Consider the following 113,554-nt stretch of genomic DNA (forward strand, 5'->3'; position numbering starts at 1 on the left):
CCGATCGACTGCGCCGCGATGACGCCGACCGCCTCGCCCATGTTCACCGGCGTGCCGCGCGCCAGATCGCGGCCGTAGCAGGTCCCGCAGACGCCGTTCTTGGCCTCGCAGGTCAGCACGGAGCGGATCTTGATCTCCTGCACGCCGGCCTTGCTGATGCGCTCGACATCCGCCTCGTCCATCATGTGGCCGGCGGGCACGATCACGTTGCCGGTCGCGCCCTCGATCACGTCCTCGGCCGCAGTACGGCCCAGAACGCGCGAGCCGAGCGTGGCGACGATGTTGCCCGCGTCGATGATGGCGCGCATGGCGATGCCGTTCGTGGTGCCGCAGTCGCGCAACGTGATGATGCTGTCCTGCGCCACGTCGACGAGACGACGCGTCAGGTAGCCCGAGTTGGCGGTCTTCAGCGCGGTATCGGCCAGACCCTTACGGGCGCCGTGGGTCGAGTTGAAGTACTCGAGCACGGAGAGGCCTTCCTTGAAGTTCGAGATGATCGGCGTCTCGATGATCTCGCCCGACGGCTTGGCCATCAGGCCGCGCATGGCGGCGAGCTGACGCATCTGCTCGCGCGAACCGCGCGCGCCGGAATGCGCCATCATGTAGATCGAGTTGATCTGCTTCTCGCGACCCGTCACCGGATCCTTCTTCACCGCCGAAATCTCGGCCATCATCTCGTCGGCGAGGCGGGCGGAGCACTTGCCCCACGCGTCGACGACCTTGTTGTACTTCTCGCCCTGGGTGATCAGGCCGTCATTGTACTGCTGCTCGTACTCCTTGGTGAGCGCACGGGTCTCTTCGACCATGTCCCACTTCTTGGAGGGCACCACCATGTCGTCCTTGCCGAAGGAAATGCCGGCGCGGAACGCGTTGGTGAAGCCGAGCGTCATGATGCGGTCGCAGAAGATGACCGTCTCCTTCTGACCGCAGTGGCGGTAGACGGTGTCGATCATGTTCGAGATTTCCTTCTTGGTCATCAGCTTGTTGACGACGTCGAAGGGAGTCTTGGCGTTCTTCGGCAGCAACTCGCCGAGCTTCATGCGGCCGGGCGTGGTCTCGTAGATCTTCGAGACGGACTTGCCGTCCTCGTCGACGCCGACATAGCGCCCGCGCACCTTGGTGTGCAGGGTGATGGCCTTGGCCGCCAGCGCGTGGTCGATCTCGCCCATGTTGGCGAACGCCATGCCCTGGCCCGGCTCGTTCTCCTTCATCATGGTGAGATAATAGAGACCGAGCACGATATCCTGCGACGGCACGATGATCGGCGCGCCGTTGGCCGGGTGCAGGATGTTGTTGGTCGACATCATCAGCACGCGCGCTTCGAGCTGCGCCTCGATGGACAGGGGCACGTGCACCGCCATCTGGTCGCCGTCGAAGTCCGCGTTGAAGGCCGAGCAGACCAGCGGGTGAAGCTGGATCGCCTTGCCCTCGATCAGCACCGGCTCGAACGCCTGGATGCCCAGGCGGTGCAGCGTCGGGGCGCGGTTCAGCATCACCGGATGCTCGCGGATCACCTCGTCGAGGATGTCCCACACCTCGGGACGCTCCTTCTCGACCAGCTTCTTCGCCTGCTTCACGGTCGCGGAAAGGCCCTTCGCGTCGAGGCGCGAATAGATGAAGGGCTTGAACAGCTCCAGCGCCATCTTCTTCGGCAGGCCGCACTGGTGCAGCTTCAGCTCGGGACCGACGACGATCACCGAACGGCCGGAATAGTCGACGCGCTTACCGAGCAGGTTCTGGCGGAACCGGCCCTGCTTGCCCTTCAGCATGTCGGCGAGCGACTTCAGCGGGCGCTTGTTGGCACCCGTGATGACGCGGCCGCGACGGCCGTTGTCGAACAGCGCATCGACCGCTTCCTGAAGCATGCGCTTCTCGTTGCGGATGATGATGTCCGGTGCCTTCAGCTCGATCAGCCGCTTAAGGCGGTTGTTGCGGTTGATGACGCGGCGATACAGGTCGTTGAGGTCGGAGGTCGCGAAGCGGCCGCCGTCCAGCGGGACGAGCGGGCGCAGGTCCGGCGGGATGACCGGAACATGCGTCAGGATCATCCATTCCGGCTTGTTGCCGGACTCCTGGAAGGCCTCGACGATCTTCAGGCGCTTGGCCAGCTTCTTCGGCTTGAGCTCGGTGGTCGCCTCGGCGATCTCCTTACGCAGGTTGCCGGCGATCTTCTCGAGGTCCATGCCGCGCAGGATTTCGCGGATCGCCTCCGCGCCGATCAGCGCGGTAAACGAATCGTCGCCATACTCTTCCTGGGCGCGCAGATAGTCCTCTTCCGAGAGGAGCTGACGCTCCTTCAGCGGGGTGAGGCCCGGCTCGATGACGCAGTAATACTCGAAGTACAGGATGCGCTCGAGGTCCTTGAGCGTCATGTCGAGCAGCAGGCCGATGCGGCTCGGCAGCGACTTCAGGAACCAGATATGCGCGACCGGGGCGGCCAGCTCGATGTGGCCCATGCGCTCGCGGCGCACGCGCGACAGCGTGACCTCGACGCCGCACTTCTCACAGATGATGCCCTTGTACTTCATGCGCTTGTACTTGCCGCACAGGCACTCATAGTCCTTGATCGGACCGAAGATGCGCGCGCAGAACAAGCCGTCACGCTCGGGCTTGAACGTACGGTAGTTGATCGTCTCCGGCTTCTTGATCTCACCGAAGGACCACGACAGGATCTTCTCCGGACTCGCGATCGAGATTTTGATCTGATCGAAAGTCGGCGCCGGCGCCGCCGGGTTGAAGAGATTCATGACCTCTTGATTCATCGCCGTCTCCTTCGGCTGGACCCCGCCTCCGCCGCCGCGGCTTGCTGGGGTCACGGAAAAGTCTGATCTGTCGAGCGATCGAAGGGGCGGACGCGTCTTCCGCATCCGCCCCCAATTTCAGTCGGTCATTCGGCCGCTGGCAGGCTCTCGCCCGGGGTCGGCACCGCCGAGAGGGTCTTGGAGTTCATCAGCTCGACGTTGAGGCCGAGCGAACGCATCTCCTTGACGAGAACGTTGAAGCTCTCGGGAATACCCGCCTCGAAGGTGTCGTCGCCACGCACGATCGCCTCGTAGACCTTGGTACGGCCCGCGACGTCGTCCGACTTGACGGTGAGCATCTCCTGCAGCGTGTAGGCCGCGCCATACGCTTCCAGAGCCCACACCTCCATTTCGCCGAAGCGCTGACCACCGAACTGCGCCTTGCCACCCAGCGGCTGCTGGGTCACGAGCGAGTACGGGCCGATCGAGCGTGCATGGATCTTGTCATCGACAAGGTGATGCAGCTTCAGCATGTAGATGTAGCCGACCGTCACCTTACGGTCGAACTGCTCGCCGGTACGGCCGTCGAACAGGGTCGACTGCGCCGACTTGTCGAGGCCCGCCAGCTCCAGCATGTGCTCGATGTCCGCCTCGCGGGCGCCGTCGAACACGGGAGTGGCGATCGGCACGCCGCGGCGCAGGTTCGATCCGAGCTCGACCAGACCTTCCTCGTCGAGCGAGGCGACGGTCTCGTCCTTGCCGTAGATCTTGCCGAACGCGTCCTTGAGCGGCGCGATGTCCTGCGTCTGCCGATAGGACTCGATGGCGCGGTCGATGACCTTGCCGAGACCCGCGCAGGCCCAGCCCAGATGCGTCTCCAGGATCTGGCCAACGTTCATGCGCGAGGGCACGCCGAGCGGGTTGAGCACCATGTCGACCGGGGTGCCGTCCTCAAGGAACGGCATGTCCTCGACCGGGACGATGCGCGAGACCACGCCCTTGTTGCCGTGCCGGCCGGCCATCTTGTCGCCCGGCTGGATCTTGCGCTTCACCGCGATGAAGACCTTGACCATCTTCATGACGCCGGGCGGCATCTCGTCGCCGCGCTGCAGCTTCTCGACCTTGTCGAGGAAGCGCTGCTCGAGGCGCTTCTTGGACTCGTCGTACTGGTTGCGGATGGCCTCCAGCTCGCTCATGAGCTGGTCATCGGCGATGGCAAACTGCCACCACTGGCTGCGCGGGGACTCGGCCAGCACCGAACGGGTGATGACGGTGTCCTTCTTGAAGCCCTTGGGACCCGCGACGCCGGTCTTGCCGTCCAGCATCTCGGCAAGGCGGCCGAAGACGTTGCGGTCGAGGATCGCCTGCTCGTCGTCGCGATCCTTGGCGAGACGCTCGATCTCCTCGCGCTCGATCGCCTGGGCGCGCTCGTCCTTGTCCACACCGTGGCGGTTGAACACGCGCACTTCCACGATCGTGCCGGTGACGCCGGGGGGAACGCGCAGCGAAGTGTCGCGCACATCCGCCGCCTTCTCGCCGAAGATGGCGCGAAGCAGCTTCTCTTCCGGGGTCATCGGGCTTTCGCCCTTCGGCGTGATCTTGCCGCAGAGGATGTCACCCGCCTGCACTTCGGCGCCGATATAGACGATGCCGGCCTCGTCCAGGTTCTTCAGCGCCTCTTCCGACACGTTCGGAATGTCGCGCGTGATTTCCTCCGGACCCAGCTTAGTGTCGCGGGCCATCACCTCGAACTCCTCGATGTGGATCGAGGAGAAGACGTCGCCCTTGGAGATGTTCTCCGACAGCAGGATCGAGTCTTCGAAGTTGTAGCCGTTCCACGGCATGAAGGCGACGAGGATGTTCCGGCCGAGCGCGAGATCGCCGAGATCGGTCGAGGGACCGTCCGCGATGATGTCGCCCTTCTTCACCCGGTCGCCCACGCGCACCAGCGGACGCTGGTTGATGCAGGTCGACTGGTTGGAGCGCTGGAACTTCTGCAGCCGGTAGATGTCGACGCCCGACTTCGACGGATCGTTCTCTTCCGTTGCGCGGATGACGATACGGGTGGCGTCCACCTGGTCGATGACGCCGGTCCGGCGGGCCGCGATGGCGGCGCCGGAATCACGGGCGACCACCGACTCCATGCCGGTGCCGACGAAGGGCGCGTCGGCGCGAACCAGCGGCACCGCCTGGCGCTGCATGTTCGAGCCCATCAGCGCGCGGTTCGCGTCGTCGTTCTCAAGGAACGGGATGAGCGCGGCCGCGACCGAGACGAGCTGCTTGGGCGACACGTCCATGAAGTCGACGCGGTCCGGCGTGACGAGAAGCACGTCGCCGGCGTGACGGCAGACGATCAGGTCCTCGACGAAGCGGCCTTCGGCATCGAGCGGAATGTTCGCCTGCGCGACGTAGTACTTCCCCTCCTCCATGGCGGAGAGATAGACCACCTCGCCCTGCACCTGGCTGTCCTTCACGCGGCGATAGGGCGCCTCGATGAAGCCGTACTTGTTCACGCGGGCGAAGGTCGCCAGCGAGTTGATGAGACCGATGTTCGGGCCTTCCGGCGTCTCGATCGGGCAGATACGGCCGTAATGCGTCGGGTGCACGTCGCGCACCTCGAAGCCAGCGCGCTCACGCGTCAGGCCGCCCGGGCCAAGCGCCGAGAGGCGGCGCTTGTGGGTGATCTCGGACAGCGGGTTGGTCTGGTCCATGAACTGCGAGAGCTGCGACGAGCCGAAGAACTCGCGCACGGCCGCGGCGACGGGCTTCGCGTTGATCAGGTCCTGCGGCATCACGGTGTCGATGTCCACGGAGGACATGCGTTCCTTGATGGCGCGCTCCATGCGCAACAGGCCGACGCGGTACTGGTTCTCCATCAGCTCGCCGACGGAGCGGACGCGGCGGTTGCCGAGGTGATCGATGTCGTCGATCTCGCCCTTGCCGTCGCGCAGCTCGACCAGCGTGCGGATGACCGCGAGAATGTCCTCGCGGCGCAGCACGCGCACCGTGTCCTCGGCGTCGAGGTCGAGACGCATGTTCATCTTCACGCGACCGACCGCGGAGAGGTCGTAGCGCTCGGAATCGAAGAACAGCGAATGGAACATCGCCTGCGCGGAATCCAGCGTCGGCGGCTCGCCGGGACGCATCACGCGGTAGATGTCGAACAGCGCATCCTCACGGGTGACGTTCTTGTCGATCGCCAGCGTGTTGCGGATGTAGGCGCCCACATTGATGTGGTCGATGTCGAGGATCGGCACCTCGTCGTAGCCGAGCTCGACAAGCTGCTTGAGCATCTTCTCGGTGACTTCCTCACCGGCTTCGACATAGATCTCGCCCGAAGACGGGTTCACCAGATCCTCGGCCACGTACTGGCCGATCATCTCGTCGTCGGAGATCTTGAGCGCCTTGAGGCCCTTCTCGGCGAGCTGGCGGGCCTGGCGGACCGTCACCTTCTTGCCGGCCTCGATCACGACTTCGCCGGTGTCGGCGTCGACGAGATCGGCCACGGCCTTGTAGCCCTTCATCCGCTTGGGATCGAACGGCATGCGCCAGCCGTCCTTCGTACGGGCGAAGGTGATGGTCTCGTAGAAGGTGTTGAGGATCTCTTCGCCGGCGAGGCCGAGAGCGAAGAGCAGGCTCGTCACCGGAATCTTGCGGCGGCGGTCGATGCGCGCATAGACGATATCCTTGGCGTCGAACTCGATGTCGAGCCAGGAACCGCGATACGGGATGATGCGCGCCGCGAACAGCAGCTTGCCCGAGGAGTGGGTCTTGCCCTTGTCGTGGTCGAAGAACACACCCGGCGAGCGGTGCATCTGCGAGACGATGACGCGCTCGGTGCCGTTCACGATGAACGTGCCGTTCGACGTCATCAGCGGGATGTCGCCCATATAGACATCCTGCTCCTTGATGTCCTTCACGGACTTGGAGCCGGTATCCGGATCGACATCGAACACGATGAGGCGAAGCGTCACCTTCAGCGGCGCGGCAAACGTCATGCCGCGCTGGCGGCACTCGTCCACGTCATATTTCGGCAGCTCGAACTCGTACCGGACGAATTCGAGCATGGCCGCGCCCGAAAAGTCCGAGATCGGGAATACCGATTTGAAAACCGCCTGAATGCCGTCGTCCGCACGCCCGCCCTTCGGCTCGTCGATCTGGAGGAACTGGTCATAGGATGCCTTCTGAACCTCGATGAGGTTCGGCATCTCAGCCACTTCCTTGATCTTGCCGAAAAACTTGCGGACCCGCTTACGACCGGTGAACGTCTGCGCCATGTCGCTCCTCGCTCCGTCCGAGTATCCGTCGCGCCATCCACGATCCCTGCGGGAGGCCCCGCGGGCCGTCCATGGAGGCGTATGATCGCGAAACAATCCGTCGAGGATGCGGCACAGCTGCACCGGCCCTCCGACCGTTCCGCAACCGACGGCTCGCCGAACGGCCCATCCGGACCGTCGGGGAAGCCGTCGGGCTTCCTTCAAACTGCCGCAGGCACGGGCCTGACGGCAAAGGCCGCCGGCGTACCGGCGGCCTCGCGTGATCAGATGATCACTTGAGCTCGACCTTGGCGCCGGCCTTCTCGACCTGGGCCTTGATCTTCTCGGCCTCGTCCTTGGTCACGCCTTCCTTGATCGGCTTGGGCGCGCCTTCGACGAGATCCTTGGCTTCCTTGAGGCCCAGGCCGGTGATGGCGCGGACTTCCTTGATGACCTCGATCTTCTTGTCGCCGGCCGCGGCCAGGACAACGGTGAACTCGGTCTGCTCTTCGACCGGGGCGGCAGCGGCAGCACCCGGCGCGGCAGCGACGGCCACGGCGGCGGCGGCGGAGACGCCCCACTTCTCTTCGAGGAGCTTCGCGAGCTCGGCAGCCTCGAGGACGGTCAGGGAGGACAGCTCGTCAACGAGCTTCGACAGATCAGCCATTTTACTTAAGTCCTTGGATTTTGGTTCGAACCAATATTACCGGGAAGCCTCACGCGGCTTCGTTCTCGCGGGCATAGGCCCCGAACACGCGGGCGAGCTTCGCCGCCGGCGCGGTGCTGAGCTGGGCGATCTTGGTCGCCGGGGCCTGGATGAGGCCAACCAGCTTCGCACGCAGTTCATCAAGGGACGGCATGGTGGCCAGAGCCTTCACACCATCCACATTCAGGGCCGTGGTGCCGAACGCTCCGCCGAGGATGACGAACTTGTCGTTCGTCTTGGCGAAGTCGACGGCAGCCTTCGGAGCCGCTACGGGATCGCTGGAATAAGCGATGATCGTCGGACCCTTCAGCAGGGAACCGACGTGAGCGACGTCCGAACCTTCGAGAGCGATCTTGGCGAGGCGGTTCTTGGCCACCTTCACAGTCGCACCGTTCGCCTTCATCTGCCGGCGCAGGGCCGACATCTGGGCGACGGTGAGGCCGGAATAGTGGGCCACGACGACGACCGAAGTGCTCTTGAACACTTCGGACAGCGACGTGACGAGCTCTTCTTTTTGTGCTCGATCCACTTCACTTGCTCTCCGGTGGCGAGGAAGAGTGTCTCCCCCGCCGGGTTTGCGCCTTGCCACCCCTCCCTGCGGAGAGATGACGGTTCGTATCCTGTCCCCCTGGGACCGGAAAACCGGCCAAGGCGCTGGTTCGAGCCGAAAGCCAAGTCCCGGCAATGCCGGAAACCCCTGCCTCGGTCGTACCCCGTCTATGCTGGCCCCGGAGCGGGATTAAGCCACCTCAGGCGAGGGGCGCCGGCAGTCTCGGACAGGACTAAAGCCGGCAGGGCGAACCCTGCCGGCCTCTCCGCCCGGTTTTATGCGGGCGAAAGCTGCGAAATTCGTTGGCTCGCACCCGACTCGTCGTCGGGAACGAAACCGCCCATATAGTGGGTCTAGTGGGATTTGTCATCCCTGATAGCACGAAGGGCTTGACAAATCCACACCGTCGCGATCACGGGGTCGCGAACGACCCCGTGCCACATAGAGCCGATCAGCTCGCCGCCAGAACCGAGCCCGGCTCGACCTTGAGGCCGGGGCCCATGGTCGAAGACACGGCGATGCGCTGGACGTAGGTGCCCTTGGCGCCGGTCGGCTTCGCCTTGACGACGGCGTCGGCGAAGGCGCGGATGTTCTCGACGAGCTTGTCGACCGGGAACGAGGCCTTGCCGATGCCGGCGTGGATGATGCCGGCCTTCTCGACGCGGAACTCCACCGCACCGCCCTTGGCGGCCTCGACGGCGCCCTTGACGTCCATGGTGACGGTGCCGACCTTCGGGTTCGGCATCAGGCCGCGCGGGCCCAGCACCTTGCCGAGACGGCCGACCAGCGGCATCAGGTCCGGGGTCGCGATGCAGCGATCGAAATCGATCGTGCCGCCCTGGATGGTCTCGAGCAGATCCTCGGCGCCGACGATGTCGGCACCCGCCGCCTTGGCCTCGTCGGCCTTGGCGCCGCGCGCGAACACCGCGACGCGGACGGTACGGCCGGAGCCGTTCGGCAGGTTGCACACGCCACGGACCATCTGATCGGCATGACGGGGATCGACGCCGAGATTCATCGCCACTTCGATGGTCTCGTCGAACTTGGCGTTGGCCCGCTCCTTCAGGAGCTGGATCGCCTCATCGAGGCCGTAGAGCTTCGCGGGGTCGATGCCCTCGCGGACGGCGCGAATACGCTTGGAAACATGTGCCATCAGCTCAACCCACCACTTCCAGGCCCATGGAACGGGCAGAGCCCTCGATCATGCGGACCGCCGATTCGACGGTGTCGCAGTTCAGATCCTTCATCTTCTTCTCGGCGATCTCGCGCATCTGAGACTGCGAGATCTTGCCGACGAAGCCGCCCTTGCCCGGGGTCTTGGAACCGGAGCCGGGCTTCTTCTTGGTCTCGAGACCGGCGGCCTTCTTCAGGAAGTAGGAGACCGGCGGGGTCTTGAGCTCGAAGGTGAAGGAGCGATCCTGATAGGCGGTGATCACGACCGGGATCGGCATGCCCTTTTCGAGCTGGCCGGTCTGGGCGTTGAACGCCTTGCAGAATTCCATGATGTTGAGGCCGCGCTGGCCCAGCGCGGGGCCGATCGGCGGCGCGGGGTTGGCCGAGCCGGCCGGCACCTGCAACTTGATGTAGCCGGTGATCTTCTTCGCCATGACGGTCTCCTCGGCGGTGCGACTGCCAGTCGCAAACGCCAAAGCACGCCGACGCGACGGCTTCATCGCGGGCGGCGTATATTGAGGATCGCGGTTGCGGCACGTTTTCACGCCAGCTGGCGAACCGGCCGTGCCTCCCGCGTATGAATGCTCCCCGAAGGGCGCAGGCGTCCGATACAGGAGTTCGTGCCCGAACGCAATGCGCCGGCCACGACCGGAGGCCGGTGCGGAGGCCTTGAGACGTCAGGCCGCCGACGACAGGGTGCGCCGGTTGCGTCGCGCCTCGCGCGCGAGGATCGCGTCGGCGTCCAGGCTGCGGATCGGCGTGGCGAGGTCGCGCGGCACGTCGCCCTCGAGCTGGAGCGCGAGATAGCGCCCGCAGCACACCCGCAGGAAGGAGGCGAAATTCTCCACCCCGCCATGGGCGAAGAGAAGCTCCTCATGCAGCTTGGCGAGCAGCTGGGGCAGGCTCATCCCGTCGCGCTGGGCGATTTCCTCCAGCACCTGCCAGTAGAGGTTCTCGAGCCGCACGCTGGTGGAGAAGCCGTTGAGACGCAGCGACTTCAGCCGCGTCTGCCAGAGCCGCGGATCGGCTTCGATGAAGAGCTTGCACATGGTGCGCCTCCCTTCCACGGCGGAGCCTCCTGCCCCGCCGCATCATCATAGTCCCGATCGTCCGGGACGCGAAGGCGCCTTCACGCGGCCTTGCGCGCGCCCGTGTTCACCTCGCCATGGGCGATGGTGGTGCCGAGCACCGCGAGGAACTGGCCGATCCAGGCCGGGTGCGCCGGCCAGGCCGGGGCGCTCACCAGATTGCCGTCCGTCACTGCCGCGTCGATGGCGATGTCGGCATAGGTGCCGCCGGCGAGTTCCACCTCCGGGCGGCAGGCCGGATAGGCCGAGCAGGTCCGGCCCTCCAGCACCCGTGCGGCGGCGAGAAGCTGGGCGCCGTGGCAGATGGCGGCAACCGGTTTGCCGGCCTTGAAGAAGTGCTGGACGATCTCGATGGCGCGCGGATTGAGCCGCAGATATTCCGGCGCCCGTCCGCCGGGAATCACCAGCGCGTCGTAGCGGGCCGGATCCACCTCGGCGAAGGTGGCGTTGAGCGCGAAATTATGCCCCCGCTTTTCCGAATAGGTCTGGTTACCCTCGAAATCGTGGATCGCGGTGGCGACGCTGTCGCCGGCCTTCTTGTCCGGGCAGGCGGCGTGCACGGTATGCCCCACGGCGAGCAGCGCCTGGAAGGGCACCATGGTCTCGTAATCCTCGACGAAGTCGCCGACGATCATCAGGATGCGCTTGGCTGACATTCTTTCCTCCCTTGCAGCACCGTTTCACGGCGCGGTTCGCAGGAGGATAGGGCAAGGGGCGCGGCCGGGGGTGTTAACCCGTTAACGCGCCGCGCAACGAAAAAGGCGCGGACCCTGCCGCGCCTTTGCCGAAAACCGGATGCCGGTGAAGCTCAGACCTTCTCGACCTGCCCGAATTCCAGCTCGACCGGCGTCGCGCGGCCGAAGATCGACACCGCGACCTTGAGGCGGGAACGGGCCTCGTCGACTTCCTCGACGACGCCGTTGAACGAGGCGAAGGGACCGTCGGACACCTTGACCGTCTCGCCGACCTCGAAGGTGATCGAGGGCTTCGGCCGCTCGATGCCTTCCTGCACCTGCTGAAGGATGCGCATGGCCTCCTTCTCGGCGATCGGCATCGGCTTGTTGTCGGCGCCGAGGAAGCCGGTGACCTTCGGCGTGTTCTTGATGAGGTGGAAGGCCTCGTCGGTAAGGTCCATCTTCACCAGCACGTAGCCGGGGAAGAACTTGCGCTCGGCGTCGACCTTGCGGCCGCGGCGCACCTCGACGACCTTCTCGGTCGGCACCAGAACCTGCTCGAACAGATCGGTGAGGCCGCGCTGCGCGGCCTGTTCCTTGATGGAGTCCGCGACCTTCTTCTCGAAGTTCGAATAGGCGTGGACGATGTACCAGCGCATCGGCATCGCGTCTCTCCTCACCGGCCGATCTGCAGGGCCTGAGCGACAACGAAGCTCAGGACCTGGTCGGCGACCAGGAAGAACAGCGAGGCAAGCACCACCATGACGAAGACCATCGCAGTGGTGATGAGCGTCTCGCGACGGGTCGGCCAGGTGACCTTGCGGGCTTCCGCGCGGACCTGCTGAAAGAACTCGACCGGGTTCGTCTTCGCCATGCTCGTCTCGAAACGCCTCTGATGCGGCCTACGTCCATACGCCGGCCTGCGGGATACCGTTCGGAGCCACCCACCGGGGACCGCGCAACGGAACCGTCCAAATACACGAAGCGGGCGTATAGCCCGCAAAGCCGCCTCGCGTCAAAGGGCCTTTGGCGCCTTGCCTGCCACCCGATCGAAGGAGTGGCAGGAGTGGAGGGACTCGAACCCCCAACCCCCGGTTTTGGAGACCGGTGCTCTAACCAGTTGAGCTACACTCCTAAAGAGGCGGAAAGGGTCTTGCCCAAATCATCCGTCTCTCGAATCGCGAGGCACTATAACCGGCAGCGAGCGAAGGTCGAGACGCCAACCTGCCGGTATCAACAAGCCGGAGCGGATAACGTCGAAACCCCGCTGCCGGACGGGGATGCGTTTCGCGCATCCCCTCGCATCGATCACTCGATGATTGCGGCGACGACGCCGGCGCCGACGGTGCGGCCGCCTTCGCGGATGGCGAAGCGCAGCTTGTCTTCCATCGCGATCGGAACGATCAGCGCCACGTCAACCGTGATGTTGTCGCCCGGCATCACCATCTCCGTGCCTTCCGGCAGCGTCACGATGCCCGTCACGTCCGTCGTGCGGAAATAGAACTGCGGACGGTAGTTGGTGAAGAACGGCGTGTGACGGCCGCCCTCTTCCTTCGTCAGGATGTACGCCTCGGCCTTGAACTTGGTGTGCGGCTTCACCGAACCCGGCTTGCACACGACCTGGCCGCGCTCCACGTCCTCGCGCTTCGTGCCGCGCACCAGGATGCCGACATTGTCGCCGGCCTGGCCCTGGTCGAGCAGCTTGCGGAACATCTCGACGCCGGTGACCGTCGTCTTCACCGTCGGGCGGATGCCGACGATCTCGACTTCCTCGCCGACCTTGATGATGCCGCGCTCCACGCGACCGGTCACCACCGTGCCGCGACCCGAGATCGAGAACACGTCCTCGATCGGCATCAGGAACGGCAGGTCGACCGGGCGCTCCGGCTGCGGGATGTAGGCGTCGACCGCCTCCATCAGCTTCAGCACCGCGTCGCGGCCCAGCTTCGGATCGCCGTTCTCAAGCGCCACCAGCGCCGAGCCGCGGATGATCGGAATGTCGTCGCCGGGGAAATCATACTTCGACAGAAGCTCGCGAACCTCGAGCTCGACCAGCTCAAGAAGCTCCTCGTCGTCGACCTGGTCGCACTTGTTCAGGAACACCACCAGAGCGGGAACGCCGACCTGGCGCGCCAGAAGGATGTGCTCGCGGGTCTGCGGCATCGGGCCGTCGGCCGCCGACACGACCAGGATCGCGCCGTCCATCTGCGCCGCGCCGGTGATCATGTTCTTCACATAGTCGGCGTGACCGGGGCAGTCCACATGCGCGTAGTGACGGTTCGCCGTCTCGTACTCCACATGCGCCGTCGAGATCGTGATCCCGCGCGCCTTCTCTTCCGGAGCCTTGTCGATCTGGTCGTACGCCGTGAACGTCGCGCCGCCCGATTCCGCAAGAACCTTCGTGATCGCCGCCGTCAACGACGTCTTGCCATGGTCAACATGGCCAATCGTCCCAATGTTGCAGTGAGGCTTCGAACGGTTGAACTTCTCTTTGGCCATAACTTGTTTCCTTCAGCGACATACGGGCCGCGAAAATCGGGCCGTGGGATAGGCGGTTTCCCGCGTTTCCGCAAGTGCCGCGTTGCGCGGTCGCGTCGACGAGTCGGGGAAAACCGGACGGGGCGCACGACCGCCAGCGGCATGGCGCGTGATCGCGCCGTCGCCTCATATGGGGTGCGTGAGTGGAATTGGAGCGGGTGAAGGGAATCGAACCCTCGTCATCAGCTTGGAAGGCTGTTGCTCTACCATTGAGCTACACCCGCGGAGGCAGAGGCAATATAGCGAGAGGCGACGTGGTGGGGGAGGTAGGACTCGAACCTACGAAGGCATAGCCAGCGGATTTACAGTCCGCCCCCTTTGCCGCTCGGGACACTCCCCCTCGCACGTCGGCCGCACCCCGGTGCGTCGAAATGCACCGGCCTGTCGAGCCACGGGAGTTTCCGGCGCAAGGCGCGGTCCCCGTGCGGCCGGCTTTATGGTGAGGTGCCCCTGCCCTGTCAACCCCGCACGCATCGCCGTCCCCGTCGCCGTGCACCGGAAGGCATCCGGCAAATTGCCAAGCCGCGCGCGCCGTGACAGAACGCGCTCTATGAATGATCGCCCCAATCGCCCGACCGGAAAGCCCTCGCGCCCGCCCGGCCGACCCCGCCCGCAGCGCCCGCGTCCCGCCGGGCGTGCCTTCGGCGCATGGCCGGACGATGTGGCGATTCTCTATGGCTGGCACAGCGTCACCGAGGCCCTGCGCAATCCGCGGCGCAAGCTGCGCCGCCTGATGCTGACGGAGAACGCCGCGCGCCGTCTGGAAGAAGAGGCGATTCCCCAGCGCATCGCCCCCGAGATCGTCCGTCCCGGCGAGATCGACCGGCTGCTCGATCCCGACGCGGTGCATCAGGGGATGCTCGCCGAATGCGATCCCCTGCCCGCCCTCAGCCTCGCCAAGGCGGCCGAGAGCGACCTGCTCCTGGTGCTCGACCAGATCACCGACCCGCACAATGTCGGCGCCATCGTGCGCTCGGCGGCGGCGCTGAAGGTCGGCGCCATCGTCACCACCGCGCGCCACAGCCCGGCCGCCACCGGCGTCCTCGCCAAGAGCGCGAGCGGCGGGCTGGAACATGTGCCGTTCTGCTTCGTGGGAAATCTCGCGCGGGCGCTGGATGAACTGAAGGAGCGCGGCGTGCAGGTCGTCGGGCTCGACAGCGAGGGCCCCGCCGATCTCGCCGACACCACGCTGAGCGCGCCGGTCGCGCTGGTGCTCGGCGCCGAGGGCAAGGGCCTGCGCCAGCTCACGCGGCAGACCTGCGACACGCTGGCCCGCATCGACCTTCCCGGCGCGATTCTGAGTCTCAACGTGTCGAACGCGGCGGTGCTCGCCCTCTACATCGCCTGCCGGGCCATCCGCCCCCGGGGCTGAACGCCGCCGGACGCGCCGTCCCGGCCGCTCTCCCGCGCATCGCGTGGGACGTTACGACCAATTGCCAATCGTCAAACGGTGCCGCTTTCGCCAAGGTTTGTTTTCGGCACGCGACGGAATCGGAGAATTCCGCGCGGCATGACACCGGGGAATGGCACCGCACCAGTTCTGGCGGGCCGCCTCCGGGAGGAGACAGCCCGAGCGGAAGGTGTTCCCCGAGGAACTCCCAAACTCGATCCGGATAATGGGCCAGCTCTTCAAGAGCTCGTCTTTTCGCGCGTGCGGATGATGCCGCACGTCCAAGCACTGGCGCGACCTACTTTGGGGAAGGGAAACACATGAGCGTAACCACCGCAGCACCGGCCAGGAAGCCGGCGCCGATGACCCGGGAAGAGAGGAAGGTGATCATTGCCTCCTCCGCCGGCACCGTCTTCGAATGGTACGACTTCTATCTCGCGGGCTCGCTTGCGGCCAATATCGCCGCAACGTTCGTGCCCGGTACAAATGACACGGCGAAGTTCATCTTCGTCCTGTTCGGCTTTGCTGCCGGCTTTGCGGTGCGTCCGTTCGGCGCGCTGGTGTTCGGTCGTCTCGGCGATCTGATCGGCCGCAAGTATACCTTCCTCGTCACCATGACGCTCATGGGCATCGCCACCTTCCTGGTTGGCCTGCTGCCCAGTTACGATACGATCGGCTACGCCGCCCCCGTCATCTTCATCCTCTGCCGCCTGCTGCAGGGCCTCGCGCTCGGCGGCGAGTACGGTGGCGCGGCGACCTATGTCGCCGAACACGCGCCGCATGGACGCCGCGGCTTCTACACCTCGTGGATCCAGACCACCGCGACGGTCGGCCTCTTCCTCTCGCTGCTGGTCATCCTGACGCTGCGCCTTTCCATGTCGCCGGAAGACTTCGCCGCCTGGGGCTGGCGCGTTCCCTTCCTGCTGTCGATCATCCTGCTCGGCTTCTCGATCTGGATTCGTCTCTCGCTGAACGAGTCACCCGCCTTCCAGAAGATGAAGGCCGAAGGCTCCCGCTCGAAGGCGCCCCTCACCGAGGCCTTCGGCCGTTGGTCGAACGCCAAGATCGCGCTGATCGCGCTGTTCGGCGGCACTGCCGGTCAGGCCGTGGTCTGGTACTGCGGTCAGTTCTACGCCTTGTTCTTCCTGACGCAGACACTGAAGGTGGACGGCACGACGGCGAATCTGCTGATCGCCTTCAGCCTGCTTCTCGGCACGCCGTTCTTCATCTTCTTCGGCTGGTTCTCGGACAAGATCGGCCGCAAGCCGATCCTGATCGCCGGCTGCCTCATCGCGGCGGCGACCTATTTCACGCTGTTCGAGAACATCGCCCGCGTCGCCAATCCCAAGCTGATCGAGGCCACCGAAACGGTCAAGATCGACATCACGGCGGATCCGGCGAGCTGCGGCACCCTGTTCGATCCGGTCGGCGTGCGCGTCTTCACCCGGCCGTGCGACGTCTTCCGCCGCACCCTGGCGACCAATTCGATGCATTACACTCTGATGCCCGGCCCAGCCGGTTCGCCCGTGGCCGTGACGGTGAACGGCACTGCGGTCGAAATTCCCGAGGCCGACAAGGCCGGTGCGGCGATCGTCGCCGCCGCGCGGACCGCCGGCTATCCCACGGTGGGCGATCCGTCGATCGTGAAGCAGCCGACCGTCGGCGGCGTGCTGAGCGACAGCCGTACGCTGACCCTGATCGGCCTGCTGTTCATCCTCGTCCTCTACGTGACGATGGTGTACGGCCCGATCGCCGCGCTGCTGGTCGAACTGTTCCCGACCCGCATCCGCTACACCGGCATGTCGCTGCCCTACCACATCGGCAATGGCTGGTTCGGTGGCTTCCTGCCGCCCACCGCCTTCGCCATCGTGGCAGCGACCGGCAACATCTTCGCGGGCCTCTGGTATCCGATCATCATTGCTGTCATGACAGCGATCATCGGCCTGATCTTCCTGCCCGAGACCAAGGACCGCGACCTCGAGAACTGGCACTGATCGAGTGCCTCGGCTCCGCCCGCGAGGGCGGAGCCTCAAAAGGAAAGGCCCCGTCTCGCGACGGGGCCTTTTTTTATCCGGACGCCGGAAGCAAGCGACGCCCGTGGTCTCAGATCGCCGCCTTGACGACGATCTCCACCTTGTACTCCGGCGTCGCCAGGGCCGCCTCGACGGTCGCGCGCGCCGGCGTGTTGCCGGCCGAGACCCACTTGTCCCACACCGCGTTCATCTCGGCGAAGGTGGCGATGTCGGCGAGATAGATGGTGGTCGTCAGCAGCCGGGTCTTGTCGGTGCCGGCCTGCGCCAGCAGCGCGTCGATCTGGGCGAGCACCGCCTCCGTCTGCGCCGTGACGGTGGCGCCCTTGGCGACCTGACCGGCCAGATACACGACCGATCCGTGGATCACGGCCTCGCTCATGCGGGGACCGACTTCGATTCTCTTGATGCTCATCTGCTGACACTCTGGATTTGACGGAAGACAGGGGTGGCCAAAAGCAAAAGCCGGCCGGTACCCAGGGGCACCGGCCGGCTTCACTATCACAGGTCAGGCCGATACGTCCCGATCAGGGAGCGTTGGTCGGAACCGGCTTGCCCATCGGCCCGATGGTGCCGATGGTGAAGATCTGCACCCGGCGGTTGATCGGGTCCTGCGGCTTGGACGGCACCTGCAGCGCCTCCTGACCGAGGCCGACGGCCTCGAGCCGGTCCGGCGCAATGCCGAACACCGTCACGAGCGCCTGCACGATCGCCTCGGCGCGCTGCTGGCTGAGCTTCAGGTTGAAGGCGCGCGTGCCGGTCGTGTCGGTGTTGCCGACCACGATGAACTTGTAGTTCCACAGGATCGGGTGGTGCATCGCGTCGGCGATGGCGCCGAGCGTCCGGTAGGATTCGGGGCGGATGATGTCCGAGCCGAGCGCGAACTGGATCTGCACGGTGATCTGCGCGAGCTTGTCGAGCCGCTTGGCGATCTCGGACTTGTCGAGCGTGAGCGGCGCGTTCTTGACGACGGCGTCCTGCGCCATCTGGCGCAGCACCTGGGCGGTGAGCGTCGGATCGAACATGGTGGCCTGCGACAGGCCCTGCATGATCTGTGCGTCGCTATCCGGGGCCTGCGCGTTCGCAGAGCCGGCGAGCGGTGCCGCGAGCACGGCGGCGAGGGCGAGCCCCCCGACGAAACGGGTAATACGGGTCATGATCTGTCTCTTTCCCTAGCGTTGCGCCGTTCCGTCACTGCCACCAGCCGGCATCGATCAGAACCTGCTTGCAGGCCGGGCGAACCATCTTGCTGGCGGTCTGCAGGCAGGTGAGGATGTTGGCGTCGCCGGGCTGCACGCCCGCACAGGCCTCTCGGATGCTCGCATTGCAGGTCTTGTAGGCGTCGCCCTGCGCGGCGATGCGCTTGGCGATCGACGCCTGCGCGGCGGCATAGCTGTCGAAGCACTGCTGCGGCACCTGGTCCTGATGCGACATCAGGCACTCGCGAACCTTGCCGGTGCCGAGATTATCCTTGCCGCAGAACTTCTCGATCGAGGGACCGCAGGTCTTGGCGATCAGCGCCCCGGCCTCGGCATAGCTCATGGTCTGGGCCGACGCGCTGCCAGCCATGCCGGCCAGCAGCAGCGCCGCCAGTCCGACCAAAAATCGCTTCATTGATCCAGCCTCCCAATTTGCGTGCTCACCGATGGCTCGCCATCGTGAAGGGGATCGGCACGCGACCTCGAAACGATGCCCCCGCAGGACTCGTCTCGCAGATGGCAGCGCTCCGCGCAATCCCGTAATTCCGCGGTCCACGCGGCACGGGTGGTAACTGGTGAACGCTTGATGAACCGTCATCTCATGCCGAGTTCAGCTTCGCCGAGTATAAGTTCCAGAAATGCGGCGCTTACGCTGGGGGAACTCAAATGAAACGTGCCATCATTCGCAATCTTATCGCCGCCGCCTGCCTGGGTTTCGCGGTTGTCGCGCCGGCCATGGCCGACGACGTCGTCATCCAATGGGCGTCGAACAATGCCAATGTCCGCCTGCAGACCGGCTATCTCGTTGCCGATCGCGGCCAGAGCCAGCCGGCGCGCTTCGAGGTCGTCCGGCTGGAAGGACGTCGCATCGCCCTGCGCGCGCAGGACGGCACCTATGTACGCGCCGGCGTCGGGCGGCAGACCTTGCTCGCCATCGGCAGCCCGCACATTCGCGGCTGGGAAACCTTCGAACTCGACGGCCATGGCGGCAACACCTACTCGCTGCGCTCCATCCAGAACGGCAAGTTCGTCGAACTCGACCGCACGGGGCGGCTGGCCGCGACCGCCGACATACGCGGCACGCACGCGCAGCTGCGCCTCCTGCCGGTCGCGGACCGGCCCGCGACGCTCAATCCGATCCGGCCGAGCGTCATGTGGGCCGGGGCCTGGCGAAACGTGTGGGTATATACGCCCGAGGGGCGCCGCCTGAGCGCGCCGCCGGCCTCGCCGCTGCGCTTCGACATCGCGGCGGGCCTGTCCGTATCCAGCTCCGCCGGCTGCAACATCGTCACCTCGCAGCTCACCATCCGCGGCAACCGCGCGAGCTTTGCGCCGCCGATGATGACGCGGCGCAGCTGCCGCAATCCGCAGGAGCGCTTCGAACAGCTCATCGCCCGCGCCATGACGGCGACCCAAGGCTGGGAGTTTCGCGAAGGCCAGATCGTCTTCCTCAACCGCGCCGGCCAGCCGGTGCTGCAGATCGCACGCTGAGGCGGCAGCGGTTCCGGTCCGGCCGGCACCGCGCCCGTCTCCTCTCGCTTGACACCCGTCCTGCCATGGCTCAGGCAGGCTCAGACAGACCTAGGTGGGGCACATGGGCTCGCGTTACCTTCTCTCGACCGCTCTGCTGGTCGCCGCGCTGGCGACCCCGGCACTCGCGCAATACCCGTACCCTCCGCAATCCTATCCGCCGCCCTACCCTTACGCCGACCCGGACGACGCCAAGTGCCGGTCCTGGGGCGCCATGCCGGGCACCCAGGCCTATTTCGAATGCCGCGCGACGCTCGACCGGGAACGCGGCGGCCAGGCCCCCTGGCGGCCGGATCCGTCGCCCTGGGGGCAGGACACGCGCCCGCGCGATCAGAACGTGTCCGACAAGGACGCCGTTTCCTATTGCGAGAGCCGTGCCCGGATGTCTGCGCCCTATCCCATCCGGAAGCTGGCCTCGAAGCTCGTTGTTCCGGGCGAAGAGAAGCGCGTCGGGCTGTCGTTCCAGGTGATGAAGCCGGGGGCGCCGGTGGCGTTCTGGAACGTCGAATGCAAGTTCCGGCAGGGCAAGATGACGGCGTTCAACGCGCAGAAGTGAGATTGCCCGGTGGGCGACCCGACTCGCCCACCGTTTCGCTCCCCGCCGCGTTGCCGGAGCTCGCGCCCGGGTTGACCAGACGCCAACCATCGGCGAAGAGAGCGTTGGCGACGCCGTTCGACGGCGCGCATCTGGCCTGATGCTCGGCGCAGACGCCTTAAGGTACTGACGCATCAGATTAAAGCCTGATTGGGCCGGCTTAGCACAGCGGTAGTGCAGCGGTTTTGTAAACCGAAGGTCGGGGGTTCGATCCCCTCAGCCGGCACCAATACCTCCCCATGCGCCCATCGACCCGTCAGCCAATACCACCGGCAGAGGCGATCATCGCCGGACGGCGCACGGTACGTTTCGCGCGCGAAGCAGCCAGGCCGGACAGGCATCGCCAACGCTGCACGAATCAAGCAACGTTTCGTAATGCGCCGGCACTCTTCTTGCCGCCGGAAACGCTATTGATACCTCAGTCATTGGTTACCGGACGGTTAACGCGAAGGGCAATGTTTCGAGATTATTTATTTCCCCTAAGCCTCTGAGATTCCCTCGAATCAGCTATGTTGTTTCAAATTTCTGGGGGATTTCGTCATGCAATCCAAATGGCGTGCACCTGCGTGCTATGTCGGCGTTGCCGTTCTCTGCGCCGTGTATCTCTCCATCGTGCCGGGCGTGAACCTGACGGACGTCTGCGCTGGGGCCGGCATCGGCGCCGCTGTGATGTGGGCGATCAACGAATGGGAGACCGGCAAGTGGAACGTTCCGCTTCCGGTGCAGCCTGCCCTCGCCGCCCTCATGCCGCAGCCGGCCGCGCAATTCGCCGTGGCAGGCGACGCCGCGCAGATGCAGGCCATGGCGCTGCAGGCGGCGTCCGCCCAGCAGGCGCAGGCCGCCGCACCGCTCCCTCCGGTCCTGCCCGAATCCGTTGCCCAGCCCCCGTCGGCCCTGCCCGATCCGGAACCGCGCCATCGTGTCGATTCCGGCGCGGCGACGCCGGACAAGATGGAGAAGTGGGAGATCGACGAGAAGGAGCCGAGCTGGGATCCGACCGCGCTGGCCGAGACCTGGGCCAAGCTGCGCGCCGAGCTGTCGATCAACCGCTCCAATCGCGCGCCGGCCTCGCCCGATCTGCCGCGCAGCGCCCAGTTCGCACGCAACGCCGATGCGAAGGGCCAGCGTCCGGCCGTGAGTTCGTTCACCAAGGCGCAGGCGCAGAAATCCGCGCCGGCACAGAAGACCACCAGCCCCGCCAAGAGCCCGAGCGCGCCTCTCTCCACCACCCGGACGAACCTCGCCGGCAGCGGCACGGCGAAGCCGGCGGGCTACACGCTCGGCTCCTATGTCCAGAATGGCGGCTCCTCGCTGCTCGCCAACCTCGCCGCCACGCCCGGCGGCACGAATGCCGGAAGCACGAGCGCGCGCAAGCCGGTCAAGGCACCCGAGCCGGCGCGTCAGACCGGCACCTTCCTGCGTCCCGGCGCGATCCGCCCGCGCTGAACGCGCGCGCCCTCGATCGAGAAAGGCCCGGACGGTCTCCCCGTCCGGGCCTTTTTCGTTTTTCAGGCTATCGCGCGCCTCACTCCTCGTCCGAGTAGCGCTGCTCCCGCCAGGGATCGGCGTGGTTGTGATAGCCGTTCTCCTCCCAGAAGCCGCGCTTGTCGGTAGTCCGGAACTCGATCTTCTTCAGCCACTTCGCGCTCTTCCAGAAATACAGATGCGGCACCATCAGCCGCGCCGGGCCGCCATGCTCGACCGTGAGCGGCTTGCCGTCCCAACCATGGACGATGAGCGCATCCTCGGCGGCGAAATCCTCCAATGCGAGATTGGTGGTGTAGCCGTCATAGGAATGCAGCATGACGAAGCCGGCCTGCGCGCGCGGCATCACCGCGTCGAGCAGGTCGCGCGTCGCCAGCCCTTCCCAGTGATTGTCGTAGCGCGACCAGGTGGTGACGCAGTGGATGTCGGTCGTCTCGCGCGTCTGCTTCTGCGCGCGGAAGGCCTGCCAGTCCCAGGAGACGGGGTTCTCCACCTCGCCGGTGACGTCGAGCCGCCAGGCATCGAGGGAGACCCTGGGTTGCGTGCCGAGGTCGAGCACCGGCCAGTCGCGCACCAGGTGCTGGCCGGGCGGCAGGCGTTCCTCTTCCGGCCGTGTGTTCCGGCCGGTGAGGAATTTGCCCTCCCGCGCCCAGCGCTGCTTGGTGCGGGTGAGCTTGGTGTCGGCGGGCCGCTCGGCCTCGCCTTCGGCTGCGGCATGCGGGTCGCTGTCGTCCGCCATGGTCCGGGCTCCTCGGAGAGTGGAGCCCCATCCTAGCATCGACCGGCGGCGCGGGGTTTCACATCCCCACGCCGCCGGCCCTGTCTTTGCGCCGGCGTCAGTGCGACGCCGTCCGCCGCTTGCGCTGGATCATGTTGAGCCCCTCGACCGCCGCCGAGAACGCCATCGCGGTGTAGATGTAGCCCTTCGAGACATGGGCGCCGAAGCCTTCCGCGATCAGCGTGGTGCCGATGAGCAGGAGGAAGCCGAGCGCCAGCATCACGATGGTCGGGTTGCGGTTGATGAAGTTGGCCAGCGGACCCGCCGCGAACAGCATGGTCAGCACCGCGAACACGACCGCGATCACCATGATCGGGATGTGCTCGGTCATGCCGACGGCGGTGATGATGCTGTCGACGGAGAAGACGAGGTCGAGGATCAGGATCTGCACGATCGCCGCGCCGAAGCTCACCTTCAGCGTGCCACCCAGCGAGGCCTCCTGCTCGTCATGCGGCGCCATGCTGTGGTGGATCTCCTTGGTCGCCTTCCACACGAGGAACAGACCGCCGGCGATCAGGATGATGTCGCGCCACGAGAAGGGGTGGCCGAACACGCTGAACACCGGCTCGACCAACGTCACGATGATGGCGACCGTGCTCAGCAGGCCGAGGCGCATGATGAGCGCCAGCCCGATGCCGATGCGCCGGGCCCGCGGGCGAATGTCCTCCGGCAGCTTGTTGGTCAGGATCGAGATGAACAGCAGGTTGTCGATGCCGAGCACGACTTCCATCGCGACGAGCGTGACGAGCGCCGCCCAGGCCGCCGGGCTGACGGCAAGTTCCATCAAATAGTCCACCAGATCACTCCCCAGAGATCGATACGACAGGGCTTTCGCGACGTGACAACGCGCGAAGTCCAATTCCGGATGCATTCGGGATGGGTATCAAGGTCATGACGGACACAATCCAGCCGGCGCGACGTCGGAAAGCGATCCGACATCACGCGAACGCCGGCTCGGCTCGCGTCAGAGGGGCCCGGATCAACGGGTGACGCCAACTTAAGGCAGGAGCGGACCTTTGCCAGAGCGGACCGACATGACAGATTGTCGCACCCATGAAACCCGCTAGGACCGCCTGCGCGGGCGCCCACCGCTCGGGCAGCGTTGAACAGAACCGACACAATCTCTGTTCTCAGCCGACATCGGCTTTTTCGTACCGTCAGGCCGTGTCATCGTCCATTCATCGCCCCGAACTAGAGCGGACGCCGTTTCGCCCTCCGGGGGCAATGGGAGGTACTGATGACCCGCTTTTCCCGTCGTGACCTGATGAAGGCCGGCGCCTTCGCGCTCGCCGCGCCGGCCGTGCTGCGCGCCCACGACGCGCTCGCCACCTCCGGCTCGCTCAACGTCTATGCCTGGGGCGACTATTTCGACAAGAACACGCTGCTTGCCGACTTCACCAACGCCACCGGCGTGAAGGTGAACCTGTCGACCTACGGCTCCAACGAGGAGTGCGAGAACAAGCTGCGCGCCGCCGGCGGCAAGGGCTTCGACATCATCTTCCCGTCCGTCGACACCGGCCCGAACTACTACAAGGACAACCTGCTGCAGCCGATCGACGAGGCGAAGTTCAAGAGCGGCCTGATCATCCCCTCGATCTACCGCAACTCGCTCAAGCTCGGCGCCGCCTATCGCGGCAAGCGCTACCTCGTGCCCTTCGACTGGGGCACCGAGGGCATCACCTGGGATTCGACCAAGTTCGACAAGAAGTCGGGCGAGATCTCCTATGGCGACATGTGGCTCGCCGGCTACCCGAAGCAGACGGCGATCCGCCAGAAGTCGGTGTTCAACGGCGTCGCCCTCTATCTCGACGCCACCGGCGAACTGAAGTCCGACCGCGGCCTGGACCTCTACAAGTCCGAGGCGGAATCGCGCCGCGTGTTCGAGGGCGTGCTGAAGTACATCCTCGCCCACAAGGGCAATATCGGCGCCTACTGGAACAACGCCACCGAGGCCACCGCCGCCTTCACCGATGCCGGCTGCACCATCGGCCAGACCTGGGACACGACGGGCATCCTGCTCCACCGCAACACCGACAAGAAGTGGCGCTACGGCATGCCCAAGGAAGGCGGTCTCGCCTGGACCGACACGCTCGGCATCCCCGCGGGCGCCGAGAACGTCGATCAGGCCTACGCCTTCGCCAACTTCATCTATCAGCCGGAGGTCGGCGCCCGCTTCGCCAACACCACCGGCTACAATAGCTGCGCCGCCGGCGCCCAGCAGTTCCTCTCCGAGGAAGCCCGCGCCGCCTTCGACGCGGCCTACCCGGCCGGCACCATCGACAACCTGTTCTGGTGGCCGATGCAGACGGACTTCTACGCCAAGCTGCGCGGCGAGTATGTCGAGAAGCTCACCAATAGCTGAGCCGGCTAATCTTAGCTGAAACAACGTCATCCCCGGGCGCGTCCCGGGGATTCACGCCGGTCTCGCGGATTGCCCCCGAGGCGGATAGCCCCCGAGGACGTGGATGGCCGGGACACGCCCGGCCATGACGGCCCACATCACGGCTGATGGAACTCCCATGCGCGGCAAGGACGTCCGTCTCGACCAGGTCTGCATCCGGTTCGGCGATTCCACCGCCGTCCAGCCGACCGACCTCGCCATCCATGCCGGCGAGTTCTTCTCGATCCTCGGGCCCTCCGGCTGTGGCAAGACCACCCTGCTGCGCACCATTTCCGGCTTCATCGAACCGACCGAGGGCCGCGTGCTGATCGGCGGCGAGGACATGGCGGGCAAGGGGCCGAACGAGCGCCCCACCGCCCTCATCTTTCAGAATCTCGCGCTGTTTCCGCTGATGAGCGTCGCCGAGAACGTTGCCTTCGGGCTGGAGGCGCGCGGCGTGCGCAAGGCCGAGCGGCTGCGCCGGGCGCAGGAACTGCTCGACCTCGTCGCGCTGGGCAGCTTCGGCGACAAGAAGCCGTCGGACCTCTCCGGCGGCCAGCGCCAGCGCGTCGCCATCGCCCGGGCGCTTGCCGTCGAACCGTCCGTACTGCTCCTGGACGAGCCGCTCTCGGCGCTCGACCTCAAGCTGCGCCAGCACATGCGCACCGAGCTGCGCGCCATCCAGAAGCGCGTCGGCATCACCTTCATCTACATCACCCACGACCAGGGCGAGGCCCTCGCCATGTCGGACCGCGTCGCGGTGATGAGCCGCGGCAAGCTCGAACAGGTCGCGGATGCCGACATGCTCTATGCCGACCCGGCGACACCTTTCGTCGCCACCTTCGTCGGCGAGCAGAACGTGCTGCGCGGCGCGGTCGCCAGCCTGTCGGACACCGTCGCCACCGTCGACACGCCGATCGGCCGCGTCGAAGGCCGGATCAAGGGACCGCTCAAGCTCGGCGAGCAGGCGCTGGTGATGGTGCGTCCCGAGCGCATCGCGCTCGGCGCCGGCGGGGCGAACGCGGTCGCCGCCCGCCTCGTCTCGCGCAATCTGGAGGGACCGGCGGTCAATCTCGCCTGCGCCGCCGCCGGCCAGACGCTCACCGTCACCGTGCCGAACGGCCCGGCCGTGCGCGACCTGCCGGAGGAGCTGACGCTCTCCTTCGGCGTCGACGACGCGCTGGTCTTCGCGGTGGGAGCACTCGCCCATGGGTAGCCTCGCGCGCGCCTATGGGAGGCCGCTGGCCTCCGTCATCGCCGGCATCGCGGTGCTGTGGATCCTCGTTCTCATCCTCGTGCCGCTCGGCGCGATGGTCGAGCAGTCGCTGTGGTGGCGCGAATCCAAGGGCGACATCTCGCTCACCATCGACCGGCTCTACAACGACATCTCGCTGATCGAGCTCGACCGCGACGCAGAGACCGACCCCACCAGGAAGGCCGCGCTCGACCAGAGCCTCGCCGAGAAGCAGGCCGAGGCGACGGCGCTCGAGGCGCAGGAGCAGGACCCGCCCAAGACCTACGGCCTCGCCAATTTCACCCGCATGAGCGGCCTGCACCTCTACATCTTCGTGCGCACCATCTTCTACGCGCTGATGGTGACGGCGCTGGCGCTCATCGTCTGCTACCCCGTCGCCTATGTGGTGGCGCTGGCCAGCGGACCGCGCAAGGCGATCATACTGATGGTCGCGCTCATCGTTCCCTACGCGATCAACGAGCTGCTGCGCGTCTATGCCTGGCTGATGATCCTCGACTATCGCGGCGTCATCAACGGCGTCCTGCAATGGATGGGTTTCATCGATCTCGACGCGAGGGAGTGGATTCCGTTCCTGGAAAACCCCTCCGCCGTCTTCCTGGCGATGATCTACACCTATGTGCTGTTCATGGTGTTCCCGATGGTGAACACGCTGGAGACGCTGGACCGCAACCAGATCGAGGCCGCGCGCGATCTCGGCGCCTCGACGCTGCGCATCCATCGCCGCGTGATCATCCCGCACGCCAAGCCCGGCATCGCGGTCGGCTGCATCATGACCTTCATGCTGTCCGCCGGCTCCTATTCGGTGCCGGCGATCATGACGCGCGGCCAGGGCGGCGACTGGTTCAGCCAGCTCGTCTACCGGCAGTTCTACGAGAGCAACAACTGGAACATGGGCTCGGCCTATGCCGTGTCGCTGCTCGTCGTGTGCACCGCCTTCATCCTGCTGATGATGCGCCTTTTCGGCGTCGGGCTCAGGGACATCGCGAAATGACGGGGTGTCGCGTGTCTCATCCTCCGGTCGAAGTCCACGCCACGTGCCTTTTCCTCTCCCCGTCGGGGAGAGGGAGCCACGGCGCCCACCGTCTAACGGGAGCCGCCCCATGAGCACCGCCACCGAGAGCGCCGGCGCGCGGCTGGTGCTGAACCTCTATATCGGCCTGTTCGTGCTCTATCTCTTCCTCCCGTTGGCGGTGATGTCGGCGGCGGCGTTCAACTCCTTCGACTATCCGTCCGTCACGCAGTGGCATGGCTTCACCCTGAAATGGTTCGTCGCCCTCGCCCATGACCAGCGCCTGCTGCAGGGGTTGGTGAACTCCGTGCTGGTGGCGCTGGGCGTCATCGCCGTCTCGATCCCGGCGGGGCTCTCCGGCGCGCTGATCCTGACCCGGCTCGGCCAGCGTTCGGGAACGATGCTCTATTCCGTGCTGGTCTCGCCGGTGCTGACGCCGGGCATCATCCTCGGCATTTCGAGCCTGATCTTCTGGCGCGAATTCGGCGTGCCGGGCGGGCTGTTCGTCGCCGTCATGGCGCAGTCGAGCTTCATCGCCTCCTATGCGATGCTGCTGTTCCTCGCCCGGCTGCAGCGGCAGGACCGCACGCTGGAGGAAGCCGCGCTCGATCTCGGGGCGAGCCATACGCTGGTGTTCCGCCGCATCACCCTACCCTTCCTGGCGCCGACCTGCTTCACCGCCGCCGTTGTCGCGTTCCTGCAATCGTTCGAGAACTACAATACCACGGTGTTCGCCATCGGCGGCGAGTGGACGCTCGTTACCGAGATCGCCTCGCGCCTGCGTTTCGGCCTGTCGCCGGTGATCAACGTGGTCGGCGTCATCTTCGTGGTGCTGACGCTGGTGGCCGCCGTTTCCTATGTGTTGCTGAAAAGCAAGCCCAAGACGCAATAACGCCGTCCGATATCTGTCGGACGGCACGTACGACACCCTCTAATACCTGCGCTAATCCATAAGTATGATCTGACGACCCTCCGTATAATGGAGGAGCACACGCCTGCATGGCATCGACTCGCCAGGCAGGGGAGCAGGAACGATGCACTATGTGATCGCTATACTCTTGAGCGCGGTCGTACTTGCGGGCGGTGTACGTGCGGCTTCTGCCGAGAGCACAAGTATCGGTGCGACCTACACCACCGAGCGCGGCCCGCAGGACTTCAGTTCCACCACCGGATCGGACTGGCAGGTCGGCCTGTCGCACAGTTTCGACAACAAGGTGTCTATTTCCGGGACGGTGAAATATTACGATACCGCCGGAACCAGCAATTCGAAGACGAACGCGCAGTTCGGCATCGGCTACACCTACGATATCGGCAAGCTGTCGCTGACGGGAACGGTCGGTGCCGGCCAGCACTTCATCCATTCGGACGATTCGACGAGCTTCCCCTATTACTACGTGACGCTGGCGGGCTCGGTGCCGATCGCCGAGAAATGGACCTGGAACATTTTCCGGGTCCGCTACCGCAATGCCTTCGACAGCGCGAACGACTACGACACGCCCGAGGTCGCGACCGGCGTTGACTACAAGATCGACGCGCACAACAGCGTCTCGCTGATGATCGAGCGGGACTGGTCGAACGGCACGGCGAGCTATACCGGCATCGAGTTCGGCTACCGCTACCGCTTCTAGCGGATCTTCACGGCCAGCTCGCGCGGATGGCTCGCGCGGATGGCTCTCACGCCAACGTGAATCCATGTCGCGTGACCACGAGGGACGGGAACCCTAGCCTCCGGGCACGCAAGATTCCCCAGCCATGGAGAGCCCACCGATGGATAAGCTGCCCATGCCCCGCGACGCCCAGTCGTCCGCGCACGGATTGTCCCGCCGCCACGTCATGGCGGGCGCCGCCGCCCTGCCGCTGGCGGCCTCGCTCGCCGGCGCCGCCACCCTGGCCGGTGCGACACCCGCCGCCGCCCAGACCTCCTCCGGCCAGCAGGTGCCGGGCCTCTATCGCTACAAGGTCGGCACGATCGAACTGACCGCCATCAATGACGGCGCCCGCCGCTTCCCGCTCGCCGACGGCTTCGTCCGCAACGCCTCGCGAGCCGACGTCAATGCCGCGCTGGAAGCCGCCTTCCAGCCGACGGACGAGATGACGGTGCAGTTCAATCCGCTGCTGATCGACAATGGCGGCAAGCTGACGCTGATCGACACCGGCAACGGCCCGCAATCGGGCGCATCGACCGTCGGCCGCCTGCCGGCCAATCTCGCCTGGGCCGGCATCAAGCCGGCGGACATCGACACCGTCATCATCTCGCATTTCCACGGCGACCACATCAACGGGCTGCGCGCCGCCGATGGCGGCCTCGCCTTCCCCAATGCCGAGATCCTGGTGCCGGAAGCCGAATGGGCGTTCTGGATGGACGAGGGCGAGATGAGCCGGGCGCCCGACGCGCTCAAGGGCAATTTCCAGAACGTGCGCCGGGTGTTCAAGGACATCGACAGCAAGGTGACGCGCTACGGCTGGGACAAGGAGATCGCCCCCGGCCTCACCTCGGTGGACGCCTCCGGCCACACCCCCGGCCACACCGCCTTCATCCTCGCCTCCGGCGACGGCCGGCTGTTCATCCAGTCGGACGTCACCAACACGCCGATCCTGTTCGCCCCGAACCCCGACTGGCAGGTGCAGTTCGACATGGACGGCGCCAAGGCAGCGCAGACCCGCCGCCGCGTCTACGACATGCTCGCCGCCGAGCGTCTTCAGCTCACCGGCTACCACTACCCCTTCCCGGCCACCGGCTTCATCCGCAAGGAGGGCGAGGGCTACGCGGTGGTGCCGGCGCTCTGGACGCCGGTGCTCTGAACCGGGCTGCGGCGCCGGCCGGGTTGGCAATTTTGCCGGGGCGGGGCTATGTCTCGCCCCGATCGCCAACCGCCAGCCGAGGACGGCCCCATGACTGACACCGCTTCCGTGACGCTTCCCGACCGCCTGTCGAGCGATCCGAGCAGCCCCTTCTACAATGCCGAACTGCTGGAGCGCGGCATCGGCATCCGCTTCAAGGGTGCCGAGAAGACCAATGTCGAGGAATACTGCGTCAGCGAGGGCTGGGTTCGCGTCGCCGTCGGCAAGGCCAAGGACCGCGCCGGCAACCCGATGACGGTGAAGCTCAAGGGCACGGTCGAGCCCTATCTGCGCCCGATCGAGGGCTGAGCGCCCCGGTGCCGCGCGGCGACGGGCGCGATAGGGCGGCGACGCCCTCGCCTCACCCCTCGGTTTCGGCGGCGATCCAGTCGAGATAATCGGCATCGCCGCCCACGACCGGGAGGAACAGCACCGCCGGCGCCTCGTGGGGATGGCGGGCGCGCACCGCCTGCGCCACGGCCTCGGCGAGGTCGGCGCGGGTCTTCAGGATCATCACGGCTTCCTGCGCGCGCTCGATCTCGCCCTGCCAGCGATAGATCGACACCATGCCGGGCAGTATGTTGACGCAGGCGGCGAGCCCATCCGCCACGATGGCCCGCCCGGCGGCTTCCGCCTCGACGGCACCCGGCCAGGTCGTATAGATCATGACTGTGCTAAAGCCGCCTCCGGGCATCGCCACCTCCACCCACGCATCGGGCCGTCCAGTATGAACGAAGTCGCCCGCCCCGCCGGCCAGAGCAGCGTGGAAGCCGACTCCACGCCAACCTGTGGCCGCATCGCCTTCGTCGCGAGCGACGCCCCCGACGCCGTGCAGGCGCAGGGCCGCCTCATCGCGCGCTACGGCAACATCGCGCCGGAGGAGGCGGACATCATCGTCGCGCTCGGCGGCGACGGCTTCATGCTGCAGACGCTGCACCGCTTCCGCGACAGCGGCAAGCCGATCTACGGCATGAATCGCGGTTCCGTCGGCTTCCTGATGAACAGCTTCCGCGAAGAGGACCTGCCCGAGCGCATCGCCGCCTCGCAGCACGTCGTCATCCACCCGCTGATGATGGAGGCGACCGACGTCAATGGCCGGCAGCACCGCGCCTGGGCGATCAACGAGGTGTCGCTCATCCGCCAGTCCTACCAGGCGGCAAAGCTGCGCATCGCCATCGACGGCAAGGTCCGCATGGAGGAGCTGATCTGCGACGGCGTGATGGTCGCCACCCCGGCCGGCTCGACCGCCTATAATCTTTCGGCGCAGGGACCGATCCTGCCCATCGGCACGCCGCTGCTGGCCGTCACGCCGATTTCCGCCTTCCGGCCAAGGCGCTGGCGCGGCGCGCTGGTGCCCGACAGGGCCCGCGTCGACATCGCGGTGATGGAGTTCGAGAAGCGGCCGGTCAACGCCACCGCCGACCATTTCCAGGTGCTCAACGTGGTGGCCGTGCGCGCACGCCTCGACCAGGCCTCGTCGATGACCATGCTGGTCGACCGCGACCACTCCATCGAGGAGCGCATTCTGGCGGAACAGTTCGGCTGAGCGGCCTCAGGCCGCCAGTGGGCTGAGCGGCCCCGCCGCCGGCGGATCGGGCGGCCTCAGGCCGCCAGCACTTCCGCCGGCCCCCTTTCGCGAGCCTCGACCTGCCAGCGGTGCAGCAGCCCCACCACGCGGTTGCCCTCGGCGCTCTCGCCGGTCGCTTCATAGGCGGCGAGCACCTTGTCGACGATGCGCAGCCGAAGGCCGGGCGTCTCGTCCTGTTCGTCGAGATACGCCTCGGCCTGAACCACTTCGAGCGCCGTGCGGAAGGCGACGAACGCCCCCGCCGGCAGGCCGAGCCGCTCATAGAGCAGGCGGAAGGCGTCGCCCGAACGGTCGGCGGTCAGCGCCGCCACATGGTCGACCGGAATGCCGGAGCTGACCGACACCGCTTCGAGGAACAGGCGCATCTGGCCGGAGAGCAGCGAACGCAGCACCAGCGCCGAGGTCAGCTCGCCGCGCGCCTGCAACCCTTCGACGAGGGTGCGTATCTCGGTGAAATGGCGCTTGCCGGCCTGCGTCACCGTCGCCTGATCGCAGGCCTCGCGCGCCACGCGGGCCGCCTCGCCCGGCGTCAGCCACTGCCGTTCCTCGACGAAGGCCGAGAGCGTGCCGGCCACCACGCGGATCAGCGCCTGATGCGCCGCCGCCGGCAGGTCCGGACGGACCAGCAGCGCCTCGCGCAGCTCCGACACCTGCCCGAAGCGGGCCACGATATGGCCGAGCGCGAAGCCGGGAACGTCCGCCGTGGGATTGCGCACCAGCGCCAGGCAGGCGCCGACGTCGCCGACTTCCGCCAGCACGGCGCAGATCGGCGCCGGCAGTTCCTCGCGGCGGGCGATGGCCGCCTGCTTGCCGGGATTGCCCGAGGCGCAGAACTCGATCAGCTCGCGCATGTTCAGCACCGGCGAATGCGCCAGCACCGCCTCCCCCGCCACGCCGGGCAGCGCCGCCAGACGAACGACGACATCGGCCGGCACGAGCGGATGCCGGCTCAGCGCGGAAGCAAGCTCGAACTGCACCAGCGGCGAAGGATCGGCAGCGATCTGCGGCAGCGCCGCGTCCATCTCGGCCCGATCCTCGGCGCCGAGCTCGGGTCGCACATAGGCCCGGCCCAGAGCCGCCACGGCCTTGGCGCGGGCGTCTTCCGGCGCGGTTCGCGCCCATTCCAGAAACTGACGCACGATCATCGCCGTCTCCCGGCTCAATCCATCGATGACGTGATGATGCGAGCGGGTCGCTTAAGAAAACGTTGACCATGCGCGAAGAATGACGGCGCGGCCGCTCAGTCGCCGCTGCCTTCCTGCGCGTCGAGGCTCGGCGGCGTCACCTGCTCGCCGAGCATCACCTCGACCACACCGTTCTCGCCCGGATCGACGGTGAACTCCTTCGTGTAGGTCTTGCCCTCGAAGCGGGCGACCGCGGTGTATTCGCCCTCCGCCAGCACGAAGGTCGGCTGGGTGTTGATCGATTCCTTGATGCTGTCGCCGCCCGGCGTCAGCACCGACCATTGCGTCTCGGTCAGCGCGTCGCCGCCGGCGACCTTGACCAGCCGCAGCGCGACCTCGCCGGCGCGGTGGTGCAGCACCGCGTCCGTCACCTTGCCCGGCGCCACGGCGACGTCGGCCTGAATGACCGCGTTGCCCTCGCCATAGGTGGAGACGACATAATAGTCGCCGGCCGGCAGGATGATCAGGTCGCCGGAATTGGCGCCGCGATAATAGGGCCGGCTGGCGGCGCGCCCCTGCAGGAAGCTGCCCTCGAAGATGTCGTAGGTCACCTTCTCCGACGGAATCGGCTTGTCGTTGACGTCGCTGTGCAGCGTCACCGCGCCGGCCGGCACGACGAGCTGCTCGCGCCGCGATTCGTCGCCCACCACGATACGCCGCGCCACGCTGGCGAGGCCGTAGGCGACATGCACGACATAGCCGCCCGGCGAGAGGAAGAACACTGGCGCGGGATCCGCCGCCTCGGCGACCAGCGGATAGGCGCCCGAGGCTTCAGGCCGATCGGCGAAGACACGCCAGACGAGCCCGCGCGGAATCAGCGGCTCCCTGTCGCCGAAGCGCGCGCTCATGCCGATAGCCACCTTGCCGGCCGGCGGCTGCGGAAGGATCGTGTGCGGATCGCCGGATTCCGCCTGCTCTGCCGAGGGCAGCCGCGCCGCCGGCCCGGCACTGCCCGAAGGCGGCGGCGCCGGCGGCGGCGAGCCGACGAAGGGAAGCGCCTTGGAAGGCTGGAACTGCGACGGCGACGGCGGCGACGGGAAGGGCGACAGCTGCGCCACGCTCACGCCCTCCGCCGCGGCTGCAGCCGGCAGCCCCGCAGCGGCCGCCACGACCACGCCGACCAGCGCGCCGGCCAGGGCCAGGGCGCGGGCAACGGCGCGCGCCGTCGCCACGGCAGGCCCCCGCGCGGGCACGGCCTCGCCCGCGCGCGCACCTTTCCCGAACAGAAGGGCGGCAAAGGAGCGGATGACGTGGCGAGGGATGTAAGGCATCGGCGCCGTTGGTGCCCCCAAACGGCGGCAAATTCAAGTCGGACAATGCCGCGCCCGATGGCGCCTGCGCACGGCCGCCGCGACCGGTGCCGTCAACAGCGCGTGCACGCGCGCGGCGCCGTCTTGGTCGTCCGTCCCCGTCATGCTAGGCGCAACGGCAACAAGGATTGGATCGCCGACATGACCGCAGCCACGCCCCACGCCCTGAGCCTCCTCAAGACGCGCAAGAGTCCGAAAATCTTCGACCTCGCCTCGCCCGGGCCGACGCCGGCGGAGATCGACGAGATGCTCGCCGTCGCCTCGCGCGTGCCCGATCACGGCAAGCTCGCGCCGTGGCGCTTCATCGTCTTCGAGGGCGAGGGACGCGCACGCGCCGGAGAGGCCATCGCCGCCGTCTTCCTGCAGGACAATCCGGAGGCCGACGCCGACCGGGTCGCCATCGAGCGTACGCGCCTTTCGCGCGCGCCGGTGGTGATCGCCGTGGTCTCCAAGGCCGGCCCGCATGCGAAGATCCCGGAATGGGAGCAGACGCTGTCCGGCGCCGCCGCCTGCACGCTGCTGGTGCTGGCCGCGCACGCGCTCGGCTATGCCGCCACCTGGCTCACCGAATGGTACGCCTATGACGCGCGGGTGCGCGCCGCGCTGGGCCTCGCCGAGAACGAGCGCTTCATCGGCCTGGTGCATATCGGCACCCTCGCCCGGCCGCAGGAGGACCGTCCGCGCCCGGCGCTCGCCGACATCGTGACGCGGTTCTGAGCCATGTTCTACGAACCCGCCCGCCACAATCACGGCCTGCCGCACAATCCGCTCAAGGCCATCGTCGCCCCGCGGCCGATCGGCTGGATCTCCACCCTGACGGAAGACGGCGTGGCGAACCTCGCCCCCTACTCCTTCTTCAACATGGTGAGCGAGAGCCCGGACATCGTCATGTTCTCCAGCGCCGGTCTGAAGGACACGGTGCGCAACGTCATGGCGACCGGCGAGTTCGTCTGCAATCTCGCCACGCTCGAACTGATCGAGGCGGTCAACCTCACTTCCAGGCCCATCCCGCCCGGCGAGAGCGAATTCGATCTCGCCGGGCTTGAGAGGGCGCCGTCGCGTCTGGTGAAGCCGCCACGTGTGGCCGCCGCGCCCTGCGCGCTGGAATGCGTCTGGATCGAGACGCTCGACATCAAGGACCGGCACGGCGCCGCCTCCGGCCGACATGTCACCTTCGGCGAGATCGTCGGCGTGCACATCGATGAGCGGTTCATCGAGAACGGGCTGGTGCGCACCGACAAGCTGCACAGCCTCGCCCGCGACGGTTACTTCGACTATTCGTGGGTCGACACCCTCCGTTCCCTGCCCCGCCCGCTCTGACGGACCGGCAGAAGATCGCCTGCACGTTGCCGGACTCCGCGTAGCCCGGCAGGACGCGCTCGCACGCCATCGGCCGGCACGCCGATCACACGTCGTGGCGATCCGCGCCCGGTCGATGGTCGCGACGTCTCAGCAGGGAATCGCCTGCATGTTGCCGGACTCCGCATAGTCCAGCAGGACGCGCTCGCACGCCATCGGCCGGCACGCCGATCACACGCCATGGTGATCCGCGCCAGGTCGATGGTCGCGACGTCTCAGCAGGGAATCGCCTGCATGTTGCCGGACTCGCGCAGCCCGGTAGGACGCGCTCGCGCGCCATCGGCCGGCACGCCGATCATACCCCATGGTGATCCGCGCCCGGTCGATGGTCGCGACGTCTCAGCAGGGAATCGCCTGCATGTTGCCGGACTCCGCATAGTCCAGCATGACCCTGTCGCGCGTCATCAGCCGGTAGCCCTGATCGCGCGCCGTGGCGATGAGCACCCGGTCGATCGGGTCATGCGGTGGCAACCCGGGAAGGAACGAGGAAGCGATCAGCGTATCCGCCGTGAGCGCCGCGACGCTCATGCCGGGAAGCGTGGTCAGCGCCACGAACCACTTCGCCGGATCCATCGCCAACCGCAGTCGCCCCTGCTCCACCAGCATGCCGATCTCCCATGCCGACATGGGTGACACCGCAATCGGCGCGCCGCGCAACCGGGCCTCGATCAGAGTCCCCCTTGCCTCGTCGGACACGGGTGCTCCCTGTGCGACCCAGATGGCGGCGCATGTGTCGAGAAGAAGTGGCATTCCCATGTCACCCCCCCATCGTCCATTCGCCGTTTATGGGCTGAGTGAGGTCGGTGCCGGGTTCCACATGGATGGTTCCCTTCAATCCGCCGAAAAGCCCCGCAAGCGGCGATCCGGTCGATGCAGGCACGGGGCGCACGCCGCCGGCGCCCGCTGACCCACTCGCAAGCTGCCGGCTGAACACCAGCTTGCGCCCACCCATGTCGACTTCCTCGGAACGGAAGCCGGCAGCCAGCCAGGCTTTGGTCATGACACTGTTGGTTGGGTTATTGCTCCACCAGGCCCGGTGATTGAACGCGGACTGCGGAAGATTCGCACCAACAATCCGTTCTATGTCCTCAAACGACATAGTGATTCTTGGCTGCGTCCGACTCGACAGGAATGTCGTTAAGGCACTGTACTTTGACATAGTTACCCCCCTATGTACCCGCACAGTAACCATCATAACGCGATCAAAGTAAATTTTAAGTGCAGATCTTGCGAGCACCACTCGGCGGCACCCGACTCCGCCAGTCGCCACGCCGTTCCGACGCCCTGAAGCAAAGAAAATCGAACCTCGAACCGGCCACCGGGATGATCCGGCGCTCGAGACGACGTCCCGACAGGCCCAGGTACTGCCTGTTCACCGCGCGAGAGGCAAAAGCGCAACCGTCGATACCCGCCGGGGCGCAACCAGGGGACACGCAGGAAAAACCGCGAAGTCGGGCTTTCTACATGGGTATGTCACTGTTTGTTGAAATGTTGCCGCCCGAGATCTCGAAAACCGCCATTCCGGAACACAGGCTTGACGTTCACAAACGCCTATATTGCATTATTTTTACGAGATATCTCAATGGCTCGATGGCAGCGGAACGTCTTCTCGCACCCATCAGTACTTCGTCGTAGTTAGCACCAATAGGCACCGCAACACTGCTTCGAGTGACGTCGGCAGTGTAAATTTGATGTAGAAATTCGCCCGATACGGACGATGCCAACCTGGCCCCCTCCGGCAGTGAGGAACCGGGCGCTGCCCACTCGTCGCCGTCGATTCGCCGGATCACGCGCCTCGTCGCCGTCGGATGTCGGATTCGGTCGCCCGGAACGGGAACTCGACAGGGCCTCACCGACCGACCAAACGACGCTCCAGTCACCGAAGAAGGAACCAGGCACCGCAGAGTACATAGAGTATGCCATTGCGGGTTGGTGTACTTTTCTCCGTCTTCGGCATTCGACCGGACCATCTTCGCATTCCACATCAGGCGAAGCGGCTAATTACCTGTTGTTTATCTGTAATACACAGAGCGCCCGACTAATCCGAAGGGATGCTGTAGCCTGCACTCGATAGCAGTTACCACGCCTCTGCACCGACACAGTGACAGCGACAACTGTACCAGTGCAAATTTTAGGTACAGCTCAACGGGTCATGCAGGGCCGGATCAATTAAACTTTGACGAAAGTCGATCACGGCGCCCCGAAGAATCACGCTCACGCAGTCGGCAAGAACTTATTTACCATAAAGGCGTTAATATCCAGCGTGTGAATGTGTTGAGGGTTGCAAATCATGCCGGATCTTGATCGTCGCTCCATGCTCGGCCTCGCAGCGGCCGGGGTTGCGCTTGCGCTGGCCGGGTGCAACCGAACCACCCGGGCAAGCGCGCCCGCCACCCCCATCTCACCGGTGAGCGCCTATGCGTCGACCGGTGCCTACGGGCCGGCGGCCGATCGGTTCCCCATCGCCGAGCTCGATGTCTCGCAGATCAATCCGGTCTATCTCCGCCGCGAGGTGCCCTACGCCACGAACTACCCGCCCGGCACGATCATCATCGATCCGCACGAGCACTTCCTCTATTTCATCCAGCCGGGTGGCACCGCGATGCGCTACGGGGTTGGTGTCGGCAAGGAAGGGTTTGGCTGGTCGGGTACAGCCACCATCAACTCCAAGCAGGAATGGCCGGACTGGTATCCCCCGAAGGAGATGATCGACCGCCGGCCGGACATCAAACCGCAGCTCTCGCAGCTGCGCAGCGGCCAGGGCGTCGCGGGAGGGCCGTCGAACCCGCTCGGCGCCCGGGCGATGTATCTGTGGCAGAACGGCAAGGACACGCTCTATCGCATCCACGGCACGCTGGAGCCCTACACGATCGGCACCAACGTCTCGTCGGGCTGCATTCGCATGATCAATCAGGACGCCATCGACCTGTATAATCGCGTCAATGTCGGCACGAAGGTCGTGGTCCTCGGCTCGGGCGCCGGCGCCTGAATTGCGACCTGTCCGCCGGGCCCGGGCATCGCGTTTCGGGGACGCCCGGCGGGGTCGGAGGCGAGCCTGTCTTATTCCTGCAACGGTATTTTTCCGTAACCCAATACTCTCCCGGCGGAGATGTTGCGGATCTGTCACGACGCCGCATCCGCCGGCGCGCGATCTCCGCGGGTGCGCGGAGCGGATGGCGAGGCGCCGGCCCCCCGGCCGCGGCTCCACGCCGGCCGACGCGCGTCGCGAGGGAGGCTGGCCCGCATCGTGCAGCTTCGAGGCTGGACGGTGCCCGTCACTCCCGCCGCGCGCGATTGCGGTGATCGGGCTACGGTATCATTCTGTTTCCGGCTGGAGGCCTTGGGGATGAGCGGCAGAATCATCACGATTGCGCAGCAGAAGGGCGGATCGGGCAAGACGACGCTCGCCGCGCATCTGGCCGTCGCCCTGGCGCAGGCGGGCGGACGCGTGGCGCTGCTGGACTGCGACCCGCAGGGCAGCCTCGGCGAATGGTTCGAGGCCCGCGAGCAGACGCTGGGCGAGACCTCCACCGGCCTCACCTTCCGCACCGCGTCCGGCTGGGGCGCGCGCCGCGAGGCCCGCAGCCTCGCCCGCGACTACGCCTTCGTGGTGATCGACACGCCGCCCAAGTCCGACGTCGAATCCCGCCCCGCCATCGAGGTCGCCCATCTCGTCGCCGTGCCGGTGCAGCCGACGCCGATCGATCTGTGGGCGACCCGCCCGACCCTCGACATGATCGTCAAGGAAGGCACGCCCTCCCTGCTGGTCATCAACCGCGCGCAATCGCGCGCGGCGCTCACGCAGGAGATCGGCGAGGCGATTCTCGCTCTCGGCCATCCCGCCGCGCAGACCCGGCTCGGCAACCGGGTGGCGTTCGCCGCCAGCATGGGGGACGGGCTGACCATACTGGAAACCGCCCCCGGCTCGAAAGGCGCGCTCGAAATCGAAACGCTCGCCGCCGAATTGCGGCAGCATCTGGGCGATTGAGCCGCCCCGGCGCGCCCGGCGCCGGATACCGACGACGTTTCCGACGCCTTCATACAAGAAGGTTTAGCCGGCTCACGAAACTTTGAGCCATTGAAACGGTAGGTATCGTGTCGCGCACGATCAAGTCGCGCTCACCGAAATGTTATTGCATTCATGCAATGCACGTGATGCACATGAATTGCGTGCACTGCATCAATGCCCGACTTAGCTTCCGTCTCACCAACCTGGCAGGTCGCTTCGACGACCGCCTCGTCGAACATAGGAGACGGAACTATGAACAAGCTCATTCTCACGGCTTTCGCTGTTGCCACTCTGGGCCTCACCGCCGCCGCTCATGCGGATGGCCGCGATCCGGCCGAGCGCGCCGCCTATAATGAGACGATCCGCAATTCCGCGCAGCACGTTGTGCCGAATGCGGGCCTTGTCGAAGGCCGCAACGCCGCGGTCGCCGCGCCGACCACCGGCGTCGAGCCCTATATCCAGCAGCAGATCGAGCAGAACGCGCGCAGCACCCGCTGAGCGCGGCAGGGCGGCGCCCTTCCCCCCAAGGGACGCCACCTGACAGAGGCGCGGGTGGCAGCATCCGCGCCTTTTTCATGTCCGCGGCGCGGCCATCGCCGTGCTTCGCGGGCTCCTGCAGGCACGGTGTCGGCAGGGAACCCGCGAAGCGCGGCGCGTGGATCGCACATCCGCGAAAGATTGCATTCTTTCCCCGGCGAGGTTGACCCTACCGGCCATGCACGGCAATCAGGGGGTGACGTTTGGCAAAAGAAAGCCAAAATTCACCGCCGTGACGCTAGGTTCGCGGCTTCATCGAGGGCGTTGGCACATCTGTCGCATCGCCTTCATGGTCGCGGAACCAGCGCCGGGGGCGAGGATTGGGGTGCCGAAGGGACACATGGCGGTCGTGTCGTACGCGCGCGTTCTGCGTCGCGCTGGTGGCGATCGCCCTGACCGCGGCGCCGGCCCGCGCGCAGCTCTTCGGCGGCGACAACAGCGCCTCCGAACAGGACGGCGCGTCCAGTCCCGGCCTGTTCGGCTCGCTGATCAACCTGTTCAGCCCGAAGCCGCTGGCCGCTTCCGGCCCGCCCGCGCCCGACGCCACGCCTTATACGGTGACCTTCGACATAACCGGCGGCGACAGCGCCCTCGCCGACGCCATCAAGTCCGCCTCGAACCTCGAGCGCCTTGACCAGCGCGCGCCGGCCGGCGCCGCCGGCCTGGTGCGCCGCGCCCTGGCGGACCGGCGCGACATCAACGCGGCGCTTTATTCTGCCGGCTATTATGGCGGCATCATCCGCATCAGGCTGGCCGGCACGCCGCCCGACGCGCCGAACGTGTTCGAGGTCGTCGAGGCCGCCCGCAAACGCGGCCCGGTGCCGGTGCAGGTGACGGTGACAGCCGGTCCGCAGTTTCATTTCGGCCGCGTCGCGATCCTCGATGCCGGCACTCGCCGCCCGCTGGCGGAGGCGCCCACGGCAGCGCGCCTGCGCCTCGTCTCGGGCGAGCCGGCGCGCGCGACCTCGATCGTCCGCGCCGAGAGCATGATCGTCGATCACTGGCGGCTAAGCGGCCACCCCTTCGTCCGCGTCGTCGACAAGGACGTCGTCGCCGACCATGCGGCGAAATCGGTCGACGTCACGTTCTACGTCTCGCCCGGCCCGGTCGCCACTTTCGGCCGCTTCACCGTCACCGGGGCGGATTTCCTCACGCCCGGCTTCATCGAGGAGCGGATCGAGATTCCGCCCGGCACGCCCTATTCGCCGGAGGTGCTGGATCGGCTGCGCCGCCGCCTGCTGGAATACGAGGCCATCGCCAGCGTGCGCATCCGCGAGGGCGAGCGGCTCGAATCGGATGGCAGCCTGCCGATCACCATAGAAGTGGCGCCGCGCAAGCCGCGCTATGTCGGCTTCAGTGCCACCTATTCCTCGACCGACGGTTCGGCCATCAACGCCTATTGGGGCCATCGCAACCTGTTCGGCGGCGGCGAGACGCTGCGTCTCGACGCACAGGCCTCCTGGTTCGGCGAGAAGTCCGAGGCGGTGCCCGATGCCGATCCGTTCGGCTACAAGCTCGCCGCCTCCTTCGTGAAGCCGGGCATCTACACCGCGCAGGACGACCTCGTCGCCGACGCCGCCGTGCTGCGCGAGGTGACGAACGCCTATGTGCGCGAGGCCGTCACGCTGCTGGTCGGCGTCCGCCATCGCTACAGCGACGCCCTGAGCCTGCAGGTGAGCATCGACCTTGAAGAATCGCGCGTCGAGGACAGCACCGGCACGAATAATTACGGCATCGTCGGCGTGCCGATCGAGCTGACCTATGACAGCACCGACAACAAGCTCGATCCCTCGCGCGGCTGGCGGGCCTCGGCGGTGGTCGAGCCCTTCGCCTATCTCGGCGATGCCGGCGCCGGCCCGACCATGATCACCGGCTCGGTGTCCACCTATCACGCCTTCGACGAGGACAAGCGCTTCATCCTCGCCGGGCGCGTGGCGGCGGGCAGCATCATGGGCGCCGGGCTCTACGACGTGCCGCCGCAGCGGCGCTTCTATGTCGGCGGCGGCGGCTCGCTGCGCGGCTACGAGTACCAGTCCGCCAGCCCGCGCAACGAGGACGGCATCATCATCGGTGGCCGCAGCTTCTTCGAGGCGTCGGTGGAAGCGCGCGTGCGCGTCACCGACACGATCGGCATCGTTCCGTTCTTCGACATGGGCTCGGCCTTCGCGACGGAATATCCGGACTTCGACGGCATGAAGTACTCGGCAGGCGTCGGCCTGCGTTACTATACGTCGATCGGTCCGTTGCGCGTCGATTTCGCCTTCCCGCTCAATCCGGGACCGGACGATGGCGATTTCGGCGTCTATGTCAGTCTGGGGCAAGCCTTCTGATGCGACGCGCACTCACATATTCCGGCATCGTGCTGCTGTCGCTGACAGCGCTCCTGCTCGCCGCCTTCGGCGCGCTGCAGACCCCTCCGGGCAAGGCGCTGCTGGCGAGCCTGGGCTCCTCGCTCGCCTCGACGCCCGGGCTGCAGGTCTCCATTCGCGGCATTGGCGGCCTCGTGCCGTTCGACATGAGCGTCGAGAGCATCGAGCTGGCCGACGCCAAGGGGTCCTTCGCCCGCGTCGAGGGCGCCCGGCTCGACTGGCGGCCGCTGGCGCTGCTGGCGCGCCGCGTCGACGTGACGACGCTCTCGGCCGCCCGCGTCGTGCTGGAGCGGTGGCCCGAGCTGCCGCCCTCCGAGCCCTCGTCGTCGGGCGGTTCGTCCTTCGCCCTGCCGGTGCGGATCGCGACCCTGTCCATTCCCGAGATCGTGCTCGACGAGCCGGTCGTCGAGCACGCCGCCCGGCTGTCGCTGAACGGCTCCGCCGACCTCGCCTCGCTGGCGCAGGGGCTCTCGCTCACCTTCGCTCTGGAGCGCCTCGACGCGCCCGGCACGCTGACCGGCTCGGCCGCCTACGCGCCCGACAGCGGCCGGCTCGACCTCGATATCGCCGCGCGCGAGCCGGCCGGCGGGCTGATCGCCCGCGCCGCCGGCTTCGACGGCCTGCCGGAAATCGTCGCGACGCTGAAGGGCGCCGGCCCGCTCGACGCGTGGGACGGCCAGCTCCGGCTTTCCGTCGGCGACCTTGGGCAGGCCAGCGGCGCCGCCGGCATCCGCGCCACGCCGGACGGCCATCGCCTGACCTTCGCGATCGATGCCGACATGGCGCGCCTGCTGCCGGCCGACATCGCGCCGCTGTTCGAGGGCCGCACCGAGCTCGCCGGCGCCGGCACCCTGGACGACGGCAGCAACGTCGACATCGAGAACCTCACCGCCCATGCCGCCGGCCTGCGGGCGAGGATCTCCGGCACGCTGGACGCGTCGCACACCGCCAACCTGACCTTCGACGCCACTCTGCCGGCTTCCGCCCCCTTCGCGGCGCTGGTCCCGGGCGCCGCATGGCGCAGCGTCCATGCCACGGGAACGCTGACGGGCGCGCTCGACGCGCCGGCGGTGGAGGCGAAGCTCGACGCCACGGGCCTGTCCGGCCTCGGCTATGGCGCCGGAACGCTCGCCGCCACGCTGCGCACCGTTCCCGATGCGGCCGGCAATCTCGCCCTCGACATCGCCGGCACCGCCGAAGGCCTCTCCGCGACCGACCCGAAGGTCGCCGCCGCGCTCGGCACCTCGGCCCGGTTCACCGCCGCCGGTTCGGTGCCGCGGGGCGGGGCGCCGGCGCTGGAAGCCGCCGCGATCGACCTGACGGCGCTCGCCGCGCGCTTTTCCGGCCGTGCCGATGCAAGCGCCATCGACGGCGATCTTTCCGTCGCTCGGCTCGACCTCGCCGCTTTCTCCCCCCTCGCCGGCCGCCCGCTCGCCGGCACCGCGACGCTCGATGCGCGCCTGTCCGCCGCTGCCGATCTCAGCCGCGCGAGTCTCCAGCTCAAGGGCGGCGCGCGCGGGCTGGCGACCGGCATCGCCCGGCTCGATTCCCTCATCGGGCGCGAGCTGCGCATCGATGGCGCATTGGCCCGCGACGGCGGCAATGCGCTTTCCGTCAGCGATCTGCGGATCGACGCCGACGGCATCGCCGCGACGGTGAACGGACGCATCGGCACGGACCTCGCCGATCTCGCCGCGCGGCTGACGCTCGACGATCTCGCCCGCCTCGACCCGCGCCTCGGCGGCGCGCTGCAGGCCAAGGCGACCTTCGAGGGCACGCTGGAGAAGCTCGGCGTCAAGGCGACGCTGCTGGTGCCGCAGGGCGTCGCCGAGGGGCGTCCGGTGCGCGACCTCGCGCTCGACATCGTCGCCACCGACTTGACCGGCGCTGTTGCCGGCACCGCGCAGCTCTCCGGCGAGGTCGGCGGCAAGCCGGCGCGCGGCGCAGCGGCGCTGGCGACGCTGGCGGACGGCACGCGGCGGCTCGACGGCCTCGACCTCGCCATCGGCTCGGTGACGGCACGCGGCAACCTCGCCATCCGCCCGGATGGCCTCACCGACGGCCAGTTGACCATCGCCGCCGGCGACCTCGCCGATATCGCCGCCCTCGCCCTCACGGAGATGGCAGGAAAGCTGAACGCCGATGTCGGCCTGTCCGTCGTCGATGGCCGTCAGCGCGCCGCGGTGCGGGCGAACGCGGAGCAACTGAGCGCCCTTGGCCGCTCGGTCGGCACGGCCAACATCGACGCGACAGTGCTCGACGTGCTCGGCGTGCCGCTGCTCAACGGTACGGCGGATCTGCGCGCGGTCGATCTTTCCGGCCTGACCGTCGAGACCGCGACGCTGCGCGCCAACGGCAATGCGTCGGGCACCGATCTCACCCTCGACGCACTCGCGCAGGGCACGACGCTGCGCGCCGCCGGGCGGCTGGAACCGTTGCAGGACGGCGCCCGCCTCCGCCTCGATCGCCTCACCGCCGCGCGGGGCACCCTCACCGCCGCCACCACCACGCCCGCCACCTTCACGCTGGGCGGCGGAAGCGTGGCCATCGACCGGCTCGCCCTCGCCGCCGGCGGGGGCTCCGCCACGTTCTCCGGCTCCATCGGCGAAAGGCTCGACCTCGCGGTCGATCTGCGCGCCCTGCCGCTGTCGCTGGTCAATCTGGCCGCGCCGAGCGCCAATCTCTCCGGCACACTCGCCGGCTCGGCCCGCATCAATGGGACCGCCTCGGCGCCGACCGGGACCTATGATCTGCGCGTCGCGCGCCTGAGCAATCCGGACCTCGCCAGCTCCGGCGCCGGGCCGTTCGACATCGCGGCGAACGGCACGCTCGGCAATGGCCGCGCGCAGATCCGCGCCACCGTCACCGGCCAGCATGTGCAGGGCTTCACCGTCACCGGCTCCGTGCCGCTCGGCGCCGGCGAGCTGGACCTCGCCCTGCGCGGCGCGATCAATCTCGCCATCGCCAACCCGATGCTGGCCACCACGGGCGCGCGCGTCACCGGCGTCGCCAATGTGGACGCCACGCTGCGCGGCACGGCCGCCGCGCCGCGCGCCGGCGGCACGGTGCGCCTGAGCGGCGGACGCTTCGACGATTCGGTGAACGGCGTGGCGCTGAGCCAGATCGAGGCGGTGCTCACCGGCACGGACCGCTCCGTCACGATCACCAGCCTGCGCGCCAGCACCACCAATGGCGGTAGCGTGAGCGGGCGCGGCAGCGTCGCGCTGGACCCGGCCGCCGGCTATCCCGGCCGTATCGATTTCGATCTCAACAATGCGGCGCTGGTCAACAGCGACCTCATGCGGCTGGTCGCCGAGGGGCGGCTCGGCATCGAGGGCGCGCTCCTCAACGGGCCGCGCCTCACGGGGCGTCTGGTGCTGCGCGCGCTCGACATCAACGTGCCCGACCGTTTCCCCGGCGGCGTGCAGGACCTCGATGTCCGCCACGTCAACGCCAGCGCGAAGTTCAAGGCGAAGAGCCCGTCGGTGCAGCGCCCCGCAACGCCGAGCCGCGACGGCATCGGCCTCGATCTGGTGCTGTCGGCGCCGAACAACAACGTGTTCGTGCGCGGCCTCGGCATGGAGGCGCAGCTCGGCGGCGAGCTGAAGCTCAGCGGCACGACCCGCGCGCCGGTGACGCTCGGCGCCTTCGAGCTGCGCCGCGGCACCTTCGATTTCGGCGGACGCCGGCTCACCTTCACGCGCGGCCGCATCACCTTCACCGGCACCACCGACCCCGAGCTCGACTTCATCGCCGAAACCACCAGCTCCGACATCACCGCGCGCGTGCTCGTCTCCGGCCCGGCCTCGCGCCCCACGGTGAGCTTCACCTCGACGCCGAGCCTGCCGCAGGACGAGGTTCTGTCCCGGCTGCTGTTCGGCCGCTCGGCCGGCTCGCTCAATGCCGGCCAGGCGGTGCAGCTCGCCCAGACCGTCGCGCAGTTCTCCGGCGGGGCCGGCGCGCTGGAGAATGTCCGGCGCTCGCTCGGCGTCGACAGCCTCGAGCTCGGCGCCAATGCGGAAGGCACTGGCGGCCAGTTCGGCATCGGCCGGCGGCTCAACGACAACATCTATCTCGGCGTGCGGCAGGGCACGACGTCCGGATCGAGCCGCGTGACGGTCGATGTCGACGTGACGAAGAACATCCGCCTGCAAGGTGCCACGGGCGCCGACGGCTCGGCCGAGGTCGGCATCGGCGCCCAGTGGGACTATTGAGAGGGCTCAGGCAGTCGCCGCCTCGCCCACGCCGTAGCGCGCGGCGGTCTTTCCGCCCGCCAAACCCGATAGGGCGCGCAGGCGCGCATCGGTCACGCCATCCCAATCGGCGATATCGCGCAATGCGGGAATGGTGATGGTCTCCCCGAGATCGAACCCGGCGAGGGCGGCACCGACCAGATCCTCCACCGACATCACCAGCTCCGGCGGCAGTCCGGAAACTGTTCCGGCACAAGCGCCGCGACCGAGGCGATATTGACGAGCGCACCCCTGCGCCGCGCCGAGAAGGCGGTGACCGCGGCCACGGCGAGATGCGTGAACGCCGCGACGTTGAGCTGAACCATCGCGTCAATCATGCCGGCATCGGCTCCGGCGACCGGACCTTCCGTCCCCCTGCCGGCATTGTTGACGAGCAGCGTGATGGCAGGATCATCGCCGATCCGCGCTGCAACAGCCTCCACACCCGACGGATTGCCGAGATCGGCCGCAAACGCCTCGGCCTAGCGGCCCGTCTCCCGGGCGATCGCTTCCGCCAGAGCTTCGAGGCGCTCCCGGTGGCGCGCCAGCTGCTGCGCATAGACCTTGCCGATGCCGCTGGAGGCTCCGGTGACCACGGCGGTGCCGTGGGATGTGTCCGAGCTCATGATGGGCTCCATTTCCGCTGGCTGTTCGGACAATCCGAACAACCGACTTTGTCATGATAGTCATCATCAATAAGTTTCGCGGCGGTCCGCCAGCCGGCACGATCCATTCATCGTGTGCTTTCGTAGAAGGCCGAGCCTCGCTACGGTGCCCGTCACATGCCCGCCTCCCCTGAAGCTCCCGCCCTCGTCTGGTTCCGCGACGATCTGCGCCTCGACGACAACCCGGCGATCGAGGCGGCGCAGGCGAGCGGCCGTCCGCTGGCGCTGCTCTATGCGCTCGACGAGGAAAGCGAGGGCCTGCGCCCGCTGGGCGGCGCGGCGCGCTGGTGGCTCGGCCGCTCGCTCGCCGCGTTGGCGACGTCCCTCGCCGCCCGGGGCGGCCAGCTCATCCTGCGCCGAGGCAGGGTCGGTGTGGTTGTCCGGGAACTCGTCGGTGAACTCGGCGCCGGAGCGGTCTATTGGAACCGTCGCTACGGCGCCGCCGAGATCGCGCTGGACACGGCGATAAAGGCGGACCTCGCGGAGCGCGGGGTCGCCGTCGAAAGCTTCGGCGGCAACCTGCTGCATGAGCCGTGGACCGTGCGCACGCAGGCCGGCGGCCCGTTCCGCGTCTTCACGCCGTTCTTCCGCCAAGCCGCCCAGCGGCCGACGCGTTCCCCCTTCCGGGCGCGCACCGCATGGCGCTTCGCGCCGATCCTGCCTGGCGACCAGCTCGAGGACTGGGGGCTGGAGCCCACCGGACCCGACTGGTCCGGCGGCCTGCGCGAGAGCTGGCGCCCGGGCGAGGCTGGCGCCCGCACCGCGCTCGACACCTTTCTCGGGCTGGGTCTGGCGGGCTATGCCGAGCGGCGCGACCGGCCGTGCATGCCGCACGTCTCGCGCCTGTCGCCGCATCTGCGCTTCGGCGAGATCTCGCCGCACCAGATCCTCGCGGCGCTGCGCCATGCCGAGGCGGCGGGCGAGCCCTCCGCCCGCGACGTGGAGAAATTCGTCAGCGAGCTCCATTGGCGGGAATTCTCCTACCACCTGCTGTTCCACTTCCCCGACATCGCCCGCGAGAACTTCAATCGCCGCTTCGATGCCTTTGACTGGCAGCCCGACGCCGCGCTGGAGCAGGCGTGGCGCAGGGGGCTGACGGGCTACCCGTTCGTCGATGCCGGCATGCGCCAGCTCTGGCGGACCGGGTGGATGCACAACCGCGTGCGCATGGTCGCCGCCTCGTTCCTGGTCAAGCACGGCCTCATCGACTGGCGGCGCGGCGAGGAATGGTTCTGGGACACGCTGGTCGATGCCGATCCCGCCAACAACCCGGCGAGCTGGCAATGGGTCGCCGGCTCGGGCGCCGACGCCGCGCCCTATTTCCGCATCTTCAACCCCGTCAGCCAGGGCGAGAGGTTCGACCCGGACGGCACCTATGTTCGCCGTTTCGTGCCGGAACTCGCCGGCTTGCCGGCAAAGGTCATCCACAGGCCATGGGACGCCACGCCCGACGAGCTGCGGCGGGCCGGCATCGTTCTCGGCGAAACCTATCCGCTCCCCATTGTCGATCATGCCGACGCGCGCCAGCGTGCGCTGGCCCGCTTCGCACGCATTCGCGGGGATTGACGATCAAGCCGGTTGCCGAGCCCGGTATGGCCCACTAATTTCGTGGACCTTCGAGAAACGGCAAGAGAAATCAGGGTCATGGATATCCGCAACGGACTCGTCGAGGCGATCGGCAACACGCCGCTCATCAAGCTCAAGCGCGCCTCGGAGGAGACCGGCTGCACGATCCTCGGCAAGGCGGAGTTCCTCAACCCGGGCCAGTCGGTCAAGGATCGCGCCGCGCTGTTCATCATTCAGGACGCGGTGGCGCGCGGGCAGTTGCGGCCCGGCGGCGTCATCGTCGAGGGCACGGCGGGCAATACCGGCATCGGCATCGCACTGGTGGGCAACGCGCTCGGCTACCGTTCGGTGATCGTCATCCCCGAGACCCAGAGCCAGGAAAAGAAGGACATGCTGCGGCTCGCCGGCGCGACGCTGGTCGAGGTGCCGGCCGTCGCCTACGCGAACCCCAACAACTATGTGAAGGTCTCCGGTCGCCTCGCCGAAGCGATGGCGGCGAGCGAGCCGAACGGCGCCGTGTGGGCCAACCAGTTCGACAATGTCGCCAACCGGCTTGCCCATATCGAGACGACAGGCCCGGAAATCTGGAACCAGACGGACGGCAAGGTCGACGGCTTCGTCTGCGCCGTCGGCACCGGCGGCACGCTGGCCGGCATCGGCATCGCCCTCAAGCAGCGTAATCCCGCTGTCCGCATCGCCCTGGCCGATCCGTTCGGCGCGGCGCTCTACAGCTATTACACCACCGGCGTGCTGAAGGCCGAGGGCTCCTCCATCACCGAGGGCATCGGCCAGGGCCGGATCACCGCCAATCTCGAAGGCGCGCCCATCGACACGGCCTACCAGATTCCGGACTCCGAGGCCGTGCAGATCGTCTTCGACCTGCTCGAACATGAGGGCCTGTGCCTCGGCGGCTCGTCCGGCATCAATGTCGCCGGCGCGATACGGCTGGCCCGTGAACTCGGCCCCGGCCATACCATTGTCACCGTGCTGTGCGACTTCGGCACGCGATATCAGTCCAAGCTCTTCAACCCTTCCTTCCTGCGCGAGAAAGGCCTGCCCGTGCCGGCTTGGCTGGAACGCAGCGTGGACGTTCCCAACGTGCTGGTGTGATGGCAACCATTCTTCTCTTCCGCGACGACGCCTACCAGAAGGAGAATGCCGCCGTGGTGACGGAGGTGACGCCGGAGGGCGGCATCGTCGTCGACCGGACGGTGTTCTACGCCACGGCCGGCGGCCAGCCGGGAGACCGCGGCACGCTGGTGCGGGCCGACGGCAGCGAGATCGTCATCGAGACGGCCGTCTACGGTCCGGCCAAGACCGACGTCATCCATGTCGCGGCGGCAGAAAGCGCGCGGCCCGAGCCGGGCGAGGCGGTGATGCTGCGGCTCGACTGGCCGACCCGCTACAAGCGCATGCGCATGCACACGGCGTTGCACCTGCTCTCCGTCGCGCTGCCCTTCCCGGTCACGGGCGGCTCGATCGGCGAGGAGGAGAGCCGCCTCGACTTCGACATCCCGGAAGGCGGCCTCGACAAGGACGAGATCACCGCGAAGCTGGCGGAGATGATCGCCACCGGCGGCCGGGTGAGCGAACGCTGGATCAGCGACGACGAGTTGCTGGCCAATCCGGGGCTGGTGAAGACCATGTCGGTCAAGCCGCCAATGGGTACCGGCAAGGTCCGTCTGGTCGAGATCGAGGGCCTCGATCTGCAGCCCTGCGGCGGCACCCATGTGCGCGGCCTCGACGAGATCGGCGCCGTCCAGGTGAGCAAGATCGAAAAGAAGGGCCAGCAGAACCGCCGCGTCCGCGTGGCGTGGGCCTGACGGCCGGCAGCAGGAGTCCCACGTGACCGATCATAACCGCCTTGTCTCCACCGAGTGGCTTTCCGCCCATCTCGGCACGCCCGGCCTCGTCGTCGTCGATGGCTCCTGGCACATGCCGGCGACCGGCCGGAAGGGGAGCGACGAATATCTCGCGGCGCATATTCCCGGCGCCGTCTTCTTCGACATCGACGCCATCGCCGACACGTCGAGCGGCCTGCCGCACATGCTGCCGAGCGAGGCGGACTTCGCCCGCGCGGCCGGGGCGCTGGGCATCGCAAGGGACGCGAAGATCGTCGTCTACGACGCCGCCGGCCTGTTCTCGGCGCCGCGCGTGTGGTGGACGCTGCGCGCCTTCGGAGCGCCCGACGTCGTCATCCTCGACGGTGGCCTGCCGAAATGGCGGGCCGAGGGGCGGTCGACCGAGGCGGGCGAGGTCACGCCCTCCCCGGCGACATTCGACGCCCGGCTCGACCGCGACTGGGTTGCGGGCATCGACGAGGTCGCCGCGCGGCTTGCCGACGGCAGCGCCCAGGTGCTCGACGCCCGCGCCGCCGAACGCTTCCGCGGCGAGGCGCCGGAGCCGCGCGCCGGCGTCCGGCCGGGCCGCATGCCCGGCGCGCGCAACCTTCCGGTTTCCGAGGTGGTCAAGGACGGCCGTCTCGCCGACGCCGCCACGATCCGGGCGGCGGTCGCCGCCGCCGGTATCGACACGTCCCGGCCCGTCATCACCAGCTGCGGCTCGGGCGTGACGGCCGCGATCCTCTGGCTGGCGCTCGACGCCATCGGCGCGCCGCCGAGGGCGCTCTACGACGGCTCATGGACCGAATGGGGCGCCTCCGACAAGCCGGTCGCGACCGGGCCGGCGGACTAGGCTCTGTCGTCGTCCCGGACGGCCATGGGCCGCGCCGGGATCGTTTGCGGGAAGAGAGCGGCACGCGATCCCGGATCGCCGCGATGCGGCGTCCGGGATGACAAGATCTGTCGGCCCGCCTCAGTGCAGGATCTGGCTGAGGAACAGCTTGGTGCGCTCGTGCTGCGGATTGGAGAAGAACGGCTCCGGCTCGTTCATCTCGATGATCTGGCCGGCATCCATGAAGATCACCCGGTTGGCCACCTGACGCGCGAAGCCCATCTCGTGGGTGACGCACAGCATGGTCATGCCTTCCTCGGCCAGGCTCACCATGGTCTCCAGCACTTCCTTGACCATTTCCGGATCGAGCGCCGAGGTCGGCTCGTCGAACAGCATGATCTTGGGCTTCATGCACAAGGCGCGGGCAATGGCGACGCGCTGCTGCTGACCACCGGAGAGCTGGCCGGGATATTTGTTGGCCTGCTCGGGGATCTTCACCTTCTTGAGGAAGTGCATCGCCAGCTCGTCCGCATCCTTCTTGGGCATCTTGCGGACCCAGATCGGCGCCAGCGTCAAATTCTCCAGGATGGTGAGGTGGGGGAACAGGTTGAAGTGCTGGAAGCACATCCCGACCTCGCGGCGGATCTCGTCGATCCGCTTGAGGTCATTCGTCAGCTCGATGCCGTCGACGACGATCGTGCCCTGCTGGTGTTCCTCCAGCCGGTTGATGCAGCGGATCATGGTCGACTTGCCCGAGCCCGAGGGCCCGCAGATGACGATGCGCTCGCCGCGCTTCACGGTCAGGTTGATGTCCTTGAGCACGTGAAACTCGCCGTACCATTTGTGGACACCGACGAGCTCGACGGCGACCTCCCGGCCGGGGGGCGTGTGCACGGCGGGGATTTCGTCGCTCGGCACGATCGAATGGGTTTCCGACATAAGAAAGTGTCTCCGTCAACGCCGATGGGAGGTGTTCAGCCGCCGCTCCACGAACAGGGAGTAGCGTGACATGCTGAAGCAGAAGAGGAAATAGACCACGCCGGCAAAGGCGAAGCCGGTGTAGAGCGTCACCGGGGTCGCCCAGTTGGGGTCGGTGAACGAGGCGCGCAGCTGGCCGAGGAAGTCGAAGATCGAGACGATCAGGACCAGCGTCGTGTCCTTGAACAGGCTGATGAAGCTGTTCACGATGCCCGGAATGACCAGGGTCAGCGCCTGCGGCAGGATGATGAGGCGCATCATCTGGCCCCAGGTCAGCCCCATCGCCATCGCCCCCTCATACTGCCCCTTGGGGATCGCCTGCAGGCCGCCGCGCACCACCTCCGCCATATAGGCGGCGGAGAACAGCGCGACGCCGACCAGCGCGCGCAGCAGCGCGTCGGGGTTGGTGCCCTGCGGCAGGAACAGCGGCAGCATGTAGGTGGCGAAGAACAGCACGGTGATCAGCGGCACGCCGCGCCAGAACTCGATGAAGATCACCGACAGCAGCCGCACGACCGGCATCTGCGAGCGCCGCCCGAGCGCGAGCGCGATGCCGAGCGGCAGCGACGCCACGATGCCCGTCACCGCGATCACCAGCGTCACCAGCAGCCCGCCCCATTGGCGCGTCTCGACATAGGCAAGGCCGAAGTCGATGTCCCAGGCGAGAACGAGGATGCCGAAGGCGAGGAAGACCCACATCGTCGTGCGGGCCGCACCGAAGCCGCTGCCGCCGATCGCCGCGATGAGGCCACCGACCAGCGCCGCGGCGACCAGTGCCGTCAGCGCATAGTCGACCCAGAACACGATGTTGATGCCGGCGACGTGCACGTCGCCGACCATCGCGTGGATCAGTCCGAAATGCTCGAACAGGAAGGCCGAGGCGTCGATGTTGCCGCCCGTCAGCAGCACGAAGGCCACGATCGGATAGACGACGAAGAACAGGAACGAGCAGAGCCGCTTCAGCGGCCAGCTCGGCACCAGCAGCGGCAGGAGCAGCGCCGCGCCGGCGGCGAAGACGACGTTCGGGCGCCAGCGTTCCGCGATGGGATAGAAACCGTAGATGAACTGGCCGAATTTCGCCTGGATGAATGGCCAGCAGGCGCCGACTTCCGGGCCGAGACACGCCTCGCGGTTCTCGCCGGTCCATACCGCGTCGATGAACATGAAGCGGACGAATGGCGGCACCACCCACGCTACCAGCAGGATGCCGGCAAGGGTGAGGATGGTGTTGAGGACGCTGGAGAACAGGTTCTCGCGAATCCAGCCGACCACGCCCACCCTGCGCTGCGGCGGCGGCAGGGGCGTCACCAGTTCGGCACGGATGAAGGTGCCGTCGTCGAAGGTCATGCTCATGGCCGCGCCCTCACCGTTCCACCAGCGCGACGCGCTTGTTGTAGGCGTTCATGATGGTCGCGGTGATGATCGACAGCAGCAGGTACACGCCCATGGTCATGGCGATGATCTCGATCGCCTGGCCGGTCTGGTTGAGCGTGGTGCCGGCGAAGACCGCCACCAGGTCGGGATAGCCGATGCCGACCGCGAGCGAGGAGTTCTTCGTCAGGTTGAGATACTGGCTGGTGAGCGGGGGGATGATCACCCGCATGGCCTGCGGGATGACGACGAGCCGCAGCGTCTGGCCGTTGCGCAGGCCCAGCGAATGGGCCGCCTCGCTCTGGCCGTGGCTCACCGCCTGGATGCCGGAGCGCACATTCTCCGCGATGAAGGCCGCGGTGTAGGTCGCCAGCGCCACCGTCAGCGCGACGAATTCGGGGATGACGCGCACGCCGCCGACGAAGTTGAAGCCCTTGAGTTCCGGCGGCTCGAAGCTGATCGGGAAGCCGGTGACGATCATGGCGATCAGCGGAACGCCGATCAGCAGCGCGAGATTGATCCACAGGATGGGAAGCCGCCGGCCGGTCTCCTCCTGGCGGCTGGCCGCCCAGTGCCCGAACAGGATCGCGGCCAGCAGGGCCAGTCCCAACGCCCAGATGACGAGGCCGTACCCCTCGCCGAACAGAGGCCGGGGAATGATGATGCCGCGATTGGAAATGAACACCTCGCCGAACAGGCTGAAGCTCTGTTTCGGGCTCGGCATGGCGCTCAGCACGGCGAGGTACCAGAACAGGATCTGGAACAGCGGCGGCAGATTGCGCAGCACCTCGACATAGACCGTCGAGATGAGCCGCACGACGAAGTTCTTGGAGAGCCGTCCGATGCCGACCAGGAAGCCGATGATGGTCGCGAGGAAAATGCCCACCACCGCCACGAGGATCGTGTTGAGCAGGCCGACGACGAAGGCGCGGCCATAGGTCGAGGTTTCGCTATAGGGGATCAGCGTCTGGTTGATGCCGAAGCCGGCAGTGTTGTCGAGAAAGCCGAAACCCGTGGCGATCTTCTGCGCCGCGAGGTTCTCACGCGCGTTCTGCGCGAACATCCAGCCAAGGAAAACGACCACGATCAGGGCAATGATCTGAAGCCCGATGCTGCGCACCTTCGGGTCGTTGATGAATGAACTCTTCCCACGCCCGGCAACGGGCCCAGCCAAATCCGTCATAGTCCCCCTCGCCTCTTTCGAGGCCCAGTTCACCGCCCGGCGCCGAACGTGTCGTCAGCTTTGCCGGAGTGGGGAGGCTCCCGGCGCACCGGGAGCCTCCGTTTTGGCACGATCAGCGAACGGGCGGGGCGTACTGGATGCCGCCCTTGTTCCACAGCGCGTTCAGGCCGCGCGAGAGCTTCAGCGGGGTGTCCGGGCCGACGGTGCGGTCATACATCTCACCGTAATTGCCGACGTTCTTGACGATCAGGTAGGCCCAGTCATTGCCGATGCCCATGGCCTCGCCATACTTGCCTTCCGTGCCCAGCAGACGCTTGATCTCCGGGTTGGTGGCCGACTTGAGCTGCTCGTCGACGTTCTTCGAGGTCACGCCGAGTTCTTCGGCGTTGAGCTGGGCGAAGAGCACCCATTTCACGATGTCGAACCACTGGTCGTCGCCATGCGCGACCACCGGGCCGAGCGGTTCCTTGGAGATGATTTCCGGCAGGACGATGTGGTCGTCCGGGTTGGTCAGCTTGAGGCGCTCGCCGGCAAGGCCCGAACGGTCGGTGGTGAGCACGTCGCAGCGGCCGGCATCATAGGCCTTGACCACCTCGTCATTGGTGGCGAAGGCGATGACCTCGTAGGTCATGTTGTTGGCGCGGAAGTAGTCCGCGAGGTTCTGCTCCGTGGTGGTGCCGGTCTGGGTGCAGACCGAGGCGCCCGACAGCTCCAGCGCCGAATTCACCTTCTTGTCCTTGCGGATCAGGAAGCCCTGGCCGTCATAGTAGGTCACGCCGGTGAAGTTCAGGCCCAGCGCCGTGTCGCGGGTGATCGTCCAGGTCGTGTTGCGCGACAGGATGTCGATGTCGCCGGACTGCAGGGCGGTGAAGCGGTCCTTGGCGGAAAGGGGGGTGAACTTCACCTTCGTCGCGTCGCCGAAGATGGCGGCGGCGACAGCGCGGCAGAACTCCACGTCGAGGCCGCTCCATTCGCCCTTGTCGTCGGGGTTGGAGAATCCGGGAAGGCCCTGGCTGACGCCGCACTGGACGAAGCCCTTGGACTTCACCTGCTCGAGCTTGGTCGCGGCCTGCGCGCCGAAGGCGCAGAGGCCGAAGGCACCCGCCAGGGCGAAGGTGGAGAGGAGGCGTTTCATGATGGCAGCCTTCTTCATTCGGATTTGAGCTGACGTATCCGCCGCAACGTAAGCGAGCGGCACGGGCGACTTTAAAAGCAATTCGCGTGCCGTCACCGGCACAAGGGAGCAGAACATGCCTACTTCCTTCGTCTGACGACGCCACGGAACAACCGCAGGTCGCCGCCGCAACAGACGCGACGTCATCAGAGCCTCGCAATCAGATCCGGTCAAGCGCTTGACGTGGTGGCGTCGGTCCGTTCCCAATTGCCCCCCTTCGACAGCCCAAGGTAGCAGGCTATAGGCATGGCAGGACAATCCAAAAACACAAAGGGCCATGCGCTCGCGGTGGAGACCGAGCTCGTCATCGCCGGTCGCGACCCGCACCGCTTTGACGGCTTCGTGAACACCCCGATCGTTCGCGGATCGACGGTCCTCTCCCCGACCGTGGCCGATCTGGAAGGCCATACCGGCCGTTACACCTATGGACGGCGCGGCAATCCGACCGTGGAGAGCCTGGAAGCCGCGCTGACCCGGCTGGAGGGCGGCGCGGGCGTCGTGCTCACGCCCTCGGGCCTGTCGGCCGTCAGCGTCGCGCTGCTCGCCGTGCTTGGCGCCGGCGATCATCTCCTGATGGTCGACACCGCCTATCAGCCGACGCGAAGGGTCTGCGACGAGATCTTGCGGCGCTACGGAATCGAGACGACCTATTACGACCCGCTGGTCGCCGGCGGCATCGCCGAGCTGGTCCGGCCGAACACCCGCGCGATCTTCCTCGAATCGCCCGGCTCGCAATCCTTCGAGATGCAGGACGTGCCGGCCATCGTCGCCGTCGCCGCCGAACGCGGTATCACCACGCTGATGGACAATACCTGGGCGACACCGCTGTTCTTCCGGCCGCACGATTTCGGCGTCGACATCTCGCTGCAGGCCGGAACGAAATATCTCGGCGGCCATTCCGATCTCAACATCGGCACGATCTCCGCCAATGCCCGCACCTTCCGCCGCGTGCATCTGACCCATGGCGATCTCGGCATCACGGTGGCGCCGGAGGATGCCTTCCTCGCGGCGCGCGGGCTGCGCACCATGGCGGTGCGGCTGGAACGCCACCAGCAGTCCGCGCTTGCCGTGGCGCGCTGGCTGTCGGAGCGGCCGGAGGTTCTCCGGGTGCTGCATCCGGCCCTGCCCGATCACCCCGGCCACGCCATCTGGAAGCGCGATTTCAAGGGTTCGTCCGGGCTGTTCAGCATCATCCTGCGGCCGGTGCCGAAGCCCGCCGTCGATGCGTTCCTCGACGCACTCGCCCTGTTCGGCCTCGGCTACAGCTGGGGCGGCTTCGAGAGCCTCGCCATTCCCTTCGATTGCAGCGCCTATCGCAGCGCGACACGCTGGGAGCCCGGCGGGCCGGCGGTGCGGCTGCAGATCGGTCTGGAAGATCCGGCCGATCTGATCGCCGACCTCGACGCCGGCTTCGCCGCCATGGCCGCTGCGGGCTGATCGGCTCAGCCTGCGCGGTAGGGCGTCAGCCTGACCCCGCGCAGGCCGTTATAGTCGAAGCCGCGCACGTCGGCGCCACGCTGGATGCGGAGGCCGAGAGCCTCCGCACGCCGGGCGAAACGCGCCTCCTGCCGCCGCTCGACGAAGACGACGCGGCAACCGCCGCGCTTGAGGAAATCGGCGGCGCCGGCGCCGTCGAGGAAGCGCGGGGCGTTCGGCAGCAGCAGGACGAGGCTCGGCTCATTGTAGCCCGCGACACCGACCTCGACCGGCCCGGTCCCGGCGGCGCAGGTCTCCTTGCCGGCAAGCGCCGCCAGGCGCGGCGAGGTCCAGAAGCTGTCGATGCTCGGCAGCACGAGCTGCATCACGCCGAAGCCCGAGACCAGCATGCCCGCAATCGCCATCAGCGCCGATTTCTCGACGCCGTAGTCGCGTATCGAGCCGGCCGCCGTGACCAGCGCGAAGAAGCCGACGAGCAGAAACGGCCAGGCCAGCACGCTCGTGCTGCGATCGAACACCGCCAGCCCGAGCAGGGCGGCCACCGCGATCGCCGCGCCGATCACCGGCCAGAGCCAGGTCACCCGCGCCAGCCGCGTATTGCCGAGCGCCAGAGCGCCACGCTCGACCGCAAGGGCGACGAGTATGGCGATGGCCGGCAACGTCGGCAGGACATAGGCCGGCACCTTGGTCGGCAGCGCCTCGAAAAGCAGCCAGGCGGGCAGCACCCAGGCCAGCAGGAAGCGCACCGAGCCCAGTCGCCGCGCCTTCCAGATGATCGGACAGGCCAGAGCGGCCAGCGGCGCCGCCGGCCAGAACAGCGCCCAGAACAGCACCAGATAGGCACCGGGCAGGCCGGCGAAGCCCGGATAGTCCGGAGAGACGCGGCCCAGCAGCGAGCGCGCGATCAGCTCCGCCTGCGTCTCGACATGCGCGTAGCGGCGCAGCAAGAACCAGCCGCCCGCCACGAAGACGACCACCCCGATCCCCGCCAGCGACCGGGCCCGCCGGAGAAACCGCGCCGAACGGTCGACGGCGACGAGTGCGATCAGTGGCAGGACCACATAGAGCGTCGTCAGCAGCCCCTTGGTGAACAGACCGAAGGCCAGCGCCGTCCAGAAGATCAGCGCGAGCCGGGCGTCGCGCGCGGATTGCGCGGCCGCTCCGCCGCCCTCGCCATGCCGCTCGGCGAGATAAAGGCGCCCCATCGCGCCGATCATCGCCGCGACCGCCGCCACCAGGCTCGATTCCGGCACGGCCAGTCGTCCCGCGACGCCGATCGCCACGCTCACCGCGAGCAGACTCGCCGCCAGCATGGCGCCGCGCCGATGCGTAAAGGCCAGCGCCGCCCAATAGGTCAGCAGGACGCCGGCAATGGCGGCCGCCAGCGACGGCAGCCGATAAAGCCATATCCGGCTTTCCGCCTGCGGCACCCCGACGGCCTCGGCCGCCGCGACGACGGCGGCCTGGACCCAGTGCAGGCCGAGGGGCCGCGTGCGCCGGGCCTCCCAGCCGAGACGGGTCTCGGCGAGGTTTCCGGTCTCCACCATCTGCCGGGAAATCTGCGCGAAACGCGCCTCGTTCCGGTCTACCGGAGGAATGGAGAAGAAGCCCGGCAGTAATGCGACGAGGCAAAGCGCCACGAGGAACAGGCACGCCCGGCGGTCGGAACGGCTGCAGCCGTCGAACAGCTCGACGATCCGGCCGGGAATGCGCGGTCCGCCTCGGGTGTAGAGCGGAGCGGACCGTCCGCTTCGGCCCGCGGTCACTGGCTTCATCTGGTGGAATCCCTTCCAAGTGCGGAAACCATACCAGAGGAACGCGACGATGGCGCAGGATCGGCCGGCCGATCCGGCGTCAGATGGCGATATCGACGGGTCGCCCCGGATTCGCGTCGACGACACCGGACGGATCCCAGCTGCGCAGAAGGGCTGGCACGCGCGAGGCCGGCAGGGCCTTGGAATACAGGAACCCCTGCGCGAGGTCGCAGCCATTGGCGCGGAGATACTCAGCCTGGGCGAGCGTTTCGACGCCCTCCGCCACCGTCTCGATCCCGAGGCTCTGCCCGAGGGTGATGACGGCCCGCACGATCGCCGCGTCATCAACGTCGTGCTCGATGTCCTGCACGAAAGAGCGGTCGATCTTGATGCGGTCCACAGGAAACTGCTTCAGATGCGTCAGCGAGGCGTAGCCGGTGCCGAAATCGTCCAGCGCGATGAGCACACCCGCATGATTGAGTGACTGAAGGCTGGTCCGGACGACTTCCGTCCCGCGCCCGAGGAACACGGTCTCGGTCACCTCGATGGCCAGGCGCTCGGGCTGGATGTGGAGATTGTCCAGCACCGTGAGCACGCGCTCGGGCAGGCCGCCGCGCACGAATTCCGACGAGGTCACGTTGATGGCGACATGGCCGAAATCGCAGCCGAGCGCGGCCCAGGAAACCATGTCGCGGGTCGTCAGGTCCAGCAGCCGCTCGCCGATGAGCCCGGCGAGGTCGGGGTCATCGAAGACCTGCCCGAACTCCTTGGGGCCGAGAAGACCGCGCCGCGGGTGCCGCCAGCGCAGCAGGGCCTCGAAGCCGACGATGGCACCCGTGCGCAGCGAAACCTTCGGCTGGTAATAGGGCTGCATCTCGCCATTCTTCAGCGCCAGCCGCACGCGTGCGCAAAGCTGGATGCGCTTCTCCGTGGCCTGCTGCATCTGCGTGTCGTATTCGACGGCGATGCCCCGCCCGCCGGCCTTGGCACGGTACAGCGCGATGTCCGCGTTCTTGAGCAGCGTCGAGGGATCCGAGCCGTGCTCCGGCGCCACGGCGATGCCGATGCTGCCGCGGCCGGAGAGCGCGGTGCGGCGATAGTTGAACGGCACGCTCAGGGCGGCGAGGAGATGCTGTGCCGTGACCATCGCATCGGTCGGGCTTTCCATCCGGGTGAGCAGGACGATGAACTCGTCGCCGCCCAGCCGCGCCACCATGTCCGCGTCGCCGATGCAGGCGCCGAGCCGATTGGCCGCCTCGACCAGCAGCGCGTCGCCGGCATCGTGGCCGAGCGTGTCGTTCACGTCCTTGAACTGGTCGAGATCGACCAGCAGCACGCCGACATGACGGTGCGAGCGGCGCGAGCGGCGCAGCGCCATCTCCAGCCGCTCGCGCATCAGCCCGCGATTGGGCAGCCCGGTCAGCGCGTCGTGGTTGGCCATGTGCCACATGCGCTGCTCGGCTTCCTTCTGCTCGGTAATGTCCTGAAGGATTCCGAATGCGCGGATGACGGTCTCCCCGTCGGTCTCCAACTCGCAGGTCTTGCGCACGATGCGATGATTGCCATGCGCATCGACGAAGGGCAGCTCGATCTCGAAAAGCTCGCGATCGCGCAGGGCCGCCTCGAGCTTCTTCAGGAAAAGCTGACGCGCCTCCGGAGGGAAATGCGACAGCGCCTGTGTCTTGTCGGGCTCGATGCCGGGCGTCAGCCCGTAGATGCGATACACGCCATCCGACCAGTTCAGGCGGTCCGTCGCCACGTCGAATTCCCAGCCGCCGACTTTCGCCAGCCGCTCGGTCTGCGCCAGCAGGTTCTGACGGCGCCAGAGCTCGCGGCTCTGCATTTCGAGCAGACGCTGGCTGATGCGTCGATGATCCAGCTCGCGCCGGGTCCGCCTCGTCGCCTCGTGCAGGCGGAACTGGTCGACGACGATGCGCGCCAGGTGGTTGATAAGCTCGATCTCGGGCGCGGTCAGCGTGCGCGGCTCCGGCCCCCACAGACACAGGGTCCCGATATTGAGACCTGCCCGCAGCGCGAGCGGCACGCCGGCATAGAAGCGGATGCGCGGTTCGCCGGTGACATAGACGTTCTCCGCGAAGCGCGGATCCAGACGCGCATCCGGCACGAGCGTCAACTCGGACGAGGCAATGGTCCAGGCGCTGAAGGAATCTTCGCGCGACGTGCCGTCCATGTCGGCGCCGGCCTTGGCCCTGAAACATTGCCGGTCGCTGTCCAGCAGGGCAACCGCAACGCTGGGAACACCGAGTATCTCGCGGGCGAGCACACACACGCCGTCGAGCGCGGCCGAAGGCCCCGACTCCAGAATTTCCAGTGCATGAAGCTCAGCAAGCCGCTCAGCTTCGTTTTCCGGTATCGGATACGCCATCGCACACCAGGTGGATCGGCAGGAGCGTCAAAACGACTTATTGAACGTTACGCCGCGTCATGTTCCTCGTCGACCTCGTCAGCGCCCCACAAACAAAGGTCGACGAGGTCTATACGAGCCTATCCGCAACCAGGAGTCTAGGAACTCCGTCAAGCTTGCGCCGCCCGCTCGCAGGAGACCTCGCTACCACCGAGACCGCCGGCCTCTTCGATGAAGCGCGCCACTTCCGCGACGCCGTCGCCCGCCCGGACATTGGCGAAGACGAAGGGCCGGCGGCCGCGCATGCGTCGCGAATCCCGGTCCATCACCTCGAGCGAAGCACCGACCAGCGGGGCCAGATCGACCTTGTTGATCACCAGGAGGTCCGAACGGGTAATGCCCGGCCCCCCCTTGCGCGGGATCTTCTCGCCCGCCGAGACGTCGATCACGTAGATGGTGAGGTCCGCCAGCTCCGGCGAGAAGGTCGCGGCGAGGTTGTCGCCGCCGGATTCGATCAGGATCAGGTCGAGCTTGGGAAAGCGCCCGCGCATCTCGGCGATGGCGGCGAGATTGGCGGAAGCGTCCTCGCGGATCGCGGTGTGCGGGCAGCCGCCCGTTTCCACGCCCATGATGCGCTCGGCCGGCAGCGCTCCGGCGCGGGTGAGAATTTCCGCGTCTTCCTTGGTGTAGATGTCGTTGGTGATGGCGGCAAGGTCGTAGCGCTCGCGGAAGGTCCGGCACAGGGCTTCCATCAGCGCCGTCTTGCCCGACCCGACCGGCCCGCCGATCCCCACCCTGAGCGGGCCGCTGGTGTCGCCTGCCATAGAACCTCCCGCCATGGAATTCCCCCTCGCCTTCAGCTTCGGAACAGTCGCGTGTACTGCGTCTCGTGCCGCATCGACGCGATATCGGATTTCAGCGCGGCGCCGCCGAGCCGTTCCAGCGGCACCTGCGCGGCGCGTGGCGCGACCTCGCGCGCGGTCAGCGTCGCGGCGGCCAGCGCCTTGTTGCCGTCGGTCTGGCCGAGCGGCACGAGGCGCACGGCGGCCGAGATCAGGTTCGACGCCACGGCGTTGAGATAGGCCGACAGCGTCGCCGGCAGCGGCAGGCCGTGCGCCGCCGCCGCGATCCCGACCGCGACCGGATAGGCCACACGCCCATCCCAGATGGCGGAAAGCCGCTCCAGCACCGGCGCCGGCCAGGCGGCGCGCGTCGCGGCGATGAAGGCGTCGCCCTGGTTCAGCGTCTCCATCTGCCGTTCGCGCGACGGGGCAAAGGCCGCCGCGAGTTCAAGAACCTCGACGAGCTGGCGCTCGTCCGCCGCGCGCACGGCGCGGAAGCCATGGGCAAGAAGCACCGCGTCCGCGAACGCGCCGCCGTGGCGCAGCAGGTCGTCGACCCAGCCGATCAGCGTGGCGGCGTCGCGTATGTCCTGCGTCTCCACCGCCCATTCGAGGCCGTGCGAATAGGCGAAGGCCCCCACCGGATAGGCCGGCGAAAGCCACACGAAAAGAGCCAGCAGATCGGGCGAGGCGCCCTCCGGCGCACCGGATGCCTCGCTCATCCGCCGATCCTAGTGCCCGTGCCGGTGGCCATGATCGTGGCTGTGCTCGTGGCCTTGGTGATCGTGGTCGTGGTGCTCGTCATTGCGGCTGTGATCATGGCCGTGGTCGTGGCCACAACCGCAGGCGTGACCATGTTCGTGAGCATGCTCATGACCGTGGCCCTCGCCGTGGACGTGCAGCACGTCGCGCGCGTGGGCCTTATCGCCGTGCTCATGACCGTGATCGGCATGATCATGATGCTCATGATCATGATGTTCGTGGCCATGATGGTCGTGGCCGCAGCCGCATGCGTCGCCGTGCGCGTGGTCATGGTCATCATGATGGGCATGGTGCCCGTGCGCCTCGGCTGCCTCGTAGGCGCCGCCCTCCGGCTCGAAGGCCGCTTCCACCACCTCGACGCTCGCGCCGAGGCCGCGCGCCATCTCCTCCAGCACGCTGTCGCGGGCGATGCGGATGCGGTCGGCCAGCAGTTCCGCCGGCACATGGCGGTTGCCGAGGTGCCAGGCGAGCCGCGCGAGGTGATGCGGATCGCGCGCCACGATCTCCGCCACCGGCTCCTCGGCGGCGACCACCGCGACGATGCGATCGTCTTCCAGCTTCAACCCGTCGCCATCCTTCAGCCGCGTCGCCTCGGGAAGGTCAAGCAGGAAGGCGACGTCGCCCTCCCCGCGCATGGCGATGCGCCGGCGATAGCGCCCGTCGTGAGGCAGCACCACGCGGTCGGCAGCGGTCGCGACATCCCAGCTACCCGTGGGAAGAATCTGGCGGGCACGGATCATGGCGAAACTCCGATTGTAGCAGGGCTCTGGCGAAGCATCCTTCGGGGCCGGCTTCTGGCCGGCGCCTCAGGATGACGTCACCGTGAGAGCCACGTCATCCTGAGGTGCGAGCGAAGCGAGCCTCGAAGGATGCCGGGCCCAAGCGGTAGCCCCCACCCTTAGAACAGGAAGTAGCGCTGCGCCATGGGCAGTTCGGTGGCGGGCGCGCAGGTCAGCAGCACACCATCCGCACGTACCTCATAGGTTTCCGGGTCGATCTCCAGATGCGGGGTCGCGCTGTTGTGAACCATCGACGCCTTGGAGATGCCGCCGCGCACATTCTCCACCGCCACGGTGCGCTTCTCCAGCCCGAGCTTGGCGGCGACGTTCAGGTCGATCGCCGCCTGCGAGACGAAGGTCAGGCAGGTCGCCGTGCGCGCCTTGCCATAGGCGCCCCACATCGGCCGGTAATGCACCGGCTGCGGGGTCGGGATGGAGGCGTTGGGGTCGCCCATCACCGCCGCGACGATGGTGCCGCCCTTGATCACCATGTCCGGCTTGGTGCCGAAAAAGGCCGGCGACCAGACCACGAGGTCGGCCAGCTTGCCGTTCTCCACCGAGCCGATATGGCGGGAGACGCCGTGCGCGATGGCCGGGTTGATGGTGTATTTGGCGATGTAGCGCTTGGCGCGGGCATTGTCGTTGCGCTCGCTATCGCCCGGCAGCAGGCCGCGCTGCAGCTTCATCTTGTGCGCGGTCTGCCAGGTGCGGGTGACGACCTCGCCGAGCCGGCCCATGGCCTGGCTGTCGGAGCTCATCATCGAGATGGCGCCGAGATCGTGCAGTATGTCCTCCGCCGCGATGGTCTCCTTGCGGATGCGGCTCTCGGCGAAGGCGAGATCCTCGGCGATCAGCGGGTCGAGATGGTGGCACACCATGAGCATGTCGAGATGCTCGTCGAGTGTGTTCACCGTGAAGGGCCGCGTCGGATTGGTGGAGGACGGCAGCACGTTGGGCAGGCCGGCGACCTTCATGATGTCGGGCGCATGGCCGCCGCCGGCACCTTCCGTGTGGAAGGCGTGGATGGTGCGGCCCTTGAAGGCGGCGATGGTGTCCTCGACGAAGCCGCTCTCGTTGAGCGTGTCGGTGTGGATCATCACCTGGATGTCGTACTCGTCCGCCACCGACAGGCAGTTGTCGATCGCCGCCGGCGTCGTGCCCCAGTCCTCGTGCAGCTTGAGCGCGCAGGCGCCGGCCTCGATCTGCTCGACCAGCGGGCCCGGCAGCGAGGCGTTGCCCTTGCCCGACAGGGCGAGGTTGACCGGGAAGCTGTCGAAGGCGCGCAGCATCATCTCGATGTGCCACGGGCCGGGCGTGCAGGTGGTGGCGTTGGTGCCCGCCGCCGGGCCGGTGCCGCCGCCGAGCATGGTGGTCACGCCGCTCATCAGCGCGTGCTCGATCTGCTGCGGGCAGATGAAATGGATATGGCTGTCGAAGCCGCCGGCGGTGATGATCTTGCCCTCGCCCGCGATCACCTCCGTCGAGGCGCCGATGACGATGTCGACGCCCGGCTGGATGTCCGGGTTGCCGGCCTTGCCGATGCCGTGGATGCGCCCGTCGCGGATGCCGATATCAGCCTTCACGATGCCCCAGTGATCGAGGATCAGCGCATTGGTGATGACGGTATCAACCGCACCCTCCGCGCGCATCACCTGCGACTGGCCCATGCCGTCGCGGATGGTCTTGCCGCCGCCGAACTTCACTTCCTCGCCATAGACGGTGAAGTCCTTCTCCACCTCGATGACGAGCGAGGTATCGGCGAGCCGCACGCGGTCGCCGGTGGTCGGGCCGAACATCTCGGCATAGCTGGCGCGGGAAATCTTGATGGACATGGGGCGATCCGTTTCAGGCAATCCGTTGAGGGCGCGTGCAGTCCTGGCGGGCGGGCGTCACAGCTTGCCCATCACGTCCTGGCGGAAGCCGTAGACCTCCCGCTTGCCGGCGAGGGCGACGAGCCTGACCTCGCGGCTCTGGCCGGGCTCGAAGCGCACGGCGGTACCCGAGGGAATGGCGAGGCGCATGCCGCGCGCCTTGTCCCGCTCGAAGGCCAGCGCCGGGTTGGTCTCGAAGAAATGGTAGTGACTGCCGACCTGGATCGGGCGGTCGCCGGTGTTGGCGACGGTCAGCGAAACGAAGTCGCGCCCGACCAGAAGCTCGATCTCGCCCTCCTCCACCAGCATCTCGCCGGGCGCTCCGGCGCCATGGCTGGAGGCGATCGGCTCGTGCACGGTGACGAGCTTGGTGCCGTCCGGGAAGGTCGCCTCGACCTGGATCTCGACGATCATCTCGGCCACGCCCGGCATCACCTGCGCGCCGGTCAGCACCGTGGTGCCGAGGGTCATCAGCTCGGCGACCGTCTTGCCGTCGCGCGCGCCCTCCACCACCACATCGGTGATCAGCGCCACCGCCTCGGGATAGTTGAGCTTCACGCCGCGCTCCAGACGGCGGCGCGCCACCAGGGCCGCCATGGCGACCAGGAGCTTGTCCTTCTCGCGCGGGCTGAGGTTCATCGATACGTCTCCGGCTCTGCAAAGGCGAATATCAGGCAAAAAGCGAAGGCTACTTGCATCAGGAGTGCCAGATGCGCGGGATCTCCCCGACGCCGAGCGCGGCGAGGACGCGCCGGATCGCGGAATCGAGCGGCGCGCCGTCACGCGCCAGCAGCCGGACCGAGAGCATGCCGTCCCAGGCGCTCGCCCCGGCATCGAGGCCCTCGGGCAATGCGTCCGGCGGCTCGCCCGACAGGCCGAGCACCCCGCGCACCGCCTCAAGACGCCCCTCGGCATCGGGCGAGACCAGCAGCAGCGTCGCGAAGGCCGCCCACCCGCCGGCGGTGGCGCGACGATCCAGCGTGGCGGCGATGTCGCCGTCGAGTTGCATGCCGTCGGCATAGACCAGCCGGCCGCCCCGGCGGATGCGCCAGCTGTCGTGGAACTGGCCGTGTGACAGGCGCTCGCCATGCGCCGTGCGGCCCAGCACCACCGGCTCGACCAGCAGCAGACGCGCGTCCGGCGCGACGGCGGCGGCGATCGAGCGGTCGATGCGGGCGCCATCGAAGACGATGGTCGCCTGCGGCATCCAGTCGAGCGTGGCGCCGGCCTCGGCGGCGAGCTCGACCTCGATGCGCGAGACCGCGCCGTCCGAGCGATAGATCTTCTCGGCGGCCTGGGTGGTGACCACAAGTTGGGCATCGCGCCCGGCATGCAGGCAGGTCTGCGCCCTGTCGCCGCCGGCGAGGCCGCCGCCGGTGTTGATCATCACCGCCTCGAGCGAGCGGCCGCGCCGGCCCGAACGCGGGAATCGCACCCGGGCGAACCCCTCTTCCTCGATCCGCCCGCGCACCGTGCGGCCTTCGAGCGTCTGCGCCTCGACCAGCAGCCGCCCCTGTCCCCGCCGCTCGACCGGGATGGTGGTGGCGGCGACGGCGTCAGACGGCAATGCGGTTACGAACATCGGGATCCTCTAGGGCGGCACCATCGCCCGACATCACCACCGCGCCCCGTTCCATCACGATGAAATGGTCGGCGAGTTCCTTGGCGAAGTCGAAATACTGTTCGACCAGCACGATCGCAATGTCGCCCTTGCTGCGCAGATAGCGGATGGCGTTGCCGATATCCTTGATGATCGAGGGCTGGATGCCCTCGGTCGGCTCGTCCAGCACCAGCACCTTGGGGCGCATCACCAGCGCCCGGCCGATGGCGAGTTGCTGCTGCTGGCCGCCGGAGAGGTCGCCGCCGCGCCGGCGCATCATCGAATCCAGCACCGGGAACAGCGAGAACACGTCGTCCGGGATGAAGCGGTCGGCGCGCTTGAGCGGCGCGAAGCCGGTCTCCAGATTTTCGGCGACGGTGAGCAGCGGGAAGATTTCGCGGCCCTGCGGCACGAAGGCGATGCCGCGCCGCGCCCGCTCGGAGGGCGCCATGGTGGTGATGTCGGCGCCGTTGAAGCGGATCGCGCCCTTGGCCACCGGCGCCTGCCCGACGATGGCGCGCATGAGGCTGGTCTTGCCGACGCCGTTGCGCCCGAGCACGCAGGTCACCTTGCCGGGCTCGGCGGTGAGCGAGACGCCGCGCAGCGCCTGCGCCGCGCCGTAGAACAGATTGATGTCGTCGACTTCCAGCATGCGCCTAGCGTCCCAGATAGACTTCGATGACGCGCTCATTGGCGCTGACCTGATCGAGCGTGCCTTCCGCCAGCACCGACCCCTCGTGCAGGCACATCACCCGCACGCCGAGGTCGCGCACGAAGGTCATGTCGTGCTCGACGACGACGACCGAGTGGCCGTTGGCGTTGATCTCGCGCAGCAATTCGGCGGTCTGCGCGGTCTCGGCGTCGGTCATGCCGGCGACCGGCTCGTCGACCAGCAGCAGCTTGGGATCCTGCGCCAGCAGCATGCCGATCTCCAGCCACTGCTTCTGGCCGTGCGAGAGCGCGCCGCCGAGGCGGTGGCGGTGCTCGGTCAGCTTGATGGTCTCGAAGATCGCGTCGATGCGCTCGCGCGCCGCCGCTGATTCCTTTCGGAAGATGTTCGGCAGCGCCCGGCGCTGGCCCTTCAGCGCCAGGCGCAGATTGTCGATGACGGTATGGCTCTCGAACACGGTCGGCTTCTGGAACTTTCGACCGATGCCGAGGGTGGCGATCTGGGTTTCGTCCAGCTTGGTCAGGTCGGTCGTGCCGCCATTGAAGAACACGTCGCCCCGGTCGGGACGGGTCTTGCCGGTGATCACGTCCATCATCGTCGTCTTGCCGGCGCCGTTCGGGCCGATGATGGCGCGCATCTCGCCGGGGTCGACGGTGAAGGACAGCGCGTTCAGCGCCCGGAAGCCGTCGAAGGTGACGGTGACGGCATCGAGGTACAGCAGCGCCTCGGTCAGTTCCTTCTTCGCGGCCGGTGCCGGTTCGGCGGCTTCCGTGGCGGGATCGAGCGTCGCGATGTCGGTCATGTCGCTTTCCCTCACTCGGCCGGCTTCGGCGCGGCGAGCGGCGCGCCGGGCATGTCGTCATGCGGCCGGCGCTTCTCGCGCCAGTCGTAATAGGTGCCGACGATGCCCTTGGGCAGGAACAGCGTCACCGCGACGAACAGCCCGCCGAGCATGAACAGCCAGTACGGGGCCAGCATGCCGGAGGTGAAGTAGGTCTTGGCGTAGTTCACCAGCACTGCGCCGAGTGCCGCGCCGACCAGCGTGCCGCGTCCCCCCACCGCCACCCAGACGATGATCTCGATGGAGTTGGCGGGCGAGAATTCCGACGGGTTGATGATGCCGACCTGCGGCACGTAGAGCGCGCCGGCGAGGCCCGCCAGCATGGCCGAGACCACGAAGGCGACCAGCTTGTAGTTCTCCGCCCGGTAGCCGGCGAAGCGCACCCGGGTTTCGGCGTCGCGGATGGCGATCAGCACCTTGCCGAAATGCGAGCGCACGAGGAAGCGGCACAGCACGTAGCCAAGCCCCAGCGCCACCGCCGAGAGCGCGAACAGGGTGAGCCGCGTGCCGTCCGCCTGGATGTTGAAGCCGAGTATGTCCTTGAAGTCGGTCAGGCCGTTATTGCCGCCGAAGCCCATGTCGTTGCGGAAGAAGGCCAGCAGCAGGGCGAAGGTCATCGCCTGGGTGATGATCGACAGGTAGACGCCGGTGACGCGCGAGCGGAAGGCGAACCAGCCGAACACCAGCGCCAGCAGGCCGGGCGCCAGCAGCACCATCAGCGCGGCGAAGGGGAACATGTCGAAGCCGTACCAGAACCAGGGCAGTTCCTTCCAGTTCAGGAACACCATGAAGTCCGGCAGCACCGGGTCGCCATAGACGCCGCGCGTGCCGATCTGGCGCATGAGGTACATCCCCATGGCGTAGCCGCCGAGCGCGAAGAACGCGCCCTGGCCGAGCGACAGGATGCCGACATAGCCCCAGATCAGATCGACCGAGAGCGCCAGCAGCGCGTAGCACAGATATTTGCCGAGCAGCGAGACGACATAGGTCGGCACATGCACGGCCGAATCCGCCGTGGTGAGCAGGTTGAGCGCCGGCACCAGAACGACCGCCGCGGCGAGGACGCCGAGGAAGATCAGACCGCTGGTGGTGAGCAGCGCCGGAGGACGCGTGTCGAGCGTGCTCATGCTTCGATCGACCTCCCCTTGAGGGCGAAGAGGCCGCGCGGCCGCTTCTGGATGAAGAGGATGACGATGACCAGCAGCGCGATCTTGCCGAGCACGGCGCCGGCATAGGGCTCAAGCAGTTTGTTGGCGATGCCGAGCGACATGGCGCCGACCAGCGTGCCCCAGAGATTGCCCACGCCGCCGAACACCACGACGAGGAAGCTGTCGATGATGTAGCTCTGGCCGAGATTGGGCGAGACGTTGTCGATCTGGCTGAGCGCGACGCCGGCCATGCCGGCGATGCCGGAGCCGAGGCCGAAGGTCATGGCGTCCACCCAGTTGGTGCGGATGCCCATGGACGCCGCCATGCGGCGGTTCTGCGTCACCGCCCGCATTTCGAGGCCGATGCGGGTCAGCCGCAGGGTCGCCAGCAGCGCCACGAAGACCAGCAGCGCGAAGACGATGATCCAGAGGCGGCCGGAGGTGATCGCCAGATGGCCGATCTCGAAGCTGCCGGACATCCAGCTCGGCGCGCCGACCTCGCGGTTGGTCGGGCCGAAGATGGTGCGGATGGCCTGCTGCAGGATCAGCGAGATGCCCCAGGTGGCGAGCAGCGTCTCCAGCGCCCGGCCATAGAGGAAGCGGATCACGGTCCGCTCGATGATGACGCCGATCAGCCCGGTGAACAGGAAGGCGAGCGGGATGGCGATGATCAGCGACCAGTCGAACAGGCCGGGATTGTAGGTGCGGATCACCTCCTGCACGACGAAGGTGGTGTAGGCGCCGAGCATCACCATCTCGCCATGCGCCATGTTGATGACGCCCATGACGCCGAAGGTGATGGCGAGGCCGATGGCGGCGAGCAGCAGCACCGAGCCGAGCGAGAGGCCGTACCAGACGTTCTGCGCCATGCTCCACAGGGCGAGATTGCGCTCGATGCCGGCAATGGCCTCGGCCGCCGCCTGCTTCACCTCGGGCGCCGCGCTGTCGGGCACGGAGCGCAGGATGGCGAGCGCGTCCTGGTTGCCTTCCGCGCCGACCAGTTCGACGGCGGCGATGCGCTCGGCGGGGGTGATGCCCTCCTTGCCGATGAGGAGGGAGGCCCGCGCCAGCGTCATCGCCGACTTGACCTTCGGATCGCTCTCCTTGGCGAGCGCCGCGTCCAGCGCCGGCAGCGCCGCCTCGTCGCGCGAACGGGCGACCGCGACGGCGGCCTCCAGACGTTTGGCCGGATCCGGACTGACCAGCGAAAGCGCCCCGTTCGCCGCCTCGATGGCGCGGCGGATGCGGTTGTTGACGCGGACCGGCTTGACCGCCGGCGGGTCCGCCACGGGCTGCATCGTCAGCGGGTCGAGCAGCGCCCCGCCCTCGCCCTGGATGAAGACGCGCGGCGGCATGCCGCCGAAAACCAGCTTGCCGTCGGCCAGCGCCGACACGATTCCGGCGGCGGCGGGACTGCCGCTCAGCGCCAGCGCCGAGAGCGCGGCTTCGGTATCGTCATATTTGTTGGTGGTGAGCTGCGTCAGCGCGGCGCCGATGTCCTGCGCCGCGGCGCGCCCGTTCCAGGCGGCGGCGAACAGGACGGCGAGTGCGACGAGGAGCACGCGGGTCAGGCGGCAAAGTCGAGCGCTTGTGGTCATCATCGTCCGTCGATGTGGCGCTGCGGATTGCCGGAGCAGGGTCTCCGGCGGCGACGGCGGTACGCGTCCCGGTGCGCGCGACCTCGCGGGAGCGACGCCCGCAATGGCCGGATCGGCGAGGCCGGGACCGGCCGCCCGCGGGCGGCCGGTTGTATCGAACGGCTCAGGCCGCATCGGATGGATGCCGCCCGGACGACGGCCTCACTGGCCGGCGCCGCCGCACTTGCCGGTCTTGACGTTGAAGTTGCCGCAGTTGAGCGGCTTGCGCCAATCGGCGATCAGGTCCTTGGAACCTTCGAGATAGGGGGACCATTCCTCGGCGACGATCAGGCCGGGGGTCTGCTCGACGATGTCGAACTGGCCGTCTTCCTTGATCTCGCCGATCAGCACCGGCTTGGTGATGTGGTGGTTCGGCATCATCGCCGAGTAGCCGCCCGACAGGTTCGGCACGGTGACGCCGATCAGCGCGTCGATGACCGCGTCCGGATCGGTGGTGCCAGCCTTCTCGACCGCCTTGACCCACATGTTGAAGCCGATGACGGTGGCTTCCATCGGGTCGTTGGTCACGCGCTTGTCGTTCTTGGTGTAGGCCTGCCACTTCTTGATGAACGCGGCGTTTTCCGGCACGTCCACCGACTGGAAGTAGTTCCACGCGGCGAGATGGCCGAGCAGCGGCTTGGTGTCGATGCCGGCGAGCTCTTCCTCGCCGACCGAGAAGGCCACGACCGGGATGTCGGTCGCCTTGATGCCCTGGTTGCCGAGTTCCTTGTAGAACGGCACGTTGGCGTCGCCGTTGATGGTCGACACGACGGCGGTCTTCTTGCCGGCCGAACCGAACTTCTTGATGTCGGCGACGATGGTCTGCCAGTCGGAATGACCGAACGGCGTGTAGTTGATCATGATGTCGTCGGCCTTGACGCCCTTCGACTTCAGATAGGCTTCGAGGATCTTGTTGGTGGTGCGCGGATAGACGTAGTCCGTGCCGGCGAGAACCCAGCGCTGCACGCCCTCATTGGCCATCAGGTAGTCGACGGCGGGAATCGCCTGCTGGTTCGGCGCGGCGCCGGTGTAGAACACGTTGCGCTCGCTCTCCTCGCCCTCATACTGGACCGGGTAGAACAGGATGCTGTTCAGCTCCTTGAACACCGGCAGGACGGACTTGCGGGACACCGAGGTCCAGCAGCCGAACACCACCGCGACCTTTTCCTTCTCGATCAGCTCGCGGGCCTTCTCGGCGAAGAGCGGCCAGTTGGAGGCCGGATCGACCACCACGGCCTCGAGCTTCTTGCCGAGCACGCCGCCGGCGGCGTTCTGCTCCTGCACCATGAACAGCACGGTGTCCTTGAGCGTGGTTTCGCTGATCGCCATGGTGCCGGACAGCGAGTGCAGCACGCCCACCTTGATCGTTTCCTGCGCGTTCGCCGTAACGCCGGCACCGGCCAGCGTCAGCGCAGCCGCGCCGACGAGCGCGCGACCGGCCATGCGCCGCGCATGTGTGAACATGTTCAGCATCTAGTTTCCCTTCTGGAGTTCGCACGCAGGACCCCCGTCCGCGTGCCGGGGAGAAGGGAGTGCAACCTGCGTGCCAAGGGCGGCGACCGGGCCGATCAACGCCGTTCGACCGGCGAAGCCCTCCGTTGCGGAAACATCTGCCTAATTTATACGCAAAATAGTTCGCATTTGCGCAGATCGGCACGCAGAACCCATCGTTTGTATACAGGCGATGGGTTCGTCACCCCATCCGCGCCGCGTCGAAGCCGCTAAGGCGCTGCAACGCACGGTCGAGTGTCGCGTCCTCCTTGGCGAAGCAGAAGCGGATCACCGTCTCCACCGGCTGCTCGGCATAGAAGGCCGAGACCGGGATCGCCGCCACGCGCGCGTGCTCGACCAGCCGCCGGCAGAACGCCTCGTCGCGCAGCGCCGGATCGAGCGGGGCGAGATCGACGTTGAGGAAATAGGTGCCGGCCGAGGGCAGCACCGTGAAGCCGAGGGATTGCAGCCCCTGCGCCAGCCGGTCGCGCGAGCGCTGCAGGCCGGCCCGCATCGACACGAACCAGTCGCGCTCCTTGCCGAGCCCGTAGGCCACCGCCTGCTGCAGCGACGGCGGCGTGGTGAAGGTGAGGAACTGGTGCGCCTTGGAGAGCACCCGCATGAGTTCCGGCGCGGCGCAGACGAAGCCGACCTTCCAGCCCGTCATGCCGAAGATCTTGCCGGCCGAACCGATCTTCACCGCCCGCTCGCGCATTCCCGGCAGCGACAGCACCGAACGATGTTCCTGCCCGTCGAAAATGACGTGCTCCCACACCTCGTCGCTCACCAGCACGGCACCCGCGCGTTCGCAGAAGCGGGCGAGCCGTTCCAGCTCGTCGCGATCGAACACCCGGCCGGTCGGATTGTGCGGATTGTTGAACAGCACCAGCCGGGTGCGCGGCGTGAAGGCGGCTTCGAGCGCCTCCTCGGTCAGCCGCCAGTGCGGCGGCACCAGCCGCACCAGGCGCGGCACCCCGCCGGCCCGGCGCACCAGCGGCAGATAGGCGTCGTAGAGCGGCTGGAACAGCACCACCTCGTCGCCCGGCTCGATCAGCGCCAGCAGCGCGCCGGCGATCGCCTCGGTGGCGCCGGAGGTGATCATCACCTCGGCCTCCGGATCGAGGTCGAGCCCCTGCCAGTCGCGGTAATGGGCGGCGACGGCGCGGCGCAGTTCCGGCGTGCCCATCATCGGCGGATACTGGTTCCAGCCGTTCAGCACCGCTTCCGCCGCCTTTTGGCGCACGTCGAGCGGGCCGGGATCGTCCGGGAAGCCCTGGCCGAGATTGACGGCGTCATGCTCGCGCGCCAGGCGCGACATGGTCTCGAACACGGTGGTCGGCAGGGCGGCGAAGAGCTGATTCATGGCGGTTCCAGCGGCGGCGACGAGGTCGCCACCTTATCCCCGGCCTCGTCCGCAAAGAAAAGGGCACCCTCCCCGCGCAGGCACTGTCATACCAGCGTTAACTGTTCCTCCTAAGCCCTGCGCCCCAACATCGAGGAGCCGCGAAATGAAACATCTGCTGATGGCGTCGCTGATCGCGTCCGCCCTCATGCCGCCGGCGGCGTACGCCGCCGAGCCGATCGAACTGACGGTGATGAGCTTCAACATCTGGGGCGGCGGCGCCAATGACGGCAAGTCGGTCGACGAGACGGTCGCGGTCATCAAGGCGGTCAATCCCGACATCATCGGGCTTCTGGAGACGCAGCCGGAGCCGGACCCCTGCGACGCCGACAACTGCGTGCCCACCGGCCCCAGCGTCGCGAAGGACATCGCCGGCCGGCTCGGCTATTTCTACTATGATCAGGCCAAGCGGAACCCCGCGCTCTGGGGCGGCGCCATCCTCAGCCGCTACCCGATCGTCCAGCCGACGGCGAACGACCTCGGCGTCCAGATCGACGTCAAGGGGCGGAAGGTCTTCACCTATTCGCTGCATCTGCCGGATTTTCCGTATCAGCCCTACCAGCTTCTCGGCATCGAGTACGGCCCGGCGCCGCTGCTGAAGTCCGCCGATGAGGCGATCGCCGCCGCGAAGGCGGCCCGCGGGCCCGCCATCGACCTGTTCATGCAGGACCTGAAGGCGGCGGACGGCGCCGACGCGGTCTTCGTGTTCGGCGATTTCAACGAGCCGTCCCATCTCGACTGGACGGATGGCGCGGTGAAGGCCGGGCGTCAGCCTCTCGCCGTCGCCTGGCCGACCTCGCTGCGGATGACCGGCGAGGCGGGCTTCCTCGACCTGTTCCGCGTGGCCCATCCCGATCCGGCACAGACGCCCGGCATGACCTGGACCACCACCACCGAGCCCACCGACCCGAGCGACCACCACGACCGCATCGACTTCACCTATGGCCGCGCACCCGGCCTCACCGTGCTCAAGGCCGGCATCGTCGGCGAGAAGGCACCGGAAGCCGCCATCGTCGTCACGCCGTGGCCGTCCGACCACCGCGCCACCATGGCCACCGTCCGGTTCTGAGCGGGCAGCAGCCGCGCGGCACGGGCCGTCCCGTGCCGCGCGCGCCTACATCAGAACCAGCGTCGCGTGGTTGTCGTAGCGCGGCCCGCCGGAGCGGCGCGCGACCACGCCCAGATTGTCGCCATCGGTGCCGATCAGCACCGTCTCGCCGAGGCCGCTGGTGGCGAGGAATTGCCCCGCTTGCCGCGTCGGCGCGAGGCCGCAGCCGTCGACCAGCGGCAGCGCACCGACGAACCGGCCGTCGCGCCGCCAGACGGCGATGGTGTTGCCGCGCGGGCTCGCCGCCGCGACATAGGCACCGGAGGCGTCGAGCGCCACCGAGCCGACATAGGTGCGCAGCCCCCGCCACGCCTCCTCCGGCGCCTCGAAGGCGCGCAGGCACTCCGGCGCCACCGCATAGAGCAGCGGCCGGGCGACGCCGTCGGCCAGCAGGTCCTGCGCCGCGACCACGGTAAAGCCGTCGGCCCCGGACGTCAGATGGCGCAGCGAGAGCGAGGCAAGGTCGTCGCCCAGTTCGGCCGTCCAGCGCACCTCGCCGGTTTCGGGGTCGAGCCGGGCGATGCCGGAGCCGGCGATCTCGGCGCCCAGCGCCTCCGGCGTGTGCGGCTCGACACCGCCATTGGCGACGACGAACGTGCCGCCGGCCGGCAGCATGTCGTGCGGGCCGATGCCGGAGGAGGCCCATTCCGCCTCGATGGCGAAGGCCGCCTCGACGACACGGCGCGAGACCACGCCCTGCCCGCTCGCGCGCTCGATCTCGACGGCGAGGAAGCGCCGGCCGCCATCGATGAAGCGGCCATGACCGGAGAACACCCGGCCGGCGCCCGGCTCGAAGGTGGCGAGCACAGCGCCGGCGCGCCGGTCGAACAGCACGGCGGTGGTGCCGGGCCGGCGGGCGACGGCGACAGCGGTGCGCCCGTCCGGGCTGGGCTCGACCCAGTGCAGGCGCTGCGCGCCGCTGCCCACCGGCGTCGCGCCGAAATCCGGCGTCAGCACGACCGGCGCGAATCCGTCATCGACGCCGGCGGTGGCGAGCCATTCCGCCTCCAGCAGGTGGTCCTGCGCATGCGCCGCCGATGAGGCGCCGCTGGCGAACAGCACGCGCGGCACCGCCGCAAGGCCGCCAAGCGTGCCCAGCAGCGAACGGCGGGAGAGATCGAGAAAACCCATCCCTGCCTCCCTCAGTCGCCGTCGAGGGCGTTGAAGCCGAGCGGCACGCCGAGGCCCGCCGCCAGCGGCTTGGCGACGCTCGCCTGTGCCGCCTTGAAGACGGCGACCGTCGCCTCCAGCGTCTTGCGGCCCTCGACCGTGGTCGCCGCCTCGCCGATGTCTTCGGGAAGCGCGGCGGCGGCATCGCGCGCCGCCTGCATCGTCCGGGCGAGGCTCGCCTGATCCTTCGCGTCCAGCCCCTGCGCGAGCGCCGCGGCGAGTGCTCCGGCGCTGTCGATGATGCTGACGATCGTCTCCCTGGAGAGCCCGCTGCGGCGCCGGTCGGCCAGCAGCGGCCTGGCCTCGTCCGCGCTCTTGCCGAGCACCACCAGCAGGCGCTGGTCGACGACGCGCTGATAGGCGCCGGCGAGGTCGGTCACGATCTGGCTGAGCAGCGCGTTGGGCTCGGGGAAATAGACCGGGTCGGACTTGCCGGCGAGAAGCTGCGCCAGCAGCCCTTCGCTCCTGCCGCCCCAGCCGGTGCGGATCTCCTGCGCGATGGTCGCCAGATTGAGGGCGATCGCCTGGCCGAGCGCGCAGCGGCGCGCGGCCTCCGGCCCGGCGAGCAGCGCCGCCGCGGCGCCCTCGTCATAGAGCACGCGCTCCATCGCCGGCAGGCCCTGCGCCGCCGCGCTCAGGCGGAAGAAGCGCGCCGGCTGCAGCCGCTCGTCGGTCGGATCGGCGACGAGCTCGGCCACCGAGCGGCCGACCGCGTTGCGCCGCTCCGGAAAGAGGTTGAAGCGGTCGGGGCGCAGCGACAGCATGACCGGGCCGAAGGTGATGAACTCCACCGCCGCCCAGGCGTCCGACACCGCCGCGAAACGCGCCTTGAGTTCCTTCACGCCCTCGGCCGAGGGCGCCTTGCAGAAGGCGTCCCACGCCTGCTGCTGCGCTTTCGCGCCGGCCAGCAGCGTGTCGTAGCGTGGCAGCAGCCAGCTCTCCACCACCTCCGGCGCCGAAACGGCGGCCGCCTGGGCACGCCCGACGAGGATGGTGGTGATCAGCGTCGTGGCGGCGGCGATCGCCGGCACGCCCTGCGCGGCTTGCCCGATCTGGCTCGCCAGCGCCAGCGCCACGGCGAAGGGGGATCGGTTCATGGGGTCGGTCTCGCTCTAGAGGGAAGAGACATAGTCGATCAGTGTCTGGCGCTGCTTCGCATCCAGCGTCTCGAAGCGCGCCCGCGCACCGCTCGCCTCACCGCCATGCCAGCGCACCGCCTCGGCGACAGTGGCGGCGCGGCCATCGTGCAGCAGGCCGAGCCCGCGCGCCAGCGAGCGCGAGAGGCCGGCGAGCGGCGCGGTACGCCATTCGCTGGCGGCGGCGCCCGGCACGCCGGCTGGATCGGCCAGCCCCTCGCCCATGTCGTGCAGCAGCACGTCGGTATGAAGCGCCACGCCGCCGCCGTCGCGGGTCGGCAGCGAGGGACGGTGGCAGGTGGCGCAGCCGGTGGCGGCGAACAGCTTCGCCCCGCGCCGGTCGTCGCCGCCCTCCGGCACCTTGAGGCCACGCAGATAGGCGACGATCCGATCCACGATGGCGCCGGAGATTTCCGGCTCGCCCTCGGCGTCGCGCCCGTGCGGGGCGTTGCGGCAGGCGGTCTGCGCCTGGGTACAGTCGGCCCACGGCTCGGGCCGCAGCGGCGTCGACAGGCCGAGATCGAGCGCGAAGGCCTCGGAGGTCTGGCCGGCCAGGGTGGGATGGCTCGCCTTCCAGCCGAAGCGGCCGATGGAGGAGCCGCCCTCGGGGTGGTCGAGCCGCCGCGCGCGGCCGCGCACGCCGTCGCCGTCGCGGTCGTCGGGGTCTTCCAAAGCGAGGATCGCCGCGTCGTCGACCCGTTCCAGCTTGCCGCGCCCGCGCAGGTCCGGGGCGGCGCGCAGCGAGACATGGGTGGCCGGATCGAGCGGACCGTAGCCGGCCTCGTCGATGCGCGGGACACGGCGGCCGCTCTCGCCCGCCACGCCGATCGCGCCTTCCGCAGCGATGCCCGGCAGCGTCATCGTCTCCAGCCGGTGGCCATAGACCGGGTCGGGCCCGCCATCCTCGCGGAACAGCGACAGCACCAGACCGAGCCCGTCCGGCCGCCCCTTGTCGTCGAGCGCCGTCGCCCCGCGCCCCGCGCCGCCGGGATGGCAGGCCGAGCAGGAGCGCGCGTCGAAGAGCGGGCCGAGCCCGTCATTGGCGCGGGTCGAACTCGGCGCCGGCACCCAGGGCCGCTCGAACAGCGCCTTGCCGATGGCGGCGTCGAGGCGTGCATCCTCGGCGGTGGCCGGAGTGGAGAGCGCGAGAGCGGAGAGAACGACGGCCTTGAAAAGGCAAAAGAAGACGGGGCCGCGCGAGTTTTGCGCTGGGTCCCGGATCGGCGCTCCGGCTTCGCCGTCGCTTGTCCGGGACACGTCGCTGTTTCCCGGACCAGCCGCGCGCAGCGCGGCGCCGATCCGGGACCCAGGAGAGACTCCTTCGCCGAATCCTCCCTGCTTCGAGGACCACGTCGGTTGCGCAAAATGGCGACCACGCTCCATCACACGATCCGGAAATAGCCCATCATCCCGGTCTCCATATGCTCCAGGATGTGGCAGTGGAACACCCAGTCGCCGGGCGCGGCGACGAAGGCGACCTCGACCGCCTCCCCCGGCTGCACCAGCACCGTATCGGCCCAGTGGCGCGGCAGGCGGCCGAGGCTGGAGGTCAGCACCTCGAAGGCATGGCCGTGCAGGTGGACGGGGTGCGGAAAGCGCGTCTCGTTCTTGATCGCGACCCGGTAGGAACGCCCGGCCGTCATGCGCGCCAGCGGCGGCGGCACGTTGCGGCGGGCACCGGCGGGCCAGGATTGCGAATCGATGCCCCAATAGGTGGCCGAGCCGACGCACAGGCTGTCGATCAGCGCCTTGGCGAAGGGGTCGTCCGGCGGCAGGCCGATGTCCTTCACCGCCGCGTCGGTAGCCTGCTGCAGGGTGAAGGAAAAGGGTTCGGCCTTCTTCATGTCGGGCCGCGGCAGGTCGGGCTTGGGCAGCGCCAGCGGCCCCTTGCGCGGCTTGGCCACGCGGCCCTCGGCGGTGAGGGTCGCGAAGGTGTAGATGTCGGCGGCGCGGTAATCGCCGAGCGTCACCGGGCTGCCGTCCATCGGCATGCGCACATGCAGGTCGATGCGCTGCGCCGGGCCCATGCGCCAGATGCCGTCGGGCAGGTCGTCGAGCCGCACCGGCTTCAGCGCGTGGCCATCCACCGCGATCAGCCACGCTTCCCCGCCCTCGACGCCGATATCCATGATGCGGGTGGAATCGATGTTGAGGATGCGCAGGCGCACATCGCCGCCAGCGGGCGCCGTCAGATCAAGCGACGCCGCGCCATTGACCGTGCGCGTCGCGCCGAAGGTGCCGGCCTTGGCGGCGCCGTCCGGCTCGGAGAGCGCGAGGAAGCCGCCGTCGTCGGCCAGCCGCCAGTCCTTCAGGCACAGCACATGCTCGCCATCGAAGGCCGGATCGCGCGGATCCTCGACGATCAGCACGCCGGCAAGGCCCTTGCCGGCCTGCCCGGTCTCGTCGCAATGGGGATGGAAGAAGAAGGTGCCGGGATCGTCCAGCGGCAGAAGATGCACGAAACGCCCGCCGGGCTGGATCAGCGGCTGGGTGATCGTGGGCACGCCGTCGAATTCGTTCGGCATGCGGATGCCGTGGAAATGCAGCGTGGAGCCTTCGTCGAGGCCGTTGACGAAGGTCGCCTTGAGCCGCGTGCCGCGCGGCAGGCGCAGGGTGCGGAACGGCGCGCCGTCATAGGCGAGAACGCGCGTCGCCGGCTTGTCGGGGCCGAGCAGCCTCAGCTCCGTCTCGCCGGCGGTCAGCGTCACTTCCCGCGTCGGCACGAAGGGCGCGGGCGCGCGCGCCAGCCCGGTACGGCTCGGCGCGAGCAGCGCCAGCCCACCGAGTGCCGCGCCCGCGCCGAGAAAGGCGCGGCGCGAGAGACCCGCGCCGCCGGTGTTCATGGCAAACTCACTCGCCGACCTTGGACGGATCGTCCAGGCTGTCCGAGCCCTCGACCTTGATCTTGAGCTTCAGCGCGCCGACCACGCCCTCGATGGCGCGGGTCTGGGCGACGAGCGACTCCACGCCCTTCTGCACCAGCGCGTTGCCGGCGGCATTGCCCTCGCCGATCATCTGGTCATAGGCCTGCTTGCCGCTGTCGGCCTCGTCCTTGATCGCCTTCAGCGCGGCGAGCGCGGCGTCGATCTTGGCGTCGGCCTCCTCGGCGGCCTTGGGCGCCTTGGCGGACGCATAGGCCGCGACCGACGCGCCCTCGACGACCGAGCCGTCGACGCGGGTGTACTTGCCGCGATAGATCGAGGCGATGCCCAGCTCGTCGTAATAGTGCGAGTTGTGGGTGTTGTCGGAGAAGCAGTCATGCTCCTCTTCCGGGTCGTGCAGGATGAGGCCGAGCTTCATGCGCTCGCCCGCCAGCTCGCCATAGGAGAGCGAGCCGAGGCCGGTGAGGATGGTGCCGAGCGCGGCCTTGTCCTTCTGCTTCGCCACGGCGGCGCGGGCCTTGCCCTTGGCGCCCCACTCCTTGGTCATGTCTTCGAGATCGGTGACCAGCAGGTCGGTCGCGGCCTTGAGGTAGGCGGCGCGGCGCTCGCAATTGCCGTTGCTGCAGTTCGTGGTCGAGTAGTCGGTCGCGGGCCGCTTGCCGGCGCCCGCTCCGGTGCCGTTGAGGTCCTGGCCCCAGAGCAGGAACTCGATGGCGTGGTAGCCGATGGCGACGTTCGATTCGACGCCGCCGGCCTCCTGCAGGCTGTCGAGCAGCTTCGGGGTGATCTTGGTGGCGTCGATGGTCTTCTTGCCGACGCGGATCTTGGTGTTGGCGATCACGTTGGCGGTGTAGAGCGGGTTCTCGTCCGAGGTCTCGCCATAGCCCTTGTCGACATAGTCGATCAGCCCCTCGTCGAGCGGCCAGGCGTTCACGCGGCCTTCCCAATCATCGACGATGGAATTGCCGAAGCGATAGCCCTCGGTCTGCTGGTAGGGAACGCGCGCCGCCTTCCACGCCGCCTTGGCCGCGTCGAGATTGGCCTCGGTCGGCGCGGCGATGAAGGCACCGACGGCCGCCTGAAGGTCCTTGGCGGTCTTCAGGCTGTCGCCGTACATCGCCTCGGCGATGTTGGCATAGGTAGCGACGATGTCGCGGACCTTCGGCGCCGCCGTGTCGGCGAGGGCCGGGCCGCCGACGAAGGCCGCTCCGAACGCGAAGGCCGCGACGAGCGGCGCCGCGAACAGTGATCTGGCTCGCATGGAATGTCTCCTCCCGCGCCTCCGAGGCGCCATAGCGGGACACTCCTACGCCACTGCAACAAGCAGTCGCAAGTCTTCGAGCGCACTTTAGAATGTTTTCATACTAGGAACATGTGTGCCGCAGGGCAATATATCTTGTAAATCCGCGGCAATACTTGACGGCCTCGCCGCCATTCACGACGCTACGTCAAGCAATGGCTGCAGCGCCTCGGCCAGCTCGGCATCGCTGACGGTGGAAAGCGGCTTCATCAGCTTCGCCGCCTCGGTGCGCCGGCCGGGGCGCATCACCAGCACGACCGTCTCGGCGCCGCCGCAGGCCGGGTCGCCGCAGGCGATCTCGCTGATCGAGATGGTGGTCTCCTCGCCGACGCCGAGCAGCGCCCGCGCCTTAGCGGCAAGCTCGCGGGCGGCGTCGGGCGCCGCCTCGCCGGCCGCTCCCCGGCGGAAAAACAGACGTGCCATGACCTTCCTCCGGCTACCCCTCGGAGCCCACCCGTCGCAAGGAGGTAGCCCCGGCACCACGCCGGCGCAAGGCTGAGGCCGGAACAACTCCTGCGCACAAGTAAAACGTCGGGTGAATAGTTTAGAACTATAATAATATCGGAAGATAATCATTGTGCGGCGCGTTCGGCGAGCGTATTGATCTGCGCAACGCCACGGACGAACCGCAAATACCAAGATGCGGCCGTCGACTTGACCGGCGAACCCTTCGCGAGGCCGTTTTCCCGGCAGGTCTCGTGAACCGCGCGGGACGACGGCACGCGCTCCCTCAGCCGTCGTCCCGCGCTTTCTCCTGCCCGCTATCGGCCGCTTCCCACGCCCCGTGCCAGCCCTGCGGTTCCGGCCGGCCCAGCCGGGCGAGCACACCGCAGGCGGCGGCATGGCCGGTGGCGAAGCAGGCCTGCAGCAGATAGCCGCCGGTCGGCGCTTCCCAGTCCAGCATCTCGCCGGCGACGAACACGCCCGGCCGCGCGCGCAGCATGAGCCGGTCGTCGACCATCGAACGGGCGATGCCGCCGGCCGAGGAGATGGCGCGCTCAAGCGACGCCATTCCCGTCACCTCCAGCGGCAGCGCCTTGATCCGCCGCGCCAGCGCCGCCGGCTCGGCGGGAAGCGGACCGGCTTCGCGCAGCAGCCCGGCCGCGGCGGGGGCGAGGCCGGCCGCCTTGCGCAGGCGGTTCGCCATCGATTCACCCTTGCGGCTGGCGGCGAGCCGCGCCGCGAGGGCCTCCTCCGTCACATCCGGCCGCAGGTCGACACGCAGTTCCGCCCGGCCGTCGCGGGCGATCGCCTCGCGCAGCACCGCCGAGAGCGCATAGACCGCCCCGCCCTCCAGTCCGGCGCCATCGATCATCGCCTCGCCGCGCACGCTCGCCCCGTCGACGGTGAGCGCGATGCGCTTGAGCGGCGTGCCGGCGAAGCGGGAGCCGAACGCCTGCGACCAGGCGATCCGCGCGCCGCTGTTGGCCGGCCGCAGCGGCGCGACCTCGATGGCCTCTTCCCACAATATGTCGGCCCAGCCGCCATCGCTGCCGAGGCGCGGCCAGCTCGCCCCGCCGAGCGCCAGCACGACCGCATCCGCCGCCACCTCGATGTCGCCCTCGGGGGTCTCGAAGCGCAGCGCGCCTTCGCGGGTCCAGCCGAGCCAGCGCTGCCGGCTCGCCAGCCGCACGCCGAGCGCATCGAGCCGGCCGAGCCAGGCGCGCAGCAGCGGCGACGCCTTGAAGCTGGTCGGGAACACCCGCCCGCTCGACCCGACGAAAGTCGGCTCGCCCAGGCCCGACGCCCAGGCCCGCAGCCGGCCGGGCGGGAAGGCATCGAGCAGCGGCGTCAGCCAGTGCGCCGCCGCGCCGTAGCGCGCGAGGAAGCGCGCACGCGGCTCGGAATGGGTGAGGTTGAGGCCGCCGCGCCCGGCGATGAGGAATTTGCGCGCCGGCGAGGGCATGCGGTCATGGATCGTCACCCGGCAGCCGCCCGCCGCCAGCGTCTCAGCCGCCATCAATCCCGCCGGGCCGGCGCCGATGACGACGACATGCGGAATTGGCGAGTCGCTGCCGTGGCTTGCGTTCACCGGCTGACATTCCGATTCAGTGGGCGCCGCCGCCGGCTTTCGGCGCCGCGCCAATGGTTTGACGGCTGCGGCGCGAACAGTGATTCCGCATGCCGCCGCACGTGCGCCGCCGCTTCAGGCGGTGATTCAACACGCTTGGTCGTCGATTCCGGAAACCTGTCCAAAGTCATGGGAAATCACCCGATTTGCGGGCTGGCGACATCGCTCACACGCAGATTCACCTGCGTGCGGCCCTGCCAGGTGTCGAGTTCCAGCGTACCCGCCACATGCACCTGCTGGCCGCGCGCGGCGAGCAGCGCCTGACCGAGCGGCGCGTTCGCCGCACGGAAGGCGACGCCGGAGATCATGGTGCCGTCCGAGCCGCGCAGCCGCAGCCGCACCTGATCGGAATTGCCCGGCTCGGCATAGACGACGCGATGGGCGGGGAAGGCGAAGATCGGCTGCGGATTGCCCGCACCGAAGGGGCCGGCCCGCTCCATCAGATCGACGAGGTCGGGGGTCGCGCCGGCGGCGGAGAGCGCGCCGTCGATCATCGTCTCGTCCACCGCCCGCGCCGTCCCCACCGACACGGCGAGCGCCTCCTCCAGATAGGCCCGCAGATCGCCGAGCCGGCCGCGCGCCACCGTCAGGCCCGCCGCCATGGCGTGGCCGCCGCCCTTGACCAGGATGCCGAGTTCCACCGCGCCGCGCACCGCGCGCCCGACATCGACGCCGGGGATTGAGCGGGCCGAGCCGGCGCCGCTCTCGCCGGTGAAGGCGATGGCGAAGGCCGGGCGGCCGAACTTCTCCTTCAGCCGCGCCGCGACCAGACCGACCACGCCGGGATGCCAGCCCTGCCCGCTGGAGAGCACCACCGCGCCCTCCCCGGCAAGGCCCAGCGATGCCTCGGCCTCGGCTTCCGCCTCGGCGACGATGGCGCGCTCGACCTGCTGGCGCTCGGTGTTCAGCCGGTCCAGCTCGGCGGCGATGGCCTGCGCCTCGATGGGGTCGTGCGTCAGCAAAAGCCGCGTGCCGAGGGCCGCGTCGCCGATGCGCCCGCCGGCATTGATGCGGGGCCCGAGCAGGAAGCCGAGATGCCACGCCTTGGGCGGGCCGGAGAGCCGCGCCGCGTCCATCAGCGCCGTCAGGCCGGGGCGCTCGCGCTTGCGCAGCTGGATCAGCCCCTTGGTGACATAGGCGCGGTTGAGCCCGAGCAGCGGCACCACATCCGCCACGGTGCCGAGCGCGACGAGATCGAGCGAGGCGAGCAGATCCGGTGCCGGGCGCGCCGCGTTCCACCAGTCGCGCCGGCGCAGCTCGCGCACGAGGCCGACCGCCGTCACGAAGACCAGCCCGACGGCGCAGAGATGGCCAAGGCCCGAGAGGTCGTCGGCCCGGTTGGGGTTCACCAGCGCCGCCACCTGCGGCAGCGTCTCGCCGGCCTGGTGATGGTCGATCACCACCACGTCGAGGCCGAGTTCGCCGGCGCGGGCAAAGGGCTCGAAGCTCATCGTGCCGCAATCGACCGTCACCAGCAGCGTCGCGCCCTGCGCCGCCAGCGCCTCGATCGCCGGAATGTTGGGGCCGTAGCCCTCGAAGATGCGGTCGGGAATGTGGAAGGCGGGGTCGAGCCCGCCGGCGCGCAGCACCTCCACCAGCAGCGCCGTGGAGGTCGCCCCGTCGACGTCGTAGTCGCCGAACACCGCCACCTTCTCGCCGCGCGTGACGGCATCGGCGAGGCGGGCGACGGCGGGAACCATGTCGGTCAGCGTGTCGGGATCGGGCAGCAGCCGCTTGACCGTGGGATCGAGCCACGCCTCGACCTCGTCGATGGCGACGCCGCGCCCGGCGAGCACGCGGGCGAGGATCTCCGGCACGCCATGGCGCTGGACGATGGCAAGCGTCGCCAGCGCGCCGCGCGCGTCGAGGCGCTCGCGCCAGAAACGCCCGGTCGCCGAGCAGGCGACGCCGAGAAAGGGACGCGGCGGGGGGGCGGCTGTGGGGAGGATGAGACTCATAGCGCGAGATAGAGCCCCAAGCGGCGCTCCGCGTCGAGTGCGCGGCCGATTTTCAGGGGCACGGTCAAGCTCGCGGCAGAAACGCCTGCCGCACGAAATCGCGGAACAGCAGGATCTGCCGGGGCAGGATCGACGGGTCCTTCAAGGCCCGTCCCATCACCAGCCCGCCCTCGACCAGGGTCGAGACCATGTCGGCCAGCACGTCGAGGTCGAGCGGCTCACGCGGCGGGTAGCGCGCGGCGATGAGTTCCAGCCGGGCGCGGAAGCGGCGGCGCCATGAGAGCACGCTCTCGGCATTCAGCGCGTGAACCGTGCGGTCGAACAGCTGGTCCTGGTAGCACAGCGTTGCCGCAAGGCAGCCGGGATGAGCCTCGGGCAGCGCGGCCATCATCTCCGCGAACAGCTTCAGCCCGACCAGAAAACCGTGCAGCGGGTCCTCGTTCAATTCGTCGGCGCGGTTGAAGATGTCGTCGAGCAGCGCCTTGTCGTAAGCGATATGGCGCTCCAGCATGGCGCGAGCGAGCGCATTCTTGTCCCTGAAATGGTAGAAGAAGCCGCTCTTGGTGATGCCGACGCCGGCAATCAGTTCGTCGATCGAGGTCGAGGCAAATCCCTTGGCCAGCACTAGCCGCTCGGCAAGGTCGAGCAGGCGCTTGCGGGTATCGGTGCGGCGGCGGGGCAGCGTGTCGAACATGACGTTACTGTACCACAGGTACAGTAAGCCGTGCCGTGCCTATGTTCGCGTAGGCGCAAAACAACGCGCCGCCCCCGCCAAGACGTTTCATTTCAATCAGGATTTTCGCTTTTCATCATTACTTGACCACGCGAACGCTAGGCGCGGCGCCGGCAATGGGCACAATCCGCCGCGATTTAACGGGGCACGAGGCCTCGGATCAACCGCTACGAGGAACACCATGGCCAAGTATCGCCGCAACCTGCCACTGTTTTCCGATACCGTCTTCCTGATGGATGCCGGCATGGAGACGACGTTCATCTTCCACGAGGGCATCGACCTGCCCTATTTCGCCTCGTTCGACCTGATGAAGGACGAGGACGGGCGCAACCGGCTGCGCGCCTATTACTCGCGCTTCGCCGAACTCGCCCGCGCGCGCGGCTTCGGCTTCATGTTCGATGCCCCGACATGGCGGGCGAACCCGGACTGGGGCACCAAGCTCGGCCTGGATGCCGCCGCACTGGCCGACGTCAACCGCCGCTCGATCGAGCTGCTGGTCGACTTGCGCGACGCCTATGAGACGCCGGCCTCGCCCATGCTGGTCAGCGGCGTCGTCGGCCCGCGCGGCGACGGCTACCAGCCTGGCGCCACCATGACGCCGGAGGAGGCCGCGCGCTACCATGCGGCGCAGATCGAGACCTTTGCCGACAGCGCGGCCGACATGGTCGGCGCCTACACGCTGAATTACGCGGATGAGGCCGTGGGAATCGCGCTCGCCGCCAGGGCGGCCGATCTGCCCTGCGTCATCTCCTTCACGCTGGAGACCGACGGACGGCTGCCGACCGGCCAGAGCCTGCGCGAGGCGATCGAGCAGGTGGACGCGCAGACCGGCGGCTCTCCCGCCTATTTCATGATCAACTGCGCCCACCCCACCCATTTCGAGGGCATCATCAGCGCGGGCGGCGCCTGGCTCGACCGGCTGGGCGGGCTGCGGGCGAACGCCTCCTCCCGCAGCCATGCCGAACTCGACGCGGCGCCGGACCTCGATGCCGGCGATCCGGTCGAGCTCGGCCGCCAGTACCGCGCCGTGCGTGGCAAGCTGCGAAACCTCAACGTGCTCGGCGGCTGCTGCGGCACCGATTACCGGCACATCGAGCAGATCAGCCTCGCCTGCCTCCCGGCAGGCCAAGCGGCCTGAACCGGCGTCACAGGTCGGTCATCCAGCCGTAACGCGACGGACATGGGGAAGCTTCAAAGGAACCGGGTCCCGGTTTCGGGGCCGACCCTTTGAGGAGATCCCCATGTCCCTTCCCAGTTCCCGCAGCCTGTGGCTGGCCGGCACCATGCTGCTCACGCTCGCCTCCGCCGGCGCCCGCGCCGACGAGACCTTCCCGGCGACGCTCGCCGGCCACGCCGTGCTGCCGGCGCAGAGCTTCCTCGCCATGCCGGCCGATGCGCCGCAGGATCTCAAGGTTTCCGGCAAGTTCACCACCGGCACCCGCGTCGACGCCGTCGGCACGGTGGAAGGCAAGTCCGCCGGCCGCCCGACCGGCGTGAAGCTGCCCTTCGACGGCCAGCCGGTGCAGGGCCATTCCGGCATCAAGGTGATGCCGGACGGCAGCTTCTGGATCATCACCGACAACGGCTTCGGCTCGAAGGCCAACAGCCCGGACGCGGCGCTGTTCCTGCGCCACTACAAGGTCGACTGGACGACCGGCACGTTCGAGCCGATCGAGACGGTGTTCCTCACCGATCCCGACAAGAAGGTGCCGTTCCGCATCGTCCATGAGGGGACCGAGAAGCGCTATCTGACCGGCGCCGATTTCGACATCGAGAGTTTCCAGCCGATCGGCGACCACATCTGGATCGGCGAGGAATTCGGCCCCTACCTGATCAAGGCCGACAAGACCGGCAAGGTGCTCGGCCTGTTCGAGACCGTCGCCGGCGAGACGCCGGTGCGCTCGCCCGACCATTACGCGGTCGCCTCCCCCGCCGCCCCGAACGCGCCCGCCACCTTCAACGCCCGCCGCTCCAAGGGCTATGAGGGCATGGCGTCCTCGAAGGACGGCAAGTATCTCTACGCCCTGCTCGAAGGCCCGCTCTGGGACGCCGACAAGAAGGACTGGCAGAAGACCGCGGACGGCAAGGAATTCCTGCCGATCCTCGAATTCGACGTCGCCGCGCAGAAGTGGACCGGCCGCATGTGGCAGTACGTTCTGGAGCAGAACGGCAACGCCATCGGCGACTTCAACATGATCGACGGCACCACCGGCCTGATCATCGAGCGCGACAATGGCGAAGGCACCGCCGACAAGGCCTGCGCTGCCGGCACCAAGGGCCCGGACTGCTTCCACGACCTCGCCAAGTTCAAGCGCATCTACAAGATCGAGCTGAGCGACGCCAATGCCGGCCAGCCGGTGCGCAAGATCGGCCATATCGACCTGATGAAGATCGCCGATCCGGACAAGAAGGCCCGCAAGCCGCTCAATGACGGCGTGCTGACCTTCCCCTTCTTCACCATCGAGAATGTCGACGTCGTCGACGCCACCCACATCGTGGTCGGCAACGACAACAACCTGCCCTTCTCCTCCTCCCGCGACCCGGCGAAGGCGGACGACAACGAGCTGATCCTGCTGGAAGTCGGCGCGTTCCTGAAGGCGAAGTGAGCCGAACGCCGGCGCCTCGGAAGCCGAACATTTCCTTCCCTCGTCCCCGGGCGTGACCCGGGGGCCCAGCCATTCCGCCAGGGCGCGGCGTGGGCCACTGGGTGGCCGGGTCAAGCCCGGCCATGAGGGGAAGGGATGGGATACATGATCAAAGGCGGCCGGGGCGGCAACGCTCCGGCCGACTTGCGTCGGGTCATGGCGCGTCGGGTTGTGCTGCGTCGGGTCGTGATGCGTCAGGCTGTGTCCGGCAGGGTCGGGTCCGGCAGGTTGCGCGGCCGGCGCAGGATGAGCGCGACGCCGGCGACCATGGTCAGCGCCCCGACGATCTTCACCGGCGAGGGATCGTCGCCGATCAGCACGATGCCGAACAGCACGGTGAGCAGCGGATTGAGCATCGAATAGGGCACGACGGCATTGATGGAATGGCGCTGCAGCAGCCAGTACCAGATGCCGTAGCCGACGATCGACGAGGCGATGGCGCTGTAGGCGACGCAGAACCAGCCGTGCCAGCCGGCGGTCTCCACCATCCACCAGCGATCGGATTCGAAGATCCACGAGGCGATGAGGAGCTGCGGTATCGCGAACAGCGACGACCAGCCCATCATCGTCATCGGTCGGATGCCCGGCATCTGCTTGACGATCAGGTTGGTCACCGCCCAGCCGGTCGCGCTGATCAGCAGCAGGGCCAGCGAGAGCGGCGGCGGCAGCGTCGGGCCGATGGCGAGCACCACGATGCCGGCCACCGAGATGACGAGGCCGGCGGCGCGCATCCAGCCGAGCGGCTCGCGCAGCACGAGGCAGGCCAGCAGCGTCGCGATCGGTGCGCCGAACTGGATGATCACCGCGCTGGTCCCGGCCTCGGCATTGGCCAGCGCGGCGAACAGCAGGCCGAAATGCAGCGTGCCGAAGGTGAAGGAGACGAGAAGCAGGCCCGGGATCTGGCGCCGCGTGATCCGCGCGAAGGGGCAGACCAGCGCCGCCACCAGCACGAAGCGCAGCGCGCTCATCAGGATCGGTGGAATCTCCGCGACGCCGAGCTTGATGACAATCATGTTGAGCGCCCACACGCAGACCACGGCGAGGGCGAGCAGCTTGTCTTTGAGCGGCATTGCGGACCAGAAGGCGGGAGGACGCGAGACAGCGGCCCTGGGCGAGCCGTACACCGCCTGCACCGCGGTCGAGTCGCGGTTCGGCACGTTGCTGATAGTCGTCCGCCGCGTCGCTGCAAAGGGGCAAGGGGCCATGCCTGCCCTGCGCCGCTGTCATGGCGCGCTCATCACACCAGCGCGGGCGCGCCCGAACCCCGGCACGGTGCGCTTGCACGCGCGAGCTGCCGCATTATGGTGCGCGCCATGCTGAACCTCTCGCTTCTCGGCCGCCTGCAGTTCCACCACGCCGCCCCGACGAAGCCGGCGCTCGCGCCCGGCCGCCACGAGCTCGGCCTGTTCGACACGCGCGATTACGTGCTGGTCGTGCCCGAAGGCATCGACCCGGCCCGCCCGACGCCGCTCATGGTGCTGTTCCACGGCGGCGGCGGCAGCGCCGAGAAGATCATGCCGATCATGCGCGCGCATGCGGAGGAACGCGGCTTCCTGCTGCTCGTGCCGCAGTCGCAGTTTCCGACCTGGGACATCGTCATCGCCGGCAACGGGCCGGACCTGGAGCGGCTCGACGCCGGCCTCGCGGCAGTCGCCGCCCGCTTCACGCTCGACCCGACCCATCTCGCCTTCGCCGGGCATTCGGACGGCGGCAGCTATTCGCTGTCGACCGGGCTGAGCAATGGGCGGATCGTCACCCATATCCTCGCCTTCTCGGCCGGCTTCATGACCGTGCTGGCGCAGGAGGGCTCGCCCAAGGTGTTCATCGCCCACGGCCAGCAGGACACGCAGACGCCGATCGACACGGCCGGCCGCTCGCACGCCGCCCGGCTGCGCCCGGCGGGCTACGAACTGACCTATGTCGAGCATGGCGGCCCGCATGCCTCGCAGCCCGATATGGTGCAGCTCGGCGTGAACTATTTCCTCAGCGGCGTAGCGCCGGGCTGAAACAAAAAGGCCGGCGCGAGGCCGGCCCTTTCCCGATGGCGGCGGATCGCGCTGCGATCACGCGACCTTCTTCACCGACTTGGCGATCTCGGCGACGTCCGCATCATAGGTGGCGAGCAGGGCGGCGAACTGGTCCGGCCCGGCCTTCAGCGCCGCCTTCACGTCCGACGTCCAGGTGGTGTTGCGCAGGGTGAAGGTGGTGGTGGCGGACGAGCCGTACTTCTTCGACAGGCGCACATTCACCTTGAACGGGATCGGCTCGGAGGCGAGGTAGCTGGTCGTCGGGTGGTCCTTGACGAAAGCCGCGTAGTCCTCGGCGACCTCGCGATACTTGTCGGCCTCGATGAGGGCCGTCAGCTTGGTCAGCAGGGCGGGAAGCAGCGAATGAGTCGCGGGCATGGGTCGTTCCCTTGGCAATTGGCTTGGCGTTCTGGTGCGAGGCGATCCTGACGGACCGCAATTCGGCACCGCCTTGGTATACAGCACACCGGGCCGCGGCCAAAGCCCGAGCGAGGCCGGTGCCGCGCTCTCGGCCATTGCGACAGGCGAAACGAAAACGGGGCGCTCGCGCGCCCCGTGGGAAACCGCCATCGTCCCGGCCGCAGCGAAGCGGCGAGCCGGGATCGCTTTGCAGGGTCGCACGATCCCGGACCGGCCCTCGGCCGTCCGGGATGACGACGACCGCTCAGCCGAGATGGAACTTGGAGAGGTCGCGGTGCTCGGCCTCGATCCAGCGCACCGTGCCGGTGGCCGAACGCATCACCACGGTGTGGGTCTTCACCACGCCCTTCTCGTATTTCACGCCCTTGAGCAGGTTGCCGGTGGTGACGCCGGTCGCCGCGATCAGGCAGTCGCCGCGCACCATGTCGGCGATGGTGTAGATCTTCTTCGGGTCGCTCACGCCCATCTTCTTGGCGCGCTCGCGCTTCTCCTCGGTGTCGAGGATGAGGCGGGTGTACATCTCGCCGCCGATGCAGCGCAGCGCCGCCGCCGCGAGCACGCCCTCGGGGGCGCCGCCGGTGCCGAGATAGATGTCGATGCCGGTCTCGTCCGGATTGGTGGTGTGGATCACGCCGGCGACGTCGCCGTCGGTGATGAGCTGGATGGCCGCGCCGGTCTTGCGGACGGCCTCGATGATCGCGGCATGGCGGGGACGGTCGAGAATCAGCGCGGTGATCTCGGAGGGCTTCACGCCCTTGGCCTTGGCCAGCGAGTGGATGTTGTCCTCGGGGCTGGCGTCGATGTCGATCGTGCCCTTGGCGTAGCCCGGGCCGATGGCGATCTTCTCCATGTAGACGTCGGGCGCGTAGAGCAGCGTGCCGCCCTCGGCCATGGCCATGACGGCGATCGAACCCGGCATGTCCTTGGCGCAGAGCGTCGTGCCCTCCAGCGGGTCGACGGCGATATCGACGTCCGGCCCCTTGCCGGTGCCGACCTCCTCGCCGATGAACAGCATCGGCGCCTCGTCGCGCTCGCCCTCGCCGATGACGATGCGGCCGGCGATGGGCAGGCGGTTCAGCTCGCGGCGCATGGCGTCCACCGCCGCCTTGTCGGCCGCCTTCTCGTCACCGCGCCCGCGCAGGCTCGCCGAAGCCACCGCCGCGCGCTCGGTGACGCGCACCAGTTCGAGCGTCAGTATGCGCTCGAGCGCCTGGCCCGCCTTGACCGTAATCTCCGCCATCGTCCCAGCCCTCTCAGTCCTTCTCGATCCGTATCACCTGCGGCGGCGACGCAATGACGCCATCGATCTCGATGGCCGCGATCGCACGGCGCACCGCATCCTCGTTCGTGGCGTAGGTGATCAGCACCACGGGCGCCGGATCCTCTGCGCTTTCCGCGCGCTCGCCGCCATGGGGGCGACCGCGCCGGTGCTGCATTATGGACTCGAGCGAAATATTCTGCTCGGCCATATGGCGGGCAATGGCTGCCGCCGTTCCAGGCCGGTCGACCGCCGCGAGGCGGATGTAATAGCCGCCTTCATGACGCTTGATCGCCGCCTTCTCGGCCGGCCGCAGCGTCTGCGCGCGCCAGCCGAAGGGCGCGCCGCTCAGGCCGGAGGCGATATCGCAAAGGTCCGCGACCACCGCGGAGGCCGTCGCGTCGCCGCCCGCGCCCGGTCCCACCAGGGTGAGCGCGACCGAGTCGCCGTCGATCGCCACCGCGTTGGTGACGCCGGAGACCTGCGCGATCGGCCAATGTTTGGGCACCATGGTCGGATGCACCCGCAACTCGACGGCGTCGCCCGTGCGGGCCGCCACGCCGAGCAGCTTGATGCGGTAGCCGAGCTCGTCCGCCGCCTCGATGTCGGCGAGCGTGATCGAGCGGATGCCCTCGATGTGGATGGCCTCCGGGTCCGGCCTGACGCCAAAGGCGAGCGAGGCCAGCAGCGCCAGCTTGTGCGCGGTGTCGAAGCCGTCGACGTCGAAGGTGGGATCGGCCTCGGCATAGCCGAGCTGCTGGGCCTGATCGAGGCAGGTGTCGAAGGACAGCCCCTCCTCCTGCATCCGGGTCAGGATGTAGTTGCAGGTGCCGTTGAGAATGCCGGAAACGCGGTGGATCTCGTTGCCGAGCAGCGCCTCGCGCAGCGTTTTGATGACGGGGATGCCGCCCGCGACCGCCGCCTCGAAATGGATGTCGACGCCCTTCTCCTCGGCCGCCTTGGCAAGCTCAACGCCGTGATGGGCGAGCAGCGCCTTGTTGGCGGTGGCGACGGAGTGGCCGCTCGCGATGGCGGCCTCGACGGCGGCCTTGGCGATGCCGTCATGGCCGCCGATCAGCTCGACGAAGACGTCGATGTCGGGATCGCGCGCCAGATCGACGGCGTCGTCGTACCAGCGCATGCCGGAGAGATCGCAGTCGCGATTGCGCGAACGGTCGCGGGCGCTGACGGCGACCACCTCGACCGGCCGGCCGACGCGCGTCGCGATCGCGTCCGCGCGGCGAGCCAGCATGCGCACCACACCCGCGCCGACCGTACCGAGGCCGGCGATGCCAATTTTCAGCGGCGGCGCCATTATGTGTCCGAACTCAACAAACGATCCGAATGCGGCGCCGCCCGGTGGGATCGGGCGTCAACGCGCCGCGGCGAGAGGGACGACGTTGTGCAATGTTTCCGCGCCGGTTTCAAGGAAGCGGCGGATGTTGCGCGCCGCCTGACGGATGCGCTGTTCGTTCTCCACAAGGGCGATGCGCACATAGTCGTCGCCATGCTCGCCGAAGCCGACGCCCGGCGCGACCGCGACATCGGCCTTCTCGATCAGCAGCTTGGAGAACTCGACGCTGCCGATATGACGGAACTTCTCCGGGACCGGCACCCAGGCGAACATGGAGGCGGAGGGAACGGGAATATCCCAGCCGGCCTTGCCGAAGCTGTCGACCAGCACGTCGCGGCGCTTCTTGTAGACCGCGCGCATCTCGGCGACGCAGTCCTGCGGGCCGTTGAGCGCGGCGGTGGCCGCCACCTGGATCGGCGTGTAGGCGCCGTAGTCGAGATAGGACTTCACCCGCGCCAGCGCCGCGATCAGCCGCTCATTGCCGACCGCGAAGCCCATGCGCCAGCCGGCCATGGAGAAGGTCTTCGACATGGAGGTGAACTCCACCGTCACGTCCACCGCGCCGGGCACCTGCAGCACCGAGGGCGGCGGGTTGTCGTCGAAATAGACCTCGGAATAGGCGAGGTCGGACAGCACGATCAGGTCGTGCTTCTTCGCGAAGGCGACGACGTCGCGGTAGAAGTCGAGATCGGCCACCTGCGCCGTCGGGTTCGAGGGGTAGCACAGCACCAGCGCCAGCGGCGAGGGAATCGAATGCGCCACCGCGCGCTCCAGCGCGTGGAAGAACTCCGGCCCCGGCTCGCAGGGCACGGAACGGATCGCCGCGCCGGCCATCAGGAAGCCGAAGGCATGGATCGGATAGCTCGGATTGGGCACCAGGATCACGTCGCCCGGGGCGGTGATCGCCTGCGCCATGTTGGCGAAGCCTTCCTTCGAGCCGAGCGTCGCGACGACCTGCGTGTCGGGGTTCAGCTTCACGCCGAAGCGGCGCTCGTAATAGGCCGCCTGCGCGCGGCGCAGACCCGGAATGCCCTTGGAGGCCGAGTAGCGGTCGGTATGGGGCTTGCCGATCGTCTCCTTGAGCTTCTCGGTGACATGCGCCGGGGCATCGAGATCCGGGTTGCCCATGCCGAGGTCGACGATGTCGGCGCCGCCGTTGCGGGCGGTAGCCTTCACGCGGTTGACCTGCTCGAAAACGTAAGGCGGCAGCCGGCGGATACGATGAAAGTCGGTCATGGGTCTCAAGCTCCAAGCCGCCCCGCTTATGTCGGGGACGGTGCAACGGGCGCTTCATAACACCGTTCGCGCGCCCGCACATCGACGGATGTCAGGGCAAATGGGCAGAAGAATGGTGTTTTCGGCCCGATTGCGGCGCTGCGCCTATTGGTCCGCTTCGAGCTCGCGCAGCGCCTTCGCCTCGCGCTCGCGGGCGAGAGCCTCCAGATCGCTCTGCATCTTCTTCGTCTCTTCCTTGGTCAGGACCGGCGTGTCGCCGACCTTGGCAGGCGCGCCGAAGGTCGGGAAGGGCTTTTCCTTCTCCTTCTCCCGCCCCTTCGGCGCAGGGGCGGCCCGCGCCCCGTCAGTCGTCACGCGGCGCTCGTCGGCGGCCGGAGTGGCAGCCGGCGCGGCAGCCGGAGTGGCGACCGGCGGCGTGGCCGTCGCAACGGGCGCGGCCGCATCGACGCTCGACGCCGCGTCGGGGAGGACGGCCGTGGTCTCCACGGCGGCGTCCGCCGTGGTCGCGGCAACCACCTCGCCCCCCGCGGCCCCGGCCGGAGCCTCCAGCGCCTCCCCGGTGATCACGCCGGACGGTCCGCCCGCGCCCGCGCAGCCGGTGAGCAGCAGGCCGGCGACGACCAGCACGAACGATCGGGGCGCCGCGCGCTCCTTTCCACTGCCGTGTCGCAAATTCACGTTCTCCGTTCCCTGCTCCGTCCCCTGCGGCAACCGCGCATCCCTTCGGCCTGTTACGCACTCGCTAGCACCGGATGGCGCGTCTATTATGGCCACCTATGAACGCACCTATCCGCGGGGACAAGCGGTGAGCAATCGACGCACCACAGGGATACCGGCCGCCGCTTCCGCACCGAGGCCGGCCGAGAAAACCACCTCACGCCCGGCCAAGGCGCCCAAGCGCACCCCCGGCAAAGCCACGGCAACCACGGACGAGCCGGCCGCGACGATTGAAAAGCCGACTAAAAACAGAGCCGCAAAGCGCGCCGGCGCAACCGGCAGAACGACCGGCAAGGCGATGGCGAAGCCCGCCACGGCCGACAAGGCCGTGGCCGCACATGCCCCGGGCCGCAAACCTGCAACCAGGACAGCCGCGAAATCCGTGACGACAAAATCCTCAGCGACTCGATCCGCACCGGCCAGGGCGACGACACCGGAGCCCCTCGCAGCGGCAGCGCCGAAGGCGGCCGAATCGACGGCGCCGTCGGCAGGAACGCCTGCGGCCAGACCTTCCGTGGCGAAACCTTCTGCGGCTAAACCTTCCGTGGCCAAGTCTCCTGCAGCCAAACCCCCTGCAGCCAAGCCCCCTGCGAGCAAATCCCGCACCGCGAAGACCCCGACGCCGAAGACGCCACGACCGGAACCTGTCGCGGCCATTTCGCCGGCGCCGAAGCCCGCCGCGTCGAGCGCCGCGCGCTCGGCCCGAAAGGGAGCGGTCGCCGAATCGGTTGCCGCCAAACCACGGGCCGCCACGCCCAAGCGGGCCCGCACCACCGTGAAGCGGCCGCTCTTCACCCCTCCGACCATGGCGCCGAACCCAGCGCCCTCCCCCGCGCCCTCCCCGGCGCCCGCGGCCAAGCCGGAGCCGCGGACCGACGACGGCGAGGCCCGCGCCGCCTCGGGGCCGATCGATCTCGAGGTCTTCGCCGCCAATCTGGCGCGGATGATGGAGGAAGGCGGGCGCGCCATGGCGGCCTATCTGCGTCCGCGCGAGGACGGCCGGATCAAGGACGAGGTGGCGGAGGACCTTGCCGACGTCGCCAAGACGCTCGGCAATGTCGCCGAGTACTGGCTCGCCGACCCGCAGCGCACGCTGGAGGCGCAGTCGCGGCTGATCGGCGGCTATCTGTCGCTCTGGTCCTCGGCGCTGAAGAAGCTGAGCGGCAAGAAGACCCGCCCGGTGGTCGAGCCGGCGACCCGCGACAGCCGCTTCGCCGACCCGGAATGGAACTCCAACCCGTTCTTCGACGCGCTCAAGCAGGCCTATCTGCTCACCGCCAACTGGGCGGACGAGATGGTCGAGGAAGCCGAGATCGACGACCACACCAAGCACAAGGCGGAGTTCTACGTGCGCCAGATCGCCGGCGCGGTTTCGCCGTCGAACTTCGTGCTGACCAATCCGGAGCTGCTGCGCACCACGCTGGCCTCGAACGGGGCCAACCTCGTGCGCGGCATGAAGATGCTGGCGGAGGACATCGAGGCCGGCGGCGGCGACCTGAAGATCCGCCAGACCGACGATACGAAGTTCCGGGTCGGCGAGAATCTCGCCGTCACGCCCGGCAAGGTGATCTTCCAGAACGACCTGATGCAGCTCATCCAGTACGCGCCGCAGACCGAGACGGTGCTGGAGATTCCGGTCGTCATCATCCCGCCCTGGATCAACAAGTTCTACGTGCTCGACCTCACGGCCGAGAAGTCCTTCGTGCGCTGGGCGGTTTCCAACGGCCTCACCGTGTTCGTGGTGTCCTGGGTCAATCCCGGCCCCGAACTCGCCGGCAGGGGCTTCGAGGACTACATGCTCGACGGCGTGCTGAAGGCCTTCGAGGTCGCCAAGCAGGCCTGCGGCACCGAGCAGTTCCACGCGGTGGGCTATTGCGTCGGCGGCACCATGCTGGCGATGACGCTCGCCTGGCTGGCAGCGATGCACAGGGATATCGGGGTGCGCAGCACCACCTTCCTCACCACCCAGGTCGACTTCACCTATGCCGGCGACCTCAAGGTGTTCATCGACGAGGAGCAGATCGCCAATCTCGAGCGCAAGATGCTGGAGACCGGCGTGATGGAGGGGCGCAAGATGGCGAACGCCTTCAACATGCTGCGCTCCAACGACCTGATCTGGCCCTATGTGGTGAACAATTATCTCAAGGGGCAGGCGCCCTTCCCGTTCGACATCCTCTACTGGAACTCGGACTCGACCCGGCTGCCGGCGGCGAACCACTCCTTCTACCTGCGCAACTGCTACCTCGACAACAAGCTGGCGCAGGGCCGCCTGCTGCTGGCGGGAAAGCCGCTCGACCTGAAGTCGATCGACCTCCCGATCTACAGCGTGGCGACGCGCGAGGACCACATCGCGCCGGCCGCCTCGGTGTTCCTCGGGGTGCAGATGTTCGGCAGCTCCGGCCGCTTCGTGCTGGCCGGCTCCGGCCACATCGCCGGCGTCATCAACCCGCCCGCGCGCGGCAAGTACCAGTACTGGACCGGCGGCCCGCCCAAGGGAAAGCTGGAGGACTGGATCGCCAGGGCCGAGATGCATCCCGGCTCCTGGTGGCCGGACTGGCGCGCCTGGATCGAGCAGCAGGACAGCGCCCGCGTGCCCGCCCGCGTGCCCGGCGAGGGACCCTTCCCGGCGATCGAGGATGCGCCCGGCAGCTATGTGAAGGTGAAGTCGTGACCGCCCTGCGCGTTCTGGCGCCGGTCGCGCTCGGCCTCGTGCTGCTGGCGCCCGGAGTCGCGCCCGCCGCGGCGGCGAGCTTCGACTGCGCGAAGGCGCGCACGCCGGACGAGCGCGCGGTGTGCGCCGACCCGACCCTGTCGGCGCTCGACAGCGAGATGGGCGCGCTCTGGTTCGCCTATAGCCGCTTTCCGCTGCTGATGGGCGCCAGCGGCGCCCGGCGCGACGAGGCGCAGGATTTCCTCGCCACGCGCGCCAAGTGCGGCGCCGATGCCGCCTGCATCGCCCGCGTCTACCGGACCCGCATCGGCGTGCTCAGGAAAGAGGTGGCATGGGCCATCGACAATCTGGCCCGGCAGGCGGACGCGGACCCGGCGTCCTCCCCGTCCCTGCCGCAGCCGGTGAGCGCGCGCATCGCCGCCTTCGGCCCGCAGTGCCGCGATCTCGGCGGCACGCCCGACGCGGAAAGCCGGCCGCAGGTGGCGACCGCCGATCTCGACCGCGACGGCAGGCCGGACTACGTGCTGGACAGCGCCAGCCTGCGCTGCGAGGGCGTCGCCACCGCCTATTGCGCCAATGACGGCTGCTCGATCGCGGTCGCCCTGTCGAGCGCCGGCTACGCGCCGCTCGACCTGCGCGGCGCCAACCCGACGCTGGCGCTCGACTACAAGGCCAACAGCCTGTCGCTCTGGGTCGATCGCTTCCAATGCGGCGATGCCAAGCCGGGCGAGGCCTGCTGGGGCACCTGGCGGTGGGACGGCGGCGCCCTCAAGGCGAGCTTCGCCGTCCGCCCGCAATGACGGCTCACGGAAAAAGCGCGATCTGCTCCAGACCCGTCGTCTCGGGATAGCCGAGCACGAGGTTCATGTTCTGCACCGCCTGGCCGGAGGCGCCCTTCACCAGATTGTCGGTCGTCGAGATGACGATGACGCGGTCCGGCGCGCGGTCCTTGACCACGCCGATGAAGGCCATGTTCGAGCCCTTGACGAAGCGCGACTGCGGCACCTGGCCGAGGGGCAGCACATGCACGAAGGCCTCGCCCTTGTAGAAATCGGCCAGCACGCGGTGCACGCCCTCCGCCCCGACGCCGGCGCCGGTCTTGAGGTAGATGGTCGCGTAGATGCCGCGGTTCATCGGCACGAGGTGCGGCGTGAAGCTCGGCGCGAGGCTGCGCCCGGCGGCCTTGGAGAACTCCTGGTCGAGCTCCGCCATGTGCCGGTGGCCGCCGACGCCATAGGCGTGCATGCCGTCCGTCACCTCGGTGTAGAGCAGGTTCTCCTTGGCCGAGCGGCCGGCACCGGTCACGCCGCTCTTGGCGTCGATGACGATGTGCTCGGGGTCGATGGCGCCGGCCTCGATCAGCGGCACCACCGGCAGGATGGCCGTCGTCGTGTAGCAGCCGGGATTGGCCACCAGCCGCGCCTTGCGGATGTCGTCGCGATACAGCTCGACGACGCCGTAGACGGCTTCCTGCTGCAGTTCCAGCGCCTGATGGGGATGGCCGTACCAGCGCTCATAGGCGCCGTCGTCGCGCAGCCGGAAGTCGGCCGACAGGTCGACCACCTTCACATGCGGCGCGGTCTCGAACACGTTCTTGATCACCAGCTGCGTGGTGCCGTGCGGCAGCGCGCAGAAGACGAGGTCGACGTCCTTCCACGCCACCTGCTCGATGGTGATCAGCTTCGGCAGGCTGAAGGGGGCGAACTGCGGAAAAACGTCCGCCACCGCCTGCCCGGCCTTGCGGTCGGCGGTCAGCGCGACGATCTCCACGCGCGGATGGCGCAGCAGCAGGCGCAGCAGCTCCGAGCCGGTATAGCCCGAGGCCCCGAGGATGGCGATCCGCGCCTTGCTGTCCGTCATGGTGGCGACCCTTTCCTGCCGGCGCGGCCCTCCCCGATGGACGGCGGCGCGCATTGGACGTGCGCCATTACACCTTATGCATGTCCGGCGAAAGACAAGAGGGGCGCGCCGCGTGCATGGCCGATCCGCCATGTTCACGGAGCGTTCCGGTTTCGCACCGCGCCTGCCATAGTGCTATGCAGACCGAATCATCCTCCTTGAGATGCGAGCCGAACCCGCGCCCATGTCGAATTCCGACGACCTCTTCGCCGCAGTCCCCTCCCCGCGCCCCGTCCGCCCGGCCACCCGGCCCGTGCCAGCCGGCGCGCGCGACGCGACGCCCGGCGAGAACGGCTATACCGCCGCGGATATCGAGGTGCTGGAGGGGCTGGAGCCGGTGCGGCGCCGGCCGGGCATGTATATTGGCGGCACCGACGAGAAGGCGCTGCACCACCTTTTCGCCGAGGTGATCGACAATTCGATGGACGAGGCCGTCGCCGGCCATGCCAGCTTCATCGAGGTCGAGCTGACCGAGGACGGCTTCCTCACCGTGACCGACAACGGGCGCGGCATCCCGATCGAGAACCACCCGAAATATCCCGGCAAGTCGGCGCTGGAGGTGATCCTCACCACGCTGCACGCCGGCGGCAAGTTCGACAGCAAGGTCTACGAGACCTCCGGCGGCCTGCACGGCGTCGGCGTGTCCGTCGTCAACGCGCTGTCCGACGTGCTGGAGGTCGAGGTCGCGCGCGGCCAGACCCTCTACCGCCAGACCTATTCGCGCGGCCTGCCGCAGGGGCCGATCCAGGAAGTCGGCCGCGTGCTGAACCGGCGCGGCACGCGGGTGAGCTTCCACCCCGACGCGCAGATCTTCGGCGAGGGCGCGCGCTTCAAGCCCGCCCGCGTCTTCAAGATGGCGCGCTCCAAGGCCTATCTCTTCGGCGGCGTGGAAATCCGCTGGAGCTGCGATGCCGCGCTGGTGGCGGGTAGCGACATACCCGAGAAGGCGGTGTTCCGTTTCCCCGGCGGCCTGAAGGACTATCTCGCCGCCGACATCGAGGGCCACACGCTGGTCCATCCCGACATCTTCGCGGGCAAGACCTCGCGGCCCGGCGGGCACGGCTCGGCCGAATGGGCGGTGGCCTGGCTCGGCGACGCGGACGGCGCCGTCTCCTCCTATTGCAACACCATTCCCACCGCCGAGGGCGGCACGCATGAGGCGGGACTGCGCGCGGTGCTGCTGAAGGGCCTGCGCGACCACGCCGAGCGTACCGGCAACGCCAAGCGCGCCGCCATCGTCACCTCCGACGACATCATGGCCGGCTGCGCCGCCATGCTCTCGGTCTTCGTGCGCGAGCCGGAATTCCAGGGGCAGACCAAGGAGAAACTCGCCACCGCCGAGGCGACGCGCATCGTCGAGAGCGCGCTGCGCGACCCGTTCGACCACTGGCTCGGCGGCAACCCGGCGCAGGCGAGCCGGCTGCTCGACTGGGTGGTGGAGCGCGCCGACGAGCGCCTGCGCCGCCGGCAGGAGAAGGAAATCTCCCGCAAGACGGCGGTGCGCAAGCTGCGCCTGCCGGGCAAGCTGGCCGACTGCTCGAACAACTCGGCCGCCGGGTCGGAACTGTTCATCGTCGAGGGCGACTCGGCCGGCGGCTCGGCCAAGCAGGCGCGCGAGCGCCAGACCCAGGCCGTGCTGCCGCTGCGCGGCAAGATCCTCAACGTCGCCAGCGCCGGGCGCGACAAGCTCGCCCAGAACCAGCAGCTCGCCGACCTGATCCAGGCGCTCGGCGCCGGCACGGGCGGCCAGTACCGCGACGAGGACCTGCGCTACGAGCGCGTGATCATCATGACCGACGCGGATGTCGACGGCGCCCACATCGCCTCGCTGCTCGTCACCTTCTTCTTCCGCCAGATGCCGAAGCTGATCGAGAACGGCCACCTCTTCCTCGCCGTGCCCCCGCTCTACCGCCTGACGCAGGGCGCCAAGACGCTCTATGCGCGCGACGAGGCGCACCGCGACGAGCTGCTGGCCAAGGAGTTCTCTACGCGCGGCAAGGTCGAGATCGGCCGCTTCAAGGGCCTTGGCGAGATGATGCCGGCCCAGCTCAAGCAGACCACGATGAGCCCGAAGACCCGCACGCTGCTGCGCGTCACCATCGCCGAAGCCGAGCGCGCCGACACCGTCGACATCGTCGAGCGGCTGATGGGCAACAAGCCGGAGAGCCGCTTCGCCTTCATCTCCGAGCGAGCGGCCTTCGCCAATGAGGAGCTGCTCGACATCTGAGCCGCGCGCCACGGGCCGGCAGCCGCCGTTCAGACGGGTGGCGCCGCCGCGTAGTTCTTGTCGATGATCGCCTGAAGCAGCGGCTTGTAGCGGTCGCGGGCGACGAGTTTGGCCACCTCGCGCACCTGCCGCCCGCTGTCGCGCTGCGTCTCCGCGGAGGCGCCGGTCCACACGCCCTGGGCATGCATGCGATAGACGCTCATCGGCCGGTTGATATAGCCGATGGAGCCGAAGCGATCGAGATGGAAGGCGACCCCCATCTCGCTCAGCCGGTGGCGGAAAAGCACGCTCGGCAGCGCCTTCATCAGGTCGGCGCGGAACAGGCAGCTGGAGAAGTTGGCGATCAGGTTGAGGCTCGGATCGGCGAGGAAATCCGCCGCGTCCAGCTTGTTCTTGCGGATGCGGTCCTGCCGTTCCAGCGTCGTGCGCCGGCGGCGGCCCGACGTCTCGATCTCGATCTTGGAGAACACCATCGAGCAGTCGGAATGCTCTTCGAGAAACGCCACCTGCCTGGCGATCTTGTCGCGGTCGCTCCAGTAGTCGTCGCCCTCCAGCACCGCGAGATAGGCGCCCCCGGCCGAGGCGAAGGCGCGGCGGAAATTGCCGGAAATGCCGCGATTGACGCCATCGCCGATCGAACGCATGCGCCAGCTGTGCTTCTCGCAATAGCGCTTGACGATGTCGGCCGTTCCATCGGTCGAGCCGTCATCGGCGACGACGATGTCGTGATAGAAGTCGCCGCGCTGCGCCAGCGCGCTCTCCATCGCCTGGGCGATGAACTCCTTCTGGTTGTAGCAGACGATGACGGTCGTCACCGTCGGGCACACATTGTAGCGCCGCAGGATGCGCGCCATCGGCAGGGTGACAGCCTCGCGGTCGGTGATGCGCACCAGCTTGGCGCTGTCGCGGTCGCGGTAGGTCATCAGCACTTCGCCGACGAAGGCCGGCGGATGGCGGTGCAGGTATTTCAGGATCAGGTCCCAGTCCACCAGGCGCCGCAGGCTGATGTCGAAGCCGCCGAGCTCGTGGAAGCAGACGACGTGATGAACGAACACGCCGAGGTCGATGTAGTTGCTGCGCCGCAGCTCCGTGAGGTCGAACGGCTTGCCGACGATGCGCGGCACGCTCTCCTGGAGGAAGCGGGCGTAGTAGGTCAGCGTCCCGTCATTGACCACGATGCGCCGGGCGAAGGCGTCGAGGAAACGGGCATCGACCACATTGTCGGAATCGACATAGGCGATCCAGGGATTGGACGCCGCCAGCAGGCCGGCATTGCGGGCCGCCGACACGCCGAGATTGCGCGAGAAGCGGATATAGACGATGCGCCCCTCGGCAAGCTCGGCCGCGTAGCGCTCGCGCAGCAGCTGCTCGGTGCCGTCGGTCGAGCCGTCGTCGACGATGATCAGCTCGAAGGCGCGATGCGTCTGGGCAAGGATCGAGCGGATGGAATCCTCGATGATGCCCGCGCGGTTGTAGGTGGCGAGGATCACCGAGAAGGCGACCGCGGCCGCCGCCTCGTCGGTCCATTGCAGCGCCCGTATGGCGCGCCCTTCGGCGCGGCCCCAGAGGGCGTAGTGCAATAGCGGATTGATGTCTGCCGCCGCCACGTCGGCATGGGTGGCAAGGTAGTGGGCGCCGTCGAAATAGGGTGACGGCGCATGCCCTTCGCGCCAGCCGATCTCGAGATAATGCTCCAGCGGACGCCGGTGCGGGCCGGAAATCTCGGGATGCTGCTGAAGGTACCAGGCACTGTCGAACAGCCCCGTCTGCTCGACCTGCTCGATCTCCTGGCTCTTAAGTCGGCCCATTCTGCGTCGCGCCTTTGGCTTCGCCCATGTCGCGGCGACCAGGCAACCTATAGGAAGGCGTTGAATAGATCGTCAACGCCGCTCCAAGGCAATACGTGCAGCGAGCCCCAGTAGAAGTACCCCGGTAAGGCGCTGGAACAGCACCGCAAGGCCGCGACGCTGCGCCAGCCACCGGCCCAGGGTGCCGGCGAAACCGCCGACCAGCGCGTTCACCACCGTGCCGCCGACGTTCAGGATCATGCCGAGCAGCATGAACTGCGCGAAGGTTCCGCCGCGCGCGGGATCGACGAACTGCGGCAGGAAGGCCAGAACGAACACGACGACCTTCGGGTTGAGCAGGCTCACCAGCACCGCCTCGCGCCAGGCCCGCAGGGCCGAGCCGCGCGGGAAAAGGGTGTCGGGCGACACCAGCGGCCCGGAGCCGCGAAACGCCTGCACGGCGAGGAAGACGAGATAGGCCACGCCCGCCCAGCGTATCGCCTCGAAGGCGCCGGGATGGGCGGCCAGCAGCGCCGCAAGCCCCACCGCGGCCGCCAGCGTGTGCAGCAACACGCCGGTGGCGATGCCGAAGCTCGCGGCGATGCCGGCGCGCGGCCCCGAGCGCATGCCCTGCCCGAGGCAGAACAGCATGTCGTTGCCGGGCGTCAGGTTGAGCGCCAGCGCCGCCGGCGCGAAGATGAGCAGCGTTTCGAGCGGAATGAGCATGGTCCTCAGTCCGCCTCCGGCCGCCGGTCGACGGCGGCGATCTCCATCGTCCCGCCCGGCAGGCTGACCTCGTCGCCGGTCCATTTGCCGGTCAGCGCCCGCGCCACCGGCGAGACCCAGGCGATGCGCCCCTGCTTCGGATCGGCCTCGTCCTCGCCGACGATGCGGAAACGCCGCTGCTGGCCCTTGCCGTCCTCCAGCGTCACCGCCATGCCGAAGGTGATCGCCTCGCCCGCCTGCGGCGGATCGACCGGCTCGGCATTGGCGCGGCGTGCCGACCAGTAGCGCAGTTCGCGCGAGGCCCGCGCGACCGCGTCGCGGTCCCCCGTGGCGCCGGCGGCGGCCAGCGCCTCGCGCTGCCGTCCCAGCTCGGCGTCGATCAATGCGAGGCCGCGCCGCGTCACCAGGTTGCGGTTCGAACTTACCGGACGCTCCGGCAAGGTGTCGGCGCCGCTGTCTTCCTTCACGAATGCGCGGCTCATCGCGCGACCTGCCTTCCCGCGCCATTGCCGGGGTCGAGATGCACGGCTAAAATGGATGCACCGTAAAACCCTTGACAGCGGCGAAATGCGTTGACTTTGCGGGCGTTGCGCCTATGGTGCAACGCGTCGTCCGATTATATCCGACTGAAGCGCTCCGCGCGACGACGAAGCCGTCATCCCCGGTCACGGCTCGAGGGAATTGGCGAGCGGTGCGCGGCCGTAGAATTGACCCCAGATGCCTTTCAATGAACTGGGCCTGAGCGACAAGGTGCTCTCGGCCGTCGCGGATGCAGGCTACACCGAACCCACGCCCATCCAGGCGCAGGCCATTCCCCATGTTCTCGCCCGGCGCGACGTGCTCGGGCTTGCGCAGACCGGCACGGGCAAGACGGCGGCCTTCACGCTGCCGATGCTCACGCTGCTGGAGCAGGGCCGCGCCCGTGCCCGCATGCCGCGCACGCTCATCCTCGAACCGACGCGCGAACTCGCCGCGCAGGTCGAGGAGAACTTCACGCGCTATGGCAAGAACCACAAGCTCAACGTCGCCCTGCTGATCGGCGGCGTTTCCTTCGGCGACCAGGATGCCAAGCTGCTGCGCGGCGTCGATATCCTCATCGCCACGCCGGGCCGGCTGCTCGACCATGTCGAGCGTGGCCGCCTGCTGCTCTCCGGCATCGAGATCCTCGTCATCGACGAAGCCGACCGCATGCTGGACATGGGCTTCATCCCGGACATCGAGCGCGTCTGCAAGCTGGTGCCGTTCACCCGCCAGACGCTGTTCTTCTCGGCGACCATGCCGCCGGAGATCCAGCGCCTCGTCTCGCAGTTCCTGTCGAACCCGGTGCAGATCGAGGCCTCGCGCCCCTCCTCCACCGCCTCGACCATCACCCAGCTCCTCGTCGCGACGGGCCGGGAGGACTACGAGAAGCGCGATACGCTGCGCCGCCTCATCAACGAGGCCGACGCGCTGCAGAACGGCATCATCTTCTGCAACCGCAAGAGCGAAGTCGCCGTGGTGCACAAGTCGCTGCTGCGGCACGGCTACAAGGCCGTCTGCCTGCACGGCGACATGGACCAGCGCTCGCGCATGCAGGCGCTCGACCAGTTCCGCACCGGCGAGGCGACCCTGCTGGTGGCCTCCGACGTCGCCGCCCGCGGTCTCGACATTCCGGCGGTGAGCCACGTCTTCAACTACGACACGCCGCACCACGCGGAAGACTACGTCCACCGCATCGGCCGCACCGGCCGCGCGGGCCGTGCCGGCGCCGCCTTCACCCTGGTGACCCCGTCCGACGTGAAGTCGCTCGGCGCCATCGAGAAGCTGATCGGCCGCCCCATCGACTGGATGGAAGGCTCTTCGCTCGACGCCCTCCCCCCCTCCGAGCCGCGCGCCCGCGGCGGCGCCGACCGCAATCGGCGCGGCGCACGTGACGAGCGCGGTGGTGGACGCGAGGAGCGTGGCGGACGGGAGGAACGCGCCAGGGGCGCCCGCCCGGCGCGCCGCCGCGACGGCGCCGAGAAGGCCGCCCCCGCCGAGGAAGCCGAAGAGACCGTCGCCGCCGCTCCGGTGGCGGCTGCCCCGGCCAAGCCGGCACGTCGGCGCGGCAAGAGCACCGAGGCGACGCAGGATGCCGCTCCGAGCCCGCGCGAGCGCGGCAAGGAAAAGCCCGCGGCCCCGGTCAGTGCGCCGGCCCGCGCGCCGGTCACGCCGCTCACCCACCGCCGCAGCGAGCGCGCGCCGATGGACGAGCCGGCCGATACCTCGCACCTGCCGGCCTTCCTGCTGCGTCCGGTGAAGATCAAGGCGGGCTGACGCGCCCGCCGGCGATCTTCTTCGACGCTCTGGACGGGCGCGGCTTGGCGAGTGCCGCCGCGAACGCGATGCGCGCGGCGCGGGCGGCCAGCTCCGCCGCCGCGTCGGCATCGTCGATGGCGGCCTCCGGCAGCGACCAGTAGGCGATGGTCACGCGCCGTCCGCCCTTCTCATAGACAAACGGCTCCGACCCGCGGCCTTCCAGCTCGCGGGCGAAAGCGTCATCGGTCTTGAGATAGATGCGGTCGGCGGCGACGAGGCCGAACATCACCCCATCGACGAAAAGCCCGAGCCCGCCGAACATGCGGCGGCAGCGTATCGGCCGGAAAGTGGCGAAGATGTCGGCGATCGCCGCCGCGTCCATCGCGTGCCCGCCCCTCAGGCGCGGGCGGGCGCCGCCTCGGGCTGTACCGGCGTGATGGCGACCGACTCGCCGCATCCGCAGGCCGAGGTCTGGTTCGGGTTGTTGAACACGAACTGCGCCGAGAGCTTGTCGGCCTTGAAATCCATCTCGGTGCCGAGCAGGTACAGGATCGCCTTCGGGTCGATCAGCACCTTCACGCCCTTGTCCTCGATGACCTCGTCGAAGCGCCCGGCCTCCTCGGCGAACTCGACCGTGTACTCCATGCCGGCGCAGCCGCCATTCTTCACGCCGACGCGAAGGCCGACAACCGGCTTGTCGGAACGCTCCATGATGGAGCGCACGCGCGCGGCGGCCGCCTCGGTAAGCGTCATGACCGACGGGCGGGAACGGGGCTGGGTCATCTTCGTCGTCTCCTAATCGACACCGGGTGAAGGCCGGTGGATCGGTGCCCTTAAGATGGGGGATGTCGGGTGCGGCGGCAAGGGCGAAGGCGGCGGAGCAGCCCCGCTTGGCCGTCATCCCGGCTCTCCTGTTCCTGCACAATGCCGGACCGGCCTTCGGCCGTCCGGGATGGCGGCATCCGGCTCAGTAGTTCGGCCACAGCCCCGGCGTGGCGAGTTCGACGAGGTTCTCGTCGGGATCGCGGAAATACAGGCTGATGCCGCCGCCGTCCCAGTCGATCCGGCTTTCGATCGCCACGCCGCGCGCGGCGAGGTGCGCCGACCAGCGTTCGGCGGTATCCGCCGGTATCGCCAGCGCGTAATGCAGCCGGCCATGCCCGTCATGCGGGGGAATGGTGCCTTCGGCCATCTTCACCGGCTGCAGCGTCCCGCCGCGCGCGAACAGCAGCAGCACGCTCGCCGGCCCGGCATTGTAGGCGCAGAAGCGGTCGTCGGCGATCATCGGCACGAGGCCCAGCACGCCCTCGTAGAAGGCGCGGGCGCGCGCCAGATCGTCGACATAGAGCCCGGTCTCCAGCACGCCTTCGAGCGGCGGCGTGTCCTTCCCTTCCGCCATCGCCGGCTACCAGAGGTTCAGCGCCAGCCGCGCCTCCTCCGACATCCGGCCCTGGTCCCAGGGCGGGTCGAAGGTGAGGTTGACGGTGACGCCGGATACGCCGCCGACGCCGGCCACCGCGCCTTCCACCATGCCGGGAAGCTCGGCGGCGGAGGGGCAGTTCGGCGTGGTCAGCGTCATGTCCACCGCGACCTGCCGGTCGTCGGTGATGTCGACCTTGTAGATCAGCCCGAGCTCGTAGATGTCGACCGGGATTTCCGGGTCGTAGACGGACTTGAGGGCGGCGACGATGTCGTCGGTCAGCCGCTCCAGTTCGTCCGCCGGGATCGCGGAATCGATCGCGGGCACGTTCGGGCCGTCCGAGGCATGGTTCCCACGGGTTTCGGTTTCGCTCATGCGAACAGATCCTGAGCCTTGATGAGGGCGTCGGCGAGAGCGTCGACTTCCTCATGCGTGTTGTAGAGCGCGAACGACGCCCGGCACGTCGCTGTCACACCATATCGCCCCAGAAGCGGCATCGCGCAATGGGTGCCGGCGCGCACGGCGATGCCGGCGCGGTCGATGACGGTGGCGATGTCGTGCGGATGGGCGCCCTTCACGTCGAAGGCGAAGATGGCGCCCTTGCCCGGCGCGTCGCCATAGATCTGCACCGAATTGATCTGCGACAGCCGCTGCCTGGCATAGGCGCCGAGCGCGGCCTCGTGCGCGGCGATCCGTTCGCGGCCGAGGCTCTCCATGTAGACCAGCGCCGCACCGAGGCCGATCGCCTGCACGATCGGCGGGGTACCCGCCTCGAAGCGGTGCGGCGGCTCGCCATAGGTGACGCCGTCCTCGGTGACGGTGCGGATCATCTCGCCGCCGCCCTCATAGGGCGGCATCCGCTCCAGCAGCGCCCGCTTGCCATAGAGCACGCCGATGCCGGTCGGTCCGTAGAGCTTGTGGCCGGTGACGCCGTAGAAATCGACGTCGAGGTCCTGCACGTCGACCGGCATGTGCACGGCGGCTTGCGCGCCGTCGACGACGACGAGCGCGCCGACCTCATGGGCGAGGCGGGCGATCTCCTTGATCGGCGTCACCGTGCCGAGCACGTTCGACATGTGGGTGATGGCGACGATCTTGGTGCGCTCGGTCAGCAGCGCCTTGAAGGCGTCGAGGTCGAAGGCGCCGTCTTCCGTCACCGGCGCCCATTTGATCACCGCGCCCTTGCGTTCGCGCAGATAGTTCCACGGCACGATGTTGGAGTGGTGCTCCATGATCGAGAGCACGATCTCGTCGCCCTCGCCGATCGACTGGCCGAGCGAGGACGCCACCAGGTTGATCGCCCCCGTCACCGAGCGGGTGAAGATCACCTCTTCCAGCGTCGGCGCGTTGAGGAAGGCGCGGCAGCGCTCGCGCGCCTGCTCATAGGCCTCCGTCATCGCATTGGCGAGGTAGTGCAGGCCGCGATGGACGTTGGAATACTCGTTCTCATAGGCGTAGCGCATGCGGTCCAGCACCTGCACCGGCTTCTGCGCCGAGGCGGCGTTGTCGAGATAGACCAGAGGCTTGCCATAGACCTGCTTGGACAGGATGGGGAAATCCTGCCGCACGCGGGCGACGTCATAGCCGCCATTGGCGACGGCGGGGTGGGATGCGACCGGCTCGGTCATGTTGCGGCCCCTCCAGAGGGCGTCATCCCGGCCGAAGCGAAGCGGAGAGCCGGGATCGCGGGCCGACAGCGGCCCCTATTCTGCGAACGATCCCGGATCGCGGCGGCGCCGCGTCCGGGATGACGACATCGATGGGCGGCGCGACCAGCGCCTCACGCCCGCGCCTTGAGCCAGGCTTCGGCCTGCTCGACCAGCGCCTCGCGCAGCCCTTCATGCTCGACGGTTTCCACCGCCTCGCCAACAAAGGCCTGCACCAGAAGGCTCTGCGCCTCCTTCATCGGAATGCCGCGGGCGCGCAGATAGAACAGCAGCTCGTCGTCGATCTCGCCGCAGGTGGCGCCATGGCCGCACTGCACGTCGTCGGCGAAGATCTCCAGCTCCGGCTTGTTGTCCATCTCCGCCTCGTCGCCGAGCACCAGCGCGCGGCTCATCATCCGCCCGTCGGTCTTCTGCGCCGCCTGGCGGACGACGATCTTGCCCTGGAACACGCCACGGCTGGAATCGTCGAGCACCGTCTTGAACAGTTCGCGGCTCTCGCAGCCCGGCACCTGGTGGTCGACGAACAGCGTCGAATCCGCGTGCTGGCGGCCCTTCAGCAGCGTCGCGCCGTTGAAGCCGACATGGCTGTCCTCGCCCGACAGCGTCGCGTAGAGCGAGGTGCGGGCGACGGCGGCGCCGATGCCGAAGGTGAAGGCGTGAACCTGCGCCTGCCGGCCGACGTCGAACAGCAGGGTCGCGAGGTGGAAGGCCGAAGCGCCCTCCTCCTGCAGCCGCACCACGTCGAGATGCGCCTCGTCGCCGACGACGAATTCGGTGGCGGAATTGGCCTGGTAGGCGATGCCTTCCGGACCCTCGAAGCTCTCGGCATAGGTGAAGGACGCACCGGCGCCGACCACGACCAGCGAGCGGGCATAGCTCGCCGCCGCCGCATCGCCGGCGAAGACATGCGCCACATGCACCGGCCGCTCGATCCGGGCGCCGGGCGCCACGGTGATGACGACGCCGTCGCCGGCCAGCGCGGTGTTCAGCGCCAGCGCGGCGTCGTAGCGGCCCGGCAGGATGCCGCCGAGACGGCTCAGCACCTCGTCGCCCGAGGCGACAGCCGCCGCGAGCGTGGTGAGGCTCAGCCCCTCCTCCAGACCGGCGAGATCGGACAATTCCTCGACCACCGCGCCATTGGCGACGACGATGCGGCGCGCCTCGACGCCGCGCAGCAGGCGCGCGCGGGCGTCGGCCACCGCCACGGCGGCCGTGCCGGCGACCGGCACGGCCTCGCGCATCAGCGTGCGCAGGTCGGTGTACTTCCACTCCTCGACCCGCCGGTGCGGCAGGCCGTTTGCCTCGAAGCTGCGGGCGGCGGCGCGGCGCAGATCGGCCAGCCGGTCGCCACCGGCCGGCAGTCCGCTGAGCGAGGCGACCAGCGCCTGCTCGGCGGGAGTCCGGATCGGACGGATGTCGGCGTTCATGTCATCCACCTCACGCCGCGTCCTGCTGGTACTCGGCATAGCCATTGGCTTCGAGTTCCAGCGCCAGCTCCTTGCCGCCCGAGCGCACGATGCGGCCCTTGTTCATGACGTGCACGAAATCCGGCACGATGTGGTTCAGCAGGCGCTGATAATGGGTGATGACGATCATCGCCCGGTCGGGCGAGCGCAGCGCGTTGACGCCCTCGGAGACCACCTTCAGCGCGTCGATGTCGAGGCCGGAATCGGTCTCGTCGAGCACGCACAGCTTCGGCTCCAGAACGGCCATCTGCAGGATCTCGGCGCGCTTCTTCTCGCCACCGGAGAAGCCGACATTGACGCCGCGCCGCAGCATGTCCTGGCTGATGCCGAGCCTGGCGGCCTTGTCCTTCACCAGGCGCAGGAAGTCCGGGGTGGAGATTTCCT

The 113,554-nt window shown here is 68.1% G+C and carries 102 protein-coding genes and 4 tRNA genes (2 of these 106 cut by a window edge); 34 read left to right on the forward strand and 72 right to left on the reverse strand.

The window, feature by feature from the left end; genetic code table 11:
• From rpoC to AC1PZ7_RS15940, 14 genes are all read right to left on the reverse strand, one after another.
• Positions 1-2,762 carry the 5' portion of a DNA-directed RNA polymerase subunit beta' gene (gene rpoC, locus AC1PZ7_RS15875; protein ID WP_482356174.1) on the reverse strand. The gene continues 1,429 nt to the left of window position 1, outside the view, so the window shows 2,762 of its 4,191 coding nt (coding positions 1-2,762); the start codon lies at positions 2,760-2,762; the stop codon falls past the left edge of the window.
• A 125-nt stretch (positions 2,763-2,887) separates the two neighbouring features.
• Entirely contained in the window at positions 2,888-7,018 is a 4,131-nt protein-coding gene (gene rpoB, locus AC1PZ7_RS15880) for a DNA-directed RNA polymerase subunit beta (RefSeq protein ID WP_482356175.1), read from the reverse strand.
• A gap of 271 nt (positions 7,019-7,289) precedes the next feature.
• A complete protein-coding gene (gene rplL, locus AC1PZ7_RS15885; RefSeq protein WP_482356176.1) occupies positions 7,290-7,664 on the reverse strand; it encodes a 50S ribosomal protein L7/L12 in 375 nt (124 codons plus the stop codon).
• Positions 7,665-7,713: 49 nt separating this feature from the next.
• Positions 7,714-8,232 (reverse strand): 50S ribosomal protein L10, encoded by a 519-nt coding sequence (gene rplJ, locus AC1PZ7_RS15890; protein ID WP_482356177.1) that lies wholly within the window; start codon positions 8,230-8,232, stop codon positions 7,714-7,716.
• Positions 8,233-8,704: 472 nt separating this feature from the next.
• Positions 8,705-9,406 (reverse strand): 50S ribosomal protein L1, encoded by a 702-nt coding sequence (rplA, locus tag AC1PZ7_RS15895; RefSeq protein WP_482356178.1) that lies wholly within the window; start codon positions 9,404-9,406, stop codon positions 8,705-8,707.
• A gap of 4 nt (positions 9,407-9,410) precedes the next feature.
• Positions 9,411-9,860: a 50S ribosomal protein L11 gene (gene rplK, locus AC1PZ7_RS15900; protein ID WP_482356179.1), complete on the reverse strand. Its 450-nt coding sequence runs from the start codon at positions 9,858-9,860 to the stop codon at positions 9,411-9,413.
• Between the two features lie 243 nt (positions 9,861-10,103).
• Positions 10,104-10,475, reverse strand: a complete 372-nt coding sequence (locus tag AC1PZ7_RS15905; protein ID WP_482356180.1) for a ribbon-helix-helix domain-containing protein — start codon at positions 10,473-10,475, stop codon at positions 10,104-10,106.
• Between the two features lie 80 nt (positions 10,476-10,555).
• Positions 10,556-11,170 carry a DJ-1/PfpI family protein gene (locus AC1PZ7_RS15910; protein WP_482356181.1) on the reverse strand — a complete coding sequence of 205 codons (615 nt, stop codon included), beginning with the start codon at positions 11,168-11,170 and terminating at the stop codon, positions 10,556-10,558.
• Between the two features lie 152 nt (positions 11,171-11,322).
• Positions 11,323-11,853 carry a transcription termination/antitermination protein NusG gene (gene nusG / locus AC1PZ7_RS15915; RefSeq protein WP_482356182.1) on the reverse strand — a complete coding sequence of 177 codons (531 nt, stop codon included), beginning with the start codon at positions 11,851-11,853 and terminating at the stop codon, positions 11,323-11,325.
• A gap of 11 nt (positions 11,854-11,864) precedes the next feature.
• Positions 11,865-12,062, reverse strand: a complete 198-nt coding sequence (gene secE / locus AC1PZ7_RS15920; RefSeq protein WP_482356183.1) for a preprotein translocase subunit SecE — start codon at positions 12,060-12,062, stop codon at positions 11,865-11,867.
• 184 nt (positions 12,063-12,246) lie between these two features.
• Positions 12,247-12,323, reverse strand: a tRNA-Trp gene (locus AC1PZ7_RS15925).
• A gap of 173 nt (positions 12,324-12,496) precedes the next feature.
• Positions 12,497-13,687 carry an elongation factor Tu gene (tuf, locus tag AC1PZ7_RS15930; RefSeq protein WP_482356169.1) on the reverse strand — a complete coding sequence of 397 codons (1,191 nt, stop codon included), beginning with the start codon at positions 13,685-13,687 and terminating at the stop codon, positions 12,497-12,499.
• A 189-nt stretch (positions 13,688-13,876) separates the two neighbouring features.
• Positions 13,877-13,950: transfer RNA gene (locus tag AC1PZ7_RS15935), tRNA-Gly, on the reverse strand.
• Positions 13,951-13,981: 31 nt separating this feature from the next.
• Positions 13,982-14,066: transfer RNA gene (locus tag AC1PZ7_RS15940), tRNA-Tyr, on the reverse strand.
• Positions 14,067-14,276: 210 nt separating this feature from the next.
• On the opposite strand from AC1PZ7_RS15940, the gene rlmB reads away from it, so the two are divergent.
• Positions 14,277-15,098 carry a 23S rRNA (guanosine(2251)-2'-O)-methyltransferase RlmB gene (gene rlmB / locus AC1PZ7_RS15945; RefSeq protein ID WP_482356184.1) on the forward strand — a complete coding sequence of 274 codons (822 nt, stop codon included), beginning with the start codon at positions 14,277-14,279 and terminating at the stop codon, positions 15,096-15,098.
• Positions 15,099-15,436: 338 nt separating this feature from the next.
• On the forward strand, positions 15,437-17,110 hold the full coding sequence (locus AC1PZ7_RS15950; RefSeq protein ID WP_482356185.1) for an MFS transporter: 1,674 nt from the start codon (positions 15,437-15,439) through the stop codon (positions 17,108-17,110).
• A 109-nt stretch (positions 17,111-17,219) separates the two neighbouring features.
• Here the strand turns inward: AC1PZ7_RS15950 and AC1PZ7_RS15955 are convergent, their stop codons facing one another.
• The 3 genes from AC1PZ7_RS15955 to AC1PZ7_RS15965 form a co-directional block, all read right to left on the reverse strand.
• Positions 17,220-17,561 (reverse strand): RidA family protein, encoded by a 342-nt coding sequence (locus AC1PZ7_RS15955; protein ID WP_482356186.1) that lies wholly within the window; start codon positions 17,559-17,561, stop codon positions 17,220-17,222.
• Positions 17,562-17,673: 112 nt separating this feature from the next.
• Positions 17,674-18,303, reverse strand: coding sequence for an OmpA family protein (locus AC1PZ7_RS15960; protein WP_482356187.1), 630 nt, complete (start codon positions 18,301-18,303; stop codon positions 17,674-17,676).
• A 34-nt stretch (positions 18,304-18,337) separates the two neighbouring features.
• Positions 18,338-18,760 (reverse strand): cysteine rich repeat-containing protein, encoded by a 423-nt coding sequence (locus AC1PZ7_RS15965; protein ID WP_482356188.1) that lies wholly within the window; start codon positions 18,758-18,760, stop codon positions 18,338-18,340.
• Between the two features lie 251 nt (positions 18,761-19,011).
• Between AC1PZ7_RS15965 and AC1PZ7_RS15970 the strand changes: the two genes are divergently transcribed.
• The 4 genes from AC1PZ7_RS15970 (at position 19,012) to AC1PZ7_RS15985 (ending at position 21,916) form a co-directional block, all read left to right on the forward strand.
• Positions 19,012-19,836 carry an META domain-containing protein gene (locus AC1PZ7_RS15970; protein WP_482356189.1) on the forward strand — a complete coding sequence of 275 codons (825 nt, stop codon included), beginning with the start codon at positions 19,012-19,014 and terminating at the stop codon, positions 19,834-19,836.
• Positions 19,837-19,939: 103 nt separating this feature from the next.
• Entirely contained in the window at positions 19,940-20,431 is a 492-nt protein-coding gene (locus tag AC1PZ7_RS15975; protein ID WP_482356190.1) for a hypothetical protein, read from the forward strand.
• 193 nt (positions 20,432-20,624) lie between these two features.
• A tRNA-Thr gene (locus AC1PZ7_RS15980) sits at positions 20,625-20,699 on the forward strand.
• 311 nt (positions 20,700-21,010) lie between these two features.
• The gene (locus tag AC1PZ7_RS15985; RefSeq protein ID WP_482356191.1) at positions 21,011-21,916 is read left to right on the forward strand and encodes a hypothetical protein; all 906 of its coding nucleotides are present in this window, start codon (positions 21,011-21,013) and stop codon (positions 21,914-21,916) included.
• Positions 21,917-21,995: 79 nt separating this feature from the next.
• On the opposite strand, the gene AC1PZ7_RS15990 is transcribed toward AC1PZ7_RS15985, so the two are convergent.
• Positions 21,996-22,694: a sulfite oxidase-like oxidoreductase gene (locus tag AC1PZ7_RS15990; protein WP_482356192.1), complete on the reverse strand. Its 699-nt coding sequence runs from the start codon at positions 22,692-22,694 to the stop codon at positions 21,996-21,998.
• A 97-nt stretch (positions 22,695-22,791) separates the two neighbouring features.
• Entirely contained in the window at positions 22,792-23,529 is a 738-nt protein-coding gene (locus AC1PZ7_RS15995) for a TerC family protein (protein WP_482356193.1), read from the reverse strand.
• 441 nt (positions 23,530-23,970) lie between these two features.
• Here AC1PZ7_RS15995 and AC1PZ7_RS16000 point away from each other — a divergent pair, with 441 nt between their 5' ends.
• The 7 genes from AC1PZ7_RS16000 to AC1PZ7_RS16030 all read left to right on the forward strand — a co-directional run bounded on the left by AC1PZ7_RS16000 (position 23,971) and on the right by AC1PZ7_RS16030 (position 30,527).
• Complete coding sequence (locus tag AC1PZ7_RS16000; protein WP_482356194.1) at positions 23,971-25,095, forward strand: extracellular solute-binding protein; 1,125 nt, start codon at positions 23,971-23,973, stop codon at positions 25,093-25,095.
• A gap of 157 nt (positions 25,096-25,252) precedes the next feature.
• Positions 25,253-26,329, forward strand: a complete 1,077-nt coding sequence (locus AC1PZ7_RS16005) for an ABC transporter ATP-binding protein (RefSeq protein WP_482359657.1) — start codon at positions 25,253-25,255, stop codon at positions 26,327-26,329.
• Complete coding sequence (locus tag AC1PZ7_RS16010) at positions 26,322-27,359, forward strand: ABC transporter permease (RefSeq protein WP_482356195.1); 1,038 nt, start codon at positions 26,322-26,324, stop codon at positions 27,357-27,359. The genes AC1PZ7_RS16005 and AC1PZ7_RS16010 overlap by 8 nt, the downstream gene beginning before the upstream one ends.
• A 109-nt stretch (positions 27,360-27,468) precedes the next feature.
• Positions 27,469-28,269 (forward strand): ABC transporter permease, encoded by an 801-nt coding sequence (locus AC1PZ7_RS16015; protein WP_482356196.1) that lies wholly within the window; start codon positions 27,469-27,471, stop codon positions 28,267-28,269.
• A 166-nt stretch (positions 28,270-28,435) separates the two neighbouring features.
• Positions 28,436-29,005 carry a hypothetical protein gene (locus AC1PZ7_RS16020; RefSeq protein WP_482356197.1) on the forward strand — a complete coding sequence of 190 codons (570 nt, stop codon included), beginning with the start codon at positions 28,436-28,438 and terminating at the stop codon, positions 29,003-29,005.
• A gap of 139 nt (positions 29,006-29,144) precedes the next feature.
• Positions 29,145-30,179 carry an MBL fold metallo-hydrolase gene (locus AC1PZ7_RS16025; protein ID WP_482356198.1) on the forward strand — a complete coding sequence of 345 codons (1,035 nt, stop codon included), beginning with the start codon at positions 29,145-29,147 and terminating at the stop codon, positions 30,177-30,179.
• A 90-nt stretch (positions 30,180-30,269) separates the two neighbouring features.
• Positions 30,270-30,527 (forward strand): DUF3297 family protein, encoded by a 258-nt coding sequence (locus tag AC1PZ7_RS16030; protein WP_482356199.1) that lies wholly within the window; start codon positions 30,270-30,272, stop codon positions 30,525-30,527.
• A gap of 52 nt (positions 30,528-30,579) precedes the next feature.
• Here AC1PZ7_RS16030 and cutA read toward each other — a convergent pair whose 3' ends face one another.
• A complete protein-coding gene (cutA, locus tag AC1PZ7_RS16035; protein WP_482356200.1) occupies positions 30,580-30,885 on the reverse strand; it encodes a divalent-cation tolerance protein CutA in 306 nt (101 codons plus the stop codon).
• A gap of 60 nt (positions 30,886-30,945) precedes the next feature.
• Between cutA and AC1PZ7_RS16040 the strand changes: the two genes are divergently transcribed.
• Entirely contained in the window at positions 30,946-31,764 is an 819-nt protein-coding gene (locus tag AC1PZ7_RS16040) for an NAD kinase (protein ID WP_482356201.1), read from the forward strand.
• A 56-nt stretch (positions 31,765-31,820) separates the two neighbouring features.
• Here AC1PZ7_RS16040 and AC1PZ7_RS16045 read toward each other — a convergent pair whose 3' ends face one another.
• On the reverse strand, positions 31,821-32,951 hold the full coding sequence (locus AC1PZ7_RS16045; protein ID WP_482356202.1) for a DUF2336 domain-containing protein: 1,131 nt from the start codon (positions 32,949-32,951) through the stop codon (positions 31,821-31,823).
• A 95-nt stretch (positions 32,952-33,046) separates the two neighbouring features.
• Complete coding sequence (locus AC1PZ7_RS16050; protein ID WP_482356203.1) at positions 33,047-34,162, reverse strand: hypothetical protein; 1,116 nt, start codon at positions 34,160-34,162, stop codon at positions 33,047-33,049.
• A 279-nt stretch (positions 34,163-34,441) separates the two neighbouring features.
• Between AC1PZ7_RS16050 and AC1PZ7_RS16055 the strand changes: the two genes are divergently transcribed.
• Both AC1PZ7_RS16055 and AC1PZ7_RS16060 read left to right on the forward strand, forming a co-directional pair.
• Entirely contained in the window at positions 34,442-35,017 is a 576-nt protein-coding gene (locus tag AC1PZ7_RS16055) for a nitroreductase family protein (RefSeq protein ID WP_482356204.1), read from the forward strand.
• 3 nt (positions 35,018-35,020) lie between these two features.
• Positions 35,021-35,620: a flavin reductase family protein gene (locus tag AC1PZ7_RS16060; protein WP_482356205.1), complete on the forward strand. Its 600-nt coding sequence runs from the start codon at positions 35,021-35,023 to the stop codon at positions 35,618-35,620.
• Positions 35,621-35,998: 378 nt separating this feature from the next.
• Here AC1PZ7_RS16060 and AC1PZ7_RS16065 read toward each other — a convergent pair whose 3' ends face one another.
• Together AC1PZ7_RS16065 and AC1PZ7_RS16070 are read right to left on the reverse strand one after the other, a co-directional pair.
• Positions 35,999-36,415 carry a type II toxin-antitoxin system VapC family toxin gene (locus AC1PZ7_RS16065; protein WP_482356206.1) on the reverse strand — a complete coding sequence of 139 codons (417 nt, stop codon included), beginning with the start codon at positions 36,413-36,415 and terminating at the stop codon, positions 35,999-36,001.
• 1 nt (position 36,416) lies between these two features.
• Entirely contained in the window at positions 36,417-36,854 is a 438-nt protein-coding gene (locus AC1PZ7_RS16070) for a DUF7662 domain-containing protein (protein ID WP_482356207.1), read from the reverse strand.
• A 1,095-nt stretch (positions 36,855-37,949) separates the two neighbouring features.
• Here AC1PZ7_RS16070 and AC1PZ7_RS16075 point away from each other — a divergent pair.
• The 5 genes from AC1PZ7_RS16075 to AC1PZ7_RS16095 all read left to right on the forward strand — a co-directional run bounded on the left by AC1PZ7_RS16075 (position 37,950) and on the right by AC1PZ7_RS16095 (position 46,788).
• On the forward strand, positions 37,950-38,648 hold the full coding sequence (locus tag AC1PZ7_RS16075) for a L,D-transpeptidase (RefSeq protein WP_482356208.1): 699 nt from the start codon (positions 37,950-37,952) through the stop codon (positions 38,646-38,648).
• Positions 38,649-39,005: 357 nt separating this feature from the next.
• The gene (gene parA / locus AC1PZ7_RS16080) at positions 39,006-39,647 is read left to right on the forward strand and encodes a ParA family partition ATPase (RefSeq protein ID WP_482356209.1); all 642 of its coding nucleotides are present in this window, start codon (positions 39,006-39,008) and stop codon (positions 39,645-39,647) included.
• A 273-nt stretch (positions 39,648-39,920) separates the two neighbouring features.
• Positions 39,921-40,166: a hypothetical protein gene (locus AC1PZ7_RS16085; protein WP_482356210.1), complete on the forward strand. Its 246-nt coding sequence runs from the start codon at positions 39,921-39,923 to the stop codon at positions 40,164-40,166.
• 419 nt (positions 40,167-40,585) lie between these two features.
• Entirely contained in the window at positions 40,586-42,535 is a 1,950-nt protein-coding gene (locus AC1PZ7_RS16090; protein ID WP_482356211.1) for an autotransporter assembly complex protein TamA, read from the forward strand.
• Positions 42,535-46,788 (forward strand): translocation/assembly module TamB domain-containing protein, encoded by a 4,254-nt coding sequence (locus AC1PZ7_RS16095; protein WP_482356212.1) that lies wholly within the window; start codon positions 42,535-42,537, stop codon positions 46,786-46,788. The genes AC1PZ7_RS16090 and AC1PZ7_RS16095 overlap by 1 nt, the downstream gene beginning before the upstream one ends.
• Positions 46,789-46,794: 6 nt before the next feature.
• Here AC1PZ7_RS16095 and AC1PZ7_RS16100 read toward each other — a convergent pair whose 3' ends face one another.
• The 3 genes from AC1PZ7_RS16100 to AC1PZ7_RS16110 are packed head-to-tail and all read right to left on the reverse strand — an operon-like array spanning position 46,795 to position 47,432.
• Positions 46,795-46,983, reverse strand: coding sequence for a hypothetical protein (locus AC1PZ7_RS16100; protein WP_482356213.1), 189 nt, complete (start codon positions 46,981-46,983; stop codon positions 46,795-46,797).
• Positions 46,983-47,249, reverse strand: coding sequence for an SDR family NAD(P)-dependent oxidoreductase (locus AC1PZ7_RS16105; protein ID WP_482356214.1), 267 nt, complete (start codon positions 47,247-47,249; stop codon positions 46,983-46,985). The genes AC1PZ7_RS16100 and AC1PZ7_RS16105 overlap by 1 nt, the downstream gene beginning before the upstream one ends.
• A 39-nt stretch (positions 47,250-47,288) precedes the next feature.
• The gene (locus AC1PZ7_RS16110; RefSeq protein ID WP_482356215.1) at positions 47,289-47,432 is read right to left on the reverse strand and encodes a hypothetical protein; all 144 of its coding nucleotides are present in this window, start codon (positions 47,430-47,432) and stop codon (positions 47,289-47,291) included.
• A 156-nt stretch (positions 47,433-47,588) separates the two neighbouring features.
• On the opposite strand from AC1PZ7_RS16110, the gene AC1PZ7_RS16115 reads away from it, so the two are divergent.
• The 4 genes from AC1PZ7_RS16115 to sseA all read left to right on the forward strand — a co-directional run bounded on the left by AC1PZ7_RS16115 (position 47,589) and on the right by sseA (position 51,731).
• The gene (locus tag AC1PZ7_RS16115) at positions 47,589-49,037 is read left to right on the forward strand and encodes a cryptochrome/photolyase family protein (RefSeq protein ID WP_482356216.1); all 1,449 of its coding nucleotides are present in this window, start codon (positions 47,589-47,591) and stop codon (positions 49,035-49,037) included.
• Between the two features lie 78 nt (positions 49,038-49,115).
• Positions 49,116-50,147, forward strand: a complete 1,032-nt coding sequence (locus AC1PZ7_RS16120; RefSeq protein ID WP_482356217.1) for a cysteine synthase A — start codon at positions 49,116-49,118, stop codon at positions 50,145-50,147.
• Positions 50,147-50,860 (forward strand): alanyl-tRNA editing protein, encoded by a 714-nt coding sequence (locus AC1PZ7_RS16125; RefSeq protein WP_482356218.1) that lies wholly within the window; start codon positions 50,147-50,149, stop codon positions 50,858-50,860. The genes AC1PZ7_RS16120 and AC1PZ7_RS16125 overlap by 1 nt, the downstream gene beginning before the upstream one ends.
• Positions 50,861-50,882: 22 nt before the next feature.
• Positions 50,883-51,731, forward strand: coding sequence for a 3-mercaptopyruvate sulfurtransferase (sseA, locus tag AC1PZ7_RS16130; protein ID WP_482356219.1), 849 nt, complete (start codon positions 50,883-50,885; stop codon positions 51,729-51,731).
• Between the two features lie 120 nt (positions 51,732-51,851).
• Here sseA and AC1PZ7_RS16135 read toward each other — a convergent pair whose 3' ends face one another.
• From AC1PZ7_RS16135 to AC1PZ7_RS16150, 4 genes are all read right to left on the reverse strand, one after another.
• Positions 51,852-52,649, reverse strand: coding sequence for an amino acid ABC transporter ATP-binding protein (locus AC1PZ7_RS16135; RefSeq protein ID WP_482356220.1), 798 nt, complete (start codon positions 52,647-52,649; stop codon positions 51,852-51,854).
• Between the two features lie 15 nt (positions 52,650-52,664).
• Positions 52,665-54,041, reverse strand: a complete 1,377-nt coding sequence (locus AC1PZ7_RS16140) for an amino acid ABC transporter permease (RefSeq protein ID WP_482356221.1) — start codon at positions 54,039-54,041, stop codon at positions 52,665-52,667.
• Between the two features lie 10 nt (positions 54,042-54,051).
• On the reverse strand, positions 54,052-55,242 hold the full coding sequence (locus AC1PZ7_RS16145; RefSeq protein ID WP_482356222.1) for an amino acid ABC transporter permease: 1,191 nt from the start codon (positions 55,240-55,242) through the stop codon (positions 54,052-54,054).
• A gap of 112 nt (positions 55,243-55,354) precedes the next feature.
• Entirely contained in the window at positions 55,355-56,377 is a 1,023-nt protein-coding gene (locus AC1PZ7_RS16150) for an amino acid ABC transporter substrate-binding protein (protein ID WP_482356223.1), read from the reverse strand.
• 285 nt (positions 56,378-56,662) lie between these two features.
• Between AC1PZ7_RS16150 and metC the strand changes: the two genes are divergently transcribed.
• Positions 56,663-57,853: a cystathionine beta-lyase gene (metC, locus tag AC1PZ7_RS16155; RefSeq protein ID WP_482356224.1), complete on the forward strand. Its 1,191-nt coding sequence runs from the start codon at positions 56,663-56,665 to the stop codon at positions 57,851-57,853.
• A gap of 5 nt (positions 57,854-57,858) precedes the next feature.
• On the opposite strand, the gene AC1PZ7_RS16160 is transcribed toward metC, so the two are convergent.
• The 14 genes from AC1PZ7_RS16160 to AC1PZ7_RS16225 form a co-directional block, all read right to left on the reverse strand.
• A complete protein-coding gene (locus tag AC1PZ7_RS16160; RefSeq protein WP_482356225.1) occupies positions 57,859-59,628 on the reverse strand; it encodes an ArnT family glycosyltransferase in 1,770 nt (589 codons plus the stop codon).
• 79 nt (positions 59,629-59,707) lie between these two features.
• Positions 59,708-61,993, reverse strand: coding sequence for a putative bifunctional diguanylate cyclase/phosphodiesterase (locus tag AC1PZ7_RS16165; RefSeq protein ID WP_482356226.1), 2,286 nt, complete (start codon positions 61,991-61,993; stop codon positions 59,708-59,710).
• Between the two features lie 149 nt (positions 61,994-62,142).
• Positions 62,143-62,796, reverse strand: coding sequence for an urease accessory protein UreG (gene ureG, locus AC1PZ7_RS16170; RefSeq protein ID WP_482356227.1), 654 nt, complete (start codon positions 62,794-62,796; stop codon positions 62,143-62,145).
• A 32-nt stretch (positions 62,797-62,828) separates the two neighbouring features.
• Positions 62,829-63,536, reverse strand: coding sequence for an urease accessory protein UreF (locus AC1PZ7_RS16175; RefSeq protein ID WP_482356228.1), 708 nt, complete (start codon positions 63,534-63,536; stop codon positions 62,829-62,831).
• A gap of 9 nt (positions 63,537-63,545) precedes the next feature.
• Complete coding sequence (locus AC1PZ7_RS16180; protein WP_482356229.1) at positions 63,546-64,316, reverse strand: urease accessory protein UreE; 771 nt, start codon at positions 64,314-64,316, stop codon at positions 63,546-63,548.
• Between the two features lie 158 nt (positions 64,317-64,474).
• Positions 64,475-66,187, reverse strand: a complete 1,713-nt coding sequence (gene ureC, locus AC1PZ7_RS16185) for an urease subunit alpha (RefSeq protein WP_482356230.1) — start codon at positions 66,185-66,187, stop codon at positions 64,475-64,477.
• Positions 66,188-66,244: 57 nt separating this feature from the next.
• Positions 66,245-66,865 carry an urease subunit gamma gene (locus tag AC1PZ7_RS16190; protein ID WP_482356231.1) on the reverse strand — a complete coding sequence of 207 codons (621 nt, stop codon included), beginning with the start codon at positions 66,863-66,865 and terminating at the stop codon, positions 66,245-66,247.
• A 58-nt stretch (positions 66,866-66,923) separates the two neighbouring features.
• Positions 66,924-67,808, reverse strand: coding sequence for an urease accessory protein UreD (locus AC1PZ7_RS16195; RefSeq protein ID WP_482356232.1), 885 nt, complete (start codon positions 67,806-67,808; stop codon positions 66,924-66,926).
• Positions 67,783-68,478, reverse strand: coding sequence for an urea ABC transporter ATP-binding subunit UrtE (gene urtE / locus AC1PZ7_RS16200; RefSeq protein WP_482356233.1), 696 nt, complete (start codon positions 68,476-68,478; stop codon positions 67,783-67,785). Before urtE ends, AC1PZ7_RS16195 begins: the two co-directional genes overlap by 26 nt.
• Before the next feature lie 4 nt (positions 68,479-68,482).
• Entirely contained in the window at positions 68,483-69,298 is an 816-nt protein-coding gene (urtD, locus tag AC1PZ7_RS16205) for an urea ABC transporter ATP-binding protein UrtD (RefSeq protein ID WP_482356234.1), read from the reverse strand.
• Between the two features lie 11 nt (positions 69,299-69,309).
• The gene (gene urtC, locus AC1PZ7_RS16210; RefSeq protein WP_482356235.1) at positions 69,310-70,464 is read right to left on the reverse strand and encodes an urea ABC transporter permease subunit UrtC; all 1,155 of its coding nucleotides are present in this window, start codon (positions 70,462-70,464) and stop codon (positions 69,310-69,312) included.
• Positions 70,461-72,083, reverse strand: a complete 1,623-nt coding sequence (gene urtB, locus AC1PZ7_RS16215; protein ID WP_482356236.1) for an urea ABC transporter permease subunit UrtB — start codon at positions 72,081-72,083, stop codon at positions 70,461-70,463. Before urtB ends, urtC begins: the two co-directional genes overlap by 4 nt.
• A gap of 201 nt (positions 72,084-72,284) precedes the next feature.
• A complete protein-coding gene (gene urtA / locus AC1PZ7_RS16220; protein ID WP_482356237.1) occupies positions 72,285-73,595 on the reverse strand; it encodes an urea ABC transporter substrate-binding protein in 1,311 nt (436 codons plus the stop codon).
• Positions 73,596-73,815: 220 nt separating this feature from the next.
• The gene (locus AC1PZ7_RS16225; protein ID WP_482356238.1) at positions 73,816-74,976 is read right to left on the reverse strand and encodes an aminotransferase; all 1,161 of its coding nucleotides are present in this window, start codon (positions 74,974-74,976) and stop codon (positions 73,816-73,818) included.
• Positions 74,977-75,121: 145 nt separating this feature from the next.
• Between AC1PZ7_RS16225 and AC1PZ7_RS16230 the strand changes: the two genes are divergently transcribed.
• On the forward strand, positions 75,122-76,084 hold the full coding sequence (locus AC1PZ7_RS16230; RefSeq protein WP_482356239.1) for an endonuclease/exonuclease/phosphatase family protein: 963 nt from the start codon (positions 75,122-75,124) through the stop codon (positions 76,082-76,084).
• A 45-nt stretch (positions 76,085-76,129) separates the two neighbouring features.
• Here AC1PZ7_RS16230 and AC1PZ7_RS16235 read toward each other — a convergent pair whose 3' ends face one another.
• The 9 genes from AC1PZ7_RS16235 to AC1PZ7_RS16275 form a co-directional block, all read right to left on the reverse strand.
• The gene (locus AC1PZ7_RS16235) at positions 76,130-77,254 is read right to left on the reverse strand and encodes a DUF1513 domain-containing protein (protein ID WP_482356240.1); all 1,125 of its coding nucleotides are present in this window, start codon (positions 77,252-77,254) and stop codon (positions 76,130-76,132) included.
• A gap of 11 nt (positions 77,255-77,265) precedes the next feature.
• Positions 77,266-78,390 (reverse strand): imelysin family protein, encoded by a 1,125-nt coding sequence (locus AC1PZ7_RS16240; protein ID WP_482356241.1) that lies wholly within the window; start codon positions 78,388-78,390, stop codon positions 77,266-77,268.
• 15 nt (positions 78,391-78,405) lie between these two features.
• The gene (locus AC1PZ7_RS16245; protein ID WP_482356242.1) at positions 78,406-79,686 is read right to left on the reverse strand and encodes a di-heme oxidoredictase family protein; all 1,281 of its coding nucleotides are present in this window, start codon (positions 79,684-79,686) and stop codon (positions 78,406-78,408) included.
• A gap of 125 nt (positions 79,687-79,811) precedes the next feature.
• Positions 79,812-81,272, reverse strand: a complete 1,461-nt coding sequence (locus AC1PZ7_RS16250) for a multicopper oxidase family protein (RefSeq protein WP_482356243.1) — start codon at positions 81,270-81,272, stop codon at positions 79,812-79,814.
• Between the two features lie 7 nt (positions 81,273-81,279).
• Positions 81,280-82,572 carry an imelysin family protein gene (locus AC1PZ7_RS16255; protein WP_482356244.1) on the reverse strand — a complete coding sequence of 431 codons (1,293 nt, stop codon included), beginning with the start codon at positions 82,570-82,572 and terminating at the stop codon, positions 81,280-81,282.
• A gap of 174 nt (positions 82,573-82,746) precedes the next feature.
• Positions 82,747-83,034, reverse strand: coding sequence for a hypothetical protein (locus AC1PZ7_RS16260; RefSeq protein WP_482356245.1), 288 nt, complete (start codon positions 83,032-83,034; stop codon positions 82,747-82,749).
• 307 nt (positions 83,035-83,341) lie between these two features.
• Positions 83,342-84,643: a TIGR03862 family flavoprotein gene (locus AC1PZ7_RS16265; protein WP_482356246.1), complete on the reverse strand. Its 1,302-nt coding sequence runs from the start codon at positions 84,641-84,643 to the stop codon at positions 83,342-83,344.
• A gap of 176 nt (positions 84,644-84,819) precedes the next feature.
• Complete coding sequence (gene recJ, locus AC1PZ7_RS16270; RefSeq protein WP_482356247.1) at positions 84,820-86,640, reverse strand: single-stranded-DNA-specific exonuclease RecJ; 1,821 nt, start codon at positions 86,638-86,640, stop codon at positions 84,820-84,822.
• A gap of 64 nt (positions 86,641-86,704) precedes the next feature.
• Positions 86,705-87,334 carry a TetR/AcrR family transcriptional regulator gene (locus AC1PZ7_RS16275; protein ID WP_482356248.1) on the reverse strand — a complete coding sequence of 210 codons (630 nt, stop codon included), beginning with the start codon at positions 87,332-87,334 and terminating at the stop codon, positions 86,705-86,707.
• A 220-nt stretch (positions 87,335-87,554) separates the two neighbouring features.
• Between AC1PZ7_RS16275 and AC1PZ7_RS16280 the strand changes: the two genes are divergently transcribed.
• Positions 87,555-88,511: a homocysteine S-methyltransferase family protein gene (locus AC1PZ7_RS16280; protein ID WP_482356249.1), complete on the forward strand. Its 957-nt coding sequence runs from the start codon at positions 87,555-87,557 to the stop codon at positions 88,509-88,511.
• A gap of 145 nt (positions 88,512-88,656) precedes the next feature.
• Entirely contained in the window at positions 88,657-89,979 is a 1,323-nt protein-coding gene (locus tag AC1PZ7_RS16285; protein ID WP_482359658.1) for an esterase-like activity of phytase family protein, read from the forward strand.
• A gap of 233 nt (positions 89,980-90,212) precedes the next feature.
• Here AC1PZ7_RS16285 and AC1PZ7_RS16290 read toward each other — a convergent pair whose 3' ends face one another.
• On the reverse strand, positions 90,213-91,175 hold the full coding sequence (locus tag AC1PZ7_RS16290) for a DMT family transporter (RefSeq protein ID WP_482356250.1): 963 nt from the start codon (positions 91,173-91,175) through the stop codon (positions 90,213-90,215).
• A 144-nt stretch (positions 91,176-91,319) separates the two neighbouring features.
• On the opposite strand from AC1PZ7_RS16290, the gene AC1PZ7_RS16295 reads away from it, so the two are divergent.
• Positions 91,320-92,024: an alpha/beta hydrolase gene (locus AC1PZ7_RS16295; protein ID WP_482356251.1), complete on the forward strand. Its 705-nt coding sequence runs from the start codon at positions 91,320-91,322 to the stop codon at positions 92,022-92,024.
• A gap of 57 nt (positions 92,025-92,081) precedes the next feature.
• On the opposite strand, the gene AC1PZ7_RS16300 is transcribed toward AC1PZ7_RS16295, so the two are convergent.
• The 6 genes from AC1PZ7_RS16300 to AC1PZ7_RS16325 all read right to left on the reverse strand — a co-directional run bounded on the left by AC1PZ7_RS16300 (position 92,082) and on the right by AC1PZ7_RS16325 (position 97,837).
• Complete coding sequence (locus AC1PZ7_RS16300) at positions 92,082-92,423, reverse strand: hypothetical protein (RefSeq protein WP_482356252.1); 342 nt, start codon at positions 92,421-92,423, stop codon at positions 92,082-92,084.
• Between the two features lie 286 nt (positions 92,424-92,709).
• Positions 92,710-93,705 carry a class II fructose-bisphosphatase gene (glpX, locus tag AC1PZ7_RS16305; protein ID WP_482356253.1) on the reverse strand — a complete coding sequence of 332 codons (996 nt, stop codon included), beginning with the start codon at positions 93,703-93,705 and terminating at the stop codon, positions 92,710-92,712.
• A 13-nt stretch (positions 93,706-93,718) separates the two neighbouring features.
• On the reverse strand, positions 93,719-95,038 hold the full coding sequence (locus tag AC1PZ7_RS16310; RefSeq protein ID WP_482356254.1) for a homoserine dehydrogenase: 1,320 nt from the start codon (positions 95,036-95,038) through the stop codon (positions 93,719-93,721).
• A gap of 57 nt (positions 95,039-95,095) precedes the next feature.
• Positions 95,096-96,313, reverse strand: a complete 1,218-nt coding sequence (locus tag AC1PZ7_RS16315; RefSeq protein WP_482356255.1) for an LL-diaminopimelate aminotransferase — start codon at positions 96,311-96,313, stop codon at positions 95,096-95,098.
• Between the two features lie 144 nt (positions 96,314-96,457).
• Positions 96,458-96,940, reverse strand: coding sequence for a hypothetical protein (locus tag AC1PZ7_RS16320; protein WP_482356256.1), 483 nt, complete (start codon positions 96,938-96,940; stop codon positions 96,458-96,460).
• Positions 96,941-97,099: 159 nt separating this feature from the next.
• Entirely contained in the window at positions 97,100-97,837 is a 738-nt protein-coding gene (locus AC1PZ7_RS16325) for a hypothetical protein (protein WP_482356257.1), read from the reverse strand.
• 136 nt (positions 97,838-97,973) lie between these two features.
• On the opposite strand from AC1PZ7_RS16325, the gene phaC reads away from it, so the two are divergent.
• Positions 97,974-99,701: a class I poly(R)-hydroxyalkanoic acid synthase gene (gene phaC, locus AC1PZ7_RS16330; protein ID WP_482359659.1), complete on the forward strand. Its 1,728-nt coding sequence runs from the start codon at positions 97,974-97,976 to the stop codon at positions 99,699-99,701.
• Positions 99,698-100,501 (forward strand): lysozyme inhibitor LprI family protein, encoded by an 804-nt coding sequence (locus tag AC1PZ7_RS16335; RefSeq protein WP_482356258.1) that lies wholly within the window; start codon positions 99,698-99,700, stop codon positions 100,499-100,501. Before phaC ends, AC1PZ7_RS16335 begins: the two co-directional genes overlap by 4 nt.
• A 4-nt stretch (positions 100,502-100,505) precedes the next feature.
• Here the strand turns inward: AC1PZ7_RS16335 and argC are convergent, their stop codons facing one another.
• Complete coding sequence (gene argC, locus AC1PZ7_RS16340; RefSeq protein ID WP_482356259.1) at positions 100,506-101,561, reverse strand: N-acetyl-gamma-glutamyl-phosphate reductase; 1,056 nt, start codon at positions 101,559-101,561, stop codon at positions 100,506-100,508.
• Between the two features lie 223 nt (positions 101,562-101,784).
• On the opposite strand from argC, the gene parE reads away from it, so the two are divergent.
• Positions 101,785-103,827 (forward strand): DNA topoisomerase IV subunit B, encoded by a 2,043-nt coding sequence (gene parE, locus AC1PZ7_RS16345; RefSeq protein WP_482356260.1) that lies wholly within the window; start codon positions 101,785-101,787, stop codon positions 103,825-103,827.
• A 29-nt stretch (positions 103,828-103,856) separates the two neighbouring features.
• Here the strand turns inward: parE and AC1PZ7_RS16350 are convergent, their stop codons facing one another.
• The 3 genes from AC1PZ7_RS16350 to AC1PZ7_RS16360 form a co-directional block, all read right to left on the reverse strand.
• The gene (locus tag AC1PZ7_RS16350) at positions 103,857-105,635 is read right to left on the reverse strand and encodes a glycosyltransferase family 2 protein (RefSeq protein WP_482356261.1); all 1,779 of its coding nucleotides are present in this window, start codon (positions 105,633-105,635) and stop codon (positions 103,857-103,859) included.
• Between the two features lie 72 nt (positions 105,636-105,707).
• Positions 105,708-106,340 carry a LysE family translocator gene (locus tag AC1PZ7_RS16355; RefSeq protein WP_482356262.1) on the reverse strand — a complete coding sequence of 211 codons (633 nt, stop codon included), beginning with the start codon at positions 106,338-106,340 and terminating at the stop codon, positions 105,708-105,710.
• 5 nt (positions 106,341-106,345) lie between these two features.
• Positions 106,346-106,822, reverse strand: coding sequence for a GreA/GreB family elongation factor (locus AC1PZ7_RS16360; RefSeq protein ID WP_482356263.1), 477 nt, complete (start codon positions 106,820-106,822; stop codon positions 106,346-106,348).
• 235 nt (positions 106,823-107,057) lie between these two features.
• Here AC1PZ7_RS16360 and AC1PZ7_RS16365 point away from each other — a divergent pair, with 235 nt between their 5' ends.
• Positions 107,058-108,635: a DEAD/DEAH box helicase gene (locus tag AC1PZ7_RS16365; protein WP_482356264.1), complete on the forward strand. Its 1,578-nt coding sequence runs from the start codon at positions 107,058-107,060 to the stop codon at positions 108,633-108,635.
• On the opposite strand, the gene AC1PZ7_RS16370 is transcribed toward AC1PZ7_RS16365, so the two are convergent.
• The 7 genes from AC1PZ7_RS16370 to sufC all read right to left on the reverse strand — a co-directional run.
• The gene (locus AC1PZ7_RS16370) at positions 108,622-108,999 is read right to left on the reverse strand and encodes a TfoX/Sxy family protein (protein WP_482356265.1); all 378 of its coding nucleotides are present in this window, start codon (positions 108,997-108,999) and stop codon (positions 108,622-108,624) included. The genes AC1PZ7_RS16365 and AC1PZ7_RS16370 overlap by 14 nt on opposite strands.
• Positions 109,000-109,013: 14 nt before the next feature.
• Positions 109,014-109,400 carry a Fe-S cluster assembly scaffold SufA gene (sufA, locus tag AC1PZ7_RS16375; protein WP_482356266.1) on the reverse strand — a complete coding sequence of 129 codons (387 nt, stop codon included), beginning with the start codon at positions 109,398-109,400 and terminating at the stop codon, positions 109,014-109,016.
• A gap of 184 nt (positions 109,401-109,584) precedes the next feature.
• Positions 109,585-110,016: a VOC family protein gene (locus AC1PZ7_RS16380; RefSeq protein WP_482356267.1), complete on the reverse strand. Its 432-nt coding sequence runs from the start codon at positions 110,014-110,016 to the stop codon at positions 109,585-109,587.
• A gap of 6 nt (positions 110,017-110,022) precedes the next feature.
• Positions 110,023-110,412 (reverse strand): SUF system Fe-S cluster assembly protein, encoded by a 390-nt coding sequence (locus tag AC1PZ7_RS16385; RefSeq protein WP_482356268.1) that lies wholly within the window; start codon positions 110,410-110,412, stop codon positions 110,023-110,025.
• Positions 110,409-111,665, reverse strand: coding sequence for a cysteine desulfurase (locus AC1PZ7_RS16390; RefSeq protein WP_482356269.1), 1,257 nt, complete (start codon positions 111,663-111,665; stop codon positions 110,409-110,411). The genes AC1PZ7_RS16385 and AC1PZ7_RS16390 overlap by 4 nt, the downstream gene beginning before the upstream one ends.
• Positions 111,666-111,817: 152 nt before the next feature.
• On the reverse strand, positions 111,818-113,131 hold the full coding sequence (gene sufD, locus AC1PZ7_RS16395; RefSeq protein ID WP_482356270.1) for a Fe-S cluster assembly protein SufD: 1,314 nt from the start codon (positions 113,129-113,131) through the stop codon (positions 111,818-111,820).
• A gap of 10 nt (positions 113,132-113,141) precedes the next feature.
• Positions 113,142-113,554 carry the 3' portion of a Fe-S cluster assembly ATPase SufC gene (sufC, locus tag AC1PZ7_RS16400; RefSeq protein ID WP_482359660.1) on the reverse strand. 346 nt of this gene lie beyond the right edge of the window, so 413 of the gene's 759 nt are visible here — the last part of the coding sequence; its start codon lies off the right edge, out of view — the gene reads right to left on this strand; it ends in the stop codon at positions 113,142-113,144.

The sequence above is a fragment of the Ancylobacter sp. TW_SC_1 genome (assembly GCF_056836805.1).

Bases quoted from the DNA above. Each gene is read 5' to 3' on its own strand.
- rplA (WP_482356178.1), bottom strand. From the start codon at position 9,406: ATGGCACATGTTTCCAAGCGTATTCGCGCCGTCCGCGAGGGCATCGAC.
- urtD (WP_482356234.1), bottom strand. From the start codon at position 69,298: ATGACCGACATCGCGACGCTCGATCCCGCCACGGAAGCCGCCGAACCG.
- AC1PZ7_RS16120 (WP_482356217.1), top strand. From the start codon at position 49,116: ATGGATATCCGCAACGGACTCGTCGAGGCGATCGGCAACACGCCGCTC.
- AC1PZ7_RS16250 (WP_482356243.1), bottom strand. From the start codon at position 81,272: ATGAACACCGGCGGCGCGGGTCTCTCGCGCCGCGCCTTTCTCGGCGCG.
- AC1PZ7_RS15950 (WP_482356185.1), top strand. From the start codon at position 15,437: ATGAGCGTAACCACCGCAGCACCGGCCAGGAAGCCGGCGCCGATGACC.
- rplL (WP_482356176.1), bottom strand. From the start codon at position 7,664: ATGGCTGATCTGTCGAAGCTCGTTGACGAGCTGTCCTCCCTGACCGTC.
- AC1PZ7_RS16150 (WP_482356223.1), bottom strand. From the start codon at position 56,377: ATGAAACGCCTCCTCTCCACCTTCGCCCTGGCGGGTGCCTTCGGCCTC.
- phaC (WP_482359659.1), top strand. From the start codon at position 97,974: ATGATGGAGGAAGGCGGGCGCGCCATGGCGGCCTATCTGCGTCCGCGC.
- rpoB (WP_482356175.1), bottom strand. From the start codon at position 7,018: ATGGCGCAGACGTTCACCGGTCGTAAGCGGGTCCGCAAGTTTTTCGGC.
- tuf (WP_482356169.1), bottom strand. From the start codon at position 13,687: ATGGCCAAAGAGAAGTTCAACCGTTCGAAGCCTCACTGCAACATTGGG.
- AC1PZ7_RS15955 (WP_482356186.1), bottom strand. From the start codon at position 17,561: ATGAGCATCAAGAGAATCGAAGTCGGTCCCCGCATGAGCGAGGCCGTG.
- AC1PZ7_RS16310 (WP_482356254.1), bottom strand. From the start codon at position 95,038: ATGGCGCCGCCGCTGAAAATTGGCATCGCCGGCCTCGGTACGGTCGGC.
- AC1PZ7_RS15970 (WP_482356189.1), top strand. From the start codon at position 19,012: ATGAAACGTGCCATCATTCGCAATCTTATCGCCGCCGCCTGCCTGGGT.
- AC1PZ7_RS16040 (WP_482356201.1), top strand. From the start codon at position 30,946: ATGAACGAAGTCGCCCGCCCCGCCGGCCAGAGCAGCGTGGAAGCCGAC.
- AC1PZ7_RS16380 (WP_482356267.1), bottom strand. From the start codon at position 110,016: ATGGCGGAAGGGAAGGACACGCCGCCGCTCGAAGGCGTGCTGGAGACC.
- AC1PZ7_RS16255 (WP_482356244.1), bottom strand. From the start codon at position 82,572: ATGCGAGCCAGATCACTGTTCGCGGCGCCGCTCGTCGCGGCCTTCGCG.
- ureC (WP_482356230.1), bottom strand. From the start codon at position 66,187: ATGTCCATCAAGATTTCCCGCGCCAGCTATGCCGAGATGTTCGGCCCG.
- cutA (WP_482356200.1), bottom strand. From the start codon at position 30,885: ATGATCTATACGACCTGGCCGGGTGCCGTCGAGGCGGAAGCCGCCGGG.
- recJ (WP_482356247.1), bottom strand. From the start codon at position 86,640: ATGAGTCTCATCCTCCCCACAGCCGCCCCCCCGCCGCGTCCCTTTCTC.
- AC1PZ7_RS16115 (WP_482356216.1), top strand. From the start codon at position 47,589: ATGCCCGCCTCCCCTGAAGCTCCCGCCCTCGTCTGGTTCCGCGACGAT.
- rlmB (WP_482356184.1), top strand. From the start codon at position 14,277: ATGAATGATCGCCCCAATCGCCCGACCGGAAAGCCCTCGCGCCCGCCC.
- AC1PZ7_RS16110 (WP_482356215.1), bottom strand. From the start codon at position 47,432: ATGAGCTCGGACACATCCCACGGCACCGCCGTGGTCACCGGAGCCTCC.
- AC1PZ7_RS16015 (WP_482356196.1), top strand. From the start codon at position 27,469: ATGAGCACCGCCACCGAGAGCGCCGGCGCGCGGCTGGTGCTGAACCTC.
- AC1PZ7_RS16385 (WP_482356268.1), bottom strand. From the start codon at position 110,412: ATGAGCGAAACCGAAACCCGTGGGAACCATGCCTCGGACGGCCCGAAC.
- AC1PZ7_RS15975 (WP_482356190.1), top strand. From the start codon at position 19,940: ATGGGCTCGCGTTACCTTCTCTCGACCGCTCTGCTGGTCGCCGCGCTG.
- secE (WP_482356183.1), bottom strand. From the start codon at position 12,062: ATGGCGAAGACGAACCCGGTCGAGTTCTTTCAGCAGGTCCGCGCGGAA.
- argC (WP_482356259.1), bottom strand. From the start codon at position 101,561: ATGACGGACAGCAAGGCGCGGATCGCCATCCTCGGGGCCTCGGGCTAT.
- AC1PZ7_RS16275 (WP_482356248.1), bottom strand. From the start codon at position 87,334: ATGTTCGACACGCTGCCCCGCCGCCGCACCGATACCCGCAAGCGCCTG.
- AC1PZ7_RS16195 (WP_482356232.1), bottom strand. From the start codon at position 67,808: ATGTTCGTAACCGCATTGCCGTCTGACGCCGTCGCCGCCACCACCATC.
- AC1PZ7_RS16070 (WP_482356207.1), bottom strand. From the start codon at position 36,854: ATGATGGTTACTGTGCGGGTACATAGGGGGGTAACTATGTCAAAGTAC.
- urtA (WP_482356237.1), bottom strand. From the start codon at position 73,595: ATGCTGAACATGTTCACACATGCGCGGCGCATGGCCGGTCGCGCGCTC.
- AC1PZ7_RS16135 (WP_482356220.1), bottom strand. From the start codon at position 52,649: ATGTCGGAAACCCATTCGATCGTGCCGAGCGACGAAATCCCCGCCGTG.
- AC1PZ7_RS16350 (WP_482356261.1), bottom strand. From the start codon at position 105,635: ATGGGCCGACTTAAGAGCCAGGAGATCGAGCAGGTCGAGCAGACGGGG.
- urtC (WP_482356235.1), bottom strand. From the start codon at position 70,464: ATGAGCACGCTCGACACGCGTCCTCCGGCGCTGCTCACCACCAGCGGT.
- AC1PZ7_RS16175 (WP_482356228.1), bottom strand. From the start codon at position 63,536: ATGAGCGAGGCATCCGGTGCGCCGGAGGGCGCCTCGCCCGATCTGCTG.
- AC1PZ7_RS16095 (WP_482356212.1), top strand. From the start codon at position 42,535: ATGCGACGCGCACTCACATATTCCGGCATCGTGCTGCTGTCGCTGACA.
- AC1PZ7_RS16145 (WP_482356222.1), bottom strand. From the start codon at position 55,242: ATGACGGATTTGGCTGGGCCCGTTGCCGGGCGTGGGAAGAGTTCATTC.
- AC1PZ7_RS16065 (WP_482356206.1), bottom strand. From the start codon at position 36,415: ATGGGAATGCCACTTCTTCTCGACACATGCGCCGCCATCTGGGTCGCA.
- AC1PZ7_RS16355 (WP_482356262.1), bottom strand. From the start codon at position 106,340: ATGCTCATTCCGCTCGAAACGCTGCTCATCTTCGCGCCGGCGGCGCTG.
- AC1PZ7_RS15985 (WP_482356191.1), top strand. From the start codon at position 21,011: ATGCAATCCAAATGGCGTGCACCTGCGTGCTATGTCGGCGTTGCCGTT.
- sufD (WP_482356270.1), bottom strand. From the start codon at position 113,131: ATGAACGCCGACATCCGTCCGATCCGGACTCCCGCCGAGCAGGCGCTG.
- AC1PZ7_RS16140 (WP_482356221.1), bottom strand. From the start codon at position 54,041: ATGAGCATGACCTTCGACGACGGCACCTTCATCCGTGCCGAACTGGTG.
- AC1PZ7_RS15960 (WP_482356187.1), bottom strand. From the start codon at position 18,303: ATGACCCGTATTACCCGTTTCGTCGGGGGGCTCGCCCTCGCCGCCGTG.
- AC1PZ7_RS16190 (WP_482356231.1), bottom strand. From the start codon at position 66,865: ATGAACCTCAGCCCGCGCGAGAAGGACAAGCTCCTGGTCGCCATGGCG.
- AC1PZ7_RS15990 (WP_482356192.1), bottom strand. From the start codon at position 22,694: ATGGCGGACGACAGCGACCCGCATGCCGCAGCCGAAGGCGAGGCCGAG.
- parE (WP_482356260.1), top strand. From the start codon at position 101,785: ATGTCGAATTCCGACGACCTCTTCGCCGCAGTCCCCTCCCCGCGCCCC.
- AC1PZ7_RS16240 (WP_482356241.1), bottom strand. From the start codon at position 78,390: ATGAACCGATCCCCCTTCGCCGTGGCGCTGGCGCTGGCGAGCCAGATC.
- AC1PZ7_RS16300 (WP_482356252.1), bottom strand. From the start codon at position 92,423: ATGCCCGCGACTCATTCGCTGCTTCCCGCCCTGCTGACCAAGCTGACG.
- AC1PZ7_RS16165 (WP_482356226.1), bottom strand. From the start codon at position 61,993: ATGGCGTATCCGATACCGGAAAACGAAGCTGAGCGGCTTGCTGAGCTT.
- AC1PZ7_RS16365 (WP_482356264.1), top strand. From the start codon at position 107,058: ATGCCTTTCAATGAACTGGGCCTGAGCGACAAGGTGCTCTCGGCCGTC.
- urtE (WP_482356233.1), bottom strand. From the start codon at position 68,478: ATGCTGGAAGTCGACGACATCAATCTGTTCTACGGCGCGGCGCAGGCG.
- AC1PZ7_RS16390 (WP_482356269.1), bottom strand. From the start codon at position 111,665: ATGACCGAGCCGGTCGCATCCCACCCCGCCGTCGCCAATGGCGGCTAT.
- AC1PZ7_RS16100 (WP_482356213.1), bottom strand. From the start codon at position 46,983: ATGTCGGTGGAGGATCTGGTCGGTGCCGCCCTCGCCGGGTTCGATCTC.
- glpX (WP_482356253.1), bottom strand. From the start codon at position 93,705: ATGGCGGAGATTACGGTCAAGGCGGGCCAGGCGCTCGAGCGCATACTG.
- parA (WP_482356209.1), top strand. From the start codon at position 39,006: ATGAGCGGCAGAATCATCACGATTGCGCAGCAGAAGGGCGGATCGGGC.
- AC1PZ7_RS16370 (WP_482356265.1), bottom strand. From the start codon at position 108,999: ATGGACGCGGCGGCGATCGCCGACATCTTCGCCACTTTCCGGCCGATA.
- sufA (WP_482356266.1), bottom strand. From the start codon at position 109,400: ATGACCCAGCCCCGTTCCCGCCCGTCGGTCATGACGCTTACCGAGGCG.
- AC1PZ7_RS16055 (WP_482356204.1), top strand. From the start codon at position 34,442: ATGACCGCAGCCACGCCCCACGCCCTGAGCCTCCTCAAGACGCGCAAG.
- AC1PZ7_RS16360 (WP_482356263.1), bottom strand. From the start codon at position 106,822: ATGAGCCGCGCATTCGTGAAGGAAGACAGCGGCGCCGACACCTTGCCG.
- AC1PZ7_RS16325 (WP_482356257.1), bottom strand. From the start codon at position 97,837: ATGGTCGGAGGGGTGAAGAGCGGCCGCTTCACGGTGGTGCGGGCCCGC.
- AC1PZ7_RS16045 (WP_482356202.1), bottom strand. From the start codon at position 32,951: ATGATCGTGCGTCAGTTTCTGGAATGGGCGCGAACCGCGCCGGAAGAC.
- AC1PZ7_RS16025 (WP_482356198.1), top strand. From the start codon at position 29,145: ATGGATAAGCTGCCCATGCCCCGCGACGCCCAGTCGTCCGCGCACGGA.
- AC1PZ7_RS16225 (WP_482356238.1), bottom strand. From the start codon at position 74,976: ATGAATCAGCTCTTCGCCGCCCTGCCGACCACCGTGTTCGAGACCATG.
- AC1PZ7_RS16000 (WP_482356194.1), top strand. From the start codon at position 23,971: ATGACCCGCTTTTCCCGTCGTGACCTGATGAAGGCCGGCGCCTTCGCG.
- AC1PZ7_RS16125 (WP_482356218.1), top strand. From the start codon at position 50,147: ATGGCAACCATTCTTCTCTTCCGCGACGACGCCTACCAGAAGGAGAAT.
- AC1PZ7_RS16295 (WP_482356251.1), top strand. From the start codon at position 91,320: ATGGTGCGCGCCATGCTGAACCTCTCGCTTCTCGGCCGCCTGCAGTTC.
- nusG (WP_482356182.1), bottom strand. From the start codon at position 11,853: ATGCCGATGCGCTGGTACATCGTCCACGCCTATTCGAACTTCGAGAAG.
- AC1PZ7_RS16010 (WP_482356195.1), top strand. From the start codon at position 26,322: ATGGGTAGCCTCGCGCGCGCCTATGGGAGGCCGCTGGCCTCCGTCATC.
- ureG (WP_482356227.1), bottom strand. From the start codon at position 62,796: ATGGCAGGCGACACCAGCGGCCCGCTCAGGGTGGGGATCGGCGGGCCG.
- AC1PZ7_RS15905 (WP_482356180.1), bottom strand. From the start codon at position 10,475: ATGTGCAAGCTCTTCATCGAAGCCGATCCGCGGCTCTGGCAGACGCGG.
- metC (WP_482356224.1), top strand. From the start codon at position 56,663: ATGGCAGGACAATCCAAAAACACAAAGGGCCATGCGCTCGCGGTGGAG.
- AC1PZ7_RS16315 (WP_482356255.1), bottom strand. From the start codon at position 96,313: ATGACCGACTTTCATCGTATCCGCCGGCTGCCGCCTTACGTTTTCGAG.
- AC1PZ7_RS16280 (WP_482356249.1), top strand. From the start codon at position 87,555: ATGGCCAAGTATCGCCGCAACCTGCCACTGTTTTCCGATACCGTCTTC.
- AC1PZ7_RS16235 (WP_482356240.1), bottom strand. From the start codon at position 77,254: ATGGGTTTTCTCGATCTCTCCCGCCGTTCGCTGCTGGGCACGCTTGGC.
- AC1PZ7_RS16260 (WP_482356245.1), bottom strand. From the start codon at position 83,034: ATGGCACGTCTGTTTTTCCGCCGGGGAGCGGCCGGCGAGGCGGCGCCC.
- AC1PZ7_RS16230 (WP_482356239.1), top strand. From the start codon at position 75,122: ATGAAACATCTGCTGATGGCGTCGCTGATCGCGTCCGCCCTCATGCCG.
- rplK (WP_482356179.1), bottom strand. From the start codon at position 9,860: ATGGCGAAGAAGATCACCGGCTACATCAAGTTGCAGGTGCCGGCCGGC.
- AC1PZ7_RS16285 (WP_482359658.1), top strand. From the start codon at position 88,657: ATGCTGCTCACGCTCGCCTCCGCCGGCGCCCGCGCCGACGAGACCTTC.
- AC1PZ7_RS16085 (WP_482356210.1), top strand. From the start codon at position 39,921: ATGAACAAGCTCATTCTCACGGCTTTCGCTGTTGCCACTCTGGGCCTC.
- AC1PZ7_RS16060 (WP_482356205.1), top strand. From the start codon at position 35,021: ATGTTCTACGAACCCGCCCGCCACAATCACGGCCTGCCGCACAATCCG.
- urtB (WP_482356236.1), bottom strand. From the start codon at position 72,083: ATGACCACAAGCGCTCGACTTTGCCGCCTGACCCGCGTGCTCCTCGTC.
- AC1PZ7_RS16005 (WP_482359657.1), top strand. From the start codon at position 25,253: ATGCGCGGCAAGGACGTCCGTCTCGACCAGGTCTGCATCCGGTTCGGC.
- AC1PZ7_RS16030 (WP_482356199.1), top strand. From the start codon at position 30,270: ATGACTGACACCGCTTCCGTGACGCTTCCCGACCGCCTGTCGAGCGAT.
- AC1PZ7_RS16075 (WP_482356208.1), top strand. From the start codon at position 37,950: ATGCCGGATCTTGATCGTCGCTCCATGCTCGGCCTCGCAGCGGCCGGG.
- AC1PZ7_RS16180 (WP_482356229.1), bottom strand. From the start codon at position 64,316: ATGATCCGTGCCCGCCAGATTCTTCCCACGGGTAGCTGGGATGTCGCG.
- AC1PZ7_RS16160 (WP_482356225.1), bottom strand. From the start codon at position 59,628: ATGAAGCCAGTGACCGCGGGCCGAAGCGGACGGTCCGCTCCGCTCTAC.
- AC1PZ7_RS15965 (WP_482356188.1), bottom strand. From the start codon at position 18,760: ATGAAGCGATTTTTGGTCGGACTGGCGGCGCTGCTGCTGGCCGGCATG.
- AC1PZ7_RS15910 (WP_482356181.1), bottom strand. From the start codon at position 11,170: ATGTCAGCCAAGCGCATCCTGATGATCGTCGGCGACTTCGTCGAGGAT.